This window comes from Pseudoclavibacter sp. AY1F1, assembly GCF_002931075.1.
Classification (GTDB): Bacteria; Actinomycetota; Actinomycetes; order Actinomycetales; family Microbacteriaceae; genus Pseudoclavibacter.
The window spans coordinates 1-111748 of record NZ_PSTQ01000010.1; the positions used below are offsets into that span (position 1 = coordinate 1).

At 67.8% G+C, this 111748-nt stretch carries 108 protein-coding genes and 1 pseudogene (1 of these 109 cut by a window edge); 59 read left to right on the plus strand and 50 right to left on the minus strand.

The genetic code is table 11. The annotated features are described in order from the left end of the window. Positions 1 to 314 precede the first annotated feature (314 nt). Complete coding sequence (locus C5B85_RS13965; RefSeq protein ID WP_104286632.1) at positions 315 to 1091, minus strand: TMEM175 family protein; 777 nt, start codon at positions 1089 to 1091, stop codon at positions 315 to 317. Between the two features lie 53 nt (positions 1092 to 1144). Further along, positions 1145 to 1723, minus strand: a complete 579-nt coding sequence (locus C5B85_RS13970) for a sugar O-acetyltransferase (protein ID WP_104286633.1) — start codon at positions 1721 to 1723, stop codon at positions 1145 to 1147. A gap of 141 nt (positions 1724 to 1864) precedes the next feature. Here C5B85_RS13970 and C5B85_RS13975 point away from each other — a divergent pair, with 141 nt between their 5' ends. Continuing rightward, entirely contained in the window at positions 1865 to 2815 is a 951-nt protein-coding gene (locus tag C5B85_RS13975) for a site-specific DNA-methyltransferase (RefSeq protein WP_104286753.1), read from the plus strand. A gap of 116 nt (positions 2816 to 2931) precedes the next feature. Here C5B85_RS13975 and C5B85_RS19590 read toward each other — a convergent pair whose 3' ends face one another. The 6 genes and pseudogenes from C5B85_RS19590 to C5B85_RS14010 all read right to left on the minus strand — a co-directional run. Continuing rightward, on the minus strand, positions 2932 to 3720 hold the full coding sequence (locus tag C5B85_RS19590) for a DUF805 domain-containing protein (RefSeq protein ID WP_104286634.1): 789 nt from the start codon (positions 3718 to 3720) through the stop codon (positions 2932 to 2934). 39 nt (positions 3721 to 3759) lie between these two features. Beyond that, the gene (locus C5B85_RS13985; RefSeq protein ID WP_104286635.1) at positions 3760 to 4941 is read right to left on the minus strand and encodes a cysteine desulfurase family protein; all 1182 of its coding nucleotides are present in this window, start codon (positions 4939 to 4941) and stop codon (positions 3760 to 3762) included. 1 nt (position 4942) lies between these two features. After that, positions 4943 to 5872 (minus strand): carboxylating nicotinate-nucleotide diphosphorylase, encoded by a 930-nt coding sequence (nadC, locus tag C5B85_RS13990; RefSeq protein WP_104286636.1) that lies wholly within the window; start codon positions 5870 to 5872, stop codon positions 4943 to 4945. After that, positions 5872 to 7812 carry an L-aspartate oxidase gene (locus C5B85_RS14000; RefSeq protein WP_146077968.1) on the minus strand — a complete coding sequence of 647 codons (1941 nt, stop codon included), beginning with the start codon at positions 7810 to 7812 and terminating at the stop codon, positions 5872 to 5874. Before C5B85_RS14000 ends, nadC begins: the two co-directional genes overlap by 1 nt. A 1-nt stretch (position 7813) precedes the next feature. Beyond that, complete coding sequence (gene nadA / locus C5B85_RS14005; RefSeq protein WP_104286637.1) at positions 7814 to 9112, minus strand: quinolinate synthase NadA; 1299 nt, start codon at positions 9110 to 9112, stop codon at positions 7814 to 7816. Positions 9113 to 9119: 7 nt separating this feature from the next. Continuing rightward, a pseudogene (locus C5B85_RS14010) lies at positions 9120 to 9785 on the minus strand (NUDIX domain-containing protein); the annotation flags it as partial. 75 nt (positions 9786 to 9860) lie between these two features. Between C5B85_RS14010 and C5B85_RS14015 the strand changes: the two are divergent. Then, complete coding sequence (locus C5B85_RS14015) at positions 9861 to 10508, plus strand: TrmH family RNA methyltransferase (protein WP_104286638.1); 648 nt, start codon at positions 9861 to 9863, stop codon at positions 10506 to 10508. Here the strand turns inward: C5B85_RS14015 and C5B85_RS14020 are convergent. Then, positions 10449 to 11126, minus strand: a complete 678-nt coding sequence (locus C5B85_RS14020) for a TetR family transcriptional regulator (protein ID WP_104286639.1) — start codon at positions 11124 to 11126, stop codon at positions 10449 to 10451. The genes C5B85_RS14015 and C5B85_RS14020 overlap by 60 nt on opposite strands. 98 nt (positions 11127 to 11224) lie before the next feature. Between C5B85_RS14020 and C5B85_RS14025 the strand changes: the two genes are divergently transcribed. Continuing rightward, on the plus strand, positions 11225 to 11902 hold the full coding sequence (locus tag C5B85_RS14025) for a biotin transporter BioY (protein WP_104286640.1): 678 nt from the start codon (positions 11225 to 11227) through the stop codon (positions 11900 to 11902). A gap of 230 nt (positions 11903 to 12132) precedes the next feature. Here C5B85_RS14025 and C5B85_RS14030 read toward each other — a convergent pair whose 3' ends face one another. Next, entirely contained in the window at positions 12133 to 12783 is a 651-nt protein-coding gene (locus C5B85_RS14030; RefSeq protein ID WP_104286641.1) for a TetR/AcrR family transcriptional regulator, read from the minus strand. A 22-nt stretch (positions 12784 to 12805) separates the two neighbouring features. On the opposite strand from C5B85_RS14030, the gene C5B85_RS14035 reads away from it, so the two are divergent. The 7 genes from C5B85_RS14035 to C5B85_RS14065 all read left to right on the plus strand — a co-directional run bounded on the left by C5B85_RS14035 (position 12806) and on the right by C5B85_RS14065 (position 22337). Next, entirely contained in the window at positions 12806 to 13999 is a 1194-nt protein-coding gene (locus tag C5B85_RS14035) for an MFS transporter (protein ID WP_104286642.1), read from the plus strand. 218 nt (positions 14000 to 14217) lie between these two features. Next, entirely contained in the window at positions 14218 to 14307 is a 90-nt protein-coding gene (locus tag C5B85_RS14040; RefSeq protein ID WP_104286643.1) for a potassium-transporting ATPase subunit F, read from the plus strand. A gap of 35 nt (positions 14308 to 14342) precedes the next feature. Then, positions 14343 to 16025 carry a potassium-transporting ATPase subunit KdpA gene (kdpA, locus tag C5B85_RS14045; protein WP_104286755.1) on the plus strand — a complete coding sequence of 561 codons (1683 nt, stop codon included), beginning with the start codon at positions 14343 to 14345 and terminating at the stop codon, positions 16023 to 16025. 62 nt (positions 16026 to 16087) lie between these two features. Next, positions 16088 to 18241 (plus strand): potassium-transporting ATPase subunit KdpB, encoded by a 2154-nt coding sequence (gene kdpB / locus C5B85_RS14050; protein ID WP_258070822.1) that lies wholly within the window; start codon positions 16088 to 16090, stop codon positions 18239 to 18241. A gap of 74 nt (positions 18242 to 18315) precedes the next feature. Beyond that, complete coding sequence (kdpC, locus tag C5B85_RS14055) at positions 18316 to 19071, plus strand: potassium-transporting ATPase subunit KdpC (protein ID WP_104286645.1); 756 nt, start codon at positions 18316 to 18318, stop codon at positions 19069 to 19071. 3 nt (positions 19072 to 19074) lie between these two features. Then, positions 19075 to 21633 carry an ATP-binding protein gene (locus tag C5B85_RS14060; protein WP_104286646.1) on the plus strand — a complete coding sequence of 853 codons (2559 nt, stop codon included), beginning with the start codon at positions 19075 to 19077 and terminating at the stop codon, positions 21631 to 21633. Next, positions 21630 to 22337: a response regulator gene (locus tag C5B85_RS14065; protein ID WP_104286647.1), complete on the plus strand. Its 708-nt coding sequence runs from the start codon at positions 21630 to 21632 to the stop codon at positions 22335 to 22337. Before C5B85_RS14060 ends, C5B85_RS14065 begins: the two co-directional genes overlap by 4 nt. A gap of 55 nt (positions 22338 to 22392) precedes the next feature. Here C5B85_RS14065 and C5B85_RS14070 read toward each other — a convergent pair whose 3' ends face one another. Further along, entirely contained in the window at positions 22393 to 22728 is a 336-nt protein-coding gene (locus C5B85_RS14070; protein WP_104286648.1) for a hypothetical protein, read from the minus strand. A gap of 100 nt (positions 22729 to 22828) precedes the next feature. Between C5B85_RS14070 and C5B85_RS14075 the strand changes: the two genes are divergently transcribed. Further along, positions 22829 to 23026, plus strand: coding sequence for a hypothetical protein (locus C5B85_RS14075; RefSeq protein WP_104286649.1), 198 nt, complete (start codon positions 22829 to 22831; stop codon positions 23024 to 23026). Between the two features lie 235 nt (positions 23027 to 23261). Here C5B85_RS14075 and C5B85_RS19245 read toward each other — a convergent pair whose 3' ends face one another. The 3 genes from C5B85_RS19245 to C5B85_RS19250 all read right to left on the minus strand — a co-directional run bounded on the left by C5B85_RS19245 (position 23262) and on the right by C5B85_RS19250 (position 25310). Next, positions 23262 to 23408: a hypothetical protein gene (locus tag C5B85_RS19245; protein WP_181064446.1), complete on the minus strand. Its 147-nt coding sequence runs from the start codon at positions 23406 to 23408 to the stop codon at positions 23262 to 23264. Positions 23409 to 23707: 299 nt separating this feature from the next. Beyond that, a complete protein-coding gene (locus C5B85_RS14080) occupies positions 23708 to 24073 on the minus strand; it encodes a GntR family transcriptional regulator (RefSeq protein ID WP_104286650.1) in 366 nt (121 codons plus the stop codon). Continuing rightward, positions 24066 to 25310, minus strand: coding sequence for a hypothetical protein (locus C5B85_RS19250; protein ID WP_181064447.1), 1245 nt, complete (start codon positions 25308 to 25310; stop codon positions 24066 to 24068). The genes C5B85_RS14080 and C5B85_RS19250 overlap by 8 nt, the downstream gene beginning before the upstream one ends. 119 nt (positions 25311 to 25429) lie before the next feature. On the opposite strand from C5B85_RS19250, the gene C5B85_RS14090 reads away from it, so the two are divergent. Further along, a complete protein-coding gene (locus C5B85_RS14090) occupies positions 25430 to 25897 on the plus strand; it encodes a GNAT family N-acetyltransferase (protein WP_219819416.1) in 468 nt (155 codons plus the stop codon). On the opposite strand, the gene C5B85_RS14095 is transcribed toward C5B85_RS14090, so the two are convergent. Continuing rightward, entirely contained in the window at positions 25880 to 26494 is a 615-nt protein-coding gene (locus C5B85_RS14095; protein WP_104286651.1) for a LysE/ArgO family amino acid transporter, read from the minus strand. The genes C5B85_RS14090 and C5B85_RS14095 overlap by 18 nt on opposite strands. 70 nt (positions 26495 to 26564) lie before the next feature. Here C5B85_RS14095 and C5B85_RS19595 point away from each other — a divergent pair, with 70 nt between their 5' ends. After that, positions 26565 to 27722 carry an ArgP/LysG family DNA-binding transcriptional regulator gene (locus C5B85_RS19595; protein WP_181064448.1) on the plus strand — a complete coding sequence of 386 codons (1158 nt, stop codon included), beginning with the start codon at positions 26565 to 26567 and terminating at the stop codon, positions 27720 to 27722. Between the two features lie 133 nt (positions 27723 to 27855). Here the strand turns inward: C5B85_RS19595 and C5B85_RS14105 are convergent, their stop codons facing one another. Together C5B85_RS14105 and C5B85_RS19260 are read right to left on the minus strand one after the other, a co-directional pair. Continuing rightward, on the minus strand, positions 27856 to 28353 hold the full coding sequence (locus C5B85_RS14105; RefSeq protein WP_104286652.1) for an SRPBCC family protein: 498 nt from the start codon (positions 28351 to 28353) through the stop codon (positions 27856 to 27858). Between the two features lie 237 nt (positions 28354 to 28590). Beyond that, a complete protein-coding gene (locus C5B85_RS19260) occupies positions 28591 to 29340 on the minus strand; it encodes a hypothetical protein (RefSeq protein WP_181064449.1) in 750 nt (249 codons plus the stop codon). Positions 29341 to 29529: 189 nt separating this feature from the next. Here C5B85_RS19260 and C5B85_RS14115 point away from each other — a divergent pair, with 189 nt between their 5' ends. Then, positions 29530 to 29811: a hypothetical protein gene (locus C5B85_RS14115; protein ID WP_104286653.1), complete on the plus strand. Its 282-nt coding sequence runs from the start codon at positions 29530 to 29532 to the stop codon at positions 29809 to 29811. Positions 29812 to 30153: 342 nt separating this feature from the next. Here C5B85_RS14115 and C5B85_RS14125 read toward each other — a convergent pair whose 3' ends face one another. The 4 genes from C5B85_RS14125 to C5B85_RS14145 form a co-directional block, all read right to left on the minus strand. After that, entirely contained in the window at positions 30154 to 30483 is a 330-nt protein-coding gene (locus C5B85_RS14125; protein ID WP_104286655.1) for a DHCW motif cupin fold protein, read from the minus strand. A 9-nt stretch (positions 30484 to 30492) separates the two neighbouring features. Beyond that, on the minus strand, positions 30493 to 31509 hold the full coding sequence (locus tag C5B85_RS14130) for an LLM class flavin-dependent oxidoreductase (RefSeq protein ID WP_104286757.1): 1017 nt from the start codon (positions 31507 to 31509) through the stop codon (positions 30493 to 30495). 307 nt (positions 31510 to 31816) lie between these two features. Next, a complete protein-coding gene (locus C5B85_RS14140; RefSeq protein WP_104286656.1) occupies positions 31817 to 32581 on the minus strand; it encodes an SRPBCC domain-containing protein in 765 nt (254 codons plus the stop codon). A gap of 241 nt (positions 32582 to 32822) precedes the next feature. Continuing rightward, complete coding sequence (locus C5B85_RS14145) at positions 32823 to 34382, minus strand: HNH endonuclease signature motif containing protein (RefSeq protein ID WP_104286657.1); 1560 nt, start codon at positions 34380 to 34382, stop codon at positions 32823 to 32825. A 285-nt stretch (positions 34383 to 34667) separates the two neighbouring features. Here C5B85_RS14145 and C5B85_RS14150 point away from each other — a divergent pair, with 285 nt between their 5' ends. Then, on the plus strand, positions 34668 to 36362 hold the full coding sequence (locus C5B85_RS14150) for a bifunctional 3'-5' exonuclease/DNA polymerase (RefSeq protein WP_104286658.1): 1695 nt from the start codon (positions 34668 to 34670) through the stop codon (positions 36360 to 36362). A gap of 207 nt (positions 36363 to 36569) precedes the next feature. On the opposite strand, the gene C5B85_RS14155 is transcribed toward C5B85_RS14150, so the two are convergent. Beyond that, a complete protein-coding gene (locus tag C5B85_RS14155) occupies positions 36570 to 37730 on the minus strand; it encodes an AAA family ATPase (RefSeq protein ID WP_104286758.1) in 1161 nt (386 codons plus the stop codon). A gap of 103 nt (positions 37731 to 37833) precedes the next feature. After that, positions 37834 to 39204 carry an NAD-dependent succinate-semialdehyde dehydrogenase gene (locus C5B85_RS14160; RefSeq protein WP_181064450.1) on the minus strand — a complete coding sequence of 457 codons (1371 nt, stop codon included), beginning with the start codon at positions 39202 to 39204 and terminating at the stop codon, positions 37834 to 37836. Positions 39205 to 39389: 185 nt separating this feature from the next. Between C5B85_RS14160 and C5B85_RS14165 the strand changes: the two genes are divergently transcribed. The 10 genes from C5B85_RS14165 to C5B85_RS14210 all read left to right on the plus strand — a co-directional run bounded on the left by C5B85_RS14165 (position 39390) and on the right by C5B85_RS14210 (position 48985). Then, positions 39390 to 41024 carry an ATP-binding protein gene (locus tag C5B85_RS14165; RefSeq protein WP_104286660.1) on the plus strand — a complete coding sequence of 545 codons (1635 nt, stop codon included), beginning with the start codon at positions 39390 to 39392 and terminating at the stop codon, positions 41022 to 41024. Between the two features lie 603 nt (positions 41025 to 41627). Beyond that, entirely contained in the window at positions 41628 to 42230 is a 603-nt protein-coding gene (locus tag C5B85_RS14170) for a MarR family winged helix-turn-helix transcriptional regulator (RefSeq protein ID WP_104286661.1), read from the plus strand. An 83-nt stretch (positions 42231 to 42313) separates the two neighbouring features. Continuing rightward, entirely contained in the window at positions 42314 to 42499 is a 186-nt protein-coding gene (locus C5B85_RS14175; RefSeq protein WP_104286662.1) for a hypothetical protein, read from the plus strand. Between the two features lie 186 nt (positions 42500 to 42685). Continuing rightward, on the plus strand, positions 42686 to 43129 hold the full coding sequence (locus C5B85_RS14180; RefSeq protein WP_104286759.1) for a PaaI family thioesterase: 444 nt from the start codon (positions 42686 to 42688) through the stop codon (positions 43127 to 43129). A 79-nt stretch (positions 43130 to 43208) separates the two neighbouring features. After that, entirely contained in the window at positions 43209 to 43646 is a 438-nt protein-coding gene (locus C5B85_RS14185) for a DUF3151 domain-containing protein (RefSeq protein ID WP_104286663.1), read from the plus strand. A 147-nt stretch (positions 43647 to 43793) separates the two neighbouring features. Then, on the plus strand, positions 43794 to 45080 hold the full coding sequence (locus tag C5B85_RS14190) for an adenylosuccinate synthase (RefSeq protein ID WP_104286664.1): 1287 nt from the start codon (positions 43794 to 43796) through the stop codon (positions 45078 to 45080). 204 nt (positions 45081 to 45284) lie between these two features. Next, positions 45285 to 46037, plus strand: coding sequence for an alpha/beta fold hydrolase (locus C5B85_RS14195; RefSeq protein ID WP_104286665.1), 753 nt, complete (start codon positions 45285 to 45287; stop codon positions 46035 to 46037). Between the two features lie 133 nt (positions 46038 to 46170). Next, positions 46171 to 46590, plus strand: coding sequence for a DoxX family protein (locus tag C5B85_RS14200; RefSeq protein WP_258070814.1), 420 nt, complete (start codon positions 46171 to 46173; stop codon positions 46588 to 46590). A 179-nt stretch (positions 46591 to 46769) separates the two neighbouring features. Next, positions 46770 to 48386 (plus strand): CYTH and CHAD domain-containing protein, encoded by a 1617-nt coding sequence (locus tag C5B85_RS14205; RefSeq protein ID WP_104286666.1) that lies wholly within the window; start codon positions 46770 to 46772, stop codon positions 48384 to 48386. Then, positions 48386 to 48985: a pyridoxamine 5'-phosphate oxidase family protein gene (locus C5B85_RS14210; protein ID WP_104286667.1), complete on the plus strand. Its 600-nt coding sequence runs from the start codon at positions 48386 to 48388 to the stop codon at positions 48983 to 48985. The genes C5B85_RS14205 and C5B85_RS14210 overlap by 1 nt, the downstream gene beginning before the upstream one ends. Before the next feature lie 146 nt (positions 48986 to 49131). Here C5B85_RS14210 and C5B85_RS14215 read toward each other — a convergent pair whose 3' ends face one another. Beyond that, on the minus strand, positions 49132 to 50319 hold the full coding sequence (locus C5B85_RS14215) for an ROK family transcriptional regulator (RefSeq protein WP_104286668.1): 1188 nt from the start codon (positions 50317 to 50319) through the stop codon (positions 49132 to 49134). Between the two features lie 168 nt (positions 50320 to 50487). On the opposite strand from C5B85_RS14215, the gene C5B85_RS14220 reads away from it, so the two are divergent. The 5 genes from C5B85_RS14220 to C5B85_RS14240 all read left to right on the plus strand — a co-directional run bounded on the left by C5B85_RS14220 (position 50488) and on the right by C5B85_RS14240 (position 56614). After that, positions 50488 to 52017 carry a sugar ABC transporter ATP-binding protein gene (locus C5B85_RS14220; RefSeq protein ID WP_104286669.1) on the plus strand — a complete coding sequence of 510 codons (1530 nt, stop codon included), beginning with the start codon at positions 50488 to 50490 and terminating at the stop codon, positions 52015 to 52017. Beyond that, a complete protein-coding gene (locus C5B85_RS14225) occupies positions 52014 to 53090 on the plus strand; it encodes an ABC transporter permease (protein WP_104286670.1) in 1077 nt (358 codons plus the stop codon). The genes C5B85_RS14220 and C5B85_RS14225 overlap by 4 nt, the downstream gene beginning before the upstream one ends. A 116-nt stretch (positions 53091 to 53206) precedes the next feature. Beyond that, complete coding sequence (locus C5B85_RS14230; RefSeq protein ID WP_104286671.1) at positions 53207 to 54280, plus strand: substrate-binding domain-containing protein; 1074 nt, start codon at positions 53207 to 53209, stop codon at positions 54278 to 54280. A gap of 87 nt (positions 54281 to 54367) precedes the next feature. Beyond that, entirely contained in the window at positions 54368 to 55600 is a 1233-nt protein-coding gene (locus C5B85_RS14235) for a Gfo/Idh/MocA family protein (RefSeq protein ID WP_104286672.1), read from the plus strand. A gap of 3 nt (positions 55601 to 55603) precedes the next feature. Next, the gene (locus C5B85_RS14240; protein WP_104286673.1) at positions 55604 to 56614 is read left to right on the plus strand and encodes a sugar phosphate isomerase/epimerase; all 1011 of its coding nucleotides are present in this window, start codon (positions 55604 to 55606) and stop codon (positions 56612 to 56614) included. A gap of 36 nt (positions 56615 to 56650) precedes the next feature. Here C5B85_RS14240 and C5B85_RS14245 read toward each other — a convergent pair whose 3' ends face one another. Continuing rightward, positions 56651 to 57130, minus strand: coding sequence for an Lrp/AsnC family transcriptional regulator (locus C5B85_RS14245; protein WP_104286674.1), 480 nt, complete (start codon positions 57128 to 57130; stop codon positions 56651 to 56653). Between the two features lie 90 nt (positions 57131 to 57220). Here C5B85_RS14245 and C5B85_RS14250 point away from each other — a divergent pair, with 90 nt between their 5' ends. The 4 genes from C5B85_RS14250 (at position 57221) to deoC (ending at position 60308) form a co-directional block, all read left to right on the plus strand. Beyond that, positions 57221 to 57838, plus strand: a complete 618-nt coding sequence (locus C5B85_RS14250; RefSeq protein WP_104286675.1) for a YitT family protein — start codon at positions 57221 to 57223, stop codon at positions 57836 to 57838. Positions 57839 to 58488: 650 nt separating this feature from the next. Continuing rightward, entirely contained in the window at positions 58489 to 59124 is a 636-nt protein-coding gene (locus C5B85_RS14255) for a GNAT family N-acetyltransferase (protein ID WP_104286676.1), read from the plus strand. Positions 59125 to 59181: 57 nt separating this feature from the next. Then, positions 59182 to 59607 (plus strand): organic hydroperoxide resistance protein, encoded by a 426-nt coding sequence (locus C5B85_RS14260; protein WP_104286677.1) that lies wholly within the window; start codon positions 59182 to 59184, stop codon positions 59605 to 59607. Further along, the gene (gene deoC, locus C5B85_RS14265; protein WP_104286678.1) at positions 59607 to 60308 is read left to right on the plus strand and encodes a deoxyribose-phosphate aldolase; all 702 of its coding nucleotides are present in this window, start codon (positions 59607 to 59609) and stop codon (positions 60306 to 60308) included. Before C5B85_RS14260 ends, deoC begins: the two co-directional genes overlap by 1 nt. A gap of 103 nt (positions 60309 to 60411) precedes the next feature. Here the strand turns inward: deoC and C5B85_RS14270 are convergent, their stop codons facing one another. The 5 genes from C5B85_RS14270 to C5B85_RS14290 all read right to left on the minus strand — a co-directional run bounded on the left by C5B85_RS14270 (position 60412) and on the right by C5B85_RS14290 (position 64317). Beyond that, the gene (locus C5B85_RS14270) at positions 60412 to 60789 is read right to left on the minus strand and encodes a hypothetical protein (RefSeq protein ID WP_104286679.1); all 378 of its coding nucleotides are present in this window, start codon (positions 60787 to 60789) and stop codon (positions 60412 to 60414) included. 166 nt (positions 60790 to 60955) lie between these two features. Then, positions 60956 to 61357: a hypothetical protein gene (locus C5B85_RS14275; protein ID WP_146077969.1), complete on the minus strand. Its 402-nt coding sequence runs from the start codon at positions 61355 to 61357 to the stop codon at positions 60956 to 60958. 37 nt (positions 61358 to 61394) lie between these two features. Next, positions 61395 to 62447, minus strand: coding sequence for a DUF2599 domain-containing protein (locus C5B85_RS14280; protein ID WP_104286681.1), 1053 nt, complete (start codon positions 62445 to 62447; stop codon positions 61395 to 61397). Positions 62448 to 62599: 152 nt separating this feature from the next. After that, positions 62600 to 63259 (minus strand): GntR family transcriptional regulator, encoded by a 660-nt coding sequence (locus C5B85_RS14285; protein ID WP_104286682.1) that lies wholly within the window; start codon positions 63257 to 63259, stop codon positions 62600 to 62602. Next, positions 63256 to 64317, minus strand: coding sequence for a cation diffusion facilitator family transporter (locus C5B85_RS14290; RefSeq protein ID WP_104286683.1), 1062 nt, complete (start codon positions 64315 to 64317; stop codon positions 63256 to 63258). Before C5B85_RS14290 ends, C5B85_RS14285 begins: the two co-directional genes overlap by 4 nt. 87 nt (positions 64318 to 64404) lie before the next feature. Between C5B85_RS14290 and C5B85_RS14295 the strand changes: the two genes are divergently transcribed. Next, positions 64405 to 64740 (plus strand): chorismate mutase, encoded by a 336-nt coding sequence (locus tag C5B85_RS14295; RefSeq protein WP_104286684.1) that lies wholly within the window; start codon positions 64405 to 64407, stop codon positions 64738 to 64740. Between the two features lie 63 nt (positions 64741 to 64803). On the opposite strand, the gene C5B85_RS14300 is transcribed toward C5B85_RS14295, so the two are convergent. Then, a complete protein-coding gene (locus C5B85_RS14300; RefSeq protein WP_104286685.1) occupies positions 64804 to 66009 on the minus strand; it encodes a MalY/PatB family protein in 1206 nt (401 codons plus the stop codon). A 99-nt stretch (positions 66010 to 66108) separates the two neighbouring features. On the opposite strand from C5B85_RS14300, the gene C5B85_RS14305 reads away from it, so the two are divergent. Further along, positions 66109 to 67410 (plus strand): O-acetylhomoserine aminocarboxypropyltransferase/cysteine synthase family protein, encoded by a 1302-nt coding sequence (locus C5B85_RS14305; RefSeq protein WP_258070815.1) that lies wholly within the window; start codon positions 66109 to 66111, stop codon positions 67408 to 67410. 71 nt (positions 67411 to 67481) lie between these two features. On the opposite strand, the gene C5B85_RS14310 is transcribed toward C5B85_RS14305, so the two are convergent. Both C5B85_RS14310 and C5B85_RS14315 read right to left on the minus strand, forming a co-directional pair. After that, complete coding sequence (locus C5B85_RS14310; protein WP_146077970.1) at positions 67482 to 67952, minus strand: hypothetical protein; 471 nt, start codon at positions 67950 to 67952, stop codon at positions 67482 to 67484. A gap of 57 nt (positions 67953 to 68009) precedes the next feature. Next, the gene (locus tag C5B85_RS14315) at positions 68010 to 68543 is read right to left on the minus strand and encodes a CGNR zinc finger domain-containing protein (protein WP_104286687.1); all 534 of its coding nucleotides are present in this window, start codon (positions 68541 to 68543) and stop codon (positions 68010 to 68012) included. A gap of 26 nt (positions 68544 to 68569) precedes the next feature. Between C5B85_RS14315 and C5B85_RS14320 the strand changes: the two genes are divergently transcribed. Both C5B85_RS14320 and C5B85_RS14325 read left to right on the plus strand, forming a co-directional pair. Next, complete coding sequence (locus tag C5B85_RS14320; protein WP_104286688.1) at positions 68570 to 68845, plus strand: hypothetical protein; 276 nt, start codon at positions 68570 to 68572, stop codon at positions 68843 to 68845. 129 nt (positions 68846 to 68974) lie between these two features. Further along, entirely contained in the window at positions 68975 to 69424 is a 450-nt protein-coding gene (locus C5B85_RS14325) for a hypothetical protein (RefSeq protein ID WP_104286689.1), read from the plus strand. Between the two features lie 273 nt (positions 69425 to 69697). Here C5B85_RS14325 and C5B85_RS14330 read toward each other — a convergent pair whose 3' ends face one another. From C5B85_RS14330 to C5B85_RS14340, 3 genes are read right to left on the minus strand one after another with little or no spacing between them, the layout of a single operon-like run. Beyond that, entirely contained in the window at positions 69698 to 70162 is a 465-nt protein-coding gene (locus tag C5B85_RS14330; RefSeq protein ID WP_104286690.1) for a DIP1984 family protein, read from the minus strand. A 12-nt stretch (positions 70163 to 70174) separates the two neighbouring features. Beyond that, positions 70175 to 71074 (minus strand): hypothetical protein, encoded by a 900-nt coding sequence (locus C5B85_RS14335; RefSeq protein WP_104286691.1) that lies wholly within the window; start codon positions 71072 to 71074, stop codon positions 70175 to 70177. A 55-nt stretch (positions 71075 to 71129) separates the two neighbouring features. Then, positions 71130 to 71723: a hypothetical protein gene (locus C5B85_RS14340; protein ID WP_104286692.1), complete on the minus strand. Its 594-nt coding sequence runs from the start codon at positions 71721 to 71723 to the stop codon at positions 71130 to 71132. Between the two features lie 55 nt (positions 71724 to 71778). Between C5B85_RS14340 and C5B85_RS14345 the strand changes: the two genes are divergently transcribed. The 3 genes from C5B85_RS14345 (at position 71779) to C5B85_RS14355 (ending at position 75724) form a co-directional block, all read left to right on the plus strand. Then, the gene (locus C5B85_RS14345) at positions 71779 to 72852 is read left to right on the plus strand and encodes an aminotransferase class V-fold PLP-dependent enzyme (RefSeq protein WP_104286693.1); all 1074 of its coding nucleotides are present in this window, start codon (positions 71779 to 71781) and stop codon (positions 72850 to 72852) included. Between the two features lie 32 nt (positions 72853 to 72884). Further along, positions 72885 to 74582 carry a threonine/serine exporter ThrE family protein gene (locus C5B85_RS14350; protein WP_104286694.1) on the plus strand — a complete coding sequence of 566 codons (1698 nt, stop codon included), beginning with the start codon at positions 72885 to 72887 and terminating at the stop codon, positions 74580 to 74582. A 101-nt stretch (positions 74583 to 74683) separates the two neighbouring features. Then, positions 74684 to 75724: an NAD(P)-dependent alcohol dehydrogenase gene (locus C5B85_RS14355; RefSeq protein ID WP_104286695.1), complete on the plus strand. Its 1041-nt coding sequence runs from the start codon at positions 74684 to 74686 to the stop codon at positions 75722 to 75724. A gap of 189 nt (positions 75725 to 75913) precedes the next feature. Here C5B85_RS14355 and C5B85_RS14360 read toward each other — a convergent pair whose 3' ends face one another. Further along, positions 75914 to 77095, minus strand: a complete 1182-nt coding sequence (locus C5B85_RS14360; RefSeq protein WP_104286696.1) for a Gfo/Idh/MocA family protein — start codon at positions 77093 to 77095, stop codon at positions 75914 to 75916. Between the two features lie 158 nt (positions 77096 to 77253). Here C5B85_RS14360 and C5B85_RS14365 point away from each other — a divergent pair, with 158 nt between their 5' ends. Beyond that, a complete protein-coding gene (locus C5B85_RS14365; RefSeq protein WP_104286697.1) occupies positions 77254 to 79842 on the plus strand; it encodes an excinuclease ABC subunit UvrA in 2589 nt (862 codons plus the stop codon). A gap of 79 nt (positions 79843 to 79921) precedes the next feature. Here the strand turns inward: C5B85_RS14365 and C5B85_RS14370 are convergent, their stop codons facing one another. After that, positions 79922 to 80122, minus strand: a complete 201-nt coding sequence (locus C5B85_RS14370; protein WP_104286698.1) for a twin-arginine translocase TatA/TatE family subunit — start codon at positions 80120 to 80122, stop codon at positions 79922 to 79924. Between the two features lie 75 nt (positions 80123 to 80197). Further along, on the minus strand, positions 80198 to 81199 hold the full coding sequence (locus C5B85_RS14375) for an intradiol ring-cleavage dioxygenase (RefSeq protein ID WP_104286699.1): 1002 nt from the start codon (positions 81197 to 81199) through the stop codon (positions 80198 to 80200). A 170-nt stretch (positions 81200 to 81369) separates the two neighbouring features. On the opposite strand from C5B85_RS14375, the gene C5B85_RS14380 reads away from it, so the two are divergent. From C5B85_RS14380 to C5B85_RS14390, 3 genes are read left to right on the plus strand one after another with little or no spacing between them, the layout of a single operon-like run. Next, entirely contained in the window at positions 81370 to 82989 is a 1620-nt protein-coding gene (locus C5B85_RS14380) for a phenylacetate--CoA ligase family protein (RefSeq protein ID WP_219819417.1), read from the plus strand. Positions 82990 to 82992: 3 nt separating this feature from the next. Continuing rightward, positions 82993 to 85053, plus strand: a complete 2061-nt coding sequence (locus C5B85_RS14385; RefSeq protein WP_104286700.1) for a hypothetical protein — start codon at positions 82993 to 82995, stop codon at positions 85051 to 85053. Next, positions 85050 to 86297 carry a hypothetical protein gene (locus tag C5B85_RS14390; RefSeq protein WP_104286701.1) on the plus strand — a complete coding sequence of 416 codons (1248 nt, stop codon included), beginning with the start codon at positions 85050 to 85052 and terminating at the stop codon, positions 86295 to 86297. The genes C5B85_RS14385 and C5B85_RS14390 overlap by 4 nt, the downstream gene beginning before the upstream one ends. A 32-nt stretch (positions 86298 to 86329) precedes the next feature. Here C5B85_RS14390 and C5B85_RS14395 read toward each other — a convergent pair whose 3' ends face one another. Further along, the gene (locus C5B85_RS14395) at positions 86330 to 87259 is read right to left on the minus strand and encodes an alpha/beta hydrolase (protein ID WP_104286702.1); all 930 of its coding nucleotides are present in this window, start codon (positions 87257 to 87259) and stop codon (positions 86330 to 86332) included. A gap of 37 nt (positions 87260 to 87296) precedes the next feature. Between C5B85_RS14395 and C5B85_RS14400 the strand changes: the two genes are divergently transcribed. The 4 genes from C5B85_RS14400 to C5B85_RS14415 all read left to right on the plus strand — a co-directional run bounded on the left by C5B85_RS14400 (position 87297) and on the right by C5B85_RS14415 (position 91259). Next, the gene (locus C5B85_RS14400; RefSeq protein WP_104286703.1) at positions 87297 to 87956 is read left to right on the plus strand and encodes a hypothetical protein; all 660 of its coding nucleotides are present in this window, start codon (positions 87297 to 87299) and stop codon (positions 87954 to 87956) included. A gap of 273 nt (positions 87957 to 88229) precedes the next feature. Beyond that, complete coding sequence (locus tag C5B85_RS14405; protein WP_181064451.1) at positions 88230 to 89279, plus strand: aromatic acid exporter family protein; 1050 nt, start codon at positions 88230 to 88232, stop codon at positions 89277 to 89279. Between the two features lie 461 nt (positions 89280 to 89740). Further along, entirely contained in the window at positions 89741 to 90802 is a 1062-nt protein-coding gene (locus C5B85_RS14410) for a zinc-binding dehydrogenase (protein ID WP_181064452.1), read from the plus strand. Between the two features lie 46 nt (positions 90803 to 90848). After that, the gene (locus tag C5B85_RS14415) at positions 90849 to 91259 is read left to right on the plus strand and encodes a cupin domain-containing protein (protein ID WP_104286704.1); all 411 of its coding nucleotides are present in this window, start codon (positions 90849 to 90851) and stop codon (positions 91257 to 91259) included. A 355-nt stretch (positions 91260 to 91614) separates the two neighbouring features. On the opposite strand, the gene C5B85_RS14420 is transcribed toward C5B85_RS14415, so the two are convergent. Beyond that, on the minus strand, positions 91615 to 92499 hold the full coding sequence (locus C5B85_RS14420) for a helix-turn-helix transcriptional regulator (RefSeq protein ID WP_104286705.1): 885 nt from the start codon (positions 92497 to 92499) through the stop codon (positions 91615 to 91617). A 350-nt stretch (positions 92500 to 92849) separates the two neighbouring features. Then, on the minus strand, positions 92850 to 93734 hold the full coding sequence (locus tag C5B85_RS14425; protein WP_104286706.1) for an aldo/keto reductase: 885 nt from the start codon (positions 93732 to 93734) through the stop codon (positions 92850 to 92852). Positions 93735 to 94009: 275 nt separating this feature from the next. Here C5B85_RS14425 and C5B85_RS14430 point away from each other — a divergent pair, with 275 nt between their 5' ends. The 6 genes from C5B85_RS14430 to C5B85_RS14455 all read left to right on the plus strand — a co-directional run bounded on the left by C5B85_RS14430 (position 94010) and on the right by C5B85_RS14455 (position 99122). Continuing rightward, a complete protein-coding gene (locus tag C5B85_RS14430; protein ID WP_104286707.1) occupies positions 94010 to 94612 on the plus strand; it encodes a PTS glucitol/sorbitol transporter subunit IIC in 603 nt (200 codons plus the stop codon). Further along, a complete protein-coding gene (locus C5B85_RS14435) occupies positions 94609 to 95688 on the plus strand; it encodes a PTS glucitol/sorbitol transporter subunit IIB (RefSeq protein ID WP_104286708.1) in 1080 nt (359 codons plus the stop codon). Before C5B85_RS14430 ends, C5B85_RS14435 begins: the two co-directional genes overlap by 4 nt. A 74-nt stretch (positions 95689 to 95762) precedes the next feature. Beyond that, complete coding sequence (locus tag C5B85_RS14440) at positions 95763 to 96137, plus strand: PTS glucitol/sorbitol transporter subunit IIA (protein ID WP_104286709.1); 375 nt, start codon at positions 95763 to 95765, stop codon at positions 96135 to 96137. Positions 96138 to 96140: 3 nt separating this feature from the next. Then, positions 96141 to 96626, plus strand: a complete 486-nt coding sequence (locus C5B85_RS14445; protein ID WP_104286710.1) for a transcriptional regulator GutM — start codon at positions 96141 to 96143, stop codon at positions 96624 to 96626. 30 nt (positions 96627 to 96656) lie between these two features. Continuing rightward, positions 96657 to 97958: an NAD(P)H-dependent oxidoreductase gene (locus C5B85_RS14450; RefSeq protein WP_104286711.1), complete on the plus strand. Its 1302-nt coding sequence runs from the start codon at positions 96657 to 96659 to the stop codon at positions 97956 to 97958. A 210-nt stretch (positions 97959 to 98168) separates the two neighbouring features. After that, positions 98169 to 99122, plus strand: a complete 954-nt coding sequence (locus C5B85_RS14455; protein ID WP_104286712.1) for a sugar-binding transcriptional regulator — start codon at positions 98169 to 98171, stop codon at positions 99120 to 99122. A gap of 295 nt (positions 99123 to 99417) precedes the next feature. On the opposite strand, the gene C5B85_RS14460 is transcribed toward C5B85_RS14455, so the two are convergent. The 3 genes from C5B85_RS14460 to C5B85_RS14470 all read right to left on the minus strand — a co-directional run bounded on the left by C5B85_RS14460 (position 99418) and on the right by C5B85_RS14470 (position 101644). After that, on the minus strand, positions 99418 to 99948 hold the full coding sequence (locus tag C5B85_RS14460) for a YjbQ family protein (protein WP_104286713.1): 531 nt from the start codon (positions 99946 to 99948) through the stop codon (positions 99418 to 99420). A 92-nt stretch (positions 99949 to 100040) separates the two neighbouring features. After that, positions 100041 to 100889 carry a class II fructose-bisphosphate aldolase gene (locus C5B85_RS14465; RefSeq protein WP_104286714.1) on the minus strand — a complete coding sequence of 283 codons (849 nt, stop codon included), beginning with the start codon at positions 100887 to 100889 and terminating at the stop codon, positions 100041 to 100043. Positions 100890 to 100927: 38 nt separating this feature from the next. After that, a complete protein-coding gene (locus C5B85_RS14470; protein ID WP_104286715.1) occupies positions 100928 to 101644 on the minus strand; it encodes a triose-phosphate isomerase in 717 nt (238 codons plus the stop codon). Positions 101645 to 101842: 198 nt separating this feature from the next. On the opposite strand from C5B85_RS14470, the gene C5B85_RS14475 reads away from it, so the two are divergent. From C5B85_RS14475 to C5B85_RS14485, 3 genes are all read left to right on the plus strand, one after another. Beyond that, the gene (locus tag C5B85_RS14475) at positions 101843 to 102619 is read left to right on the plus strand and encodes a 1-acyl-sn-glycerol-3-phosphate acyltransferase (protein WP_104286716.1); all 777 of its coding nucleotides are present in this window, start codon (positions 101843 to 101845) and stop codon (positions 102617 to 102619) included. A 190-nt stretch (positions 102620 to 102809) separates the two neighbouring features. Further along, positions 102810 to 103646 (plus strand): MerR family transcriptional regulator, encoded by an 837-nt coding sequence (locus C5B85_RS14480; RefSeq protein WP_104286717.1) that lies wholly within the window; start codon positions 102810 to 102812, stop codon positions 103644 to 103646. Positions 103647 to 103760: 114 nt separating this feature from the next. Further along, positions 103761 to 104114, plus strand: coding sequence for a VOC family protein (locus C5B85_RS14485; RefSeq protein ID WP_104286718.1), 354 nt, complete (start codon positions 103761 to 103763; stop codon positions 104112 to 104114). A gap of 88 nt (positions 104115 to 104202) precedes the next feature. Here C5B85_RS14485 and C5B85_RS14490 read toward each other — a convergent pair whose 3' ends face one another. From C5B85_RS14490 to C5B85_RS14510, 5 genes are all read right to left on the minus strand, one after another. Further along, entirely contained in the window at positions 104203 to 104370 is a 168-nt protein-coding gene (locus C5B85_RS14490) for a methionine/alanine import family NSS transporter small subunit (RefSeq protein ID WP_104286719.1), read from the minus strand. Beyond that, entirely contained in the window at positions 104367 to 105932 is a 1566-nt protein-coding gene (locus C5B85_RS14495) for a sodium-dependent transporter (protein WP_104286720.1), read from the minus strand. The genes C5B85_RS14490 and C5B85_RS14495 overlap by 4 nt, the downstream gene beginning before the upstream one ends. A gap of 153 nt (positions 105933 to 106085) precedes the next feature. After that, the gene (gene zapE / locus C5B85_RS14500) at positions 106086 to 107354 is read right to left on the minus strand and encodes a cell division protein ZapE (RefSeq protein ID WP_104286721.1); all 1269 of its coding nucleotides are present in this window, start codon (positions 107352 to 107354) and stop codon (positions 106086 to 106088) included. A 24-nt stretch (positions 107355 to 107378) separates the two neighbouring features. Further along, positions 107379 to 109748 carry a phosphoribosylformylglycinamidine synthase subunit PurL gene (gene purL / locus C5B85_RS14505; protein ID WP_104286722.1) on the minus strand — a complete coding sequence of 790 codons (2370 nt, stop codon included), beginning with the start codon at positions 109746 to 109748 and terminating at the stop codon, positions 107379 to 107381. A gap of 247 nt (positions 109749 to 109995) precedes the next feature. Further along, positions 109996 to 110799, minus strand: coding sequence for a DeoR/GlpR family DNA-binding transcription regulator (locus C5B85_RS14510; protein ID WP_258070816.1), 804 nt, complete (start codon positions 110797 to 110799; stop codon positions 109996 to 109998). 71 nt (positions 110800 to 110870) lie between these two features. On the opposite strand from C5B85_RS14510, the gene galT reads away from it, so the two are divergent. Continuing rightward, positions 110871 to 111748, plus strand: the 5' portion of a protein-coding gene (gene galT, locus C5B85_RS14515; RefSeq protein WP_258070817.1) for a galactose-1-phosphate uridylyltransferase. The gene runs 253 nt beyond the window's last position; 878 of the gene's 1131 nt are visible here — the first part of the coding sequence; the start codon lies at positions 110871 to 110873; its stop codon lies beyond the right edge, outside the window.

The following is a 111748-nucleotide window of genomic DNA, read 5'->3' on the forward strand; positions in this document are numbered from 1 at the left end:
CCCCCGGCCCCGGCCCTAGCCCGAGTGCCAGCCCCGGCCCCGGTGAGAAGAGTGAGTCAGAAACACATTCCTGTCGAAAGCAGCGTGCTTCCGGCTGACTCTTGCTGAGCGTTGGATGCGTTTGATGCGTTTGAGGCGTTTGAGGCGTTGGATGCGTTGCAGGCGTTGCAGGAGTTGCAGGCGTTGGATGCGGGGGATGTGCGTTGGATGCGGTAGCTGCGCCGCGCGGGCGCGCGCATGGCGTGGGCCTGCCGCTGAACGTGCAGATGAATGCGCGAGATGCATGTTCGCGCGAGTTGGAACATGCACCTGGCTCATTCTTGCACTGGGGATGCGGCGTCGGGGAATGCGGCGTCGGGGGACGCAGAGTTGGGGGATGCAGAGTTGGGGGATGCGGCGTCGGGGGACGCAGAGTTGGGGGACGCAGAGTTGAGGGACGGAGCTTCGGGGGTAGGGCTTTCAGGATCGCGCGCGGCCATCCGCTTCTGGATGGTCGACGAGACGGGGCCGGTCAGGAGCAACAGCAGCCAGGTGTAGCGGGCCGGATCGGGGCCGAAGGCGAAGGCGACTGGGATCGACAGGGCGAAAACGGCAGGAACCACGAACGTGAACGCCGAGCGCCGGCGTGCGGCGGCCGAGTTCTCGGTCAGCCCGCGGCGCACGGCGACAACCCAGATCATGTGCTGCGCGAGGGACGCGCAGATGATCGTCACCGCGTAGAGCACGACGGGCAACGGCTGGGTGTCGAGCGTCGACTCGCTCATGGCCGCGGTCGAGAACGGCAGCACGACGATGAAGAACATCGCGATGATATTGACGTTCAGCAGGGCCCCGTCGAGGGCCGACACCTGGCCCATGAGCCGGTGGTTGATCTTCCAGAAGTTCGCGATCACGAAGAAGCTGATCGTGAACGCGAGCAGCTGGCCGAGCACGCCCGAGCGGGCGAGCGCATCCCAGCTCGCCCAATGGTCGGCCGTCGGCGGCTCGATTCCGACGATCAGAATCGTGATGGCGACCGCGTAGATCGCGTCGAAGAACGTCAGCCCGCGATCGAACTCGGTGGTGCCGCGTGCGTAGATGCGTGAAGCCATGTGGGGATGCTCCGTGCTGTGCGAGGCTCTGTGAGGGCTGCGGGATTCGACTGCTAGACGAGGGCGCGGATGACCTTCGCCGGGTTGCCGACCGCGACGACGTTCGGCGGGAGGTCCTTCGTGACGACGGCACCGGCGCCGACGACCGTGTTCGCCCCGATCGTGACGCCGGGGCAGACGATGACGCCCCCGCCGAGCCACACGTTGTCGCCCAGCGTGATCGGCTTCCCCGCCTCGTAGCCAGCGCGTCGCGGCTCGGGGTCGAGCGGATGCGTCGGCGTCAGCAGCTGCACGTTCGGTCCGATCTGGCAGTGCGCCCCGATCGTGATGGGCGTGACGTCGAGGGCGACGAGGCCCACGTTCACGAACGTGCCATCGCCGATCGTGATGTTCGAGCCGTAATCGACGTAGAGGGGCGCCTTCACGGCGACGTTCGAGCCGAGGCCGCCGACGAGTTCGGCGAGGATCCCGGATGCGCGCTCCCCGTCGACCGGGTACGTCGCGTTGTACTCCGCCTGCAGCCGCGTCGCTCGCTCCGCGCCCGCCGAAAGCTCGGGGTCGTCCGCGTGGTACAGGTCGCCCGCGAGCATCCGCTGCTTCATCGTGCGGCCGTCGTCGAAGTTCACCGTCATGCGAAAACACTAGCGTGCGCGCTTCGGCCGATGAGGGGAGGGTTTTCTCCAGGGCCCGCAGCGCGTTAATGTCGACACGTGACCTCCCTGTGGAACGCCGCCGGCCCCGACCTCGTGGTGCACGGCGAGAACCTCGACGCCATGCGCCGCCTCCCCGACGGCGCCTTCCAGGTCATCTACCTCGACCCGCCGTTCAACACCGGCAAGCAACAGAGGCGGCAGTCGGTGAAGGTGAAGCGGCAGTCGCCAGTAGAGGAATCCGTCGAGGCCGCCGAACTGGGCGAGGCGCTCGCCCACGACGAGGCCCCAGCAGGCCTCAGAGACCCGGATGCGCCAGCATCCACCCCGCTGACGCGCACCGGATTCCAGGGCCTCAGCTACGAGCACACCCTCGGCGAGCTGTCGGCGTTCAACGACGAGTTCGCCGACTACTGGGGGTTCCTTGAGCCGCGACTCGTGGAGGCGTGGCGCCTCCTCGACCAGACCGGCACCCTCTACCTGCACCTCGACTACCGGGAGTCGCACTACGCGAAGGTTGTGCTCGACGCCCTCGTCGGGCGCGACAAGTTCCTCAACGAGATCATCTGGGCGTACGACTACGGCGCGCGCACCTCGAAGCGGTGGCCGGCGAAGCACGACACGATCCTCGTCTACGTGAAAGACCCGAAGCGATACCACTTCGACGCCGCCGAGGTCGACCGGGAGCCGTACATGGCGCCGGGCCTCGTCACCGAGGAGAAGCGCGAGCGTGGGAAGCTGCCGACCGACGTGTGGTGGCACACGATCGTGTCCCCGACCGGCAAGGAGCGCACCGGCTACGCGACGCAGAAACCGGCCGGGCTCCTGCGGCGCATGATCCGCGCCTCGAGCCGCGAGGGCGACTGGGTGGCCGACTTCTTCGGCGGCTCCGGGACGACTGCGGCCGTCGCTCGCGAGACGGGGCGCCGGTTCGTCACCGTCGACGCGTCAGTGGATGCGCTCCGCACCATGAGGAAGCGCCTCGGCCCGGAGGGCGTCGAGTACCGGAAGCTCACGAAGGACGGCACCCGCCTGCTGTCCGCGGCACCGAAACGGGCCAGGCTGAGTCGCTGAGTCGCTGAGTCGCTGAGTCGCTGAGCAGTGAGTCAGTGGGTCAGTGCGTTGCTGAGTCGCTGTGACGCCTGGCCCGTGACCAGTGGCCTGGTGAGAGTTCTGAGCTAGCTGTACAGCTAGCGGGGCTGTCCGTAGTTCGTCGACGAAGGGGCGTCGCCCTCATCGGGAGCGGAGTACGGGTCCGACTGTGCCGACGGGTCCGACTGGTCCGACTGTGCCTGCTGTGCAGGGGCTGAGGGCTGCACCGAGTACTGGTTTGGTGCGCTGTACTGGCTCGGAGCCTGGTACTGCCCAGGAGCCTGGTACTGGCCCGGAGCCTGTGGCTGCGCGGGAGTCTGGAGGGGAGCGGCGCTGGGCTGCTGGCCGTAGGGCTGGACTGGCTGCTGCTGCTGGACTGGCGGCTGCTGCCCGTAGCCCGGCTGCCCGTAGCTCTGCTGGCCGTACGGCTGCGCTGGCGCGACGTACTGTCCGGTCCCGTCGAAGCGAGCCCCCTGCTGCACGGACGGAAGGCATGCGAACACGATGAGGGTGATCGGTCCGAGGAACGGGAAGAGCCCGATGAACGCGAAGAAGCCGGAGAAATTCGCGTCGTGGAGGCGGCGCACCGTGAGCGAGATCGACGGCAGGAGCAGCGCGAGATTGACGAGGAGGCTGAGGAGCCCGAACAGAACGCCGCCGATCGCGAGGCCCCTGCTGTTGGAGGCGTCGAAGCCCAGCGAGATCACGTTGAAGAGGATCGTGACTCCTGCGAGGGCAAGCGCGACCCACCAGTATTCGCTGCGGCTCGCCCGCCCGCGGTAGATGAACGCCTTCTTCACGAAGCGCGTGATCGCCTCGGGGAAAGATGCCCCGTAGTACGGCTGATCGAGTGCTGGCTGGCTAGCTGGAAGCTGTCCGTAGCTCATGTGTTCCTCTGTGCTCGTTCGAACGGTGCAACGCCAAACCTATTGCAGAGCAGGCGGGCGCGTGAGGGACGAGACCTTCGAGACGACGTCCGCGAGCGCCTCAGCGACCCCTTCGAGTTCTGCCGAAGTGGTGGATGCTCCCCACGTGAACCGCAGCGCAGTGCGCGCGTCGTCCTCGGCGATACCGAGCGAGAGGAGCACGTGGGACGGCTCGTCGTGCCCCGCCGCGCAGGCTGCCCCGGCAGATGCGAGCACCCCGCGCTGCTCGAGCTCGAGGAGCACCGTCTCGCCGTTCACCCCTGGCAGGACAAACGAGGCATGCCGGGGGAGGCGTGCGGATGCGTGTCCCGTGAGCCGGGCATCCGGGATGCGGGCGAGCACGTCACCGATGAAGGTGTCGCGGGCGCTCCCAGGCAGGAGCGGTTGCTCTCGGGAAGGTCTCTCTTGCTCCTCGAACCGTTCCGCTTCCGCGAGCCGCAGCGCCACCGCGAACGCCACCGCGAAGGCGACGTTCTCCGTGCCGGATCTGCGCCCCCGCTCCTGCCCGCCGCCGTGAAGAAGCGGCTCGAGCGGGAGTCGCGCACGCACCGCGAGCACCCCGACTCCCTTCGGGGCGCCGAGCTTGTGGCCCGACAGGCTGAGCGCATCCACGCCCGTCGTCGCCATCGACACGTCGAGCGAGCCGGCCGCCTGGATCGCGTCAGCGTGGAACGGCACCCCGCGGGCGTGGGCGACGGATGCAAGCGCCGCGACGTCCTGCACCGTACCGACCTCGTTGTTCGCCGTCGCGAGCGAGACGAGCGTCGTGTCGTCGCGGAGGGCGGCGGCGAGCGCCTCCCCGGTGACCCGGCCACTCGCATCCACCTCGACGAACGTCACCTCGAAGCCATGGAACCGCGCCAGGTAGTCGACGGAGGCGAGCAGCGACTCGTGCTCGATGCGGCTCGTCACGAGGTGCCGCCCGCGCGGGTCGCCGAGGGCGAGGCCCTTGATCGCGAGGTTGTTCGCCTCGGTGCCCCCCGACGTGAAGACCACCTCGGTGGCCCGGCAACCGAGCGCCGCAGCAACCCCCTTGCGCGCGTCCGCGAGGGCGGCCGCCGCTTCCTCGCCGAGGCCGTGCGTGCTCGACGGATTGCCGAAGGACGCGGTCAGGAACGGCCAGGCCGCGGCGAGTGCCGCCTCCCTGACTGGGGAGGTTGCGGCGTTATCGAGGTGGAGCATGTCAGGCGCCGGTCCCCGCCGCCGCCGCCACCGCCGCCGCCTCGGATGGGGCGGGCTCGAGGGCAGGCTCGAGGCCGGTCTCGAGGGCCATGTCGAGCCCGAGGTCGATGGCGCTTGCGCTGTGCGTGAGGGCGCCCACCGAGATGACGTCGACGCCCGTCTCGGCGATCGCCGCCACCGTGTCGAGATTCACCCCTCCGCTTGCTTCCGCCGTCGCACGACCTGCGATGAGTCCCACACCCGCTCGCAGCTCGGCGATCGAGAAGTTGTCGAGCATGATCGTGTCGACGCCCGCCGCGAGCACCGGGGCGACCTGGTCCAGCCGGTCGACCTCAACCTCGAAGTGCGTCGTGTGGCCCAGCTTCGCGCGGGCGGCGAGGATCGCCTCCGTGAGGTGCAGGCCAGACTGCTGCACCAGCACCGCCAGGTGGTTGTCCTTCGCCATGACGGCATCGGAGAGGGAGAAGCGGTGGTTGCGGCCACCGCCGCTCGCCACGGCGTGCCGTTCGAACGCGCGAAGTCCCGGCGTCGTCTTGCGGGTGTCGGTGACGCGGGCTGACGTGTGCGCAACCGCGTCGACGTACCTCCTCGTGAGGGTCGCGATGCCGCTCATCCGCTGCGCGAAGTTCAGGGCGACACGCTCCGCAGTGAGGACTGACCTCGCCGGCCCCGTCACTGTGGCGAGCGTCTGGCCAGGGCCGAACGCGTCGCCGTCGGCCGCGTGCAGCTCGACGCGCATGCGCGCATCGGTCAGCCGGAACGCGGCCGCGAACACGTCGATGCCGGAGAGCACGCCGGGCTCGCGTGCCACGAGGGTGGCGCTTGCGGTCGCGTCGCCTGGGATGAGCGTCTCGACCGTGACGTCACCCCAGGGGGCGTCCTCGAGCAGGGCGGCGCTCACGGCCGTCGTGATGTGGGCGGAGGTCAGCATCAGTGAGCCATGGCTTTCTGTGGGAGGGGGCGTCGAAGCGAGGACGGGGCTGCGGAAGGGGAGTGAGGCTCTCGGGCGACGGGCTGGGACCCGGGAACCGCTGGGTGGTCTGTCCGGTAATGTGCGCCTGCCGACTCGGCTCTGGCCAGGGCGGCAGCGACGGTGAGCTGGGCGAGCAGCAGCAGGTTCGCGTCCTCGCGTTCGGCGAGCACCGCGTGCGTCTTGGGGCTCCTTTGGGCGCCTGCCCACGCGTTGAGCGTTCGACTGGCCTCTTCGAGGGCGGGACGGCTGCGGTGCAGCCCAGCATTTCTCCACATGAGAGCCTGCAAAGCCCCTCGGGAGAAGGGAAACGCCGCGTCGTGCGACGTTGCCTGTCCAACTTCAGTGCAATTTTGGCGAGAAAACGGCTGAACCGCCTCCGTGGGCGCAAATTTGCACTGAAGTTGGTCAGCGAACGGGGAGCGTTCGTGGCCGGCGTCTGCGTCTGCGCTGCCGTCTGCGTCGTAGTCTGCGTCGGCGTCGTAGCCGGAGTCTGCGTCTGCGTCGGCGCTGTGGTCGGCGCTGCCGTCTGCGCTGCGTCGGGCGGCGTGCGTCTGCTCGAGCAGGGCCTCCGCGACTCGCCGCCCGAACACGGCGCCCTCGAGGAGCGAGTTCGACGCGAGCCGGTTCGCGCCGTGCACGCCGGTGCGCGCCGTCTCCCCGGCCGCGTACAGGCCGGGGATACTCGTGCGTCCGCTCAGGTCAGTGACGACGCCGCCCATCAGGTAGTGGGCTGCTGGCGTGACGGGCACCGTCTCGCGCGACCAGTCGAGCCCGCTCGCGTCGATGCGAGCCGTGATGCTCGGGAAGCGACGCTCCAGGAACTCCCGGCCCAGGTGCCTCGCGTCGAGCAGCACGGGGCGTCCGTCCTGTTTCGCCATCTCGTCGGCGATGCCGCGCGCCACGACGTCACGGGGGGCGAGCTCGGCGTCGGGATGCACGCCGACGAGGAACCGCTCGCCGGCGTCGTTCAGGAGCACGGCGCCCTCGCCGCGCACGGCCTCCGAGATGAGGGCGCCGCCGGACCCGGCGAGCACGGTCGGGTGGAACTGCACGAACTCCAGGTCGGCAATCTTCGCCCCGGCCCGCACGGCGGCAGCGATGCCGTCGCCCGTCGCGACGTCGGGGTTGCTTGTGTGCGCGAACAGCTGCCCGGCACCGCCCGTCGCGAGCACAACCGCGTCCGCGTCGAACAGGTGCGGGGCAGCGACGTTCGCGCCGTCTGAGGTCTGCAGCCACGCGCCGACCACCCGGAGCGCTGCGACCTCGGGGTTCTGCGTCCGCGCTGGCTCCTGGGCGAGATCGACGAGGAAAGTGTGCTCGAGCAGGCGGAGCTCGCCGCGGCCTGCCGCCGCTCGGACTGCCTCGCTCAGCGCCCGCTGGATCTCTCGCCCGGTGCCATCGCCAAACGCGTGCAGGATCCGCGGATGCGCGTGCGCGGCCTCAAGACCCCGCGCGAGCTGCCCACTCGACGCAACATCGAAGCGCGTGCCGAGGTCGATCAGGTCGCGGATGCGTGCATCCGCCGACCCGCACAGCACCATGATCGCGCGCCGGTCACCGAGCCCCGCACCGGCGGTGAGGGTATCGCGCACGTGCGACGCGACCGTGTCACCAGCAGTGTCATCAGCAGTGTCACTGGCACTGGCACCAGCACCAGCATCAGCAGGGTCACCAGCATCAGCATCAGCATCAGCATCAGCACCAGCGGCCAGTACGGCCGCGATGCCGCCTTGCGCGTGGGCGGTGGCCGTGTCGTCGAGCGTCGACTTGGTGGCGACGGTCACGTCGTGTCCGTCGGCTGCGGCGGCGAGCGCCGCGGTCAGTCCCGCGATCCCGCTGCCGACGATGAGCACACGCAGGCGCCCACCTTCGTGGGGCACGGCAGACTTCTCTGGCATCTCAGGAGGCCATCGTGGTGTCTGGCCTTGCCGCGAGCATCCGCTCGACGGCGACCCTCGCGGGCTCTGCGACGTGGGCTGGCACGCTGATCTGGTTGCGCACCTCGCCGGCCACGAGCCCCTCGAGCACCCAGGCGATGTAGCTGGGGTGGATGCGGTACATCGTCGAGCAGGGGCATACGACGGGGTCGAGGCAGAAGATCGTGTGCTGCGGGTACTCGGCCGCGAGCCGCTGCACGAGGTTGATCTCGGTGCCGATCGCGAAGACCGACCCGGCCGGGGCCGCCGCGATGGCCTTCGTGATGTAGTCGGTGGAACCGTACTCGTCGGCCGCGTCGACGATCGCCATGGGGCATTCGGGGTGCACGATGACGCGCACCTCCGGGTAGTCGGCGCGCGCCTTCTCGATCTGCGCGACCGTGAAGCGCTTGTGGACGGAGCAGAAGCCGTTCCAGAGGATCACCTTGGCGGCGTCGAGCGACTCGGGGGTCTGGCCGCCGAGGGGGCGGCGTGAGTTCCAGAGGGGCATCTGCTCGGTCGGCACGCCCATGGCCTTCGCCGTGTTGCGGCCGAGGTGCTGGTCGGGGAAGAACAGCACCCGCTGCCCGCGCTCGAACGCCCACTTCAGCACCGTCTCCGCGTTGGAGGACGTGCAGACGATGCCCCCGTTGCGCCCGCAGAACGCCTTCAGGTCGGCGGATGAGTTCATGTAGGTGACGGGGATGACGGGCACGCGGCCGTCGGCGTCCGGCTCCGTGCCGTAGAGCGCGGTGAGCTGCTCCCAGCATTCTTCGACAGAGTCGCTGTCGGCCATGTCCGCCATGGAGCATCCGGCGGCGAGGTTCGGGAGGATCACAACTTGCTCCGGCGCGGACACGATATCGGCTGTCTCTGCCATGAAGTGCACACCGCAGAACACGATGGCCTCGGCCTCAGGCTTCGCTTTCGCGGCGTTCGCGAGCTGGAAGGAGTCGCCGATGAAGTCGGCGTACTGCACGACCTCGTCGCGCTGGTAGAAGTGGCCGAGGGTCACGACCCGGTCGCCGAGCGTCGCCTTGGCGGCGAGGATGCGCGCGTGGATCTCCTCGTCACTCGCCGTCCGGTACTCCTCCGGCAGGAGCGCCTGCCGGGGTGCCGCCGGAGGGAGCTGGTCGGCCATTGACGCCCCAGGACCGTAGGACGGCGCTTGCAGGTCGAACACCCACGGGGATTTCACGAGCTCCGGTGAGCAGCTCTCGCCGGCCTGCTTCCCGGTCTGGATGCGCGTGATCGTCGTGTGGACTGAGGCTGTTGTTGTCATGGTTCGGGTCTTTCTGGGGGAGGTACCTGTAGAGCTTCGGGGGTCGATGCCTGGTGCCGGCGAGGGTTTCGCCGGTCTCGGTGAGGGACTTCGAGGCGAGCATGTCGCGGCGGAAGTTGGCGGGGTCGATCGGGCGGTCGAGCACTGCCTCGTAGACCTCCCGCAGCTGCGCGAGCGTGAAGGACTCGCCGAGGAAGCTGTGCGCGATCGAGCTGTACTCGACCTTGTTGCGGAGGCGCCAGAGGGCGTAGTCGATGATGCGGCGGTGGTCGAACGCGAGGGGCGGGAGGTTGTCGACGGGGTGCCAGCGCACGTTGTCTCCGAGGCGCGCTGAGCTCGCCTCCTCGTTGCCGACGAGCGCCCAGTAGACGACGGATACGACGCGCGGGTCGTCTCCGAAGACGCGGTCTGCGTCGCCGAAGGCGTAGAGCTGCTCGAGGTACTTGGGTGCGAGCCGCATCGTCTCGGAGAGGGTGCGTGAGGCGGCGGCGCCGAGGTCCTCGTCGCCGAGCGGTCCGCCTGGCAGCGCGAGGAGGTCGATGAACGGCTGCCGCTGTCGGCGGACGAGTGGGACCCAGATCGTGGGCGCCGGGGCGCGGTGCGATGAGGGAGGTGGTGGGCGCAGCGCGAAGATCACCGTGGAGACGGCGAGGGTCACGTTGGTGGCTGGCATCCGCTGCTCCTCCTCTTACTTATGGTCAAATCGACTCTAAGTGCAGTGTACGCCACACCCGCCTAGGCTGTGGCGGTGAGTGATCAGCAGCAGTTCGGCAGCGAAGACGACGCCCCGCACGGAGTCGGGCCCTGGCCCGGTGGCCGCGAGGAGTGGCCGGAGGGTCCTTGGTTCGACGCCGAACTGCTCGAGCACGGTGATCGGCGCAACGTCATCGACCGCTATCGGTACTGGTCGATGAGCGCGATCGTCGCCGATCTCGACACGAAGCGCCACGCATTCCACGTCGCCATCGAGAACTGGCAGCACGACATGAACATCGGGTCGATCGTGCGGAGCGCAAACGCGTTCGCCGCCGACACGGTGCACATCGTGGGCAAGCGCCGCTGGAACAAGCGTGGCGCCATGGTCACCGACCGCTACCAGCACGTCGTGCACCACGAGACGGTTGCAGCGTTCATCGAGTGGGCGAGGGGCGAGGAGATGCCCGTCCTCGCCATCGACAACGTGCCTGGATGCGTGCCGATCGAGACCTACGAGCTCCCGGAGCGGTGCGTGCTGCTGTTCGGGCAGGAAGGGCCCGGGGTTTCGGAGGAAGCGATCGAGGTCTCGGATGCGGTGCTGGAGATCTCGCAGTTCGGCTCGACCCGCTCGATCAACGCGTCAGCGGCGGCCGCCGTCGCGATGCACACCTGGGTGCTCCAACACGTCGACTTCGCCTAGGGCTGCCGCTCCGGCGAGGATGAGGTCGAGCCCGGCGGTGAAGCGCTCGGTGGGGTCCTGCAGGCTATGTGGGCTGACGCTCCGCGGTCGAAGCGCGCCGACTGCTGCAGCGTGGGCTTGCTGTTGCTCGTGGAAGGCCTGCCCGATCGTGTAGTGGACGATCGCCTCAGCACACGTCCGACTCAGCGCTGTGCCCAGGCCGAAGTCGCTGTGGGCGGCACCGGAGATGATCGTTGCGAGGTCGATGGTGAGAAGGTCGAGGGCGAAGGAGCTCGAGACGAGTTCTGCGCCGTCCCGGCGTGAGAGCAGCGCCCCGCGCAGTTCAAGAGCGAGGGTGCGGGTCTGTTGCGCGCCCGGTTGTGGCCCGTGGTCTGGGAGGAGCCAGGTCTCAGTGCTGAGCGGCTGAAGGATGCGATCGCTCACGGCAGCGAGCAGCGCCTGCTTGTTCGAGAAATGCCAGTAGAGGGCGCTCGGCTGCACCTCGAGATAGTCGCTGATGCGTCGCATGGAGAGGCTTGGGAGGCCGTGCTCGTCGAGAACTTCGAGCGCGGTCGTCACGATCTCGCTGCGGCTGAGCTTGTCGAGGCTTGAGCCTTCGGCTGGACCACGGGGTGTCATGACGCTAATCTACTGAACACTGTTCACTGAACACTGTTCACTGAACACTGTTCATTGAGCACCATTCAGGAGTTTTCGGAGAAAGGTCGTCACCCCCCATGAGCACCGAATCGATCGGCGCCTCCGGGCGTCCCGCCAGCGGCCCGGCGCCGCATGTCCTCGCCGACCTCGTTGCTGGAGCTAAGTCCACAGTTGGGTCTGCATCCGGGTCTGCATCCGGGTCTACATCCGGGTCTACATCCGGGGTCGCGTCCGGTGCTGCCCTTCGCAACGTCGCGCTCGTGCTCGGCGGCACCCTCTTCCTCATCGCGGCGGGCTTCATCGTCATCCCACTGCCGTTCACGCCCGTGCCCGTCTCGCTTGCGACCTTCGCCGTGCTGCTGACGGGTGCGTCCCTTGGGCCCGTCCGCGCGGCGGCGAGCGCCGGCTTGTACCTCGCGCTCGGTGCTCTTGGAGCGCCGATCTTCGCCGACGGTGCATCCGGCGTTCTCTTCCCGTCGTTCGGCTACATCGTCGGTTACGTGCTCGCCGCGGTCGCTGTCGGGGCGCTCGCCCGGCGCCGGGCCGACCGTCACGTCGTTTCCACGGTCGGCGCTTCCGTGCTGGGCACGCTGCTTGTCTACGCGGCCGGCGTGCCGTGGCTCGCGCTCTCGCTCGGCGTCGACCTCGGCACCGCGCTTGCGCTCGGGGTCGTGCCGTTCCTCATCGGCGATGCCATCAAGATCGCGGCCGTGAGTGCCCTGCTGCCATCCGCGTGGAAGCTGATCAAGCGATAACCGCTGCTGCCCCGGTATGGCACAAGAAACTCGCAAGAAACTCGCGGCGCGACCCCGATCCCCCGATCTGGTCGCGCCGCGAGTTGCATGCACAGCGTCGAGGCCCTGTGGGGCCGAGCGTGCGTGCAGCCACTTGGCGTGAGTGACGTTAGTCGCCGGCGCTTGTGAGTCGGCCGAGATGCGCCAGAACGTGACCAACTCTGTCGAGAAGTCACATATTTCCGCGGTTGTCAGCCGTCGACTTCGTCGGCTTCCGTGTATGCGGTGTGCTCGTGGATGAGAGTTGCCGCGATGCGCCGTGCCGAGGCCGTCGTGTGTGCCGCATCGCGCAGTCGCATCGCGAGGTCGCCGGAAACGATGAGGAGCAACTGGTCGGCGAGCTCGCGGTCGCGGGATGCTGCCCCCGGGGTGTCGTCCACGTTCGCCTCCGTGCCGATTCCCGTTCCACGGCCCGCTGCGGTGTTGGCGATGGCGGCTGTGAGGCGCTCCCGCAAGGCTGCCGTGTCGGCGTCAACAGCCGCGCGCACTTCGGCCGGCGCATGCGGATACTCGGCGGCTGAGCCGAGGAACGCGCACCACTGGGCGCGCACCGGGTGCTCGCGGAATGCGTCGAGGGCGTCGAAGATGGCGAGAATGCGACCCTCCCTCGTGGTCGCGCGGCTGACTGCCGTATCCCAGGTGTTGAGCCACTCCGTCTGCCGACGGTCGAGGGTGGCCGCGAGCAGCGCTTCCTTGCTCGCGTAGCCGCGGTACATCGTCGCCGCCGAGACGCCCGCGCGTTCGATGACGGCGTCGACCGGGGTTGCGTGGATGCCTTGGGTGAAGAAGAGCTCCTCGGCGGCGTCGAGGAGCTTCGTCGCGCTCGTGGTGCGAATGCTCATACAGACACCTTAGGCTTCAAATATGAAACGTACGTTTTCGTTTGAGCTTGATGGGCGGTCGAAGCAGCGTCTCCTCGCGGCAGGTGGGGTTGGGTTCGTGGCCGCCTGCTACGGGTTGGTTCGCCTCGCGTACGGGCTCTATCTGCCGGATGTCGAAACCGAACTCGGTCTTGATGCCTCGCTCGCTGGGGCGGTCTCCGGCGGGGCGTCGGCCATGTACTGCGTGGCCGCGGTCGTCGGCTTCTTCCTGGCGGCTCGCGCCCCGCGCCTGCTGGTCGTGGCCGCAGCGGCAACGGCCGCCGGTGGCGCCACGGGCATGGCGCTCTCGTCGCAGGTCGAGGCCTTCGCGGTCTTCGCTGTCGTGGGATCCGCCGGGGCCGGCCTCGCATCGCCCTCGCTTGTCGAGCTCCTGCGCCGAGCTGTGGGCGGCAACCGTGGGCAGCGTTTTCAGGTGATGGTCAACGCTGGAACGGGGCCCGGCCTGGTGTTGGCCGGCGCGCTGGCGCTGGTGCTGCTCCCCAACTGGCGCCTGGCTTGGGCCGCGGCGGCACTCGTCACAGTGCTCTCCGCGATCGCGGTGCTGCTGTCGACGGCACGTGCCAGACCCAGGATGCGCAGCACCCCGTCGACCGTTCTGGTCCCGCCGCGCTCCTGGTTCGCCAGACATGCGCGTGCGGTCTGCGCCGCGCTCCTCCTCGGGGCCGCTTCGGCGGCCGTGTGGACCTTCGGGCGCACCGTGCTTGTCGAAGCGGGCGCATCCGCCACGTTTTCTGCCCTCGCCTGGATGTGCCTCGGGGTCGGCGGGGCGCTGGTGCTCCCGCTCTCGGCGGCACTCGGTCGCCTCGGACACACGCGGGCGTGGGGGCTCACCTCGCTTGTCGTCGCAGCCTCGACACTGCTCATCGGACTCGTCCCCGGTGTGCAGGTGCTTGCTCTCGTCGCGTGTGTTGCCTTCGGCTGGGGGTACACCGCGGCCACGGGCGCTCTCATCACGTGGACGGCGGACATCGACGACGGGCGCGCCTCCGCCGGAACCGCGCTGCTCTTCGTCGTCCTGGTCCTGGGGCAGGGCCTCGGGGCGGCGCTCGCCGGGTGGGCACTCGGCGTTGCGAGCCCGGCGCTCGTGTTCACGATCGCGGCTGCATTCTCGGTTGCTGCCGCCGCCCCGGCACGATCGTCTTCGACGCCCTCAGCGAGCCGCGTGCGAGTTCCGTAAGGAACGGCATCCCACCCGTATGGATTCCGTGAGGAGAGCCCTCACGGCGACGAGAGGGGAGTTGTATCAGGCACTGCGCCTGAATGGCGCGCAGCCCAGCCACCCCCGCTGGGCTGCCGACCTCCGAACGGAGCTCCAGTGCTTGACGTCGTCTTCGTCGCGGGCGTGATCGCCCTCTTCGCCGCCATCGGCCTCCTCGGCAAGGCGGTGGAGAAGCTGTGATCGTGTTCGAGTTCATCGCCTTCTGCCTCGGCCTTGCCGCCATCGCCTACCTCGTGGTCGCCCTCGTAAAACCGGACCGCTTCTGATGGGCCGATCGCTGCTGATGGGCCCAGAACTTCTGATGGACGCACCCGTCGTGCTCCAGGCGACCCTCTCGTTCCTCACGGTCGCGTTGATCCTCGCCGCCCTCCACCGCCCGCTCGGCGACTACCTCGCCTGGGTGTACTCATCCGCGAAGGACTGGAAGATCGAGCGGGCCGCCTACCGGCTCATCGGCGTCGACCCCGCGTCGCCGCAGACCTGGCAGGCGTACCTGCGCGGCGTGCTCGTCTTCTCCGCCGTCGGCGTGCTGCTCGTCTACCTGCTGCAGCGCACCCAGCAGTGGCTGCCCTACTCGCTTGGGCTGCCGGCTCCCTCGGAGCATCTCTCGTTCAACACGGCCGCCTCGTTCGTCGCGAACACGAACTGGCAGTCGTACTCGCCGGAGGTCACCCTCGGCTACGCCGTCCAGCTCTCGGCGCTCACCGTGCAGAACTTCGTCTCCGCCGCCGTCGGCCTGGCCGTCGCGATCGCGCTCGTGCGGGGCCTCGCCGCCCGACGCTCCGGCACGCTCGGCAACTTCTGGGTCGACCTCCTCCGGGGAACCCTGCGCGTGCTCCTCCCAATCTCCACCGTGGCAGCCCTCGCGCTCCTCGCGGGCGGCGTCATCCAGAACTTCAACGGCTTCACCGATGTTGCGACGCTCACGGGGGCGACGCAGTCGATCCCCGGCGGGCCGGTGGCCTCTCAGGAGGCGATCAAGCTCGTCGGCACCAACGGCGGCGGCTTCTTCAACGTGAACTCGGCGCATCCCTTCGAGAACCCGAACGCGGTGACCAACCTGCTGCAGGTTGTCCTCATGCTCGCCATCCCGTTCTCCCTGCCGCGCACCTTCGGCCGCATGGTCGGCGACGTCCGCCAGGGTTACGCGGTGCTCGCCGTGATGGCGACGCTCTTCACGGTGTCGTTCGCGATCCTCACCGCCGTCGAGTCGGCCGGGATGGGGTCGGCGCCGGATGCGGCGGGCGGCGCCCTCGAAGGCAAAGAGCAGCGATTCGGCATCGTCGGCTCGACCCTCTTCGCCACGACCAGCACCGGCACGTCGACGGGGGCCGTCAACTCCATGCACGACTCCTACACGGCGCTCGGCGGGCTCATGCCGATGCTCAACATGATGCTCGGTGAGATCGCACCAGGCGGGGTCGGCTCCGGGCTCTACGCGATGCTTGTCCTCGCGATCATCGCCGTGTTCATCGCGGGACTCCTCATCGGGCGCACCCCCGAATACCTGGGCAAGAAGATCGGGCCACGCGAGATCAAGCTCGCGAGCCTCTACATACTCGTCACCCCGGCGCTGGTTCTCACGGGGGTCGCGCTCAGCTTCGCGATCCCCGGTATCCGCGACGACCTCGTTGCGACCTCCATCTGGAATCCGGGCGTCCACGGACTCTCCGAGGTGCTCTACGCCTTCACCTCGGCCGCCAACAACAACGGCTCGGCGTTCGCAGGCCTCACCGCGAACACGCCGTGGCTCAACACGGTGCTCGGCGTTGTCATGCTGCTCGGCCGGTTTGTCCCCATCGTGTTCGTCCTGGCTCTCGCAGGCTCGCTCGCGGCCCAGGACAAGGTGCCGGCGACGGTCGGCACGCTCCCCACCTACCGCCCGCAGTTCGTCGGTCTCCTCACGGGCGTCAGTGTGCTCATCACAGCGCTCACCTACTTCCCGGTGCTCGCACTGGGGCCCCTCGCAGAAGGACTCTCCTGACCATGCAGCGCACAACCCTGAAGCGCACAACCCTGCAGCGCACGACCCTGAAGCCCGCAACCATGCAGCGCACGACCCTGCAGCCTGCCTCTTTCGTCGCTGCCCTGCCCGGCGCGTTCCGCAAGCTCGACCCGCGTCAGCAGTGGCGCAACCCGGTCATGTTCATCGTCTGGGTGGGGGCTGCCTTCACGACGGCGCTCGCCGTGGCCGAGCCGTTCCTGGGCGGGCCCGCCGACTCTGGAGGACTCTCGCAATCAGGCGCTGTGGCGATCCCGGCCTCCTTCACGTGGGGCATCGCCGTCTGGCTGTGGCTCACGGTGCTCTTCGCTAACCTCGCGGAGTCGGTGGCTGAAGGCCGTGGCAAGGCGCAGGCGGAGACGCTCCGCCAGACCCGCACGAGCACCGTCGCCCACCGCGTCGACGCGTACAACTCTGCGGCTGACGCCGGGGCCAGCTCCGCAGTCACGGCCGACGTCTCCTCCGCAGACCTCACCCTCGGCGACGTCGTCGTGGTCTCGGCGGGGGAGCTCGTCCCTGGTGACGGTGACATCGTGTGGGGCATCGCCTCGGTCGACGAGTCGGCCATCACGGGCGAGTCGGCCCCAGTCATCCGCGAGTCCGGCGGGGACCGCAGCGCGGTCACGGGCGGCACCCGGGTGCTGTCCGACCGGATCGTCGTGCGCATCACCTCGAAGCCAGGCGAGACGTTCGTGGACCGGATGATCGCCCTCGTCGAGGGGGCATCCAGGCAGAAGACGCCCAACGAGATCGCGCTCTCCATCCTGCTCGCGTCGCTCTCCATCGTGTTCGTCGTGGTCGCGCTGACCCTCAACCCGATCGCCTCGTACGCGGCGAAGCCGGTGAGCATCACGGTGCTCATCGCCCTGCTGGTGTGCCTCATCCCGACGACGATCGGTGCGCTGCTCTCGGCGATCGGCATCGCCGGCATGGACAGACTCGTGCAGCGCAATGTGCTCGCGATGTCGGGCCGCGCCGTCGAGGCGGCCGGCGACGTGACGACGCTGCTGCTCGACAAGACCGGCACCATCACGTACGGCAACCGCCGGGCATCCGAGTTCGTGCGGATGACCGGTGTGCGAGACCAGGAACTGGTTCGGGCCGCGGCTCTCTCGTCGCTTGCCGACCCGACCCCGGAGGGCGTCTCGATCGTCGAACTCGCCAGCCGTGAGGGCGTCGATGTCGGTGCGCCGGCGGGCTCGGCGGGCGGCGATGCCCCTGGTGCGATCATCCCGTTCACGGCGCAGACGCGCATGTCCGGGCTCGACCGGCCGGATGGCTCGCGCATCCGCAAAGGTGCCGGGTCCTCAGTGACGGCCTGGCTGGCCGCCGAGGGCGCGCCCGTGGAGGCGTCCCAGATCGAGGAGCTCGAGGACGCGACGCGACGCATCTCGCAGAGCGGCGGCACCCCGCTGGTCGTCGCGGTGATGGATGCCCCCGCCGAGGGGACGGTATCCGGCCGTGTCCTCGGGGTCGTGCACCTCAAGGACGTCGTGAAGGAAGGGCTCAGAGAGCGCTTCGCGGAGCTGCGGTCCATGGGTATCCGCACGGTCATGGTGACGGGCGACAACCCGCTCACGGCGGCCGCGATCGCGAAGGAGGCCGGGGTCGACGACTTCCTGGCCGAGGCGACGCCAGAGCAGAAGCTGGCCTACATCCGCCGCGAGCAGGAGGGCGGCAACCTCGTCGCGATGACGGGCGACGGCACCAACGACGCCCCCGCGCTTGCGCAGGCTGACGTCGGCGTGGCCATGAACACGGGCACGTCGGCGGCGAAGGAGGCGGGCAACATGGTCGACCTCGACTCCGACCCGACGAAGCTCATCGACGTGGTGCGCATCGGCAAGCAGCTCCTCATCACGCGGGGCGCGCTCACGACGTTCTCCATCTCGAACGACATCGCGAAGTACTTCGCGATCATCCCGGCCATGTTCATGGGCGTGTTCCCCGGCCTCGGCGTGCTCAACATCATGGGGCTCCACTCGCCGGCCTCGGCCGTGCTGTCGGCGATCATCTTCAACGCGGTTGTCATCGTGCTGCTTGTGCCGCTCGCCCTGCGGGGCGTGAAGTACCGACCATCGAACGCTTCGAGCACCCTCGGCCGCAACCTCCTCGTGTACGGGGTCGGCGGCATCATCGCGCCCTTCATCGGGATCTGGCTGATCGACCTCGTCGTGCGACTCATCCCGGGCTTCTGAGCTCACCCTTCCAGCGATTCTCAACCGGTTCCTCTGCAACCGGCTCCCCAAAGACCGACCTGACAGGACTCCCCATGAACTCCTCAACCCGCGCCACGGCGCGCACCACCTGGGTCGCCGTGCGGGCGATGCTCCTCTTCACGGCCGTGCTCGGCGTCGGCTACACGCTTGTCATCACCGGGCTCGGGCAGCTCGCGTTCGGGGCGCAGGCCAACGGCTCTCAGCTGCGCGGCCCCGGCGGGGATGCGGGTGCGCGCAGCGAGGTCGTCGGCTCGAGTCTCATCGGGCAGTCGTTCCTCGACGCAGACGGCAGGCCCCTCCCCGAGTTCTTCCAGTCGCGACCGTCTGCGGCTGGCGACGGATACGACTCTGGCGCCTCCTCCGGCTCGAACCTCGGGCCGGAGAACGCCGACCTCATCGCGGCCATCATCGAGCGGCGCGCCCAGGTCGCCGAGTTCAACGGGGTCACACCCGAGGAGGTGCCGGTCGATGCGGTGACGGCCTCGGCATCCGGACTCGACCCGCACATCAGCCCCGACTACGCAGCACTGCAGGTCGAGCGCGTCGCGGCGGCGCGCGAGCTCGACCCCGCCGAGGTCCGTACTCTGGTCGCAGCGCACACGACCGGCCCCCTCCTCGGGTTCCTCGGGGGAGCCACCGTCAACGTGCTCGAGCTCAACCAAGCGCTTGACGCGCTCGGGGCCTCGAACCCGACAGGCACGACGGGCGAGACAGGCACGACGGGCACGACGGGCGAGACGAGCACGACAGGCGCGACAGGCGCGACGACCACGACAGGCACGACGAGCACGACAAGCAAGGAGAGCTGAGCGATGGCGAAGCGGGGACGGCTGCGGGTGCTGCTCGGCGCCGCCCCCGGCGTCGGGAAGACGTTCGCGATGCTCCACGAGGGCAGGCGGATGCGCGACGCGGGCCAGGACGTCGTCGTCGCGGTTGTCGAGACCCACGGCCGGGCAGCGACGGCGGGCGCGGCGGAGGGGCTCGAAGTCCTGGGGCGTGCCCCGTTCATCCACCGCGGCGTGACGCTCCTGGAACTGGACGTCGACGCCGTGCTCCAGCGCCGCCCGGAGGTTGCGCTTGTCGATGAGCTCGCCCACACCAACGCCCCCGGCTCCCGGAATGCGAAGCGGTGGGAGGATGTCGAGGAGGTCCTCGCTGCCGGCATCGACGTTCTCTCGACGGTGAACATCCAGCACATCGAGTCGCTCAATGACGTGGTGGAGCAGATCACGGGAGCGCCACAGCGCGAGACCATCCCGGATGACGTGCTGCGCCGAGCAGACCAGGTTGAGGTTGTCGACCTGTCGCCGCAGGCGCTGCGCGACCGGCTCGCTGGCGGGCTCGTGTATCCGGCCGAGCGCGTCGACGCGGCGCTCTCCAACTACTTCCGCCTCGGCAACCTCACGGCGTTGCGCGAGCTCGCGCTGCTGTGGCTCGCGGACGAGGTCGATCAGTCGCTGAAGCGCTACCGAGACGAACACGGCATCAACTCCACGTGGGAGGCGCGCGAACGGGTTGTCGTGACGCTCACCGGCGGGGTGGAGGGCGAGACTCTGCTTCGCCGGGGGGCGCGCATCGCGGCCAGGTCGGGGAGCGGCGAGCTGCTCGCCCTGCACGTCACGAGCCAGGACGGGCTGCGCGCGGGAGACCCTGCGCACCTCGCGGGGCAGCGTGCGTTGGTGGAGCAGCTCGGTGGCAGCTACCACCAGGTCGTCGGCGAGGACATCCCCTCCGCCCTCATCGACTTCGCGAGGTCCGTCAACGCCACACAGCTGGTCATCGGGGTGAGCCGCCGGAGCAGGCTCTCGGCACTGCTCACCGGCCCGAGCGTCGGAAGCACCGTCACCCGCGAGGCCGGCAGCATCGACGTGCACATCGTGAACCACGCGAGTGCTGGCGGAGGCCTCAGGCTGCCGCAGCTCGGCGGGGCGCTCACGATGCGTCGCCGGATCGCCGGGTTCGTGCTTGCGCTCGTCGCGGGGCCGCTGCTCACCTGGGCGCTCGCGTCGCTTGGCAGCGTCGATTCCTTCACGACGCACGCGCTCAGCTACCAACTCCTTGTTGTCGCGGTCGCCCTCGTCGGCGGCCTCTGGCCCGCGCTCTTCGCGGCCGTGCTTTCTGGTGTGACGCTCGATTTCTTCTTCGTCGCCCCCTTCGGCACGGTCCTCATCACGGAGCCGAGCCACCTGCTCGCGATCGTGCTCTACGTCGTCATCGCGGCGCTTGTCAGCCTCGTCGTCGACCGCGCGGCCCGCAAAACACGCGAGGCGCGGCGGGCGGCCGCCGAGTCGCAGCTCCTGCAGACCGTGGCCGGCAGCGTGCTCCGCGGGCAGAACGCAATGCAGGCGCTCGTCGAGCGCACTCGTGAGGCGTTCGGGCTCGCCGGGGTGCGGCTCGTGGATGCGCGGGGTGCGGATGCGCCGCGCGAAGCTGAGCCTCGTGTGCTCGCCAGCTGCGGGGAGCCCGTGCGCGGCAACCGGCACGTCTCCGTGCCAGTGATCGGGGACGCGACGACCGGCACAGCCGTGGTGCTCGAGCTGCACGGGCGTGAGCTCGACGCGTCGGAGCGACGCCTCCTCACTGTCATCGTGGCGCAACTGGGTGCGGCCCTCGAGCACAGCGACCTGCGGGACGCGGCAGACGAAGTCGCGCCTCTCGCCGCCTCCGACAAGGTCCGCCGCGCGCTCCTCTCTGCGCTCAGCCACGACCTGCGACGTCCCCTCGCAGCGGCGACGGCCGCGGTCAGCGGGCTTCGCGCGGCGGGCGATGAGCTCGGCGCGGAGGACCGCGAGGAGCTCCTGGAGGCGGCCGACGAGAGCCTCGCCACCCTCGCCTCCCTGGTCACCGACCTGCTCGACGTGAGCCGCCTCCAATCCGGGGCGCTCGCGGTCTCGATCATTGCAACGGATCCCGCCGACGTGATCGTGCCCGCCCTCGACGAGCTCCACCTCGGCCCCGGCGCCGTGGAGCTCGCGCTCGACCAGAGCGACGCATCCGTCGCCGCAGACCCAGCCCTGCTGCAGCGGGTGCTCGTGAATCTGCTCGCCAACGCGGTGCGCCACTCGCCGGCAGACAGGCGGGTGCGCCTCGCGACGAGCGAGTTCGGCGGAAAGATGCAGATCAGAGTCATCGACCACGGGCCAGGTATCCCGGCCGAGCGCCGCGAAGACGTGTTCGTGCCATTCCAACGCCTCGGCGACACCGACAACACGACGGGCCTCGGGCTGGGCCTCGCGATCTCGAAGGGGTTCGTCGAGGGGATGCACGGCACACTGGTGCCCGAAGACACCCCGGGCGGTGGGCTCACGATGGTCGTGACGCTTCCGGTCGCCGGTGACGTGGCTGAAGGAACCAGGGGAGACCGCGCGTGAAGATACTGATCGCCGACGACGACCCGCAGCTGCTGCGAGCGCTACGCATCACCCTCACCGCTAAGGGGTATCAGGTGCTGGTCGCCCGCAACGGCGCGGAAGCCATTTCGGTGGCCATCGACAGCCACCCCGAACTGTACCTCCTCGACCTCGGCATGCCGGAGCTTGACGGGCTCGAAGTCATCCAGGCGATCCGCGGCTGGTCGGAGGCGCCTATCCTCGTCGTCTCCGGGCGCAGCGGGGCCGGAGACAAGGTTGACGCGCTCGACGCGGGAGCCGACGACTACGTCACGAAGCCGTTCTCCGTCGACGAGCTGCTCGCGCGCATCCGGGCACTGTCTCGTCGCGTTCCGCAGGGCGACGCCGAACCCGTAGTGGTGTTCGGCGACGTGTCCGTCGACCTGGCGGCTAAGAGCGTCGTGCGCAGCGTCGACGGCGAGGCCGCGCACGTGCGGCTCACGCCGACAGAGTGGCAGGTGCTCGAACTGCTCATCCGCAACGCAGGGCGGCTCGTGACCAGGCAGATGCTGCTCACCAGCATCTGGGGTTCCGAGCACGTCAACGACACCGGCTACCTCAGGCTGTACCTGTCCCAGCTGCGCAAGAAGCTCGAGCCCGTGCCGTCGTCGCCGCGGCACCTACTGACCGAAGCCGGCATGGGGTACCGGCTGATGCTCGAGCCACAGCATCCCCCGCAGGCGTGACGCGCAGGCGTGACGCGCAGGCGTGACGCGCAGGCGTGACGCTCAGGCGTGACGCTCAGTTGTCGGTGGGAGCCGCCCTGCTCGCTTCTTCAGCGCTCGGGAAGTTGATTTCGCTGGAATCCACGTCGATGTCCCCGACATCATCGGGTCCGCCCGTGCCAGGGCGTACGTTCACCTGACCCGTGTCGATGTCGCGGTCGACCTGGCCGTCGACCTCATCCACCCGCTCGGTGCTCGTCTCCTGCTTCTTCTGCGTCTCGGTCTCGCTGCCTGGGGAGTAGCTGGTGTCCTTCTCGAGCTGCTCGCCGTGCGAGAGACCGTCTTCTTGCGAGAGACCGTCTTCTTGCGAGGGGTTGTGGTCGTGGTCGTGGTCATGTGTCTGGGAGGTCATCAAGCGAGCCTGGGGTCTCGTCCTGGGAGCCTGCGGGGCTCGGGGTGCACGGACCCCGTGAGTCTGGCGTCCTCAGAAGCTCAGGCTAGGGTCGGGCCGCATGAGACGCTCCCTCGCCTGGTTCCTCGGATTCTTCGCCGTTGTCGTCGTCTCGGGCGCGGCTCTGATCCTCCTGCTACCGCCCGCGATCGACCCGGCCTCGACCATCGCCGCGTGGGTTCCAACCGCGCTTGGGGCGCTCTTCGCGGCGAGCGCCTTCGTCGCTTGGAAGGTTCGACCTGATTGGCAGCAGGACTGAGACTGGCCCGCTTCGCTTGATTAGGTTCAGGGAGGTAGGGAGACAGGCAGGCAGGCGGGTGCAGGTGCAGGTGCAGGCGGGTGCAGATGTAGGTTCAGGCAGGCAGGCAGGCAGGCGGGTGCAGGCAGGGAGGCAGGTGCGGGCGCCGTGGTCACTGCCTTGCGCTGCTGACGACGGAAGCCGGGGCTGATGGCCCCGGCTTCCGGTTGGTCGAGAGTCGTGGACTCGTGACGGGTCAGTCTTCCTCCGGCTCGAACGTCGAAGCATCCGGGTCGTAGCCGACCGCCACGCCGTCGTCGGAGTTGGGGATCGTGCCGTCCTCGCCGAGACCGTTGGGCTTCTCGTCGCCATCGCTGTCGTGGGAGATCTTCTGGTCGCTCATCGTGGGCCTTCCGGTCGGGGGTCTTCCTTGACTGGGGCGACGATAGCGCGCGCCGCTTGGGAGTTCGCGGGGGCTTCCCTCGAAACCGCCAGTCGACTAGGGATGAGGTGGACTGGGGATGAGGTGGACTGGGATGAGGTGGGCTAAGGGTGAGGTCGATTGGCGTCTGGGGTCGACTACGGGTCCGGGGTCTGCTCGGGTCTGGGTTCGACTACGGGTCTGGGGTCTGCTCGGGTCTGGGTTCGACTACGGGTCTGAGCTCGATTACGGGTCTGGGGTCTGCTCGGGTCTGGGGTCGACTACGGGTCTGGGGTCTGCTCGGGGATGCGGTGCTCGGCGTCCCAGATTGCCCGCAGGGCGTTCATCACTTCCGCCCGCGAGGTGCCCAGCTCCTTTGCCTCCTCGACGGCAGCCCGGAGCTTCGCGAGGACGGAGCCGGGCAGAGCGGACGGCTGGTCGGCCACCCGGGTGCCCGCGGCTCCCCGCGTGACGATCGTGCCCTCGGCCTCGAGCATCCGGTACGCCCTGGCCGCCGTGCCGAGAGCCACGCCGAAGTCCCGGGCCGTCTGACGCACGGTTGGGAGACGGTCGCCCGCGCCGATCAGCCCCGAGAGGATGAGTCCACGGAAATGCGCGGCCACCTGATCTGACGTGCCCTCACTCATTGCCGTGCCCGCCCGACCCGCCGTACCCGCCGACCCGATCTGCCCGACCCGCGCTATCCGTCCGACCTGCGCGATCTGTCCGATCCGCCTGACCCGCGCGATCCGTCCGATCCGTCCGATTCGTCCGATCCGTCCGATCCGCCCGATCTGCCCGACCTGTCCGATCTGCCCGATCCGTTCGACCCGCGCTATCCGCGCTATCCGCGCTATCCGTCCGATTCGTCGGATTCGTCCGATCTGCCTGATCTGCCCGACCCGCGCTATCTGTCCGATCTGTCGGATTCGTCCGATCCGCTCGACTCGCTCGACCCGTCCGGTGTGTGAGGCCGACGAGCAGGAGCAGCGCCATGCCGAGGCCGCGAGTGATGCGCCCACCCCACGTGAGGACCGTCTCGAGTGTGGCCAAGCTGGTGCCCCAGGTGTAGCCCGGGGCGCTCAGCTGCGCTCCGGCGGCCCCGCCGATGCGGAGCAGGCACAAACCGAGCACGTAGACCAGCACGCCGATGGAGAACCAGAGGATGCGGGTGGCGATGGCCCGGCGGCTCGCTGTCTCCCATTCCACGCTCTGCGGCTCGAGGAAGGCGCGGGCAGCGTTGGCCTGAAGCGTGAAGGCGGTGACCCCCACGAGGGCAGTCGCCGCAATCGCGGCGGGAACCCCGTAGGCCCAGCCGTAGAAGCGGCCCGAGGCACCCCAGAAGTCGCCTCCCGACTCGATGACGAACAGGGTGTGGCGGCCGTCGTCGTCCGGGCTCGAGACGGAGCCCGCAAAGATCGTCACGAGGATGAACGCTGCGAAGACGAGAGCGAGCGTCGCGACCCCTCGACCCGATGCGTACGTGCGCCAGCCCCGCGGCCCGGCGGGCGGCACGGGGCTGCGTGGGGTGCGCCGGGCGACGATGAGGGCGAAGGCAACGACGGCGAGCGCGACAGAGCCGAACAGGAGCTCCCTCGAGAAGTCGTGCCAGCGGAACGCGAACGGGTCAGAGCCGAGCGTGAGCCAGCTCGGCAGCATCCCCTCGACGAACGGCGCAAGCGTGATGAGCACGGCCAGGAAGGCTGCGACGCTGAGGCCCAGGCTGACCAGAGAGTCCGGGCGGGCGCGCCGCAGGTTCCGCGAGGAGTCTGGGACTGTGACTCGGGAGCGCACCCACGGGGTGAAGACGAGGCCAAGCGAGAGCAGGGCTGCGGGCACGAACGTGACCAGGTCGGTCATCAAGATGAAGAACAGTGGACTCACGGGTGCCCCCTTGCGTTGCTGCTTGCCTCTTGTGTTTTCGAAAGGGTACAAGATCTTGTTTCAAGCGCAAGATACAAGTGGGCGGTGCGATGCGCGTTCCAGCGCCCTAGCATGGGGTCGTGATCTCGATTCGGCCAGCAGTGACGGCGGACTTCCCGGCACTGCACGCTCTCTGGCGCCGCTCAGTCGAAGCGACGCACGCATTCCTCTCACGCTCACAACTCGACGCGATCGCGGTGGATGTGCGGGGGTACCTGCCCCGCCTGTCCGATCTGCGCGTCGCCGCGCAGGGTGACGAGGTCGCAGGATTCATTGCCGTCGAGGGTGACACCATCGAGGCGCTCTTCGTCGACGCGAAGGCTCAGGGGTGCGGGGTCGGGAGCGCGTTGCTGAGGTCGGTCCTCGCGGGGCGGACAACGCTGCGGGTCGATGTCAACGAGCAGAACCCTTCAGGGCGCGCCTTCTACGCGAGTCGAGGGTTCATCGAAGTCGGTCGTTCCGAGCTGGATGGGGAGGGGAGGCCGTTCCCGCTCCTGCACCTCCAGCTCACCGTCGAGACGTCAGAGGCGTCAGAGACCGAGCAGTAGCGAGGCGGCGATGCCCGCCATGACAACCGCGATGATCGCGTCGAGAACACGCCACGCGGCAGGCTTCGCGAAGACCGGCTGAAGAAGGCGTGCGCCGTAGCCGAGGGCCGCGAACCAGGCGATGCTCGCGGCCGCCGCGCCCGCGCCGAAGAGCCAACGTGCCTCGCCGTGCGTGTTGGCGACAGAACCGAGGAGCACAACCGTGTCCAGGTAGACGTGCGGGTTGAGCCAGGTGAGGGCGAGGCACGTGAGCACGGTCGGGAGCAGGGTGGGCGAGGTCTGCGCGTCGGCCGCATCCATTGCCTTCGGCCTGATCGCGCGGCGGGCGGCGAGCACGGCGTAGACCAGCAGGAAAGCGGCGCCCGCGATCCGCACAACGGTCGTCAGCCAGGGCAGGGCCGTGAAGACGATGCCGGCGCCGCCGATGCCCAGCAGGATGAGGAACGCGTCGGAGAGGGCACACACGGCGACGACCGCGAGCACGTGCTTGCGCAGGAGACCTTGGCGCAGCACAAACGCGTTCTGCGCGCCGATCGCGACGATGAGCGAGAGGCCGAAGCCGAACCCGGCGAGGGGTGTGAGGAGATCCAAGGTCATGTCGCGACGATATTGTGGGCACGGGCGTTGGCACCAGCTCATGTTCCTTGTGAATCATTAGTATTTCTTCATGTCTGGATCCGTGTCGCAGCCCTTCGACCCTCAACGCCTCGCCGCCCTCCGGGCTGCCGTCGAGACGGGGACGTTCGAGGCCGCCGCCCGTGAGCTGCGGGTCACGCCTTCGGCCATCAGTCAGCGCATCAAGTCGCTCGAGAGCCAGACGGGTCGCGTGCTGCTGCAGCGCAGCAAGCCGGTCGAGCCGACCGAATCCGGCGAGGTGCTGCTCCGGCTCGCGCGGCAGCTAGATGCGCTCGGCCGGGAAGCATCGAGTGTCCTCGGGCGGGTCGGCGGGGCATCCGGTGCCGGTGTGGGCGAGGGGGACGAGGAGCCGGTGCTGGAGCGGCTTCCGATCGCGGTCAACGCCGACTCGCTCGCGACCTGGCTGCTGCCCGCGCTCGCACCCCTAGCCGGGGAGATCGCCTTCGACCTGCACAGGGCCGACGAGACCCAGACCACTGAGCTGCTGCGGCGGGGCAGCGTGACGGCCGCCATCACGGCAGACCCCGTGCCGGTGCAGGGCTGCAGCTCGGTGCTGCTCGGGGCGATGCGGTACGTGCCCGTGGCGTCGCCCGAGTTCGCGGATCGCTGGTTCGGTGATGGGGACGCGGACGGTGGCGGTGGCGGTGGCGGTGACGGTGGCGGTGACGGTGACGGTGACGGTGACGGTGACGGTGATTGTGGCGGTGGCGGTGGCGGTGATGGTGATGGACGTGTTCGTCGTCGTGGCGGTGCTGGGGGTGGCGGTGGCGGTGCTGCTGGCGGTGCCGGTGATGGCGTCGGTGTCGGTGTCGGTGCCGGCGCCGGCGCCGGCGCCGGTGCAGGGTCGCTTGCTGCCTCGCTCGGTCGCGCCCCGGTTGTCTTGTTCGATCGCGCCGACACGCTCCAGGATCGCTACCTGCGCGGCCTCGGCGTCGACGCGGCGAGCCCGCCCTGCCACTACGTGCCCTCGTCTACCGACTTCGTCCGAGCCATCCGCCTCGGGTTCGGGTGGGGACTTGTGCCTGAACTGCAGTTGGGTGACGACGCCGCGCTGATTCCGATTGACCCCGGGGCGTCGATCGATGTGCCCCTGTTCTGGCAGCAGTGGCAGCTGCACACTGACGCGCTTGCCCGGTCGGCCGCGGCCGTCTCGGCGGCGGCCCGTGCGTCACTGAGATCTGGGGGCTGAGATCCGAACACTGAGATCTGCTCGCTGAGATCTGCCCGCTCAGGGCTGAGGTGAGATGGCTGGTTGAGGGTTGAGGGTTGAGGGTTGAGGGTTAAGAGTTGAGGGCAGACGGCACAGGGCTGAGGGCTGACCGTTACCGGGGCTCAGCCACCGCGGCGAGCACAACGGGGTCTTCGCATGCGCGAGCGAAGCTTCGGATGCGTCGATCGATGTCGCGCTGCAGCAGGTACCCGCCGATTCGCTCGGCGAGGGGAGCGAGCCATCTGGGCTTGCACGCGAAGTTGTACCGCCAGACGGCAAGAGTCGCGGGCTGGCCAGGGCCCTCGTCGTCCGGTGCGGGACTGAATCGCCAACCCCCGCCGAGCCGCTCGAAGAACCAGGAGCCTTTCGTCATCTTCATCCCCACGTTCGACGGCGGGTTGTAGGAGACGTATTCGCTGATCATGCGGAAGCCGAGGCGCTGCACAGTGAAGGTGCGCACGCCCTTCGCCGGCAGCGTGGCCCCGTCGAGGAAGTGCTGGCGGCGGATGAACGGGTCCCACCGCATCCGCACCTCGCCTGTGGTCTGGGATACGGCGAACGCGACCGCTGGGGTCACGGGGACAACGCAACGGGACTCGACGACGGGCATGCCCAATGGTCACACGCGCTGGTCGGACGATTGCCCGCGCGGACCCGAGACACCCTGGACGTCGGGGGCGACCTGGCGCCGCCGACGTCATCGTCGGCGACGGCTGGGACTTCTCCTGGCTCGCGGGGCGGGCCATCAAAGAACGACCGAGCTGGGGCTGCTCGCGCCTGCTGGGTGAGCGGATGCTGCGTGCGAGCGCATCGCTCGATATTCAGACCGGCGGAGGCGAGGTCCTCACTATGTCACCCGTGATGCCGCCGCTAGCCGTGCCGATGGAGTCGTTCCCGCTGAACCTTGCGAAGTCGACCAGGCTCCTGCATCCACTGGTGGTGGTAGCGGTGGTAGCGGGGATAGTGGTGGTGGTGGGTGGTCCTCGCCGTGGTCGTCGTCGCCGATGCGCCGCGATTGTCGTTCGCGAACGAAGCCTTTGACGTCGTGACGAGTCGGCACCATGCCACGAACCGGTGGGCGGAGGCCGTCCGCTCGCTGCGGGGCAGTGGTCGCGCCGAGCCGCGCGACCACTGCCCCGCCGAGCCGCGCGACCACTGCCCCGCCGAGGCCGTCCGCTTGCTGCGGCCAGGCGGCACGTACTATGTCCAGCACGTCGGGCCTACCGATGCGGTCGAGCTCATCGAGCTCATCGAGTTCTTCCTGGCCCCAGCCAGCGGCGCAGCTCGGGCGACGGGCCGCGCCGAGGTGGACGCTGCCAGAGCCGTCGGCCTCGAGATCGTCGGCCTCGAGTTTGTCGGCCTCGAGATCGTCGGCCTCCGCGAGGAGCGGCCTCGCATTGCGATCCACGATCTCGACGCCGTCGTCTCTTCGCTGCGGCAAGTGATCTGGTGGGTGGCCGGCTTCACTCTCGAGGCGCACCGGGCCGCCTGCGTGGCCGCCACGACCTCGTCCAGAGCCGGGGCCGTTCGTCGCCCATTCGTCGCGCCACCTCGTCGAGGCGCGGCTGCCCGCCTGAGTGCTTCGTGGCTTCCTCACCGGAGATGCCTTCCTCGCCAGAGATGCCTTCCTCACCAGAGATGCCTTCCTCGCCAGAGCTGCGCTCCTCACCAGAGGTGTGGAGGATCGCGTGATTGCCTGGGAGTAGTGACCTCCGCAGAAGAGCGGTGCGAATAGCGCTGCGAACACCTCTGCCATCGAATTTGCGATTGAACGGCGGGACCCACCATGGAAGACAACCAGCACAGTGACGAGCGCCTGGGAGACTCATTCGCAGGCGACCCCGTTGGGGACCCAGCTGATCTCGTCGCCCGCGAGGAGAAGTCCGGTGCTGAGCCGCCAGCCGAGAAGGGTGACCTCCTCGGGGCGGTCGGGAAGCTTGCAAACGTGTTTGCGTTCGGCAAGGTCTCTGACGCGTCGGCGGCCGCGGCAACCGGCGACGGAACCCGCGCGAACGACCCAGACGATGATCTGACCTGGGGCACCGGCGGGGCCCGACGCGCACGGTAGCGGTAGCGGTGGCGGTGGCGGTGGCGGTGGCCGTGCCCGTAGCCTTAGTTTTCGTCTGCGTCTGCGTCTGCGTCTGCGTCTGCGTCTTCGCCTGCGCGGGCCCCGGGGTTGGGCGAAGGCCAGCGGTCAGGGCGTGGTTAGCTCGTGTCTGCCAATGTCCCGGCTACCCCGCTCGACCTGATCGCGCGATCTGCTGCGTTGGAGGACTCGCCGAATCCTCCGCCTAGGGCTTCGTTCTCCGTCCTGCATGTCAGAGCCCTGCAAGTCAAAACCCTGCATGTCAGAACCCTGCATCTCACAGACGGGGCGGTGCTCGCTGCGCCGATTCATGTCGGACCGTCTCTAGTCGACGACGAACAGCCTTGCGCCGGTGCTGGTGCTCGACCGGTGAGCTTCCATATCGGTGCCGACTTGGTAGCTTTGGCCGGCCTGGAGGGTGACGAGGCGCCCGTCATCGAGCTCCGTGTCGAGGCTGCCTTCGAGAACGAAAAGCACGTGGCCTCGTGAGCACCAGTGGTCGGCCAGGTAGCCGGGCGAATAGTCCACCAGGCGGATGCGCGTCTCGCCGATCTGCTGTGTACGCCAGATCGCCTCGCCAGTGGCTCCCGTGTGCACGGTCGGTGTTTGCGAGGCCCAGTCGGTGGTGGTGAATGCGTGACCCGGGAGATTCATGGCTGGGAGCTACATCGCCGCCGGAGTGACATCGGCTTCCGCGCCTCGCATCGCGTCTGCGGTGATCTCGAGGGAGCGGATACGGTCGGCGCTCTGGAGGGCTCCGTGTCCGATGATGAGCTCGTCTGCTCCGGTCGCCTCGGCGAACTCGGTGAGGTAGTCGCGCACCTCGGGGCCTGTGCCGACGGCCGTGTAGCGCATCATGTTCGCGATCTGCTGCCCCTGTGGGCTCGCGATGATCTGGTCCATCTGCTCGTCGGTGAAGTCGGAGTTCGGGCCGCGGAGGAGGATGCTGCGGAGTCGCGAACGGCGTGAGCGAGCGAACTGCTCCTGCGCATCCGCCGCGTCGGGGGCCGCGACGACGTTCACGCCGACGATGAGGTGCGGCGCGGCCAACTGCTCTGATGGCTGGAACTGCTCGCGGTACAGGGCGATGGCCTGGAACAGCTGGTCCGGCGCGAAGTGGGACGCGAAGGCGTACGGGAGGCCGAGCTGCGCGGCGAGCTGCGCACCGAAAAGGCTCGAGCCAAGGATGTAGAGGGGCACGTTGGTGCCGCCGCCGGGCACGGCCTGCACGCCCGGGATGGTCGACTCGCCGCGGAGGAAAGCCTGCAACTCGAGAACGTCCTGCGGGAACTCGTTTGCGGAAGCGGGTGAGCGTCGCAGCGCGCGGAACGTCGCCTGGTCGCTACCGGGGGCGCGGCCGAGGCCGAGGTCGATGCGGTCGGGGTAGAGAGTCGCGAGGGTGCCGAACTGCTCGGCGATGACCAACGGGGAGTGGTTCGGGAGCATGATGCCGCCGGCACCGAGGCGGATCGTCGAGGTCTGCGACGCGATGTGCCCGATGAGCACGCTCGTCGCACTCGAAGCGATCGTGGGCATGTTGTGGTGCTCGGCGTACCAGACGCGTCGGTACCCGGACCGTTCGGCTGCCTGGGCGAGCTCGACGCTCGCCTGGAAGCTCTCCCTCACGGTCTGGCCGGGGGCGATGGGGGCGAGGTCAAGGATGGAGAGAGGAACAGTCACCTTGAATGCAACCGACGGCACGCTTCTCCTGTTCCCGGCGGTTCGTGTCGCGTGTCGCGTTGCGTTGCGCTGTTGCCGTGCCGACCGTGCCGGCTGTGCCGACTGTGCCGACTGTGCCGACCGTGCCGACCGTGCCGACCGTGCCGACCGTGCCGGCTGTGCTGTGCCGTGCCGTGCCGGCTGTGCTGTGTCGTGCCGGCTTTGCCGGGCCGGGCCGGGCTGTGCCGGGCTGTGCCGTGTCGCGCCGGGCTGTGCCGCTGTGCGGGTGCGGCTGGCCCGGGGCTGCCCCTTGGTCCCGTGCGCCTGCCTACTCGTCGCCGAGGTAGAAGGATGCGGTGCGGGCGGCGGAGTCGTGTGCGTCGTCGGGGTCGGCTCCGGCGCTGAGGTGGGCGAGGCACCAGCGTTCGGCCGCCGACTCGATGAACTGGTTGCCTTCCTCGGAGTCGTTGAAGGCGGACATGATGGCGTGCACATCCCTGACTCCTTCAGTGCGTGCTGGAGTGCCTGCTTGAGTGCCTTCTTCACTGCCTACTTGAGCTTCACTGCCTACTTGAGCTTCACTGCCCACTTGAGTGCCGTTGTGGGTGGCGCCGTGGGCCGCTCCGTCGGCGAGCGCGAGGGCCAGCGCGAGGAAGGCGCCGTCCCAGCCGATGCCGGTTGCGGCTGGGCCGTACTGAGCCCAGTGCTCGTTGTCCGGGACGGTGTGGTGCAACGTGAGGTGGGTGCCACCCGTTGCGATGTGCTCGAGTCTCAGGCTGACGCGGCTGACATCGCCCTCGTACTCCCAAGTCACCCGGAGCTCTGAGCTCGGCTCGCAGTGCTCGATCGTGCCGGATGTTCCGCTGGCCGTCAGCCTGTACCTCCCGCCTTGTGCGAGCTCGCCTTCGAGGGGCTCAAACCAGCGCGCGAGGCCTGTGGGTGTTGCGCAGGCCGCCCATACGGATTCGGGGGTGTTCGTGAAGGTGCGATCGAGCGTCACGACGTAGCTTGTTCCGTCCCGCGCGACGCTGCGCGTGACGTTCTCGAGGCTCTCGGTTGACGCTCCGGTGGGGGATACCGGTTTCGTTTTCATTTCGACAGGTTGCCTGCAGTTGTTGTGGAATCCCACAGACCCGGGGAATTGGCGTGACCTCCCATCCGGGCGCAACGGCGCGAGTGTAGCGGGGTTGCCCGTGTCTGGAAGGACTGCGTGTGTCTGTGTGTGTCCGGAAGGACTGTGTGTCCGGAGGGACTGTGTATCCGGAAGGACTGCGTGTCCGGAGGGACTGTGTGCGTCGAGAACAACTGCGTGTGTCGAAGAGGACCGTGCGTGTCTAGAACGGTGGCCGAGGTCGATCCGTGAGCGGATCCGGAGGTCCGTCCGGAGGCGCGTCCCCAAGCGCCGGCCCTGACCTCGCAGCGGTCACCGAGTCCCTGAAGGCGAGTTCGTCGCTTGGTGTGAAGATCACGCCGTAGGGTTCGGGTCGGTCGATGTAGACCTTCCCGCTCGGAGTGGTCCATTCGAGGATCCCGCCGCCTAACTGTCTGACTTGCCAGGCGGTGTGGTGTTTCACGATGTGGTGCGCGAGGCAGAAGTCGCTGAGGTTCCAGACGGCGGTCTTGCCCCCGTACTGGTGATCGATGGTGTGATCGAGTTCGCATCTCGCGGCGGGTTGTCGGCAGCCGATGAAGCGGCAGTGCACGTCGCGGGCTTGGAGGAACTCGCGCATCGCGGCGGTGGGCGTGTACGAGTCGACGGCCTGCACGGCGCCCGTGACCGGGTGGGTGAGGACGCGGAGGAAGGCTGGCGCGGTGGCGGCGAGGCGTTTCGCTTCTTCGAGCGGCATGGGCGACATGCCATCCAGCAGCGCCGGAGCAAAGCCCCGGCCGCCTGGGCCGCCGGAGTTGAGGCCGCGGCTGCCGGGGCCGCGGCTGTTCGGGCCGGCGAGCATGCTCGTGGCGGGGATGCTGATGTGCGCGGTGGCTTGGATGCCTCGGGCGGCGGTGGCCGAGGGGTTCATGGGGTCGCTGGTGAGGAGCGTGTCCGCGATGACGTCCGACATGACCTGGTCAAGGGTGCGCTCGTCGGGCGCATGGTCCGCGCTGTCTTCCCCGCCCGCCGCGTTGATGCTCGTGTCCGCTGCAGCGTTCGCGCCGTCCGCTGGCTCTTCGATCGTGGCGTCTGGCTTGGGGCGGGCCTTGATGATCGCTTTGCCCTGCTTCCGCGCCCGGTCCAGGACAGCGTTCGCGACAAACGAGCTCATCAGCACACGCAGCACGCTCATGCCGTCGCCGAGGTCCTCGACGCTCGCGCGGCGGCGTTTCTTCGCCCGCTCGTAACGCTGATCGATGGACTCCCCGGTGAGCTCCTCCGCGACCCGCTCAGCCGCCTTCTGGAGAGCCTTGGGCGGCAACGGTTCCTGCCGCACCCGCTCGAGCATGACCTGCAGGAACTCGGCCCGACGCAGCGCCTGCTCCGCGGGATCCTCATGGTTCACCTTCAACCCGACGCTCGCGAGCGTGCTCGCCTGCGCAGGCGTTGCCAGGTTCTCCTCGAGCGCGAGCGTGAGCGCCGGGAACTCCCGCAACGTCACCGCCGCCGACGCCCGGTGCCCCTGCGCGGTCCCAGCGGCGAGCCTCACCAGCAGCCCTACCTCGTTCGCGATCGAGCGCACGTGCATCGCCGACTCCGCGCACCCCTCAGCACGATCAAGGGCGTGCCCGAACTCGTACGCGGCCGCGTGCGCCCGCAACTGCAACGCGGTACCCGCCGCGAGCATCGCCGCGGCAGCCTCCTCCAACGCCAGGATCTCCGACCGCCGCGCCGCGACCGACACCGGATCCGAAGGGTCAAACCCAGGGTCCGGAACGTCATCATCGCGGTGCTGTTGCATGCCCCAAACACTACGCACCACCACCGACATTTCAGTGGGTCGTGGATAACTTTTTCACCGACGAAGCACTTTTCACAGGCCCATTCGCCAGTTATCCCCAGACGTAGTCGTAACCTTATTCCACGATTTTCGTTGCTGTGTTCGAATCTTGTCTAATCGCTTGTGTGAACTCGTGATAACTACAAAGTTGCAGTGTTCTCTGCGCCGCACTCAACTCGGACTCCGCTTTCGCAACGGTCTGCCCTTGAGGCCGATCTTGTCCGTGGTCTGCCTCACAATGAACGAATGCACATCCTGGTCACGTCGCTCGAGCGCGGCTTCGCGCTCGAAGATCGACGCGACGCCGTACCCGCCGCCCACTCCGCTCACTCCAGCTCCACTTCTGGTAGTTCGACTTCCTCCGCCACCGCTGACTCGAACCCGGGAGTGCGGATCGTCCCCGACGCGATCGGGCTCGCGCAGCTGGTGTCCGAGCGGGAGCGGTCTGCCACGCCGGGCGACCCGATCCGGTGGGTGTGGAACAGCCAGGACATCGTGCCTCGTCTTCTCGCTCACGGGGTGCGCGTGGGGCGCTGCCACGACCTTCGGCTCACCGGCCGCATCCTCATCACCGCCGGTTACCTCGATGCCCGCTTCGATGTCGCGGACGCTCGGGGAGGGGCACACCCCGGAGAGGGCCTCTTCGATCTCGACGCCGAGAATCCGGGCACGGTCGCGGCGACGCGGGAGCTCTTCGAGGCGCAACTCGCTGCGATCGAGGCCGCCGATCAAGGGGGAACCAGGAAAGGCGCCCTGGCTTTTCTCGTGGGTGCTGAGAGCGCGGGAACGCTCGTCGCGGCCGAGTTGCGTGCGTCGGGTATGCCTTTCAGTGTCGAACGGCACGAGCGTGTTCTGGTGGACGTGCTCGGGTCGAGGCGTGCTGGCGGACGGCCCGCGAAGCTCGAGGCCGCTGCCTCATCCGTTCGGGCTGCGCTCGGCGAGCAGACGCTGAACGTCGACTCCCCGAAGGACCTGCTGGCCGCCCTTCGTCGGGCGGGACTCGACGTTGCGAGCACCAGCAAATGGGAACTCTGGGGCAAGGAACACCCCGTCGTCGAGGCGCTGCTGCACTACAAGCGTCTACATCGCCTCTTCACGGCGAACGGATGGACGTGGCGAGACGAGTGGATTCACGGCGGGCGCTTCCGGCCCGACTACGTTCCAGGCGGGGTCGTGACCGGGCGTTGGGCGACGAGCGGAGGCGGGGCGATGCAGCTCCCGAAGGAGATCCGCAGCGCCGTCGTTGCTGACCCCGGCTGGAAGCTCATCGTCGCCGACGCGGCCCAGCTCGAGCCTCGCATCCTCGCCGCGATGTCGGGCGACGAGGCAATGGCCAGAGCCGGTGCGCAGCGCGACATGTACACCGCTTTCGTGGACCGCGGCGTCGTGCCGGATCGCGACAGTGCGAAGGTGGCGATGCTCGGTGCCATGTACGGCGCGACAACCGGCCAGAGCGCCGTCCTGCTACCTGGCCTCGAACGGGTCTACCCGCGTGCCATGGGGCTCGTAGCGTCTGCAGCACGATCCGGAGAACGCGGCCAACAGGTGCACACCTGGCTTGGACGCACCTCGCCGTGGCCGCCCGCGGAGTTCTCGCCGCGCGACTTCGGCCGCTTCACGCGCAACTTCATCGTGCAGGGCACCGCCGCCGAATGGGCGCTCACCTGGATGGCGGGCATCAGGCAGCGCCTCGCCAAGCTCGGCGTGGTGACAGGGGGAGCGACTGGGGCGGTTGTGGATGCTCCACTCGAGCAGACCGCCCACCTCGCCTACTTCCTGCACGACGAAGTTGTGGTGCATGCGCCCGCTGAGGTCGCCGAGCGCGCGGCGGTGGAGGTCGTGGCGGCCGCCGCCGAAGCCGGGCGGCTCCTCTTCTCGGGCAGCCAAGTCACCTTCCCCGTGGTTGCGCACGTCGTCGACAGTTACGGCGACGCCAAGTAGGGGCATGGACGCCGACTGAACTCTGGGAAAAGATGCCCACAAATAGGGATAGTCGTGATCGAAGTCTGCTGGTGTGCTTGGACTATCGCAGCCCGGGGTGTTGCGACTGTGTGCGCGACTGGGGAGTTCGCCGCACGGGGAGCGCGGATGCTCATGGGAACGGGCATCCGCGTTTCCGACTCCTCTGCATCGACCCCGCCAGTGCTGTCAGCGTTTCGGCCACACCCACTGCGGGCCCTCGAACTGCAACTGGCCGCGAATGCTCGTGGAGCCCGATTCTTTCTCGAGCTCGATGACGTTCGCGTCGTCGCGCAGTCCGTCGACCAGGGGCTGCGAGTGTGTGACCACGATGACCTGCGTGTGCTCGGATGCGCGCCTGATCAGGCCCGCGAGTGTCGGAAGCAGGCTGGGGTGCAGACTCGCCTCCGGCTCGTTCAGGACCAGCAGTTCCGGCATTCGGGGAGACAGGAGTGCGGTGGCGAGCAGGATCATCCGGAGCGTGCCATCGGATAGCTCCCGGGCATCGAGCGGCCTCGCGAGGCCGGGCTGCGACATGACGAGCCTCGCCATGCCCGACTCCTCTTCTTCGATACCGACGCTCGAGCCCGGGAATGCGGCGTCGATGGCAGCGTGGAACGCCCTCGCGTTACCGACCCGCTGCACCGTCGCAAGGGCCGCGGGGAGGCGCGAGCCGTCATTCGGTAGCACTGGGGTGAAGGTCGCAGGGCTCGGCAGCCTCGCCGGTGCCGCCGCGTCGGTGCGGAGGTAATCGAGGAAGCGCCAGCCCCGTGCCGACTCTCGGAGCGCGTAGAGCTCCGGGGTAGTCGAAGGGTCTGCGAGCGTCGCGAGCATCGACTCTGCCTCCCGCACACTCCACTCGGCGTGCACAAGCTTGAAGTTGGCGTCACGCACCTTGACCAGATTTCCTCGACGCTCGACGAGGGTTGTCGAGGGCCGCAGCAGCTCGCTGGACCAGACGAGCTCGCTTTTCACGACCGGGTCGAACGGGAAGTCGGAGATGACGGGGATTCCGAGATCGATCGCGAAGTTCTGCAGTGGCCGCGGATGCTTCATCGGCGGCATGCCGAGATCAGTGGCGTACGAGGCCGTCGAGGTGCGGAGTCCGAGCTTGAGGGTGACGGGCGTGCCACGAGACCGTTCGCCCGCGTGCAGAGCTGCGCGCAGGCCGCCCTCCATCGCGAGCGACGACAGGGCACCTTCGCGGATGATGTCGTGCAGCAGGCGCAGGGCCCGGTACAGATTCGACTTTCCGCTGCCGTTCGCACCAGTGACGACGTTGAGGCGTTCGAGTCCCACGGTGACGCTCTTGATGGACCGGTAGTTCTCGATGGCGAGGAGTTCAAGCATGCCCACACGCTAGGAGGTGCCACCGACAAATGGCTTGCGAGCGCGCAAAAGCCCCTCAGGCGGGAGATGAACTCCGACCTGAGGGGCTCTCGGCCTGTCTGGACTACTTGACCTGGCGGATGAGCTTCTTGTTGACGAACTCCTCGATGCCGAGCGAGCCGAGCTCGCGGCCGAAGCCCGAGCGCTTCACTCCGCCGAACGGAAGTTCCGGGCTGTCGAGGCCGACGCCGTTGATGTAGACCATGCCTGCCTCGATGGCGTCGGCGACGCGCTGCGCCTGCTCCTGGTCAGTCGTGAAGAGGTACGAGCCGAGGCCGAACGGGGTCGCGTTGGCGAGCTCGACGGCCTCCTCTTCGCTGCTGACCTTGTAGAGCGCGGCGACCGGGCCGAAGAACTCCTCGGTGTACGCGTCGTTGTCAGGCGTGACTCCGGCGAGCACCGTCGACTGGAAGAAGTTGCCGTCGTGACCGCCACCCGCGAGGAGCTGCGCGCCCTGCGCGACCGCGCGCTCGACCTGCTCGGCGAGGTTCTTCGTCGCCGGTGCAGAAGAGAGCGGCCCGAGCTCGGCGTCATCCTTGGTCGGGTCGACGGGGGCAACCGCAGCCATTGCAGCGGTGAACTTCTCGGCGAACTCCTCGTAGAGCGAGTCGATGACGATCATGCGCTTCGCGCCGTTGCAGGCCTGCCCGGAGTTGTCGAGACGGGCTGCGACGGCGGCCTCGACGGCCTCGTCGACGCTGTCGGTGCTGAGCAGGATGAACGGGTCTGACCCACCGAGCTCAAGCACTACCTTCTTGAGGTTGCGTCCCGCGATCTCGGCGACGGCCGCACCGGCGCGCTCGGAACCGGTCAGCGAGACGCCGTGGATGCGGTCGTCGGCGATGATGTCGGCGATCTGCTCGTTGGTGGCGAAGATGTTGACGTACGCGCCCTGCGGGAAGCCCGCATCCGCGAAGATCTGCTCAAGCGCCGTCGCCGACTCGGGGCACTGCCCGGCGTGCTTCAGCAGGATCGGGTTGCCGAGTACGAGGTTGGGGCCTGCGAAGCGGGCGACCTGATAGTAGGGGAAGTTCCACGGCATGATGCCGAGGAGGGGTCCAATCGCCGATCGCCGGATGAGGGCGGTCCCTTCACCGCCGAGCAGCTCGATTGGTGCGTCCTTCAGGAAGTTCTCCGCGTTGTCGGCGTAGTACTGCAGGATGTCGGCGCTGAAGTCGACCTCGCCATACGACTGCTCCATGGGCTTGCCCATCTCGCGGGTGATGATCTCGGCGAGCTCCTCGCGGCGCTCGCGGTGCAGTTCGGCGGCGCGGCTCATGAGGGCGGCGCGCTCGGCGACGGTGCTGGGCTTCGACCAGGTGCGGTACGCGTTGTCGAGGCTCTGCAGCGCAGTCTCGATGCCGTCTTCGGTGACGAGCGGGAATTCCTCTCCCTGATCGCCGGTCGCTGGGTTCACAACTACGTAGGTGCTCAAACTCACTCCAGACATTGGATGCGTGCGCGCAGCATCGCGCGATTGGGTGAAGCCTAGGAGATGTGGCCTAGGAAACCCAGGGTTCAGGCCGAATTAACTGAATATCGTTTATTTACCAGGTGCCTCTCCGGTGATGCGGCCCTAGGCTCTCGAGCGGCGGGATGCGCCCGCAGGTAGGGGATGGCATGAGCGAGCAGCCACACGACGATGTCCAGTTCTTCCGCGCGTTCAAGCGGTTCCTTGAACGCGTCAACGAGACGCCGGCCGAGGTCCAGGTTGTGCGCACGCCCTTCGGCGGCGAGCTGAGCGAGTTCCTCGGTGCCGACGCCGAGGCGCTCCCGGTTGTCGTCGAGGAGTTCGCGAGCTACCGGATCGTCGACGCCGACATTGCGCTCGAGGAGATCGCCGGCCGCGACGAGGCGAGGCTCGTCGGTGTCGCCGGCGGCTCCGCCCACGCGCACGCGGGTCTCGCGGAGCTCATTTCGAGCCCGCACATGCCGTTCAGGTCGGGCCCCGCCGAGTTCGCCGAGAAGGCGACGGGGCCCAGGTCAACACGACAGGTCGTGAGTTTCGGCGCACGCCTCTTCACCTACCGTGGCGCGCGAGTTGTGGTCATGCAGCGTGCATCCCGACCCGACATGGGGCGACCACAGGGGCAGCTCGAGGTGCTCACCGCCGCGGAGCCCTCGCTCGTCTCCGACCTCCTCGGCGAGGTGCGCGCCCTCATGGTCGAGCGCAGCGTGCTGCGCGGCAAGGTGCTCGCATTCGAGAACAGCGACTACCGGATGGACGCTGGCGCGTCGTTCCTGGAGCGACCGGACGTCGCCGAGGGTGACGTCATCCTGCCGCACGGCGTCCTCGAATCGGTGGTCGCGCACGTCATCGAGATCGGGCGGCAACGCGAGATCCTGCTTGCCGCCGGCCAGCACCTGAAGCGGGGCGTGCTGCTCTACGGGCCGCCAGGGACCGGGAAGACGCTCACCGTCAGGCATCTCCTGAGCCGGACGGAGGGGGTGACGGCCGTGCTGCTGACCGGGTCGAGCATCCAGCACATCAGCGTGGCCGCCGAACTGGCCCGCACACTGCAGCCGTCGATCGTCGTACTCGAGGACATTGACCTCGTCGCCATGGAACGCCACGCGTCGCCGCAGCCGCTGCTCTTCGAGGTCCTCGACGCGCTTGATGGCCTCGACGGCGATGCCGACGTCGCCTTCATCATGACCACGAACCGCGTCCAGGTGCTCGAGCGCGCCCTCGTCTCCAGGCCTGGTCGCGTCGACCTGGCCGTGGAGATCGCGCTGCCAGGCGGGCCGGAGCGCTTGCGCCTCCTCGAGAAGTACGCCGCAGGGTTGACGTTCAGCGAGGAAGCGCTTTTGGAGGCGTCTGGTCGCGCCGAGCAGACCACGGGTTCGTTCGCGAAGGAACTTGTCCGCCGCGCGGTGCTCGCCGCTGCGAGGGCAGGCGTCGAACCGGACGACAGCATTCTGCTGCACGAGCTCGACGAACTGATGTCGGCGCAGTCCGCGCTCACTCGGCGGCTGCTCGGCGACGGCACGGAACCGGACGGCGACGAGCTGGGCGGAGGTGGGATGGAAATCATCTCCACGGCGGAGGGCGACCGCACCGGCGCCGTCACCTACATCCCGCTGGGTGCCCAGGCCGACACCGGCTGGACCGCAGACGTACCCGATTCGGGTGCGGTCTACCCGCCTGGGGTGCCGGGCTTTGAGCCCAACACCGCGAGCAGTGCAGCGGTCAGCTCGGATCAGGCGGAGCAGTCGCGCGAGACGGGCGAGAACCGCAAGACGGGCGAGAACTGAGTATGCGTGCTGGAAGGGCGTGCCTGGTTTCCAGCATTGGAGCGGCCGCGTTGCTCACGACAAGCGGATGCTCGATCCTCATCCCGCAATACGGGCTCACGATCAGACAGGCGGTGGTTGACGCGGAGTACACGGGCCAGACTTCGCCAGCAACCCCGTTGAGATCACTGAGCCGGCCTGCGGTAACGAGATCGACTGCGTTGAGGCGTGGTCGACTGACCAGGCTGATTACTACCGTTTCGCGACCCGTGACAAGGCAACCGACTTCGCAGAGGGCCTTGGTGACGGTGCGCAATCGCATTTCATCGTCATGGACTTCGGTGGCAAGACCGGCGTCGACCGCCAGGAGCAGGAAGCGGCGTCCTGTTGGCTTCGAGGGGGTGCACTTCGACCATGAAGGGCCATGCATCGACTGAGTCAGCCGCTCCACCTTGTTCTCGATGCGGGCATCCGCGGAGTTTCCCCGGGCGTCACGAGCGGAAATGTCGACGAAAAGCTGGCACGTGCTCGCCGATCTGTGTTTTGTGCCCGCTTCCGCAACCGTTTTTGCTAGTTTGTTGAACTAGTTTCCCTGGCGTCCAGCGCGCCAGTACGAGGAGGACCATGGCGCAGAAGCCAGCCGAGCGCTCGTCCGGGTACTGGTACCCCACGGGTGGTGAGCACGCGACCTCAGTCGACGTGCTCAACCTGCTTCGCGAGTACCGCGAGGCGGAGGCGAAGATGCGCGCCAGAACGCGGTCATCCATGCGCATGAACGAGAACGACCTTCTTGCGCTCCGCTTCCTGCTCCAGCAGCAGAGGCACGGCAAGATCGTCGTGCAGAAAGACCTGGGGGAGCGCCTCAACATCTCTTCCGCGTCGGTAACGGGCCTGGTGGATCGCCTCGTGAAGAGCGGTCACGTCGAGCGCCGACCGCACCCGACCGACCGTCGGGCCTCGATCATCGCGCCGACAGGGGAATCCGACAGGGAAGTACGCGAGACGCTCGGCGTCATGCACCAGCGGATGATCGCCGTCGTGGACTCACTGAGCGTCGCGGAGCTCGACGGCGTCGCCAAGTTCCTGTCCGGAATGGTCGGCTCCGTCGAGGCGCCGCCTTCCGCTGGCGCAGAGGAAGCTGCCGACTCGGGAGCCGGTGACTCAGCAGGTGACTCAGCAGGTGGGAGCGTCGACGAGGCGCCAGTCATGGTTGTCCACCGCTCCTAAGCGGCGCACCACAGGCACATACTCGCTGCAGTGGAGCGAGTCAACCCCCACCTCCGAGACATTTAGTTAGATAAGCTACATACATGCTCGGACATCGACGAAGGCTCAACCGCACTGCAGTAGCCGACGCTCGACGACGCGCAGAGGATCGCTACTGGGACGTCTACCAGCGCACCGTCATGCCGGGCGAGCTCCTCGCGCTCTGCTTCGTCGGGGCCACGATCTCGATCGGTATCGCGGTCTCGTTCTTCGCCTTCATGCCCTGGTAAAGGCAGGATGCCCTGGTAGGCGCAGCATGCCCTGGTACGCGCAGGACTGGTAGCCGCGCCCCAGTCGCGCTGGGCACCTCGCCCCCGCGACTTGGATGGTCGCCACAACGCGCTCGAACCGCCGGTCGATCGGTGCCAGGCTCGGGGTGAGCATCCACCCCGGATGCCGTGGCGCAGGGGAGCGACATGACCGACCCGACATCGATGACCGGACTCGAGCAGCTGCAGGCTCACCTCGCGAGCGGGGCGGAGATCGCGCCAATCGCTCAGCACTTCGGTATGTCCGTCGTGAGCTTCGCCGAGGGTGAGGTCGTCTTCGAGGGTGTGCCTGACCGGACGCACTACAACCCGATCGGGACCGTGCACGGTGGGTTCGCTGCCACTCTCCTCGACTCAGCGTGCGGCACAGCCGTCCACACCACGCTCCGCCCGGGTCAGGCCTACACGTCTCTCGAGATCAAAGTCAGCTTCCTGCGGCCGATGACGGCCGAGACCGGGCCCGTGCGAGTTCGTGGACGGGTCGTGAAATCGGGGTCGCGGGCAGCGTTCGTCGAGGCGGAGCTGCGCGACTCGAACGAGGTGCTGCTCGCCACGGCGACAAGCACCTGCGCCATCTTCCCCAGTCGCTGACCTCGGATGGGCCGGCCGCTTTCCACAGCTTTGCAACTGGCCGCGCCTCCGAAACAACCACAGGATAGAATCGGGTCCCGTGACCGGAACGAATCTCCTCGGTATCCCCGAGACGCGCCTCGCTGCTGAGCCAGAGGTCGTCGACGACCTCTCGAACCTGCCTCACGACCAGGCCGCGCTCGCGGCCATCGTCGAGAAGCACCCCGCGTCTTCGCTGGCCTGGGCTGCCCTCGCAGATGCGGCACACGCCGAGGGCAACACGATCGGGTCGTACGCCTACGCGCGAGTCGGCTACCACCGCGGGCTCGATGCGCTCCGCAAGGCGGGCTGGCGTGGGCAGGGCCCCGTGCCGTGGTCGCACGAGCCGAACAGGGGAGTGCTGCGCGCGTTCTACGCGTTGCGGCGAAGCGCGGCCGAAATCGGGGAGGCAGGTGAGCCAGAGCGGCTCGCCGACCTGCTGCACGACGCCGACCCGCAGGCGATCGTCGAGATCGACCGGACGTACGCTGCCGACTGAGCGGGCATCCGCTCGGACGCACCGAGTCACACCACAGGACAAGCAGGGAAGGGGCGGGGCCGCGGAATCGGCCAGCCCGACCGCGCGGCTCACGCCACGCACACGACAGGCGCGAGCTGCGCCGATCCGACAGAGAACAGGGGCAACATGCCAGGCGTAGCGATTATCGGCGGCCAGTGGGGCGACGAGGGCAAGGGCAAGGCGACCGACCTCCTCGGTGACCGCATCGACTACGTCGTGAAGTTCAACGGCGGCAACAATGCGGGGCACACGGTTGTCATCGGCGACGAGAAGTACGCGCTGCACCTGCTGCCCTCAGGCATCCTCACGCCGGGCGTGACTCCGGTCATCGGCAACGGCGTCGTCATCGACCTCGACGTGCTGTTCCACGAGATCGACCACCTCGAGGCGCGAGGCGTCGACACCTCGAAGCTGCGCGTCTCCGCGAACGCCCACCTCATCACCGGGTATCACACGACCCTCGACAAGGTGACAGAGCGCTTCCTCGGGAAGCGCCAGATCGGCACGACGGGCCGCGGAATCGGCCCGGCCTACGCCGACAAGATCAACCGCATCGGCATCCGCGTGCAGGACCTCTTCGACGAGAACATCCTGCGCCAGAAGGTCGAAGCCGCGCTCTTCGGCAAGAACCACCTCCTCGTGAAGGTCTACAACCGCCGCGCCATCACCGTCAACGAGATCGTGGACGCGCTCCTCGTCCACGCGGAGCGCCTCCGTCCCATGGTCGGCGACACATCGCTCGAGCTCTACGACGCCCTCAACGCGGGCCGAAACGTCGTCTTCGAGGGCGGCCAGGCCACGATGCTCGACGTCGACCACGGCACCTACCCCTACGTGACGTCGTCCTCGTCGACCGCGGGAGGCGCATCCACGGGTGCCGGCGTCGGACCGACCCAGATCAACCGCATCATCGGCATCGTCAAGGCGTACATCACGCGCGTCGGAGCCGGCCCCTTCCCGACCGAGCTGTTCGACGAGTGGGGCGAGCTGCTCCGCACGCGCGGCGGCGAGTTCGGCACCACCACGGGGCGCCCGCGCCGCACAGGCTGGTACGACGTGCCCGTCGCGCGCTACACGGCCCGCATCAACGGCGTCACCGACTTCGTCATGACGAAGCTCGACGTGCTCAGCGGCATCGAGAGCATCCCCGTCTGCGTCGCGTACGACGTCGAGGGTGTGCGCTTCGACGAGATGCCCGTCTCGCAGTCGGACATCCACCACGCGAAGCCCATCTACGAGTACTTCGACGGCTGGGCGGAAGACCTCTCCGGCTGCCGCACCTTCGAGGAGCTGCCCGAGAACGCGCAGCTCTACGTGAAGGCGCTCGAGCGTCTCTCCGGTGCCCGCATCTCCGCGATTGGCGTCGGCCCGAAGCGCGATGAGATCATCCAGATCCACGACCTCATCGACTGACAGTCCAACTGAACGAAGTCGTTCGAGGAAGGCCCGGACGGATCCCCACCTTGTGGGACCGTCCGGGCCCTCCGTCTCTGATCCTGCCCATCGCGAGTCGCAGCGTTGCGAGCGTGCGCGGCAGGGCTCCCGCGGCCTGAGACAATCGAGGACGTGAATAGCGCTCCCTCAGCCCTGACCGTCTTGCCTGACCCCCAATTCGTGATGGTCGGCGACGGCCACCGCATCGCCACCTACACCTGGGGTGACGTTGATGCGCCCACCGTCATCGTCGTGCACGGCTTCGCGTCGAGCACGAAGGACAACTGGGTAGCCACCGGCTGGGTGCGGGACCTGCTGCGCGCCGGCTACCGTGTGCTCGGCCTCGACCAGCGCGGACACGGGCAGAGCGACAAGCCGCACGAGGGGCGCGACTACGACATCCGGACGCTCGCGTCCGACGTCGAGGCGGTCCTCGACGCCTACCTCGTCGACACGGCCCTGTACGTGGGCTACTCGCTCGGCGCACGCGTCGGGTGGGAAGTCGCCCAGGACTTCGCGGACCGCATCCCACGGGTTGTGCTTGGCGGTGTGCCTGACGGGGTGCCGCTCGGGCGTCTCGACATCGGGCAGGTACGCAAGCTCATCGACGACGGCACGCCCGTGCGGGACCCAGTCACGCAGAACTACCTCGCGCTCACCGAGCGCGTCGGCGGCAACGACCTGCGGGCGCTCCTCGCGATCGCCGAGGGGATGCGAGCATCCGGGAAGGCGGACCCCGACCTCGGTCGCGTCCCCCAGCAACCGGTGCTCTTCGCGACCGGCTCGCTCGACGGCATCATCGAGGGATCGAGGGCCCTCTCGGCGGCGACGCCGCAGGCTCGTTTCTTCGAGATCCCTGATCGCCACCACTTCAACGCGCCGGGCTCGCGCGACTTCCGCGCTGCTGCCCTCGCCTTCCTCGCCGAAGAAGCCTGACCGCGCGGGGTCAAGGTCGAGTGTGGCAATGTCTCGCTGCTCCGCCGCGTCGGTCCAGCGTCAGACACTTCTTAGCTGACGCAGACCCGGGGTGCCTGGGTCTGTCCTCGGACTCGGGCGGCAGGATGCCTGCATGTCGAAGGCACTGAAGCGTCGCGCTCGCTCGCATGACGGAACCATTCCGTGGATCGTCGTCCTCCCGTTCGCGGTTTCCGGGGTGATCCACCTCGTGAAGCCGGCTGTGTTCGAGCCGATCATCCCGAAGCCGCTGCGGAACCGCGGCCGCGAGCTGGTCGTCGCGTCGGGTCTTGCCGAGTTGGTCTGCGCTGCTGGACTCTTGCGCCCATCCACACGGCCCGCTGCGGGTTTGATGAGCGCGGCCGTGCTGCTCGCGGTGTGGCCTGCTAACGCACAGATGAGCGTCGACCTCGGCAGGCGGGCGCTCAGGAAGCGCACTGCGCGGTCGATGGTCGCGTTTGTCGTTTCGGTCGCCCGCCTGCCACTGCAGATCCCGCTCGTCAAGGCCGCGCTGCGCGCGTCGACCCACTCCTGACGGTGGTGCCAGCCGTTGCCCGCGAATTTCGGTGACAACCTGCCGTTTTCGACTGGGAGACGTCACATGAGCTCGAGTTGTCACCGATGTTTCCTGTTCCGCCGGGAGACTCCGCCGTGCACCCAGCTGTGCTGCGGCAAGCTCCGTTCGACACCAGGTGTGCGCGCTAGCCTTCCCTGATGAACTTCGAAGGGCAAAGCGGGCAGCGCCAGCAGCACCGGCAGGGCGGGCAGGACGGATCAGGCGAGCAGGCACGCACGCCGACGCAACAGCGGGAGGTCGAGCGCAAGTACGACATCCCCGAAGGGGCGGGCGAGCCGGACCTGTCGAAGCTCGGCGGTGGCCTGAGCGCTGGCGAGCCCAGCACGGAGAAGCTGGTCGCCGAGTACGTCGACAGTCCCGACCTGGTCATTCTCGGCGCGCGGTGTGTGCTGCGTCGACGGACGGGCGGCGACGACGAGGGGTGGCACCTGAAGCGTCCACGCAGCGGGGACGAGCGCATCGAGTTGCACGCTCCGGTAGGTTCCCCTCGCCGCGTGCCGCCCGAGCTGCGGGCCGAGTTCGCAGAGATCCTGGGCGATCGCCCCGTGCTTCCGCTTGTCGAACTGACGACGATGCGCACGACAACCCAGGTGCGCGGTGAAGTGAGCGCGGCCGACGCCGACGAGGCAGCAGAGCCCCAGCTCGTGGCGCTCATCTGCGAGGACGCCGTGCACGCGAAGGTGGTGCGCCTCGGTCACCAGCGAGAGCTGCAGTGGCGCGAATACGAGGTCGAGCTTGTGGGCGATGCCCCGCCTCGTGTCTTCGACGAGATCGAGTCGGTCCTCTTCGCAGCCGGGCTGACAGCCTCCGCGCATAAGTCCAAGATGGTGCGGTCGCTTGACGGGGTCGAGGCGACTCAGCCTGCAACCGCGCGCGGGCCGGTTGGTGACGCCGTCGTGGCGGCGCTCGCACAGCGCTTCGGCGAGTTCCAGGCCAGCGAGGCCCACGCTCGCACGGACGAGCCGGATGCGGTGCACCAGACGCGGGTCGCCGTCCGTCGCCTGCGCAGTGTCCTCACGGTGTACGCGGACGTGTTCACGAAGGGGGCGACGGACGAGCTGCGGGACGAGCTCCGTTGGGTCGGTCGAGTCCTCGGTGAGCCGCGCGACGCGGAGGTCCTCACGGAGCTGCTCGCGGCAGAGTTCGAGGCGCTCGCCGCCGATGAGACGCAGCTCAGGGTCCCTGAGGTGCAGGAGCTTGTCCTGGGATGGCTGGGGGAGCGTCACGACGCCGCGTTCTCGGAGTTCTTAGCGGCCGTGGACAGTGCCCGCTGGGATGCCCTGCACGTCAAGATCGTCGACTTCCTCGCCGATCCGCCTTTTGCGTCGCACGCCGAGCTTCGCGCCGCGGGCGCCATGCGCCGAGCTGCTCGGGACGCGATGAGCCGCGTGGCTGCCCTCACCGACCGGGCGCGGAAGAAGCCGCAGAAGTCAGACCGCTGGCATGACGTTCGGAAGGCGGCGAAGTCGGTGCGGTACGCGTTCGAGGTGCTCGAGGGGCTGCCCGACCTCAAGGCAGGCGGGGAACGGAAGGCATGGAAGCGGGTCGCCAAGGCCTTCGGTTCCGTCCAGGACGGCGCGCTGCTCGACGACGAGCTGGCGGGTCTCATCGCTCGGGTCCAGACCGAAGCGAGCGACGGGGTCGAGCGGCCTGGGGAGACCGTGGAAGTGCTCGAGAGCGTACGTCAGCGCATCCGCGATCGTCACGACGCCGAGCTCGTGCGTGCGCGTGACCTCCTCGACGACCTCGTCTGATGGCGAACGACGACGGCATTGCCAGCGCATCGCCCATCTGGGATGCGTTGGATGCGGCGACTCGAACCCGCACCGCGTTCACGCTCGGGTACCTCGGCACGGCTGACGTCGACGGTCAGCCGCATGTGCGCGCCGTCATCGTGCGCGCGGTCGACGCCGAGACAGGCACGGTCTTCTTCTCGACCCATTCGCTCTCGGCGAAGATCGGGCAGCTTGAGCGGAACCCGCTTGTGGCCGTCACATTCTACGACGCCGAAGCGGACGTGCAGCTGCGCCTCGAGGGGCGGGCTGAGGTCGTCACGGACGAGAGCACCCGTCGCGCCACCTGGGCGTCGTTCGGAGCGGGCACGCGGCAGCTGTTCGCTTCGCCGCTTCGGCCGGGGAGCCCGCTGCCTCGAGCGGATGCGCGGGCCGACGGCGGCTCGAGCGCCAACGCGAGCGGTGACGCGAGGGACGATGCGGCGGGCTACGCGCGCTTCGCCTGGGTCGCCGTGCACGTGAACGACATCGACGCGATCGACCTGTCAGCCGATGAGCACCTGCGCTGCCGCTTCACGAGAGTCGACGGCGGCTGGGACACGACGCGCATCGTCCCCTAGCCGCCCGCCCGGAACTGCTCACCCCGACCTGTTCACCCCGACCTGTTCACCTCGAACTGCTCATCCGGACCTGCTCATCCGGACCTGCTCATCCGGACCTGCTCACCGTGGCTTCTTAGCTGGAGTCGCTCGCTTCGCCGAAGCTCTCAGGCGAGGGCCGCGTCGATCGCGTCGGCCGACAGCACGTGGTCGACGGCGAGGGCGCTCGCTCCGAGGATGGCGGCTTCGCCCCGCGCTCGGGATGCGACGACTCTGAGGTGCTGCGTCGCGAGGGGCAGCGAGCGCGAGTAGACGACCTCGCGGATGCCCGCCATGAGCTGCTCGCCGGCTTCGGCGATGCTTCCGCCGATGACGATCATCGAGGGGTTCAGCATGCTGACACAGGCGGCGAGCACGGTGCCGACGTCGCGCCCGGCCTGACGGAGGGAGCGGGCTGCGTTGAGGTCGCCCGAGCGGACTAGCGCGACGATTTGCGCGCTGCCCGTAACCTCGATGCCCTCCTCGCGGAGCCTGCGGGCGATCGCGTCGCTGCCCGCGACGGCCTCGAGGCAGCCGAGGTTGCCGCAGCGGCAGGGGATTTCGTCAGCTCCAGGCACGGCGATGTGGCCGATGTCGCCCGCCGCGCCCCTCGCCCCGCGGCGCAGGGAGCCGTCGGCGATGATGCCTGAGCCGATGCCCGTCGCGACCTTCACGAAGAGCAGGTCTGAGACGTCCGGCCATTCGCTGCGGTGCTCGCCGAGGGCCATGATGTTGACGTCGTTGTCGACGAGAACGGGCGCGTCGAAGTGAGCGCCGAGCCTGCCGGCGACATCGGCGTCGTCCCAGCCGGGCATGATGGGCGGGTTGATGGGGCGGCCCGAGCTGAACTCGACTGGGCCAGGCAGGCCGACGCCGACGCTCACGAGCTCTCGGCGCCCGCGGCCGGAGCCGGCCAGCATCTCGTCGCCCTTCTCGCATACCCAGGCGAGGACCTTGTCGGGCCCGAGGTCGATGGGGAGCTTGTCTTCGGAGTCGGCGATGATGTTCGACGCCAGGTCGGTGAGGGCCATGCGGGCGTGGGTGGCGCCGAGGTCGACGGCGAGCACGACCCGGCTCTCGGGGGAGAAGGCGAACACGGCGGGTGGCCGGCCGCCGGTCGAGTGCGCCTCCCCGACGGTGACGATGAGGCCGGCCGTCATGAGCAGGTCGATGCGAGTCGCCACCGTCGAGCGGGCCTGGCCGGTGACGGATGCGAGTTCGGCGCGAGTGCGCGGGGCTCCGTCTCGGAGCATCTGGAAGAGCTCCCCTGGTCCTGGTTGGCGCGATACCGGCTTCGGCAGCTGCTCGATGACCATGGGCGTCTTCTTTCTGGGCTCAACGGTGGGCGGTGGGGGCTCCGCCACGCTACCGCGCTGCTCGTCAACGTTGACTGCAACGCTTCTGTGTGGCGGCACATCTCAATTGTGCAACAGACATGAGACTTTTGCTTGACCGTCGACAGAAGTGCGGGTAGCTTTCGACACATGGTCAACGAAGACCCCACATTGGGTCCATCCCCGCTCCTGCAGATGCGCGGCATCGTCAAGCAGTTCCCTGGTGCACGGGCTCTCGACGGCGTCGACCTCGACGTCCTCCCCGGCGAGGTGCACTGCCTGCTGGGCCAGAACGGCGCAGGTAAATCGACGCTCATCAAAGTCCTCGCCGGCGCACACCAGCCAACCGAGGGGCAGCTGCTTTTGGACGGCGAGCCCATCACCATCCCGAACCCCGTTGCAGCCCTCGGCCTCGGCATCGCGACCATGTACCAGGAGCTTGACGTCGTCGACGGCCTGACGGTCGCGGAGAACGTCTACCTCGGGCACGAGCTCGACACGGCAGGTGTTTCGCGCCGCGCCGAGGCCAAGCAGCGCACGAAGGAGATCCTCGCGCGGCTCGGTCACTCCGAGATCTCGCCGACGACCGAGGTCGGCGAACTGTCGGCGGCCGGCAAGCAGATCGTCTCCATGGCGCGGGCGCTGTCGCACGACGCCCGCATCATCGTCATGGACGAGCCCTCCGCGGTGCTCGACTCCGAAGAAGTCGCGAACCTCTTCCGTGTGGTGGAGGAGCTCACGAAGGCGGGCGTCGCGATCATCTACATCTCTCACCGTCTGGAAGAGATCCGCACGATCGGCGACCGCATCACGGTGCTGAAGGACGGCCGCACGGTCGCCCAGAACCTGCCTGTCAGCGAGACGCCGACCTCCGAGCTCATCACCCTCATGACGGGCCGAAAGGTCGAGTACCTGTTCCCCGAGTCGCCTGAGCTGCCAGCGGATGCACCCGTGCTGCTCGACGTGCAGGACCTGACCCTCGCGGATACCTTCTCGGACGTCTCGTTCACGGTCTCAGCCGGTGAGATCGTCGGGTTCGCCGGGCTCGTCGGGGCTGGCCGCAGCGAGATCATCGAAACCATCTACGGCGCGCGCAAGGCCACGGGCGGCACGGTCACGGTCGAGGGCAAGACGCTCAAGCGCGGCTCTGTCACCGCCGCGGTCAATGCGGGCATCGGCCTGGCACCCGAAGAACGCAAGAGCCAGGGGCTCCTCCTCGACGAGCCCGTGTACCGCAACATCACACTTTCGACGTTCCAGCGCTTCGCTTCCTTCTCGTGGCTGAAGGAGGGCGACGAGCGCCGCGCCGCCAAAGAGCAGGCCGAGTACCTCGACCTGCGGCCGGCCGGCGTCGAGCGCGACATCCGCACCCTCTCGGGCGGGAACCAGCAGAAGGCGATGCTGGCCCGTTGGCTGGTGCACGGCTGCCGCGTGTTGCTGCTCGACGAGCCGACGCGAGGCGTCGACGTGGGAGCGAGGGCCGAGATCTACGCCCTTATCCGCAAGCTGGCAGACGAAGGGGCGGCGGTCGTCGTCGTCTCGAGCGAGATCCCGGAGGTCCTCGGCCTCGCCGACCGGGTGCTGGTCGTCTCGGAAGGACGAGTTGTCCACCAGGGCCCCGCATCCGCTCTCGATGAGCACGCCGTACTCGACATGGTTATGGAAAGCAGCGCAGCATGAGCACTCAGACTCCCCAGTCCTCATCCCCGTACGACGACGGCGTCATCGCCCCGGCAGCCGACGAGAGCTCGCGGGTCGAGCACGAGGTGGCCAGCGACAACGCGAAGCGTGGCGGCTTCTTCCGCGGCAGCTCGGCACGCAACTTCGGCCTCATCCTCGCGCTGGTCGTGCTGTGCATCGCCGGCACCGTCTCTGCGGGAGAGCGCTTCGCGAGCGTCGACAACCTCATGGTCGTGCTGAGCCAGGCCTCCATCATCGGCGTCCTCTCCATCGGCATGACGTTTGTCATCACGGCTGGCGGCATCGACCTGTCGGTCGGCTCCGTGCTCGGGCTCGCCTCCGTGTGGGCGACGACGCTGTCCACTCAGGCCTACGCCGAGGCTTGGGGCTGGTGGGTCATCGTGCTCACCTCGCTCCTCGTAGGCCTCGGCGCCGGAGTCGTGAACGGCGTGCTCATCGCCTACGGCAAGGTGGTCGCGTTCATCGCGACGCTCGCCATGATGGTTGCCGCCCGAGGCTTCGCTGAGCTCATCGCCGGCCGCCGCACACAGATCGTCAACGTCGACTCGTTCCTCGAGACGTTCCGTGGCGACCTGCTTGGTATCCCCGTCATCGTCTGGATCTTCGTGCTCGTCGCCGTTGGCGGCTGGTTCCTTCTGAACCGCACGACCTTCGGCCGCCGCACGGTGGCGGTGGGCGGCAACCCCGAAGCTGCGCGCCTCGCCGGCATCAAGGTGAAGCGCCACACGATGTACCTCTACGCGCTTGTCGGGCTGACGGCCGGTATCGCATCCGTCATGATGCTCGCCCGCACGACGGCAGGGTCGTCCACCAACGGCATGCTCTACGAGCTGGATGCGATCGCGGCGGTTGTCGTCGGTGGCACCCTGCTCGTGGGTGGCCGGGGCACGATCGTCGGCACCGTCCTCGGTGTGCTCATCTTCGCGACGCTCACGAACATCTTCATCCAGGCGAACCTCGACAGCTCCGTCCAGGCCATCGCGAAGGGCGCGATCATCGTGGTCGCGGTGCTCCTCCAGCAGCGCTTCTCGTCGCGAGCGAAGACGTCCTAGCCGGGGGCTCCGGCCCTCGCCCCGAACTGCACGCCCATCCCTCACCAGACTCACCAGACTCACCGAACCTCACCAGACCCAATCCCATCACCAGGGCAGCATCAAAGGAGATCCCCATGTCCACGAGTTCCTTCAGGAAGACAGCTTCCCGGAAGCGCCGGATCCTCGCAGCGGGAGCAACGGCAGCCTCGGCGCTGTTGCTGCTTACCGGCTGCCTCTCGAACACTCCGCCGGCGGCGGAGGGTGAAGCGCCAGCTGGCGGCAACGCGACCGCGTCCGACAATGACGCGGCCGGCGAGCCGCTGGTCATCGGCTTCTCTGCCCCCGCCGCCGACCACGGCTGGATGGGTGCCATCACCTCGGCAGCTGAGGCTGAGGCGGCGAAGTACGAGGACGTCGAGCTGCGAGTCGCGGAGGGCACCAACGACGTGAACCTCCAGATCAGCCAGATCGAGGGTTTCATCAACGACGGTGTCGACGCCATCGTGCTGCTGCCCTTCGACGGGGCTGCGCTCACCGAGGTCGCGACGAAGGCGATGGAGGCCGGCATTCCGGTCATCAACGTCGACCGTGAGTTCACGAGCCCCTTCGCGGCCCGCACCACGGTGCTCGGCGACAACTACGGCATGGGGGTGAGCGCCGGCACCTACATGTGCGAGGAGCTCGCCGACACGCCAGACGCTGTCGTCGCGGAGATCGCCGGCATCGACTCCCTGCCGCTGACGCAGGAGCGCAGCCAGGGCTTCGCGGATGCACTCGAGGACTGCGGTCTGAAGGTCTCGAACCGCGTCGCAGCTGACTTCACCGTGCAGGGCGGCGAGCAGGCGGCCACCAACCTCCTTCAGGCGGCGCCGAAGATCGACGCACTCTGGAACCACGACGACGACCAGGGTGTTGGTGTTCTCTCGGCCATCGAGAACGCGAACCGCGACGAGTTCTTCCTTGTCGGCGGAGCTGGCTCGGCGAACGTGATGCGAGAGATCCAGGAAGGCGACAGCGTCGTCCAGGCGACCGTCATCTACCCGTCGACCCAGGCTGCTGACGGCATCAAGCTGGCCCGTCTCATCGCCCACGACCGTTCGCTCGGAGACCTCTCGTCGCACAGCGTGCCGCGTCTTGTGCAGCTGTACGCGCCCGTCGTGACGAGCGAGAACGTCGACGAGTACATCGACACGGCGTTCGAGTCGTAGCCAGTCGCCCACACTGCCCACGCGGGGTGGAGCTCTCCTCCTCTCTGACTCCGCCCCGCGTTGGCCTCCTGAACGGAAGAGTGAACAATGAGTCAAGACGCACAGCCGGAGCTGGGTATCGGCATGGTCGGCTACGCCTTCATGGGTGCCGCGCACTCGCAGGCGTGGCGGAACGCGCCGAGGTTCTTCGACCTGCCGCTTGCGCCTCGCATGCAAGTCGTCGCGGGCCGCAGTGCCGAGAGGGCTGCCCAGGCGGCCCACAAGCTCGGCTGGGCGTCGAGCACCACTGATTGGCGTGAGCTGCTGACTCGCGACGACGTGCAGCTCATCGATATCTGCTCACCCGGCGACACGCACGCGGAGATCGCGATCGCAGCCCTCGAGGCGGGGAAGCACGTGCTGTGCGAGAAGCCGCTCGCCAATACGGTTGAGGAGGCCGAGCGGATGAACGCGGCGGCGATCGCGGCCGAGGTGCGTGGCGTGCGTGCCATGGTCGGGTTCACCTACCGCCGAGTACCCGCCATTCGCCTCGCCCAGCAGCTCGTCGCGGACGGGCGTATCGGCGACATCCGCCAGGTTCGCGCCCAGTACCTGCAGGACTGGCTCGCCGACGAGAACGCGCCGCTGTCGTGGCGCCTCGACAAGGAAAAGGCAGGTTCCGGGGCGCTCGGTGACATCGGCGCGCACATCGTTGACCTCACTCACTTCATCACTGGACAGCAGCTCAGTGGAGTCTCCGGGCTCGTGGAGACGTTCGTGAAGGAGCGGCCGATCGCCGACGACTTCGCGGGGCTTTCCGGCACCGGTGGCAGCGAGCGCGGACCGGTCACGGTCGACGACGCTGCCGTCTTTTTCGGCCGCCTGCAGGGCGGGGCCATCGCCGTGTTCGAGGCGACGCGCTTCGCGTATGGGCGAAAGAACGCGATCCGCCTGGAGATCAACGGCACGAAGGGCTCGCTCGCCTTCGACTTCGAGGACATGAACGTGCTCGAGTACTTCGACGCGACCGGCGACCAGGCGACCGCCGGCTACACGCGCATCCTTGTCACGGAACCAGACCATCACCCCTTCATCAAAGCCTGGTGGCCTGCTGGCCACGGCCTCGGCTACGAGCACGCTTTCACGCACCAGGCGGTCGAGCTGGTCGAGGACATCGCGGCCCACCGAGCACCGGCGCCCTCCTTCGCGGACGGCCTCGCCGTCCAACGTGTGCTTGCCGCCGTCGAGGAGAGCTCGGCCAACGGCAGCTCGTGGGTCGCGATCCCCGTGCCGGCCGCCGCCGCCCCAGCTTCAGCCGAACCAGAACTCCAGAGGAGCTAACGCATGTCTCGTCCTGTCACGTTGTTTACCGGTCAGTGGGCCGATCTGCCGTTCGAGGAGGTTGCGCGGCTGGCGGGGGAGTGGGGGTACGACGGTCTGGAGGTCGCCTGCTGGGGTGACCATTTGGATCCGTGGCGGTGGGATGACGCCGAGTACGTGGCCTCGAAGCTGGAGGTCCTCGAGCGCAACGGGTTGAAGGTGTGGACGATCTCGAACCACCTCAAGGGGCAGGTCGTGTGCGACGACCCGATCGATCAGCGGCACCGCGACATCGTCTCCGACCGGGTCTGGGGCGACGGCGAGCCCGAGGGCGTGCGGCAGCGGGCCGCGGAAGAGCTGAAGAACACGGCCCGGTTGGCGGCGGCGCTCGGCGTGAAGACCGTCACGGGCTTCACGGGCTCCTCGATTTGGAAGTACGTGGCGATGTTCCCTCCCGCCACCGAGGCGATGGTGGATGCCGGCTACCAGGACTTCGCGGACCGGTGGAACCCGATCCTGGACGTGTTCGAGGAGGTCGGGGTCAGGTTCGCGCACGAGGTGCATCCGTCGGAGATCGCGTACGACTACTGGACCACGAAGCGCGCGTTGGAGGCGATCGGGCATCGGGAGTCGTTTGGGTTGAACTGGGATCCGTCGCACATGGTGTGGCAGGACATCGACCCGGTGGGGTTCTTGTGGGACTTCCAGGACCGCATCTATCACGTGCACTGCAAGGACACGAAGAAGCGCCTCAGCAATGGCCGCAATGGGCGGTTGTCGTCGCATCTGCCGTGGGCTGACCCGCGGCGGGGGTGGGACTTCATCTCGACCGGGCACGGGGACGTGCCGTGGGAGGACTGCTTCCGCATGCTGAACGCGATCGGCTACGAGGGTCCGTTGTCGGTGGAGTGGGAAGACGCGGGCATGGACCGCCTCGTCGGCGCTCCGGAAGCGCTCGGTTTCGTGCGCAAGCTCTCCACGTACCGCCCGTCGGAGGCAGCGTTCGACTCGGCGTTCTCGACCAAGCAGGACTAGCGCACGAAGCAGGACTAGCGATCAGAGCCTGGCTCGTCAGCCTTCGGCGATGGCGTCGAGGATACGGGTGAGTCGATACGGCACAACCTCGGAAAGCGAGACTGTTGTGCTGGTCCGGGTGACGCCGGGGAGATCAAGCATCGCCCGCGTCACCCGGTGCAGGTCGCTGGTGTCCTTCGCGACGACGCGCACAAGCAGGTCAGCGTCACCGGTCGTGGAGTGCACCTCGACGACTTGAGCCAGCTCCGCGAGCCTCGCGTAGGCCTCATCCGCGGCGTTCTGGCTCAGCGAGAGGGCAACAAAGGCAGTCAACGGGAAGCCGAGGGCGGCGGCGTCGAGCCGCCTGCTCTCTGGGGCGAGCATCCCCTCGCGCTCGAGCCTCATGAGCCGAGCGTGCACGGTGTTGCGCGCCACCCCGAGTTCGCGAGAAAGCGCCAAGACGGATGCTCCCGAGTGCCGGTCGAGCGCGCGGATGATGCGCGCATCCAAAGCGTCGAAGCCACTCTGCTTGGGCATTTGTGCTCCTCCTGCGTGGGTTTGTGTGCAGTTTGCTCACGCACTGCACCTCGTCTTGCGCAGAATACCCGCGACGACGAAGCTCTGCGCATGCCTGAACTTGTCGAGCCCCCACGGCACCGCGTCATCGATGACATCGCGGGCCTCGCCGTCGGCGCCCTCGTCATCTCCTTCGGGCTGTTCCTGCTCAAAGCCGGCGGACTCGTCACAGGGGGAACCGCTGGGCTTTCGCTTCTGCTCGGTTATGTGCTGCCCATGCCGTTCGGCGTCATCTTCGTCGTCGTGAACCTTCCGTTCTTCGCCCTCGCCGCGAGAGGAAAGGGGTGGCCGTTTGTCGGGAGGAGCCTCGCCTCGATCGGCCTCGTGTCACTCCTGACATCCCTGCACGCCTCCGCCATCGGGGTCGGACATCTCGAGCTCCATCCCGTGTACGCAGTGCTGCTAGGCAATGTGCTCTGCGGGGTCGGGCTGCTGATCCTCTTCCGCCACAACTCGAGTCTCGGCGGGTTCACCGTGGTTGCGCTCGTGGTTCAGGAGCGATTCGGGATCAGGGCGGGTTGGGTGCTCCTCGCCCTGGACCTACTCGTCGTGCTCGCATCGCTGAACGTTATCGCCCCGCTGTCGGTGCTCATCTCGGCGGTGGGAGCCGGCGTCATGAGCCTCATCATCATGCTCAACCATCGCCCGGGAAGGTATCGCGCGATGTGAAAGGGCGGCCAACCCGATGGGTTCGCCGCCCTTGAACTTTCACGATGTGGACTCGCATGCGCGCGGGCGTCTCGTGAAAGTAGTGATGGGCACCAACCTCCCCCGAAGTTGGTGCCCATCGTCCCCTGCCGCGGTCGCCTTGGCGAGTAGTGCAGTTGGGCGTCGTCCCCCGATGACGCCCGCCCCGGTGTCGATTGGGGCCTGCAGTTCCTCAAACCGGGCGTTACGCGCCGGCGCGGGGAGTATTTGGTTGCTCTCTGTTCCGTTGTGGATCTCAGGCCGAAGCTCAAGATCTGGGGGATGTGGGGCGTTACCTCCGAAAGTAGCTTCACTTGCGTGGGGCCGTCCGGATGGAGCTTGTATCGCTCTCACGAGAAGGAAACTAACACGAGAAGTCGGCGCGCTTGCACTCCTGAGGGGTCCGGATAGGCGCATTTAGTCCATGGGTATCGTCCGCGTGCCGTCTGGTTGGTCGGGTACATAGAATCCGCTTCTGACCAGGGGAGTTCTGACCTAGACGAATGGACCGATCCATGCATGCTCTCACGAGAATGCCGTTTCCGCGCTTCCGTTGGCGATTCTGGATCATGGTGTGTGATATGCCACTCGCGGGGGCTTCCTGTGACGAACGGATCGTGTTACATGAAGACATGAACCTTGATCCGGAGAAGTCACTCAACGGGCTGCACGTCACCCTCGAGCCAGCCAGCCCTGAGGGCTGGGCGGAGCTCGGTGACGCGCTGTGCGTTCCGGAGGTGTTCGCTTCGGGGTGGGGTGGCGGCCCCTCTGGTATCCCGGACCGTGCCGACTGGGACGGCTGGGTCTCGAACTACACGCCAGGGCCACAAGCCGGATGCACCTACATCGTTCGCGTTGCGGGCGGCCCTCAGCATGGCCGAGCCGTCGGCACCACCTCGATCGGACGCGTCGACCTCGCAACTGAGTCCGCCGAGATCGGCTGGACGGCCTACGTGCCAGCAGTCTGGGGCAGCATCGTGAACCCTGCGACGAAACTGGTGCTGCTCGACCACCTCTTCGCGGTGGGCTTCGGGCGGGTCGCGTTCAGCGCGGACAATCTCAATGAGCGATCTCAGGCTGCCATCGCCAAGCTCGGAGCTACCCGTGAGGGGGTGCTGCGACGGCACCGTCCTCGCGCTGATGGCACCTGGCGCGACACCGTTCGCTTCTCCATCATCGAGTCGGAGTGGCCGACCATACGGCGGGGTCTGCTCGCGCGGGTGGAGCGCGGCGCAGGGCTGCTCCCGGGCGGTGATTTCTCGGACTGACGCGAGCGACGCGCGCCGACTGAGCGTGTCTTTCGGGAGACGTGGTTCCATGGAGCTATGACGACTCCTGTGTACACCGCAATTGCCCATGCTTCCGGTGGTGGCCGTGACGGCCACGTGCGTTCGGAAGACGACCGCATCGACCTCGACACGCGTCCCCCCAAGGAAATGGGTGGCAGTGGCGAGGGAACCAACCCTGAGCAGCTGTTCGCGGCTGGCTACTCGGCCTGCTTCCTCGGCGCGTTCCACGCGGCGGGCAAGCAGCTCGGCAAGGACACGAAGGACGCGGCCGTCTCCACCTCAGTGGGGATCGGCAAACGCGAGCCCACCGGTTTCGAGCTCTCCGTTGTGCACGACGTGTACGCGCCGAACCTCTCCGCGGACGAGACTGCTGAGGTCGCCCGCGTCGCGCACGAAGACATCTGCCCTTACTCGCACGCGACCCGCGGCAACGTCGACGTGCAGATCAACGTCGTCAGCTGATGACTGAGCTGAACGAACAGGCTGGTCAGCACCACGAGGATGAGCAGATCACGAGGGCAGAACTTGCTGCCATCGTCGACCACACGCTGCTGAAGACCGACGCGACGCCCGACCAGGTCTCCGCCCTCCTCGAGGAGGCGAAAGCCCTCACAGCGTTCTCGATCTGCGTTTCCCCCAACATGTTGCCCGTGCAGGGCGAGGCGGGTGGGGTGAAGATCGCGACGGTCATCGGGTTCCCGTCCGGGAAGCACCACTCGGCGATCAAGGCGGCAGAGGCTGCGAGGGCTGTCGCCGATGGCGCCGATGAGCTCGACATGGTCATCGACATCGGCATGCTGAAGGCTGGCCGTGCCGATCTCGTGCAGGCAGATGTTGCAGCAGTTCGGGTGGCGGCGCCGCACACCCTGCTCAAGGTCATCATCGAATCGGCCGCGCTCACCGACGACGAGATCGTCGCGGCTTGCGAGGCCTCTGAGGCTGCCGGGGCCGACTATGTGAAGACGTCGACCGGGTTCTCGGCGGCTGGGGGAGCATCCACCCATGCCGTGGCGCTCATGCGCGCGACGGTCGGCGAGCGGCTCGGCGTCAAGGCGTCTGGCGGCATCCGCTCGACGGCGGATGCGCTTGCCATGGTTGAGGCTGGGGCGTCGCGTCTCGGCCTCTCCGGCACCGCGGCCGTGCTCGACGGACTGTCTTCCTAAGTTCGGGCAGACAACGAGAGATGCGCGTCACCCGCAAGGGTGACGCGCGTCTCTGTGTGGCGACTGTCCTGGGTCCAGGCAGGATCTTCCGCGCGGCAGGCACCTATTCGGAGTTCCCAGAGTTCCGGAGCATGTACTCGATGTACTCCTTGTCTTCTGCAGGAATATCCTGCTTCCAGCGAATGATGAAGATATCGCGAATCTGAACATCACTCTCCAAGCGGGTTGCGTCCGCGTCCTCTTTCGAAGAGAACTTGAAGACATCTGCCTGGTCTGAGCTGAGCGCCTCTACACACGCGTTTTCGCCCTGGCAGGCCTGGGCTGTCGCATCCTCCTGTGACGTCAGGATCGTTGGGGCCTCTGTGTCCCATACACCCGCGAGAGTCACATCATCTCGGAGGTAGTCACAGCCCGCCAAGAGAGTCGAGAGCACAGCAGCCAACACCGCAAATGAGATTGCCTTCGATTTCTTGCGTTCCATGAAACGGTTCCTCTGATCGAGTTACGAGTTAAGAGTCACGAGTAACTCGGGGTGAGGGCCTCCGCCGGTATTGCACGTGCACGCGGAACGCACGCACCCTGTTGGATGGCGTGCGTTCCGGAGACAGGCTAGTGCCTCTGTGCCGAAGAACGCGGTGGGTTCGAGGCTATGGACGAGCTGTACCGAGATCACTCCCGAGAGGATTCGGCGTGCCCAGTGCGTCCGGGATCTCTTTTCCGGACTGGAGAGCGTTCTCGAGGACGAAGGTCACAAATTCCTTGTCTTCGACGGGCACGCCTTCCGACCACCGCATGAGGAAGATCCCTCGGACGAGTTCGTCGTTCGGCTGCTTCGCCGCGGCGGCGGCGTCTTCAGACGGGAACTTCAGGAAAAGCCCCTGGTCGGCTTGCAGCGCTTCCACGCAGTCGAACATCGCGCCGCAGACGGTCCCTGTGACATCTTTTTGGTTCGTCAACTCTTCCGCGGCTTCCGTGTCCCACACGAACCTGAGTTCGACGTCGTGTGCGGTAAGGCAGCTTGTCATCAACGCGGCGGTTGCGACGAGCACGACGGCGAGGCCCCAGCGCTTCATGGCTTCGCCTGTCTCACTTGTCGCCATTGGGTTTCGACCAGTTGCACCCGTGGCGGAACACCTCGTGCCAGTTCTCCTTGGCAAGCGCTGGGCGGTATGGCTCCAGGTCCCAAGTCGGGTTCGTCAGCACATCGACACCGTACATGGCGTGGCAGTAGTACTGCTGCCGAGTGGAATGATTGATGTTGTAACGCGCGGGAGACTTGTTCGCGAACTCGTTCCATCCGTCGGCCATGATGATCGACAAGCCAATGTTGGGGCTGTGTGGAGTGTTGACCGCCCCGAGGCGAATGGCGCGGTTCCAGCCGGACGGCTTCATGACGTGCACGCCGTTGATCCATCTGACGTAGTCGAACAGGTTGGTGCCCCAGAACGGGTCGGCGACGATCGGGTACTGGAAGTCACCTGCCGTATGCTCCACGACTTGGACTACCTGTGTTCCGGTCACTTCGTAGTGGGTGGGAACTTCCACGCCGTTCGCGTCCTTGGCCCAGGCCGGTGCGACCCCGCCGAGCAGGGTACCGTCAGCGGCGCGAAGGAAGAGAGCCCCATCATCGGACTCTTGAATGTGGGAAAGCCCGGCCGCTTCGAATTCGTACGGGATCTCCTGGGTCGTTGTCCCTTCGGCGATCGTGGAGACCACCTGTACCGAGCCGTCTTCCTTGACCACTGCAGTTGAACTGATGCCGCTCGTGTGGTCCACGAAGAGCGTTCCGTCGTTCGTGATCTCGGCCGGCGCCTCCGCACCTGTTGCCTGCACAAGCGACATCGTGACGGCCGTGCCATCGGCCGGGTCTACCTCGATGGAACTCGAGCTGGACTCCAGAGCGACCGTCGTCGGTTCCGTCTGATCGCCCGGGTCGATTGTCGCAGTCGCGTCGGTGCCACTGACGACGATGTCCTCGTGGAGGTTGTCGAAGACCTCTGGTGTGACCTCTTCGATGGCTTCTTGCGACTCCGATTCGCTCGGTGTCTCCCCCGCCTCATCGGCATGCGCCGGCACGGCGCTCATGATGGTGATGCCCATGAGTGCCGCCAGTGTGGCGGCCGCAGCTTTCCGTTTCATATTCCCCCCTGGGATGATTCAAAGACGCTACTTATAAGTAGCGTCTTTGACCTTACAGGGGTCGAGTCAGGATTGGTCCGGTCCATGCATATGCAAGTGAAGACCGCTCGTCACACGGGATCTGGTGCACCGCAGTGTCCAGCGCGCGTGCCTCAGGCTCGAGTGAGGTGACGGTGCACTGTCGCGTGGATGCCCTCGATGTCGCCCTGCTCGGTGAGCCGCACGAGGGCTTCGTGGTGCGAACTGAAGTCGCTGAGGGGTGCATGCGCACCCACGGCGTGGGACGAGCAGATGAGGGACTCGGTGGCGATCGTCGCGTAGGCCCGCGTGAGCCGCGAATTGCCTGCGCTCGCCACGAAGCGAGTGTGGAACTCGTGGTCGAGGCGCAGCGCTCGAGCTTCGCTGCCCGCCGCGATGGCAGCGTCGAGCTCGCTGACGACCGAGGAGAGTGCAGATGCGATGGCGGCCCGCTCCGCGGCGGGCCTGGCCGCGATGACGGCGGCGGCAGCGCATTCGAGCACTTCGCGGGCCGCGAAGATCTCCGCGACGTCCTCGTCGGTGAGCTCGCGAACGAACACCCCGCGATTGCGTCTGCTCTCGAGCAGCCCCTCTTGGATGAGCCTCTGCAGGGCTTCCCGCACAGGGCCGCGGGAGACCTGGAAGTCGCCGGCGATGCGCGCCTCGTTCAGCTGCGAGCCCGGCGCGAAGGTCCCATCCACGACGCGTTCGCGCAGGTGCTCGGCGATGATCGCCGACGTCGACTGGCTCTGGATCCCGGGCAGCGCCGTCGTGCTCTGGTGGGATGCGCTCATGAGTGCAGCTGGCCGGAGTGGGCTTCGTGGCCGACATGCGCGGCAGGTTCAACCTGGAACGTGCTGTGGCTCGTCTCGAAGTGCTCTTTGAGGCACGCATCGAGTTCGCACAGCACGGCGTCGAGGCCCCGCTCGTCGAGCGCTTCAGGGGCGACGACGACGTGGGCGGAGAACATGGGAACTCCCGAGGTGATGGTCCACGCGTGCACGTCGTGCACATCCACGACCCCCGGCACCGACCGGAGGTGCTCCCGGGTGGCGTCGAGGTCGACGTTCTTCGGGGTTGCCTCCATGAGCACATCCACGACCTCGCGGAGAAGGCTTACGGCTCTCGGCAAGATGAGGACCGCGATGAGGATCGATGCGATCTGGTCGGCGACCATCCACCCGGTCACCCATATGACGATGGCGGCGATGATGACGGCGACAGATCCGAGCAGGTCGCCAAGCACCTCGAGGTACGCGCCGCGGACGTTGAGGCTCTCCTTCTGCCCCGAGCGGAGCACTAGGAGGGAGACCAGATTCGCGACGGCGCCGATGACGGCGGCGAGGAGCATGATGCCCGATTCGATCTCGACTTCCTGCCCGAAGCGGCGAATTGCCTCGATGAAGATCGTGACCGCGATGACGCCGAGGATGAGGCCGTTGATGAGCGCCGCGAGCACCTCGGCGCGCTGGAAGCCGAAGGTGCGTCTGGAGGATGCGGGCAGCGTCGCGACGTAGCTGGCGAGGAGTGCGACGGTGACCCCGGCGGCATCGGTCAGCATGTGGCCGGCATCGGCGAGCAGGGAGAGCGAGTTCGAGGCGATCGCGCCGACGACCTGCACCAGGAACACGCTGGCCGTGATCGCGAGCACGATGATGAGCTTCTTGCGGTGCTTGCCCGTCGCCGTGGCGTGGTCGCCCAGGCCGTGGCTGTGGCCGTGCCCGTCAGAGTCGGTCGATGTGCGTTCGACGCAGGGGTGTTCAGGGCTGAACGACTCGCCACCCTCGTGGTCGTGCTCTGACGAGTGGCCGCTGGTGGGCTCGGCGTCGTCTGGCTTGTGGGGAATCGGCATGACCTCAGGGTAGCCCGACCGTAGATTGTTGACAATCTGCAGTTTGGTGACTTTTCGAGCCGCCTCGACCCCCGCTAGGCTCCTCCCATGCCTTCATCGCCCGACGCCCCCGCCCAAGCAGAACACGAGGCTGACGACGCGGCGCTGCGTCGACTCACCTCGATCCGCGGCAGCATCGACAACATCGACGCAGCCCTCGTGCACATGCTCGCAGAGCGGTTCAAGTTCACGACCCTCGTGGGTGAGCTGAAGGCCGAGTATGGTCTGCCGCCCGCGGACCCGGACCGGGAGCGCCGCCAGATCCTCCGCCTGCGTCAGCTCGCGGAGGAGGCGCACCTCGACCCTGAGTTCGCCGAGACGTTCATCAATTTCATCATCGCCGAGGTGATCCGCCACCACGAGCGCATCGCCGAGCAGGTCTAGCTCGCCAGCCCAGCCCAGCCCGGCCCGGTCCAGCCCGGACCCAGTGCATCCTGGCCCGGCTCGTCAGCGCCGCGCGAGTGCATCCGCCATGCGCTGGATGATCTCCTCGAGTATCGGCTTGGGTGTTGCGAAGACGATACGCACGTACTGCTCGAAGCCCGCGCCGCAGGACGCGCCGGCGGTCAGGGTGACGCCCGCGTTGTCGAGGAAGAACTTTGCGGGAGGGCCTTCGATGCCGAGCTCTGACACGTCGAGCCAGGCCACGTAGGTTGATTCCGGCACGATCGCGCGAACTCCGGGCAGGTGATCGGCGACAAGCGAGAAGAGGAGGTCGCGGTTCGCGACGAGCGCCCTGTTGACTTCATCGAGCCAGTCATCGCTGTCGCGGTACGCGGCCTCTGCAGCGAATGCGCCGAGGATCGAGGATCCCCAGACGACGCCGAACCCGAACGTGCGGTAGTGCTCGAGGTCGTCGTCGTTCGTGAAGATGAGCTGCGCTGACTTGAGGCCGGCGACGTTCCAGGCTTTTGACGCTGCCGTCGAGGTCACGGAGTGGCGCGCTGCCTCCTCGGAGATCGAGGCGTAGGGGATGTGCGGCGGCCCGTCGAGAGTGAGCGGCGCCCAGATCTCGTCGGCGAACACGCGGCCGCCGCCGCGTTCGACGATGTCGGCGAGGCGGAGCAGCTCCTCACGCGTGTAGATGGCACCCGTCGGGTTGTGCGGGTTGACGAGGACGACGTTGGCGGGGCCGTTCGCGAAGGCCCGCTCGATGCCGTCGAAGTCGAGCGTCCACCGGTCGTTCTCGATGACGCCTGGCACCTCAATCGTCTCGCGTCCTTGCAGCGCTTCGGTGACGAGGAACGGCATGTAGGCGGGCGTCGGCACGATGATGGGGGAGCCGGGCGCGGTGAAGTGCCGCACGAACACGTCGAAGGCGCCCATGACGTCGGCGACGTGGTGAATGCGCTCCGGGGCCACGGCCCACTCGTAGCGTCGCTCGAAGAAGGCGGATGCGGCGGCCGTGGTCCGTGCCCAGGTGGGCGGGGCGAGGTAGCCGAGTTCGTCCTTTGTGACGGCGCTCACGATCGCGTCCCGCACGTTGGAGGCCGTGCCGAAGTCCATCTCCGCAACCCACGCGCCGATGGTGCCCTCGTTGAGGCTCCACTTTCGGCTGTCAGGGCGGTCAAGTTCCGCGCGGCTGATTGCATCGAAGCGCGTGGTGGTCGCCACCTTGCTTGACGGTGGTGTCTTGCTTGTCGGCGTGGGCATGGGGGAAGCGTAGCCATGTGAACGTTCAAGGCCCCCCGCGTATTTCCAAAGGTTTCGCCGCGGCTCCACAAGCTGACGCGAGTTCCGTACGTTGACCCTGTGGCCATTGAAGAACGAAATGAACAGACCTTTGCGACCAGGCAGATCCACGCCGGCGCGGTCGTCGACAGCGACGTCGGCGCGCGCGTGACGCCGATCTACCAGAGCGCTGGGTACGTCTTCCCGTCGTACGACGAGGCAGAGGCCAGGTTCTCGGGCGAGAGCGTCGGGCGCGCCTACTCTCGGGGCGACAACCCGACGAACGTCGTGGCAGGGAAGCGCATCGCGAACCTCGAGGGTGGGCGCAACGGTCTTGTCGTGTCGAGCGGGCAGGCGGCCATCGCCATGACGCTCTTCTCGTTGGCCGCCTCCGGTGATCACATCCTCTCGACGGCCAGCCTCTACGGTGGCACGCGTCAGCTCTTCGACGGCAGCCTCACACGGCAGGGCCTGAACTTCGAATTCCTTGGCGCAGATGCGACCGAAGAGGAGTGGCTGTCACGCGTTCGGCCAGAGACCCGTGCCGTGTACACGGAGTCGGTGCCGAACCCGAAGAACGACGTCGTCGATCTCGAGCTCCTTGGGCGCGTGGCGGCGAAGGCAGGCGTGCCGCTCATCGTCGACAACACGGTTGCGACCCCCTACTTGTGTCGTCCCATCGAATGGGGCGCCGACATCGTCATCCACTCGACCTCGAAGTGGCTTTCTGGTCATGGCTCGGTCATCGGCGGCGTCATCATCGACGCCGGCAAGTTCGACTGGGCGGCCAACTCTGCGCGCTTCCCGCACTTCACGAAGGGCTCATTCGAGGGGGCGCCGTCGTTCATCGAACGCTACGGCGCGGACACGTTCATGAGCTACGTGAAGTCGGTGACCGTGCTCGACTACGGCCCCACGGTGCCGCCGACGAGCACGTTTCTGCTGCTGCACGGCATCGAGACGCTGTCGCTGCGCATGGAGCGCCACGTCGAGAACGCGCAGCGCGTCGCGGAGTGGCTCGAGTCTCGGCCCGAGGTTGCTTCCGTCGACTATTCGGGTCTCCCGTCGAACGACTACTACGAGCTCGCACAGAAGTACCTGCCGAACGGGGCCGGTTCGGTCGTCTCGTTCGACCTGCCCGGTGGGCCGGATGCGGCGCGCAAGTTCGTGGAGGCCCTCGAGCTGGTCAGCCATATGACGCACATCGGAGACGTGCGCACGCTGGCGCTGCACATGCAGTCGACGATCTTCAAGCGCTCCTCGCAGGAGCAGCGCGACGAGGCCGGCGTGACGCCAGGGCTCATCCGCCTGTCGATCGGTATTGAGGGGATCGACGACATCCTCGCCGACCTCGAACGCGGACTCGAGGCGACCAAAGCGTAGGTCGGCGCCCGCAGCGCCCCTTACGCACCAGGGGCGCATGCTAGCCCGGAGGTGTTCCTCTTCCGGCTCCGTTAGGCGGTCACGGTCACGATCGCGCTGGAGGGGCCGCCGCAGACGTCAGCGTCGTCTCGCTTCCAGTCTGGAGATACGACCGTGTCCGTGACTGTGCCCCCGGCGCTATCCAGGGTTCTCACGGTGAGCTCCTCGGGGTGGTACATGTCGATCCGGAAGGTCCAGCTTCCCGCCGTCGGGTTGCTCGCGATGAGATCGCCGGGGACGAGGATCTCTTCGTTGAGCGGCTCGGATAGGGTCGAAAGGCACGTGCGTTCCGGGCAGAGCTGGACCTCGGCAACCTCGCTGGTGTCGCCCTCGAATTGCACCTCAAGGTTGTCGAACCACCCGACTGCGGGGCAGGCCGTGGTGATCGGGGCACTGCAAGCGCCGAGTGTGAGTGCTGTCGTGAGGGCGACCAGGGTCGCGGCTGCGCTGCGGGTCGCGCGGTTCTCGGGACCGGACTGCGAGTGTGTGTCACTGTGAGCCATGCGCTGCATCGTAGTCTCCTCCACTTCGTGCAACGTTTCGAGGTCTGAACGCGCTCATCACGCACCCCGCGCGCGATGCCGGCGAACTGCGGCCCGGTTCGCGCAGCGCACGGAGCAGTAGCGCTGCCGGCCATTCCGGGTGACGTCGACGACGACGTTCCGGCAGTCGTCGCCGGCGTCGAGTCCCGCCGCGCACCGGCTCAGTCGGTGCATGCCGCGGGTGGTGAGGTGGAGGGCGGTGCCGACGGTGATGACGGCGAGCAGGATCTCTGGCAGTGACATCTCCCAGCCTCGGTAGTGGAGGTGCCACCCCTCGTTGTCGTGGTTTGTGAGGCGCGGGTATGCGGTCGCCGAGGCCATGAGCGTGTTCAGTACTTCGGCGCGCTCTTCGTCGGTGGGGGCATCCACAACCCTGAGCCACTGGTCGATCACCGATCGGGTTCGCGGGTGGTCCTCGGCCTCCGGTGGGAAGGGCATCGTCATGCCGTGCTCGCGAGTTCTGGCAAGCAGTGCCGGGCGGTCCACTGGCCAGTCGTTGGCGAGGGATGCTGCCAGTACAACCGCGTATTCGCCGTAAGGGTTGAGATGCATAAGGCTATTACACCAGGCTCGGAGGCATGACGAAACTCACCCCCACAGACGACTTCGCAACCCGCCCGATCGAGCTGCCCCGCATCAGTGGCCTCAAGGCCGAAGGGCTCGCTTCGCCATCATTGACCTGTGTCGAGCACGGATGGGCAACCGCATCCCGCCACTCGACGTCTCTCGGCATCGTGATCTACAGCACGTGTGGCACGTGTGGCGCGTACCGAGCCGAGATCCTCGCGTCGGATGGCCTCTTCCCGCAGCCCATCTCCGACGCGATCGTGGCCCCGAATATGCGCGGCCTGTGATGTGAGGGGCCGGACGCATGGGCTCCGGTTTCCCGCGTACATCTCTCGGATGACGAAGTTCACCACTTCGGATGACGTGATCGGCCCGGTCCAACGCGTACTGTCGAGCCTGTGCATTCCCGTCGAGTCGTGACCTTCGTTGCCCTCAGCGTGCTCGCCGCTACCTCGCTGTCTGCGTGCGCGCCGCCCGACCCCGTGCGCCTCGTCGATCACCTCGCCGTCAACGAGCTGTCCGCGACGCTTAACATCGACGAGCTGCTGCCCGATGATGCGTCCGCGTTTGTGCTCGGCTGTCCGTACAGCGACGTGGATGCGCTCGCGACGAACACGGGCATCGAACGAGACCGGTTCCGCATCGGCGACCGCCACCTGCCCGGACTCAACACGGATGGACCCATCGCCCTGCTGCCGATCGTCGACGGCAAGGTGCGCCCGGGCGTGGAGTACGACACGCAGTACGTGTCGATGTGCGGGACGCACAATACCCCGGTCATCGACCGCGGCTCGATCGTCACGTTCGCCCAGGACGGCTACGGGTGGTGGTTCGCCGTGTCGGTGCAACCGAGCGAACAGGTGTAGCGCGTTCGATCCCACGCGAGACGCGGTGAGGTCCCCGATCCCGCCCTCGGCGTCCGGCCAGCACGTGGTGATGAGGTGTCCTGCGTGCGCGGTTCCCGGTGAGGGGTGCTGGGCTGAGGTGTGACGGCCGAAGCCGTGACGCTGCCCACCGCGTCGACAGGTGGACTGGGAAACCGCCAGCCCTCGGTGTGTGCTCGCGCCGTGCGCCTACCGACTCACCGCGATGATGTGCTCGCTGCTCGCTGCTCGCTGCTCTCTGCTCTGGGGCCAGGCTTACGCCTCCAGGAGCTCGACCTCCCAGTTCGTCCGCTGGATGATGACGTCGAGTTCGCGCAGCGCCTGCGCAACACCGTCCGCCTTGGCCCGCACGTCGCGCACGGGCAGTGCTGACATCTGCCGCAGCTCGCTGCGCATCTGGCGCTGCCCCCACGACCCGGCCGCCGCATCCGCTGCCCGAACCAGGATGCTGTGCTGGCTTCGCAGCGTTTCGCGCGCCGCGAGGAGGGCGGTGATCGTGCGTCCGTCCTCGGTGGGAGAAGTCGCGTTGGTGATATTGATCGACGTGACGAGGCGCTCGAGCTGCAAAAGGCGCGTCGCGCACTCGTCGAGGAGCTCGCCCGCGTCTTCCGTGGGCTGCTCACCCTCCTGATAGGAGGCGTTCGCGACGATGCGAGCCTGTAGCGACTCGACGCGCTTCTGCAGGTCAGCGCGCTCCAAGAGCGCTTCGGCGAGTTTCATGCGTCCACGATCTCACGTCGTGGTGGCCTCGATATAGACAGGGCCGAGGCTCGAGAGCTCATGAGTGATCGAAACGGAGACCGACCCGGCGACTCCGGCTGGCACCTCGATCACGTCCGCACGATCGATCGGCTCGAAGCCGCAACCCCCACCCTCACCGCCCTCTGCGAGGTACCGGTAGTTGATCGAAATCTCGGATGCACTCAACGTGATGAGCTCACTCGGTGCGTGGCTGCAGGGTTCGGCACCGTCCTGACGGATGACGGTGAATGTACCGTCGTCGTTCGAGACGAGCACAGGGCGGCGCTGTGTAATGTCCGTGCCGAGAATGAGAGCAGACTGCTCCGCCGTCGCGACAGGCGCCACTGCGCCGTCGAGCACGGTGATTGCTGGCGCGACCGCCTCCGTCGTCGCCCCTGCAGGGAGCTCGATCGTCGGGTCATCGGTCTGCACGTACTCGCTGGTCATGCGAACCTCGACGCCCAACGGGTCGATCCCGGGCGGGACCTGGAACTCGTCGACTCGTGTCGTCCCGGTCAGCGTGCAGGCCAGCTCGGGATCGCCGAGGTAGGCGTACGTGATGAGGATTGTCTCGGGGTCGAGCACCATCAGCCGAGACGGGGCTTCGCTGCAAGAATCTTCCCCGTTGTCGTTCCGAACGACTCGGAACGTCTTCCCATCCTCGCTCAGCACGGCGGCTTCGGAGCGGGGGTTGTCCTCCTGCCAGAGCAGCTGGTCCTCCTCACGCGTCGCCGACCGCGCGACCGCGGGCTCGAACTCCTCGACGTAGACACCGGCGTCAGCCGCGGGAGTCTCCGCTGGGTTCCCGACGTGCGGGTCCGCGGGTGCGCATCCCGCGAGCGTCGCGGCGAGGGGCATCTTCGATCGGCGCAGCGCTGTCGTCTCGGTCACCCTCGAAGGCTACCGATTGGGTCGGTCCCGCGGAAGGCTCCGTGAGTCGGGCTCGTCAGTGCGCCGTGAGGAGCGCCGCTGAGATCTCGTCACCGACGAGCTCGACCGTTATGGGGCGCCCTGTCGCCTCTTTGGGCAGGTCGAAGTCGTCGACTACCAGAACGCCCAACGCTGCGCATAACTCACCAGTCGGCTCCTTGCCCTCATAGGTGATGCGTATCCCTGCGTCGCCGAGGGCTTCCAGGCGTGTTGCTCTGGTCGAGCAGGGGCCGCCTCCGGCGTCCAAGCGGACGACTTGGACCGACTCTTCGTTTTCGTCGAGGAAGGCAGCGTTGAGCAGGGGAATGTTGAGGTCTGGCCACCTCTCGGAGTCTGCGAAGTGGGCCGTCGTTGCGGCATCCGCCTCGTCTTCGGTGGTGCTGCGCGACTCGACCGGCTCAAGCTCGTAGCTTGCGGTGACGACCAGCCCATCGAGGGGCGTTGGCTGCGCAAGCTCGGCCGGTCCGTCCGGCGAGCACCCCGTCAGCATGGCGATGACAGCGGCAAGAGCGCCAGCGGAGGCGGCCAGGTTCCGACGGTTCCGGCGGCGGTGGTGCGCGTGCTGCATGGGTTCAACGTAGCCGAGGCCGGTCGAGCTGGCCAGACTCACGTTCCTCTGCCCGACACCCTGGGCGCGCCCCGAGCTCGGTGGCTAGCCTGGCCTCATGTCCTGGATCCACGCAGCCGCCTTCTCGGCGGAGCCCCTCTACCTGAACACCGCTTCGATGGGCTTGCCGCCTCGGCCGACAACGGATGCGCTGACGCACGAGATCGCGGGGTGGAGCGCGGGGCGTCGGCAGGCGAACGACTACGACGGCACCGTGCGCCGGTCGCGCGAGCTGTACGCGGAGCTTGTGCACGTGCCGGCATCGTGGGTCGCGATCGGCAATCAGGTCTCGCCGCTCGTCGGGCTGATCGCCGCATCCGTGCCCGACGGCGCCGAGGTGCTGTTCGCCGAGAACGACTTCACGAGCGTCAGCTTCCCGTTCGCGGCGCACGCAGACCGGGGGCTGCGCCTGCGCGAGGTGCCCCTGCATCGCATCGCCGATGAGATCGGCCCAGGCACGGCCTGGGTGGTGGTGTCGGCAGTGCAATCCAGCAACGGGGCCGTCGCCGACCTCGACGCCATCGAGGCTGCGGCGAAGGAGCACGGCGCGCGCACCCTCATCGACCTGACGCAGTCCGCAGGGTGGAACGACATCGACGCGAGTCGGTTCGACGCGACCGTGTGCGCCGCCTACAAATGGCTGCTCTGCCCGCGGGGGACCGCGTTCCTGACGCTGCACCCTGAACTGCACGAGAGCATCCGCCCGCTTGCAGCGAACTGGTACGCCGGCGAGGATCCGTGGACAAGCATCTACGGGCTGCCGCTCAGGCTTGCAGCGGATGCGCGCCGCTTCGACGTCTCGCCGGCCTGGCACGCATGGGTCGGCACAGAGGCTTCGCTCGAGTTCCTGCTCGGTATCGGCCCCCCCGCGCTGGAGGCGCACGCGCTCGAGGTGAGCGCCGCATTCGCGGCCGCCGCCGGGCTCCCGGATGCGCGCTCCGCGATCCTCGCCCTCGCCCCCGTCGAGGGCGCAGCTCTGGAGATCCAGGACACGCTCGCGAGGCTCGACGTGATGGCCGCGAACCGCGCCGGTAACTTGCGGCTCTCCTTCCACGCGCACAACACCGCCGAGGAGGTCGAGCCGCTCGGCGAGGCCCTGCGAGGCCTCATGCACATCGTCTCGGGACGCTGACGCGGACCCTTCCGCGGAATTAGACTCCGGCCGTGCGCGGTAAGAACTTCTTCGACAACCTGGCCAGGAAGGTCGGCGGGAAAGCCCCGTCGACGACCGTGGGGCGCCGCGCGCAACGTGCCCTCATGGCCGAGCGGAGCATCCGCGAAGTGCTCGAACTGGCCGTGCGGCTCGGCGAGACGATGCTTGCCCTCGGCGCATCCGCGACCGACGTCACCGACGCGATCCGCCGCACCACGAAGGCTTTCGGCGTCGACTGCCAGATCGACCTCACGTTCACGTCGATCCTCGTCGTGCACGACGGCGCCAACGACGGTGCGGGCATCAGTCTGCTGCGCGTCGTCAACAGCAGGCTCCCCGACTACGACCGCCTCACCCGCGTCATGGAGCTGTCGCGCGAGATCGCCGCCGACCCCAACGACATCGATGTCGTCGAGACGATCGACGACCCGGCCAAGCTCGAGGCGGCGCTCGAGCAGCTCGAGTCGTTCCACCAGCGCCTCGACGAGATCCTCGTCGCCCCGCAGCGCTTCCGCCGCTCGATGGTCACCCTCTGGCTCGCGCTCATGGCGGGCGGCGTCGGCTTCCTGCTCGGCGGCGGCCCGCTCGTCTGCCTCCTCTCGGCGGCGACAACGGTTGTCGTCGACCTCGTCCTCCAAGCCCTCGGCCGCTGGGGCCTGCCAGCCTTCTTCCTCCAGATCGCCGGCGCCGCGATCGCCACGGGAGTCGCCGTCGGGCTCCTCGCGGCGCGTCCGGTCCTGCCGGGCGAATTCGCTGCCCTCCCGCCCGCGCTTGTCGTCGCATCCGGACTGGTTGTGCTGCTTGCCGGGATGTCCTTCGTTGGTGCGGCCGACGACGCGATCAACGGCTTCCCGATCACCGCCATGGGCAGACTCCTCGAGGTGGTTCTGCTCACGCTCGGCCTCATCGTGGGCATCGCGATCGTGCTCGACGTGGCCCGCGGGCTCGGCATCGACCTGCGCCTCGTGGAGCGATCCGTGCAGCCGTGGCCGTCGGCCGTGCAGGTCTTCGGCGCCGCCATCGCAGCGGGCGCGTGGGCGCTCGCCTCCTACGCGACGATGCGCACTGCATTCGTCGTGATGATCTTCGGCGGCATCGCCTACCTCGTCTACGACGTGCTGGTCACCGCCGGGACCGAGCCGCTCGTCGCGACCGCCGTGCCCGCCCTCATCGTCGGCCTGCTCGCCGAATCCCTCTCACGAAGGCTGCACATCCCCGCCACCATCACCGCGGTCTGCGGCACCGTGCCGCTCCTGCCGGGCCTCGCCATCTATCAGGGGATGCTCGACATCACCTCGAGCGAGTCCTCCGACGACGGGGTCCTGCGGCTTGTGCAGGCCGGTTCGATCGGCATCGGAATCGCAGGCGGCGTCACCCTCGGCCGGTTCCTCGCCCGCCAGTTCAGGCGCCGTCGTCGCCGTCGCAACGCGACGCCCGAGGCCATGGTCATGTCGAAGCGCCAGTTCCGCGGCACCGCGACCGCCGGTCCGGAGACGCGCGCGCTGTTTGTCATCCCAGACGAGGTCGCGGTTGGCCTCGAGACGGGGATGCTCCGAATCGTCTCAGTGGATGAGGTCGTGGACACTGCGGGCGGTGCGAGCGGCGCGGGCGATTCGGGCGGCTCGGGCGGCTCGGGCGATAAGCCGGCGGCGCCCGCGCATCCCAATGTCGCCCTCAGGCGCGGCGACCTGAACGACCGCGGAGAGTGAATGTCGGAGGGGAGGCATAGAGTCTCCTCGGTCCCGCCTCGCTCCGAGAACCCGGAGCGCGTGCGAGCAGTGACCTCCACGAACATCCCGAAGGAGCATGAATGACGACCGCAAAGGCGTACGCCGCCCCCTCAGCCACCGAGCCGCTCGAGCCCACCACCATCGAGCGCCGCGCCGTCGGCCCCAACGACGTGCTCATCGACATCGCATACTCGGGCATCTGCCACTCCGACATTCACACGGTGCGCGGCGAGTGGGGGCGGGTCCCGTATCCGCTCGCTCCCGGACACGAGATCGTCGGAACCGTCGCCGAGGTCGGCGGCGACGTCACGAAGCACAAGGTCGGCGACCGCGTCGGTGTCGGCTGCATGGTCAACTCGTGCCGCGAGTGCGACAACTGCAAGGCAGGCTCCGAGCAGTACTGCACCAACGGCAACGTCATGACGTACGGCGGCAAAGACCGAGACGGCAGCATCACGCAGGGCGGCTACGCGACGAACGTCGTCGTCGACGCCGACTTCGTACTCAGCGTGCCCGAGAGCATTCCATACGAGAAGGCGGCTCCGCTGCTCTGCGCGGGCGTCACGACCTACTCGCCGCTCGCCCATTGGAATGCGGGCCCTGGCAAGAAGGTCGCCGTCGTCGGCATGGGCGGCCTCGGCCATATGGCCGTGAAGATCGCTGTCGCCATGGGCGCTGAGGTCACCGTGCTGTCGCAAACCCTCAGCAAGCAGGAAGACGGCCTGCGCTTCGGCGCGAAGCACTACTACGCGACAAGCGACAAGGCCACCTTCACCGAGCTGCGGAACACGTTTGACCTCATCATCAACACGGTCAGCGCGAACCTCGAGATCGACCAGTATCTGAACCTGCTGACGCTCGACGGCACCATGGTCTACGTCGGAGCACCCGCCGAGCCCATCCCCGTGCGCGCGTTCACGCTGTTCAACAACCGTCGCTCCTTCGCCGGGTCGACGATCGGCAGCATCAGCGAGACGCAGGAGATGCTCGACTTCTGCGCCGAGCACGGCATCGCGCCCGAGGTAGAGCTCATCGACGCCGCCCAGATCAACGACGCCTACGAGCGTGTCCTCAAGTCGGACGTGCGCTACCGCTTCGTGATCGACGCCGCGACGTTCTAGCGCGAGAGACAGCCCTCCGCGAGAGGCCCGGCTCGGCAGGGCCGGCTCGCTGAATCACGGTTTCGGGATGGGTTGCGCGCACGCAGATGGGTGCAACCCATCCCGAAGCGTGGAACCCATCCCGAAACCTGACGCAGAGCGGGGCCGCGCGCCCTGGAGCCGTGCGGCGAGCGGACGTGCGCGCCGCCGCTATGCGCGGGCGGGGACGTCGTGCCAGCGGCCGTCCTCGATGGATGCCTCTGCGGCCTCGACGATCTGCGCGGCGACGAGCCCGTCGGCAACCGACGGCGCGACCTGCTTGCCGGTGACGACGCTTTCCAGGAAGCGGGCTGCCTCGATGGTCTTGAGGTCGTCGAAGCCCATGCCGGTTCCGCCGCCCGGCTGGAAGCGGTGGAACTCACCGTGACCTGGGGACATGTAGACGGTCGTGTAGCCGTAGGGGTTCGACGAGTCGAGGCAGACCTCGAGTTCGTTGAGCCGCTGGAAGTCCCACCGCAGCGAGCCGTTTGTGCCGTACACCTCGAGGGCGTACTCGGCGCGGGGGCCGCGCATGATGCGGCTGGAGTCCATGATACCGATTGCACCGTTGTCGAAGCGCATGAGGAGCGCCGCGTAGTCCTCGTTCTCGACGGCCTTCAGCTCGCCGGTTCCAGGTTTGGATCGATCGACGATGCCGGTGCCGGGCGCGGGGCGCTCCGTGATGAATGTCTCCGCCGTTGCCGAGACGCTGCCGATGCGGCCCACGACGTGCTGAGCGAGGTCCAGGCCATGCGAGAGCAGGTCGCCGAGGACGCCAGAGCCGGCGCGCTCACGCTCGAAACGCCACGTGAGCGGGGCGAGGGCGTCGGAGGAGTAGTCGGCGAGGAGCGCGCCGCGCACGTTTGTGACCCGGCCGATCGCGCCTTCTTCGATGAGCTGCTTCATGTGGGCAATCGCCGGTGCATTGCGGTAGTTGAACCCGACGGCCGTGACGATGCCGGCTGCATCCACTGCGGATGCGATGCGTCGCGAGTCGGACGCGTACCGGCCCATGGGCTTCTCGATCCAGAACGGCTTGCCGGCCTCGGCCGCCGCGATTGCCATCTCCGCGTGCAGGAAGTTGGGCGAGCAGATCGAAACGACGTCGACCTCGGGGTCGGCGAGCACCTCGTGGTAGTCGGCGACGGTGCGCTCGAAGCCGAGGCGCTCTTCGGCCTGCGCGCGTGCCTCTGGCACCGGGTCTGCGGCGACCACGAGCCGCGTCTTGATGCCGAGCTCGGGGAAATGGTCGGGCACGGCGCGATAGGCGCGCGAGTGGAGGCGGCCCATCCAGCCGACGCTGATGAGGCCAACTCCGATGGTGCGGGGGCTGCTGGCGGTCTGGTCTGTCATGGGAACTCCTTTGTCCAGGTTGGAGCTGTCATATGTTCGGACAACGAGACATTTCTACTCGGTTTTGGGGCGTCGTAGCTTTGCGTAACCTTGCGTTACCTGAAGGCCCTGCCCACGACGCCCAGGCTGGGGCGGCGCGCAAGCGGCATGCTGAGTTGATGCAATCTGCCGAGGAACGAACGCCATTCGGAGCCCCAGACCGAGTCCTCGTGCGGGGCGCGCGCGAGCATAACCTCCGCGATGTGGACGTGGATATCCCGCGCAACGCGCTGGTCGCGTTCACCGGCGTGTCCGGCTCCGGCAAGAGCTCCCTGGCCTTCGGGACGCTGTACGCGGAGGCGCAGCGCCGCTATTTCGAGTCTGTCGCGCCGTACGCGCGTCGCCTCATGAACCAGGTCTCCCCGCCCGACGTGGATGCGGTGGAGGGCATGCCGCCTGCGGTGGCGCTCCCGCAGCAGCGTGGCGGCGGGAGCGCTCGCTCGACGGTCGGGAGCACCTCCACAATCGCGAACGTCGTGCGGATGCTCTTCTCGAGGGTCGGCGAGTATCCCGCGGGTGCGCCGATGCTGCTTGCCGAGGACTTCTCGGCGAACACCGTGCAGGGTGCGTGCCCGAACTGCCACGGGCTCGGCCGCGTCTACGAAGTGCCGGAGAAGCTCATGATCCCGGATGCTTCACTGAGCATCCGCGACGGGGCGATCGCCGCCTGGCCCACGGCTTGGCACGGCAAGCAGCTGCGCGACAGCCTCGTCTCGCTCGGCTACGACATCGATATCCCGTGGCGGGAGGTTCCTGCTGAGCAGAGGTCCTGGCTGCTGTCCACATCCGAGAAGCCTCAGGTGCCCGTCTTCACGGGCCTGCCGCCAGCCGAGGTGCGAGCAGCGGTGGCAGCGGGCGACGAGCCGTCGTATATGAGCACGTTCGTCGGGGTGAAGCGCTACGTGCTCGACACGTTCGCGAACTCGAAGAGCGAGCGGATGCGCGAGAAGGCGGCTGCCTTCATGGAGAGCATCCAGTGCCCCGCATGTCGTGGCACGAGGCTGAAGCCGGATGCGCTCGCCGTGACGTTCGAGGGGCGGGACATCACGGAGGTCGCCGCGATGCCGCTTCGCGAGTTGGCCGCGCTCATGAGGGGCGTGCTCGAACCTGACTGGGGTCCGGCCGGCGATCGGCGGCAGACGGCGGCGCTCGCGCCCGAGCAGGTCCACGCCGCCCGCCGCTTGGCCGGCGAGTTGTGCGCCAGGCTTGCGCCTCTCTCTGATCTCGGGCTCGGCTACCTCTCGCTCGACCGGCAGACGGGCTCGCTTTCCGGTGGTGAGCTGCAGCGGCTGCGGCTCGCGAATCAGCTGCTCGCTGGTCTCTTCGGCGTCGTGTTTGTGCTTGACGAGCCCTCGGCGGGCCTGCATCCCGCGGACACGGAGGCGCTGCTCGGCATCCTGCGTGGCCTGCGCGATCGGGGAAACACTGTCTTCTACGTCGAGCACTCGCTCGACGTCATCCGCGAGGCCGACTGGATCGTCGACATCGGCCCGGGGGCCGGTGCTTCTGGCGGCAGTATCGTCTACTCGGGCGAGCTCAGCGGCCTCAAGAACGCCGAGGAGTCTGTGACGCGCCGCTACCTGTTCGACGGCGCCGACTCTCCGAAGCCGAGGTTCCGGGAGCCACGGCCCCGGAACCAGCACGTCACCCTCGAAGGTGTCGTGCGCAACAACATCCGCGGCCTCTCGGTGGAGTTCCCGCTCGGCTGCCTGACCGCGGTCACGGGGGTCTCCGGCTCCGGGAAGACGACGCTTGTCAACCAGGCGCTGCCGGACCTGCTTCGCGCGAGCCTTGCGAGCGAGGTCGGCGAGGTCTCGGCGGCCAGTGAGCCGGAGCGGGCTGACCCGATGCTCGCCGTCGATGCAGCGGCGACACAGGGTCGGGCCAGGGGGCCGGCGGAACGCCTCAAGCGGATCGTGCAGGTCAGCCAGGCTCCCATCGGCCGCACCTCGCGCTCGAACGTCGCGACGTACACGGGACTGTTCGACCGCATCCGCTCGCTGTTCGCGGCGACGGATGAGGCGAGGCGGCGACGATACAGCGCCAGCCGCTTCTCGTTCAACCTGCCAAGCGGTCGATGCCCGACCTGCAAGGGCGAGGGCACCATGGAAGTCGAGCTGCTCTTCCTGCCCACAGTGCAGGCGCCCTGCTCGACGTGCGGCGGTAAGCGCTACAACGCGGAGACTCTCGAGGTCGAGTTCGAGGGGTCCTCGATCGCCGACGTGCTCGACCTGAGCGTCACCGAAGCGCGGCAGAAGTTCGCGGGTCACTCCGAAGTTCTCCAGCATCTGGATGCGCTCGCGGACGTGGGCCTCGGCTACGTCTCGCTCGGCCAGCCCGCGCCTGAACTCTCCGGAGGGGAGGCGCAGCGGGTGAAGCTCGCGTCTGAGCTGCGGCGTGCGCAGCAGGGCGACACCCTTTACCTGCTCGACGAACCCACATCCGGCCTGCACCCCGCCGATTCCGACCGCCTGCTCGGGCACCTGCACGACCTCGTCGACCTCGGCAACACCGTCATCCTGGTCGAGCACGACACGCGCGTCGTCGCGGGGGCAGATTGGGTCGTGGACATGGGGCCGGGCGCTGGGGATGAGGGCGGAGCGATCGTCGCGCAGGGCACCCCGCAAGAGGTGGCCGCGGTCGAGGGCAGTGCGACATCCGCGTACCTGAAGGCCGCAGTGGAGCGGCTCGCGGCGACTGGGGTGTGACGGCGGCGGATGCGCGGGCGGATGTGCTGGCGACTGTGGGGGTCTTGGCCGACCGGGGCATCCTGTCGTCACGAGGGTCTCAGCCCCCGCGCGGGGTTGAACCCTCCGCACCGCCGGCGTCTGGCGTCAGCTCCGCCTCGAGGTCGCGCACCTCCGTTTTGAGGATGCGCATCGACTGCCCGACGCTCTTCGCGAGGGCCGGCAACTTCGAGGCGCCGAAGATGAGCACGATGATGGCGAGCACGGCGATGCCGTGCCAGCCGGTGAGGTTCGCGAGCATGATGGTCGCCTTTCGTCGTGTTGGTCTTCTGCGGTGGGGGCGTTTGAGAGTTCCGTCTGGCCGGATGCGCCGGGTTCAGTTGCCTGGGCCGCCTGGGCCGCCAGAACCGCCGGGGCCACCCGCGCCGCCGCCTGACGGCGCTGCCCCCGCGGTCGGTGTGGTCGTCGTATCGACTCGGACCGTGAGGGCGACGTTGTAGCCGCTTGTCGCGTCGCCCGTGACGGTCGCGAGCTGCAGGGCACCGCCGTCGTCGCCGAAGACGTTGTCGGAGTCGAGGCTGACCTGGGCCATGTTCGGGGCGGAGCCGTCGTAGCCGGACAGGGCGTAGACGGCGTTCGATGCGTACTCGGGCAGGGCGACCTGTGAGGTCGAGATGGCGTTCGTCGACTCGGTGATGTCGTCGATCGTGGGGTAGACCTCGAAGTGGATGTGCGGCCAGCGGCCCGTGTAGCAGGCGGGGAAAATCGAGGTGAAGGTCACGCTGCCCGAGCTGTCGGCGACCTGCACGCCCCGCAGGAAGGTCTCGTTCTCGATGCCCTCCGAGTACATGGAGTAGCCGCCCGTGGCGTCGCAGTGCCAGACGTAGACGGCGACGTTCGCGAACGGCCTGTCGCCGTTTGCCATGTCGAGGATGGTCAGTGTGAGCGTCATGGGCACGCCGACAGCGGCCGTGGTGCTGCCGATGCTTGTGCGGATGTCGCTGCGCACGACTCCGGACTGCTCAAGCACGTCCGCGCCGTTCGAGCCGTCGCCCGGATACGGGCCCGCGGTTTCGTCGGGGATCTCGTTCGCGGGCACGGTGCCCGCCGCTGCGCTCGCGGTCGGGCTGGCGGTCGCTGTGGCAGCTGCGGTGGCCGCCGCCGTGCTCGACGCCCCGGACCCAGCCGGGGTGCACGCTGCGAGCGCCACCGTTCCGACTCCGACCCCGAAAATGCTCAGCAGGCCGCGGCGGGACATGAGCGTGCCGAGGTCGAACGACACGCCCTGGTCGACGACCTCCTCGTCGGCACGGTCAAGAAGCCTGCCCTCGTAGGCGGGTCCGTCTGGGGTGAGGTCGGGCTCGGGGATCTTGATCATGGTGACTCTCCTGCTCTTCGTCGTGGAACGAGAGCCAGCATGAGTCGCCGGCCAGGCAGGGGACTATGGCGTTCCTATGCCAGGGCTATGGCTCGCATCCCAGGCTGAATGTCCGTGGCTCGTGCTTAGCTATGCGCACACTTCAGGGAAGACGTGAGCGGGGGAGCAACGTGACTCAGCAGATCGGTGTTCGGGAGTCGGGAGCGGGCAGCGAGGTTGCGCCCGGACCGGCCGGCCTGCGGCGTGCGTCCAAGCTGCGGCAGTCACTCCTGCGGCTCGGGTCGGGCGCGCTCACGAAGACCTACGACCTGTACCACCTACATCCGGCCGTCTGGCGCTGGACCGCACGCCACTACGTGCCCGCCATGGGCGACTTCGCGAAGTTCAACGCGTGGATGATCTGCCAGCGCGCCAACCTCGACGTGCCCGCCTACCAGCGGTGGTTGCACGAGAACGACTTCAGCTTCCGCTGGTGGCAGCTGTCGAGCTACCCGGAGACGAACAAGGACGACTACGTCAAGCGCTACACGGAAGACGAGCGCTGCTGGGGCGGCGAGATCGACACGGTCGGCACGGTCGTCGACGAATCGAGTGGGTCGAGCGGCTCGCCCTTCAACTGGATACGCGGCCGGCGCGAGCTCGCGACCATCCACAACAACGTGGCCGGGTACATCACGCTGCTCTTCGGCACGAAGAAGCTGTTCGGCATCAACGCCTTCTCGATGGGGGCGTGGGCCACTGGTACCAACACGGGGCACGCGCTCTCGAAGATCTCGATGGTCAAGAACACCGGCCCTGACATCGACAAGATCGTCGACACGATCCGCCACTTCGGGCCGAAATACCAGTACCTCGTCAGCGCGTACCCGCCCTTCCTGAAGCACCTGCGCGACCGGCTCGACGGCGAGGAATGGTTCGACTGGTCGAAGCATCGCCTCAACGGCTTCGTCGGGGGCGAGGCGATGACGGAGGGGCTGCGCGACTACCTTGAGGAGCGCTTCGGCCGCGTCTACTCGGGTTACGGGGCCTCCGACCTCACGATCGGGATGGCCGGCGAATCGGACGCGTGCGTGTGGCTGCGCCGAGCGATGTTCGCCGACGAGCGGCTGAGGCGGGCCCTCCTCGGCGGCGACGAGTCGCGCATCCCCATGGTCTTCCAGTACAACCCGCTCGAGACGTACCTCGAGACGAATCCGAACAACGAGCTCGTGGTGACGCTCAACTCCTCCGCAGTGCTCAGCCCGAAGCTGCGATACAACATCGGCGACGAGGCGAAGATCCTCTCGTTCCCCGAGGTGCGAGAGAAGATCGCCGAGCTCGACCCGGCTTTGTCTCGCGCATTCCACCGGGCATTCGCGGTGCAGCGGATGAAGCTGCCGTTCCTCCTGCTCTTCGGCCGGAAGGACTCGACCATCTCCTACATGGGCGCCAACCTCTACCCGATCGACATCGAGAACGGGCTCTACCGCGACAACCCGCATGCCGGAGACATCGAGTCCTTCAAGCTCGGCCTGCTTGAACTCGACGGGCACGAGCAGCGGCCCATCGTGCACCTCCAGCTGCGCGACGGGGTGGCGCTTTCGGATAAGGACGTCGCACAGTTGAGCGAGACGACCCGGCTCGGCATCGTCGAGCACCTCGCCTCCGTCTCGCGAGACTTCGCGCAATCCCTCGACGAGGACCCGTCGACGGGCGACCTCCGCATCGAGGTGCACCCGTTCGGCACGGGGCCGTTCCTGGGAGGCAACTCGAAGATCAAGAACGTCTACGTCGTCAAGAACGCCGAGTAGGCCATGTTCACCACCGACTTCTCGAAGGCGCCCATCCAGGGACAGGCGGAGGCGCTGGTCATCACTGAAGGCCGCAGCGCCAGCCGCGAGGGTGTGATCTGGCGTCAGCGCTTCACCGACCGCCGGGTCAGCGGTGAGCTGCTGCTCTTCGAGAGTGTCGAGCGAGCGCGTGAGGTCGCGGCCGGGCACGATGGGCGCACGAAGCTGCTGCTCGCCGAGACTCGCGGCTACTCCAACGGCATCTGGCGAGCCGATCCCGAACCACCACCCGGCGAGATGGCGCACAACCCGCACTTCGCCCCCGTCTCCAAAGAACGCGCCGAGGGGCGCACACCGCCGCTTGTCGCCGAGCCGACACGTAAGCCGAGGAAGCTGACAAGCCCGATCCCACCGCCGACGCACACGATCTTCGACACTGCATCGATGTTCGTCGGTGCAACCCGCTACACGACCCCGCTCGCCTGGGCAGTGACGGGCCGCATCTGGGGGCAGATGACCGGCAAGATGCGAAGGATGCCCGACTACTGCTGGCACGGCATCTACTGGGAGGCGCCGTGGACCCTCGGAACGCTCGCGAACTTCTCTACGCGTGACGCCCTCCTGCGCTTCGCCAGAATGCCCGAGCACACGCACCTCATGCAGTGGATCGTGAAGGACACCAGGAACGCCAACGCCGGGTTCATCCGCCTCTTCGCGAGCGAGGAGGAGCTGGCGAGTGTCGAAAGCAGCTCGGCGAACGGAGCGGATGGTCCTGGTCCTGGTGTTGTTCCTGGTGCTGTTCCTCGGACGGACGCGCAGAGTTCGGCCCTGGCTGAGTCTGCCCCGCTACCGAGATCCAACGCGACGTCCGGTCTCGCTGGGACGACGCCGAAGTCACGCGGGATCGAGGTGCGCCGCGTGCGCTCGGAGCTCGAATTCCTTGAGTTCGTCGAGCTACCGGGGCGCGTTTCCGATCCGAGCCGCGAGGTGCCCGTGCTCGAGTCGACGCTCCGGTCGTGGTGGAAGGGCCCGCGTTCTCCGCGAAGAGATTCTGCCGCGCACGAACCGGAGGTGGAGCTGCTGCTCGCCTACCGCGAGGGCACACCCCTCGCCCGAGCCGTAACGCACACAAGCGCCGCCCTCGACGCCAAGCTCGACTCGCGCCTGCAACTGTTCGGAGCCGTCACTGCGGCCGATGCGGATGCGCTCGGCGCGATCATCGGAGCCGTCGAAGCCCGAGCGGTGAAGGCAGGCCGGCAAGAGCTCCTGGGGCCCGTCACGCTCCTCCCGAACCAGGTCGGCGGTGTCATCACGAGCGGCTTCGGGGAGCGGGGCTTCGTAGAGGGGGCCTGGAACCCGGACTGGGTGCCAGCCGCCTACGAGGGGCTCGGCTTCACGACCTGGAACGAGTCGGCGACCTGGCTCGCTCGCCTTGAGCAGGGCCGCCTCGGGCAGATCGAGAGCGACGCCTTCACCGCGCCCACCGATGCGGAGCTCAAGGCCGCGGGCATCGTCATCGAGCACGCGTCGCGCCTGCGATTCCCACGCGAGGTCGCCCGCCAGCGCGAGCTTGTCAACGCTGCCTTCGCCAGGCTGCCCTACTACACACAGATCTCGCCAGCGCAGATGAGGGAGGCGACAAGCGGACTCATCGCGATCATTGACCCAAGCATCTGGGTCTTCGCGCTCGACGAGAAGACGCGCAAGCCGCTCGGCTTCCTCCTCTGCGTTCCCGACGTCACGCGCATCGTGCAGCGCTCCTCCGGCAGAATCGGGCTGAGGCAGCTGCTCGAGATCTGGCGCCAGCGCAAAGAACCGAGGGAAGCCGTGCTCACCATCCAGGGCACCATCCCCGAGGCGCGGGGCCGCGGCATCAGCACGCTCCTCGGTCGCACGGTCGGGGAGGCGCTCATCGAAGGCGGCTACACGGCGCTGCGCTCGACTTACATCGGCCGCGACAACCCAGCGTCGGCGCGGCAGCTCAGCCGCATGGGCGGCCAGGAACTGCACGAGACCGTCTTCTACCGCCGGGCTGTCGGGGCGGGTCCCGAGGGGAACGCGACACACGAGGGGGAGCAGCCATGACGGGCATCCACACGCTGAACCAGATCATCGCCGACGCCGCGTCCGCGCCGTCCGCGCACAACACGCAACCCTGGTCGCCGCGCATGATCGGCGACGGGGCCGCGGTCGAGCTGCGGGTCTCGCGCAAGCGGACGCTCCCCGCCTCCGACCCCACCGGACGCGACACCCTGCTCGGGTTGGGCGCCTGGCTCGAGGCGTTCAGCGTCAGCGCGGCCGCGCACGGGGTCGACTTCGAGGTTGAGGTCCTGCCCGCGCTCGCTGACCCGGAGGCCATCGTGCACGCGAGGAGCGACGAGCCCGTGCTCCGCATCGAGCTGCGCGAAGCCGGAGGCGGCCCAGGGGCCGATTCAGTCGACGGCGCCATGAACGTGCGCGCCAGTGTCGGCGCCGGTGTCAGCGCGACCGGCACCGGAACCCACTCGCAGGGCACGGCGGCGGATACGCCTGGCAGCGGGAGCGCCCCCGCCGGCGGCGCGGAACCTGTGCCCTCGGCCGGCCCGGATTCCGACCGACAGCTGCTGGCGTCGCGGAGGACGGTGCGCGGTGATCTCGCGCCAGCGAAGGGGCTTGTGATCGAGCTCGCGAACGCGCTGCCTGCCTGGCTGCGGCTCGTGCCCGTCGACGCGGACGACCTGCGGCACTTCTCCGCGCTCGGCACCGCCGACACTTTGCGCGAACCTGCCATCGCTCGCGAGCTTGCGCACTGGCTGCGTCTGCACCCCTCGCATCCGCGCTACGACGTCGACGGTCTCAACAACAAGGTGCTCGGGGTGCCCGCGTTGGTGTCCCGGCTTGCGTCGGCGTTCACACGGAAGCGGCGCCTGCGCGAGGCAGCGGTGCGCGTCGTGGCCCCAGTCGGAGAGCTGTGGCGGCGGGTGCTGCTCGAGGTGCCAGTCTCGGCGGCTGGCGAGGACGCCCCTGCCGCCGCGGCAGCGTTCGTCCTGGTCGCAGACACGAAGCTGCTCGACCTCGGATCTGGAGCCGATGCGACGCGGGTGCTCAACTCTCCGCTCGGACTCTCACCAGAACGGGTGCTCGAGGCCGGCCAGGCGCTCATGCGGCTGTGGCTGCTTGCGAGCGCGCGCGGGGCGGCGTTTTCGCCAGCCTCCGAGATCATCGACTCGTCGCTCGCGCAAGGCGAGCTGCGCTACAGGCTCGGACTCTCGCGCCGTGATGTGCCGCTGTTCATCACAAGGGTCGGTGTTCCGAAGGACCCGAACCCGCCACGCGCCCCGCGTCGGTGAACCGGCGGCCCTCGCCAGCGCGACAAGTCCGCTCAGCCCAGCTGCCGCATCCAGTCGCTGAGCAGGTCGATGCCGCGCACGAAGGCAGGGTCGCGCGGACGGTTCAGGAACGCATGCGAGCTGCCGGGGAGCACGCGGTACTCGGTGTCGACACCGGCGTCGTGGAGCTCGCGCGCGAAGAGCGAACCGGATGCGCGCATCGCGTCGCGGTCCGCATCCACGACCAGCGAGGGCGGGAACCCGCTCAGGTCGTGCCCGCCTGGGAACGCGTCCGGCCGCGACAAGACCTCCTCGCTGCCCGCGTAGTTGAGGTTCATCGCACCGATGAGCCATGGTGTGTGCACGTAGCGGCGGCCGCCGCGCAGGCGACTCAGCAGCTCGGGGGACCGCGCCGGCAGCCGCGCGTGGAACGTCCCGTAGGTCAGGAAGAGCCCGCGGATCGGGGAGGCTCCGGCACGCTCGAGCCGGTACGCCGCGCCCGCTGCGAGACACGCGCCCGCGCTGGCGCCGCCGAGCACCAGCCCCTCCGGTGACCGCGCGCTGACGGTCGCCACCACCGCGAGCACGTCGTCGAGCGACACCGGGTAGCGCACCTCGGGGTGGTCGTCACGGCGCGACTTGCACGTCCGGTGTCTGTCGTCCGCGGTGCCCCCGCCGCTCGCATCCGCCGCCTTGGACTTCGCGCGACCTCCGAGCGTCACGAGCCGGTAGTCGACGGTCGTCACCTCGAACCCGGCGCGGGCCAAAGCGAAAGCCACCTCGTGCGTCTCCGGCTGGGCGAGCCCGCCGGAGTAGAAGCCACCGCCGTGCAGCCAGATGAAGGGCAGAACGGGCGAGCGCAGGGCGCCGCGAGCAGGGGAGGCAGGGGAGTAGGTGCGCACCGGGACCGGCCCGTGGGGCCCGACGACGGCGGAATTCGTCGCCTCCACCCCGTGCGGTGCGGTCAGCGAGCGTCTCGGCATCAGCCCACCATACGGGCACACACTCTAGGCTCTTCCAATGCACGAGCTACGTCTCTCCCCGGAAACCCAGCGTCGCGCCATCGCTCTGAACATGCGGCAGTCCTGGATCAGCCTGGCCATGCTCGCGCCCATCCTCCTGGTGCTCGTCGTCATCTTCTCCCTCCAGGATTTCTGGCTCGGCTTCGGCTACGGGATGCTCGTTGTTCTGCTCATCGGCGGCTCCGTGCCGCTCTCGATCTGGCTCGCCCGCAAGTCCATGCGCGAGACTTACATCCGGTTCGGCGACGGCTGGATCGAGCACAGGTGGATGTTCCGCACGCGCCGGTTTTCCGCGGCCGAGGCGACCAGCGTCGTCACGGTCGACCAGATGACGCTCGGCGGCTTCATGGGTGCCCCCACGCACCACCTCATCGTCACGGGCGGCGACCGCAGGCTGCTGATCCTCGTCGGACAGATGTGGACCCAGCAGCAGCTCACCGCGGTCATGCAGGACCTCGCGAGCCGCGGCGTGCCGTGGATCTCCGTCCCCGAGCCGATCACCCCTCCGCAGCTGCGCGCCAGGGACCCGCGCCTCGTGCCCTGGTGGCAGGCGCATCCGGTGGCCTTCGCGCTCTTGATCGCGGGTGCGACGTTCGCCGTCGTCATCGTGCTGGCAATCGTCGTGGCCTTCGCGATCTTCACGGCAACGACGAGCTGACCGGGCCGGGCTGAGCTGAGCTGAGCTGCGCTGGCAGAGCAGAGCAGAGCCGAACCGAGCCGAGCCGAACCGAACCGAACCGAACCGAGCCGCGCCGAGCCGGGCCGGGCTGAGCTGAGCTGAGCTGCGCTGGCAGAGCAGAGCAGAGCAGAGCCGAGCCGAGCCGAGCCGAGCCGAGCCGAGCCGAGCCGAGCCGAGCCGAGTTGAGCCGGCGGACCGGGCCGCTGGGCGACGCCTGGGCGCGGGCCCCGCCCGGCGTCCTACGCTGAGCACGTGCGCTCCCTCACTCGTCTCACCGGCCTCGACCGGATACAGGCGAGCAAGCGCGTGCCCGCCCTGCAGGTCGCGAAGACCGCCATCGCTGCGGTCGGGGCGTGGCTGCTCGCCGGCTGGCTCATCCCCGGCCCGCTACCGGTGTTCGCTGCCGTGGCCGCCCTGCTCGTTGTGCAGCCGAGCGTCAACCAGTCGTTCGCGAAGGCCCTCGAGCGAAGCGCCGGAGTGGTCATCGGCGTGGCCGTCGCGAGCGCCATCTCGCTGGTGCTTGGGCCGCAGTCGTGGGTGATCCTCCTCGCCATCGTCGTCGCCATGATCGTCGCGTGGCTGCTGCGCATGACCTCCACGACCAGCAACCAGGTCGCGATCAGCGCCATGCTGGTCCTCGCGCTCGGCGCATCCACCCCCGAGTACGCGCTCGACCGCATCCTCGAAACCCTCATCGGCGCCGCGTTCGGGTTGCTCATCAACGCCGTGATCTTGCCGCCCGTGCTCGTCGGTCCGGCCCAGCGCGACACCGCGATGCTCGGCAACGAGATCGCCGCGTCGCTCGAGCGCCTCGCCGACGCCATCGAGCAGCCCCAGACGCCCGCGAGCCTCACCGAAATGCTCCTCAAGGCCCGCCTCCTGCGGCCCATGGCGGGTGCCGCCGAGAACTCCATCGCCGACGGACTCGAGTCGCTCGCCTTCAACCCGCGGAAGTCGAGGCACCACGAGGAGCTCGTCGAATGCCGCGAGCTGCTCGACCGCTTCCGCCCCATCGTCACGCAGCTCACCGGCATGACCCGCGCCGTCGCCGAACACTGGGAGCCGACGCTCGCCGACGAACCGCAGGCCATCGCCATCGCCGAGCAGCTGCGACGGGCCGCGCACGACACGCGCATCCTCATTCCGAGCGAGCCCGGGGAGCCGAAGGCGTTCATCCTGGAGCCGCCGGCGCTGACCGCCCCACTCGTCGTCTCCGCACCCAAGGGAGGCAGCTGGGTGCTCATCGGCTCGCTCATCGAAGACCTCCGCCGCATCCACGAAGGCCTCACCGCCGAGGCGTAGGGGTGGCGTGCAGGGGGCGTGGCGGGCAGGCCCCTGGCCTGTCCCGGCCTGTCCTGGCCTGGCCTGGCCTGTCCCGGCCCGCCGCGGCACCGCCCGCGGCCGCCTCGCCCGTCGACGTGACGCGCTGTCTGTCCAAGATCAGTGCAAAAACGGGCCCCGAGCCGCGATAAGGCGTCAGATGGCCCGATTCTGCACTGAAGTTGGTCACGCGCGACGCACTGCCACGAGTCCACGCCACGAGTCCACGCCACGAGTCCACGCCACGAGTCGGCGCTTCGAGTCCACGTCACAAGTCCGCGCTTCGTCCTGGCCCGCCTCAGGCAGGGCATGCCAGTACCTGGCACACCCGACCCTCCCGGGCGCAGGCTGGAAGCGATCCAATGGAGGAACGGCGACGGCCGGCGCTCTCGGAGTAGGGGCGCGTCCCGCTGCCGTTCCCGGAAGCGCAACGAGAGGCACCCATGAAGGCAACGTTCATGTACGCAGCAGGCGACGTCCGAGTCGAGACCGTCGCGGACCCGACCATCCAGCAGCCGACCGACGCGATCGTCCGCGTCACGCAGGCCTGCATCTGCGGCTCGGACCTGCATCCGTATCACTCGATGCAGGCCAGCGAGCAGGGCTCCCCGATGGGGCACGAGCTCATCGGCATCGTCGAGGAGATCGGTGCGGCCGTCACGACACTCAAAGTCGGCGACTTCGTCATCGCCCCCTTCGCGTTCCAGGACAACACGTGCGTGTTCTGCCGTGAGGGATTCCAGACCTCGTGCATCCACGGCGGCTTCTACGGCAGCCCGGAGGTCGGCGGTCTGCAGGCCGAGCTCGCGCGCATCCCGCAGGCCGACGGCAGCCTCGTTGTCGTACCCGGCGTCGACGCGGCCGCCCTTGGCCGTGGGGAGAGCGCTGAGCTCGCCGCGAGCTTGCTCACCCTCTCCGACGTGTACCTCACCGGCTACCACGCAGCCCACATGGGGCGCGTCGAGGCGGGCAAGACCGTCACCGTGATCGGCGACGGCGCCGTCGGACTCTCCGCCGTGCTCGCCGCCAAGCAGCTCGGCGCCGAGCGCATCATCCTCATGGGGCGGCACACCTCGCGCACCGACCTCGGCATCGAGTTCGGCGCGACCGACGTTGTCGCCGAGCGCGGCGACGACGGCATCGCGCAGGTCATGGACCTCACGAACGGCGAAGGCAGCCACGTCGTGCTCGAGGCCGTCGGCCACATGCCCGCCTACGAGCAGGCCTACGGCGTCGTCCGCCCCGGTGGCGTCATCTCGCGCGTCGGCGTGCCCCAGTACGAGGAAGCGCCCATCGGCTTCGGCTCGCTCTTCGGGAAGAACGTCACCCTCACCGGCGGCCCGGCCCCCGTGCGCGCGTACATGGAACCCGCAATCCAGCAGGTCCTGAACGGTGACATCAACCCGGGTCGCGTCTTCGACCGCACGATCGGCATCGACGAGGTGCCGGCCGGCTACGCAGCCATGGATGCACGCGAAGCGCTCAAGGTGCTCGTCCAGATGTAGTCGCCCCGCAGCCGTGCGCGCTACAACCCGAGAAAGGAACCTCCTCATGAGCACAGAACTCCAACCGAAGAGCCCGACCAACAAGGGGCCAGCCGAGTGGTTCACCGGCGACGTCTACTTCAACGCCTACTACGCGGGGACTGAGCCGTCGCGCACCCGCCTCAACCTGGTGCGCTTCACACCTGGAGCGCACACCGCCTGGCACCGCCACGCGGTCGGCCAGACGCTGCACGTCACCGAGGGGTACGGCTACGTGCAGTCGCGCGGCGAAGAGCTCCTCGAGTTGCGCCCGGGTGACACCGTCTACACGCCGGCCGGCGAGTGGCACTGGCACGGCGCATCCGCGGACAACTTCATGTGCCACCTCGCGCTGTGGGAGGGGCCCGGCGCTGACTCCGACGAGCCCGAGACTGTCTGGGGCGAGCTGCTGAAGCCGGAGGAGTATCCGCAGGGTTAGGTCGTGTCTGACACTGTCTTGCCTCCTCCGCTCGTCCTGATCGCGCGATCTGCTGCGTTGGAGAACTCGGGCAATGCTCCGCATTTGGCTTCGTTCTCCGCCTTGCATCTCGCACGACCAGACCGTGCTCGCTGCGGCGATCCACTGTCAGACACTCCCTAGTGGCGGGGTGAGTCAGCGGGGGTGGCCCGGGCGCAGGCCGCGCTTGCCTGCCGGCCCAGCCGCGGCCTCGTGGTCTCCGCACCGAACGAGTGAGCCAGACGCATCCAGAACCCGTGTGGGTGGATGCTTCTGGCTCACTCTTCGCGTTCGAGCGGGGACTGCTGGCAGCTGGCAGCTGCCAGCTGGCTCGCGCCTAGTGCTGTTGGAAGGCTGCCTGTGTCTGTGCCGGGAACTCCGTTGCCGCCCAGGACGCGAGCATCCGTAAAGCGTCAGCGCTCGGGCTGCCCTCCGCGGCCGTGTAAACGTTCATCGTCAGCCCGGGCTCGCTCGGCAGCGGCAGCGACTCGAAGTTCAGCTCGAGCAGGCCGACAACCGGGTGGTTCAGGCGCTTCACGCCGCTGCGATGGAACTTCACGTCTTTCGCCGCCCACATCTCGCGGAAGAGCTCGCTCTGCGTCGACAGCTCACCGATGAGCTGGTGCAGCTTTGGGTCGTGCGGGTTGCGGCCCGCCTCCATCCGCAACATGGATGCGGCGTCGGCGGCGATGCGGTCGAAATCCGGCCAGAAGTCGCGGGCGGCCGGGTTCAGGTAGATGTACCTCGTCGTGTTCACGGGGCGGCGCGGGTCGTCGAAGACGGGGGAGTAGAGCGCGCGACCCAGACGGTTGGCGGCGAGCACGTCGTGCCGGTCGTTGCGCACCCACGCGGGAGCCTCGGAGAACGCGTCGAGCATCTGGCGGACGGCGGGACGCAGCTCGCCGCCGCGCTGCTTCTTCGACGCGCGGCGCGACGGTGCGCTCGCTCTGGCGAGGTTGAAGAGGTGCTCGCGCTCGGCCTCGTCGAGCTGCAACGTCGAAGCGATCGCGTCGAGCACGCTCTCCGAGGCGCCGGACAGGTTGCCGCGCTCGAGCCGCACGTAGTAGTCGACGGAGACTCCCGCGAGCATCGCGACTTCCTCGCGCCGCAGCCCCGCGACGCGGCGATTCCCGCCGTACGCCGGCAGGCCAGCCTGCTCCGGGGTGATTTTCGCCCGGCGGGAGCTGAGGAACTCCTTCACCTGTTCGCGCACATCGTTCATGCGTCCAAGCTACGCCCGCAGAGCCGAGCGAGGGAGGCCCCGCGAGTACCTGCCCAGAACGCCGCGCCCTCCGCCCGGTGGTCTTTCGCAGCGCGGAGAACTTCGGTGACTCTTCGCGCGGAAGTGTGCGAATTCTCGCGCGAACCAGCCAATAGTCACCGAAATTTGCAGCGGGACGGTGGCACCGCGCGCTCAGTGGTGCGGGTCCGACCTGGGCCGCGGCTGGCGGGCTGTCCAACATCAGTGCAGAGTCCGGCCGAAACTCGCTGAAAGCGGCGGGAAGGGCCGATTCTGCACTGAAGTTGGACAAGAGCGGAGCTGCAGCTCGGCCTGAGCCGGCCCTGCGCGGATCAGGCCTCCGGGATGGGCATGCCGTACGCCTCAAGGGTCAGCGACTCGGGCTCGGGGCCGCGGCGCACTGCCTTGTCGAGCGCGTCGATCTGGGCAACCTCGTGAGCGGTGAGCTCGAAGTCGAAGATGTCGAAGTTCTCGGCGATGCGGTGCGGCTTGACTGACTTAGGGATCACCGAGCGGCCCTCCTGCACGTGCCAGCGCAGCATGACCTGGGCCGGGCTCTTGCCGTGCGCCTCGGCGATGGCGCCGATCGTCGCATCCTCAAGGGTGCTGCCGCCGTCGCCTTCGCGGTAGAAGGTGATGCCGCCGATGGGTGACCAGGCCTGGTCGAGGATGCCGTGGCGCGCATCCGCTGCCTGGAGTTCCTTCTGCTGGAAGTAGGGGTGCAGCTCGATCTGGTTCACGGCGGGCACGACGTCGGTCGCCTCCAGCAGGGAGGCGAGGTGGTCTGGCATGAAGTTACTCACGCCGATTGCCCGCACCTTGCCGTCGGCAAGGAGGCGTTCGAGGGCCCGGTAGGCGCCGATCGTTTTCTCCCAGGCGGTGGGGAGCGGCTGGTGGAGGATGAGGAGGTCGATCTGCTCGACGCCCAGCTTGGCGGCCGACTTCTCGAAGCCGTGGAGCGTTTCGTCGTAGCCGTAGTCGCTGATCCAGATCTTGGTCTCGATGAAGATCTCGTCGCGGGGGAGACCGGATGCGGCGATCGCCTGTCCGACTTCCCGCTCGTTCCCGTAGGCGGCGGCCGTGTCGATGTGCCGGTAGCCAACGCGCAGCGCCTCGGCGACTGCGGCTGCCGTCTCCTCCGGGGAGGACTGGAAGACGCCGAAGCCGATGGCGGGAAGTTCGACGCCGTTGCTCAGGGTCAGGTTCGTGGTGCTCATGGTGAAGACGCTACGTCGCGCGGCTGATCGGAGACAGGCCCTGTCAGGACCCGTCAGACGAATCGAAGCTGTTTCGGATGCCCGCAGATCGCCTCTTGCGCACGGGGGCGCTCGTGCCTACACTTTCGGCAGGTGCACAAACGATCAGATCTATTTGCAACTTCGTGCACACCCCGACAAAGGAGTCAGAACATGCGGTTTAAGTCGCCGCTCGCCGCCCCCGCGGCCAGCACCGTCGAGCAGAGCTCGACGACCACGTCGGGAGGGCAGCCGGCATGGAAGTAATCACCTGGATCGCCGAGAACTTCATCGGCCTCTTCAACGCCTCCGCCGAGAGCCTCATGGGTCTCATCACGGGCATCCTCCCTCTGCTCCTCGTGCTGCTCACGGCAATGTACGCCGTGACCACGTGGATCGGCGAGGAGCGCGTCACCCGCGCTGTCCGCTGGGCAGGCAAGTACGCGATCACGCGCTACACGGTGATGCCGATCATCGCCGTCATCATGCTGACGAACCCCATGGCGTACACGTTCGGTCGCTTCCTCCCCGAACGCTACAAGCCGGCCTTCTACGACTCTGCGGTGTCGTTCGTGCACCCGGTCACGGCCTTCCTCCCGCACGCCAACGCGGGTGAGCTGTTCGTCTGGACCGGCATCTCCGCTGGCGTCCTCGCCATCGCGCCCGACAAGTACGCGACGCTCGCCGCCCTCTATTTCATGGTCGGCATCGTCGTCATCTTCATCCGCGGCATCACCACGCAGTGGATCACGAAGGTCCTCATCAAGCGCGGCGGCCACGAGGCGACCTTCGCCCGTTTCGACGAGATGTATGCCGAGGGCCACCTCCAGGGCTCCAAGACCGAAGGTGGTGTCCTGTGAGCACAGACGCTGAGAACACGAACGCCAGCGCTGCCGAGAACTCCAGCGCAGGCACGGCCGACTACAAGGGCGTCAAAGTCAACCGCGGTCGCGGCGGCTGGGGCGACGGCCTGACCCTCGTCCCGAACGCCGAGAAGAACATCGTCCTCTCGGTGACCGGAGGCGGCATCCACCCCGTCGCACAGAAGATCGCGGAGCTCACGGGCGCCGAGGCAGTCGACGGCTTCAAGAACAACGTTCCGGACGCGAACGTGCTCTGCGCCGTCATCAACTGCGGCGGCACGGCGCGCATCGGCGTCTACCCGAAGAAGCGCATCCCGACTGTGGATGTGTACCCAGGTGAACCGGGCGGCCCGCTCGCCCAGTTCATCACGGAGGACATCTTCGTCTCCGACGTCGCGCCCCGCGACGTGGTTGCGCTCGACGCAGAGGCAACCGCAGCGGCTGGCGCACCCGCCGCGGCAGCTGCTCCGGCGCAGAGCCCGGAAGAGATCGCCGCGAAGGCCAAGGCGGATGCACGCGCCAGGGTCGCAGCACAGGGAAGCGGATTCACGGGCTTCGTCGTGAAGTTCGGCAACGCGATCGGCTACTTCATCAACACGCTGCTCTCCTCGGGCCGCCAGGCGATCAAGCTGACGCTCAACACGATCCTGCCGTTCATGGCGTATGTCTCGCTCCTCATCGGAGTCGTCACGTACACGGGCGCTTCGGACTTCATCGCCAACGCGGTGTCGCCGCTCGCGTCGAACCCGATTGGCCTGATCCTGCTCGGCGTCATCACGGGCCTCCCGTTCCTGTCGCCGATCCTCGGCCCAGGTGCCGCGATCGCCCAGGTCGTCGGTGTCTTGATGGGCACGCAGATCGCGGCCGGCGCGCTGCCGGTGCAGTACGCGCTGCCGACGCTCTTCGCGGTCAACGGCCAGGTCGGCTGTGACTTCATCCCCGTCGGTCTCTCCCTCGGTGAGGCTGAGCCGGAGACGGTTGCGGTCGGTGTCCCCGCAGTGCTCTTCTCCAGGCAGATCACGTCGCCCCTCGCGGTCGTGCTCGCCTACTTCGCCTCCTTCCTCCTCGTCTAGGTGGCGCCGGGCGGGCCGAGACCCGGCCCGCCCGCGCATCCACTGAACTCTTGAACCATGAAAGGGACCACAACGTGTCCACGACCATCTGGCAGTCAGAAATCGCCCGCATCGGACCCGACGCGAACGACATGTTCGAGGGCGGCGTTTACATCCTCTTCGGCGAACCCGTGCCGGACGCGCTCGCCGAGGTCAGCCTCGTGCACAAGGGCCACTCCGGTGAGTTCGTGCCGGTGCAGGCAGGGGACGAATTCGTGATCGGCGACGAGGCGGTCACCGTCACAGCGGTCGGTGACCTCGCCAACCCGAACCTGCAGGAGCTCGGACACGTCGTGCTCTACCTGAACGCGGAAGACACCGCGCTCCTTCCCGGCGCCATCCAGGCGACCGGATCCCTCTCCACCCCCACCGAGGGCGCATTCGTCAGCGTGCGCCGGAACGAGGTCTAGACCATGGACTGGAGATTCCCCGCCGTCCTGGTGCTCGCGCTTGTCCTGAGCATGTTCATGACGGTTGTGCAGATGCGCGCGTACATGCGACAGGTCAACGAGATCGCGAAGGCCAACGCGGGCAAGAACCTCAACCTGGTGAGCGGACGAGGCAAGGGCGCCTTCCGCGGCGCGATCGCCGTGCTGCTCGTCGACCCCACGACCCTCGAGGTCGTCGAGGCTCGAGCACTTGTCGGCTTCAGTGTCTTCGGCCGTCTGAAGCCGGCCCCCGACCTCGAAGGGCCGCTCAAGACGGTCTTCGACCGTGCGGCGGCCCGCCACAAGCACCTCGGAACCGCCGTGCGCCAGGCGATCAGCATGCTGCCCCACCAGGTGCGCGCACAGGTCACGCTGCCGCCCGCGAAGGGCAAGGCCAAGCGCGGTCAGCCGACCGCCATCAAGGGCGCGGCCCCGAAGCAATTCGCCGGCCTCTCCCGCGTCAGCAACTAGCCCCCACGAACCAAGCAAAAAGGAACGCACATGAACTACACGCAGCGCCTCATCCAGCGCGAAGCAGAGCTTGGCCGTCCCATCCGCGTCGGCGTCGTGGGTGCCGGTCAGATGGGCTCAGGCCTCATCGCCCAGATCGAACGCGCGAAGGGTATGGAAGTCGCCGTCGTCGCCGACATCGCCGTCGAGCGCGGCGTGGATGCGTACACTCGCGCCGGCCGCACCGACGTGCAGGTCGAGAACGACCTCGCCGTCGTCGCCGAGCACATCGAAGCCCGCCGCCCCGTTGTCATCAACGACGGACTCCTCATCCCGAAGCTCCCCGTCGACGTCGTCCTCGAGGTCTCCGGCGTCACTGAGATCGCCGCGCAGGTCGCCTACGCGTCGCTCCTCGGCAAGAAGGACGTGGCCCTCATGACCGTCGAGGCCGACGTGACCGTCGGGCTGTTCCTCGCGAGCATCGCCAACGCCGGCGAGCAGGTCTACACGATCTGCCGCGGTGACGAGCCCGTCGAAGCGCTCAAGCTCGTCGAGCACGCCACCGACCTCGGCCTCACCGTCGTCGCAGCAGGCAAGGGCAAGAACAACCCCAACCGCCCCACGGACGTGCCGGAAGACGTCATGGAAGAGGCGAAGGCGAAGAACATGAACCCGCGCATCCTGTGCGAGTTCACCGACGGCACCAAGACGCAGATCGAGATGGCGTCGCTGTCGAACGCCACGGGCTTCCCCGTCAACAAGCCGGGCATGCACGGCCCCGCCGCCGATATCGCGACCCTCGCGACGACGCTCATCCCCGTCGAGGACGGCGGCGTCCTCACCTCGACCCCGGCCGTCGAGTACACCGTCGAGGGCGACGTCGCGCCAGGTGTGTTCGTCGTCGTGAAGTCCGAAGACGACGTCGTCACGCACGAGCTCGACTACCTGAAGCTCGGCAAGGGCCCGTACTACGCGCTCTACCGCCCGTACCACCTCGCATCCGTCGAGGCGATCCTCTCGATCAGCGAGGCCGTGCTCGAACGCCGCGCCGACTTCCAGACCATCACGTGGCGCACCGAGGTCGCCTCGAAGGCGAAGTTCGACCTCACTGCCGGCACGAAGCTCGAGGGCATGGGCGGGCACCACGTGCACGGCTGGGCCGTCGACGCCGATGAGGCTCGCGCCAACAACTCCATCCCGATCGGCCTCATCTCTGGCGGCATCCTGAAGCGCGACATCAAGGCCGGCGAGATCGTCTCCTACGACGACGTCGAGCTCGACGAGACGCGCCCGCTCATCGCCATGCGTCGCCTGCAGGACTCGCTTGTGGCCGCCGGAGTCATCGGCGTCTAGGGAACCTCGGGCGGGACCTGAGGCCCTTGCGGCCTGCCGGGCGGCGGCCGCTCGGTAGGATCATGTGAACCGGACCGCCGGCGCCGCGCCTCGTGCGCGGCGCCGGAACGGCTCCCCAGCGGTGCGGATGCGCGGCTCGGGAGCCGCGGTCGTCCGGGCCCCGCGGGCACGCAACAGCCGCCGCCGCACCACGACGAAGGAGCAGACGGGATGCCAGCACCTCGCAACGCCGAGACGCTCGTCCGGGCGGCGCGCCTCTACTACCTCGACGGCCTCTCGCAGAGCGACGTCGCGAACGCCCTCGGCGTCTCACGGGCGAGCGTGTCGCGCATTCTCTCGGCCGCCCGCGACCAGGGGATCGTCGAGATCCGCATCCACGACCCGAACGTCGTCGGCCGTGTGGGCGAGCTCGAGCAGCAGATCGTGGATGCGTTCGGCGTCGGTTCGGCCGTTGTCGTTGCCGCCCTCCCCGGTCGGCATCCGCTCGACGTCGTGGCGGGTGCCGCCGCCGACTACTTCGCGGAGCAGGTGCCGTCGGTCGGTTCGGTCGGTCTCAGCTGGGGCAAGTCGATCGACGCGTTTGTCGAGCAGATCCACCTCGAGTCGACCGGCCGCGCGCTCACCCTGTGCCCATTGGTCGGGGGTATGCCGTTCGACTCGGGCCCCGCCGGGAACACCGCCCTCGAGCGGCTGTCGCAGAAGTCGGGAGCGAAGGCGTTCCGCTTCGAGTCGCCGGCCGTCGTCGAGTCGCCGCAGACCTGGGCCGCCCTCACCCGCGAGTCGTCGATCTCGTCGGCCATCAAACGCGCGACGGATGTGCAGCTCGCGTTTGTCGGCATCGGCTCGTACGGTCTCCACGCGTCGCGGCACATCGTCTCCGCCATGCGCCTCAGCGACGCCGAGCGCGCCGAGCTCGACGCGCAGGAACCGGTCGGCGACATCTGCGGCCGCTTCTTCGACGCGTCCGGTCGCGCGCTCGGCTCGCCCGTCTCGGAGCGCGTCATCGGCATTACGCTCGAGCAGCTCGCCGACATCCCCGAGGTCGTCGGCTTCGCTGCCGGCGCCGAGAAGGCGCCAGGCGTCGCAGGCTCACTGCGCACGGGAGCGCTCGACGGTGTCATCCTCGACGAGGACCTCGCCCGCGCGCTCGTGGAGCTCGTGTAGGCAGAGCCCTCATCTGGCGCCGAAGAGTCAGCCAGAAGCAGGCTCTCGGTTGCGGGGCGATGCTTCTCGCCCACACTTGTCGAAGTTCGGGTTGCTCGGGACGTGTTCGCATCCTGCCGACCGCATCCTCTCGCTCTGCGCATCCATCCGCCCGCTCGTGCCCGCATATCGCAGCCCGGACACACGAACGCCGCCGATCGACCGCGCCGCTGATGGGGGAATCAGGGCGTGATGGACCGGCGGCGTCGCGCGCCGACGGCGTTGGCGGCGTTCAGGAGCGAGGAAGCCGGGGGACCTACTCGCCCATGACGACGACCTGGCATTTGCGCGAGCGGGCGCGTGTGCGGTCGAAATCGACGAAGTAGATGTAGCCGGTCACGCCGACGCCCAGCTTGCCGTCGATGACGGCGAACACCTCGCTCGAGCCGAGGATCGTCGCCTTGATGTGGGCCTCCGCGTTGAGCAGCGCCGTCTTGTCGCCGCCGGGCAGGTACACCTCGGCGTCAGGCCACGACTCGACGTCCGCGTAGTGCTCGGGCCCCGGGTAGCGGTACTCGCCCTCCGGTGGCACGGCCGTCTGGTTCGGGGCGATGCGGTTCAGCACGTCGTCGAGGTCGGCCTGCAAAAACTCGGTGCCGTCCTCGAGACGGTCGTGCACGAACTCCTCGAAGAAGACAGCGCACGTCGTGTGGGGCGAGATGACGGTCACGGTGCCGGACGTGATGCCGCTCGCCGCGATCGCGTCCTTCACCTCGGCGGTGACGTCGATGTAGCTGGGCGTCCCGCCGTGCGACTGCAGCTGGAGGGTGGTCTGGGTGACGGTCATCGGGGTTCCTCTTCGAGTCGTGGATGCGCGTGCGTCGACGAACGCGCGGGTGTCAGTGGATGCGGTGGGTGAGTGGATGCCGCGACCGCGGCTCAGGCGCCCGGTCGCAGCGCCTGGATGAACTCGGCGACATCGCTCTCGACCTGCGCCGACACGGCCTTCGCGACCTTGGGGAACAGGATCGTGTTGGGCTGGTCTGCGGCCCGGAGTGCAGCATCCAGTGCCGCCTTCGCCGCGTACGTGTAGTAGTTGATTTTGCGGACGCCGCGCGTGATCGAGCTGTGGTACTCGTCGAGGCTGAGGCCGGAACCGCCGTGCATGACGATGGGCACACCAGTCGCGTCGCGCAGCTGCTCGATGAGCTCGTAGTTGAGCTTCGGCTCCTGGTGGTACATGCCATGCACGGTGCCGAACGACGCGGCGAGCGCGGTCACGCCCGTGCGCTCGACGAACTCCTTCGCCTGGGCCGGCTCGGTGTAGAGCGTCTCGTCGGCGACGCCCTGGCTGGGGTCACCGTTCTCGTTGCCAGTCATGACGCCGAGCTCTCCCTCGACGCCAACTCCACGCTCCTTCGCGAGCTTCACGACCTCGGTCGTGCGAGCGACGTTCTCCTCGTACGGCAGCGTCGACCCGTCGATCATGACTGAGTTGAAGCCGATGTCGAGGCCGCGGGCGATGTAGTCGATGTCCTCGCCGTGGTCGACGTGCAGCACAAACGGCGCCTCGCTGCGCGTCGCGAGGGCGAGCATCGCCGGCCCGATGTCGTCGATCGAGAGCGTGCTCTCGTGCACCTGCGCGTGCTGCAGGATGACGGGAACGCCGGCTTGCTCGGCGGCCGCGATCGTGCCGAGGAGCCCCTCGAAGTACGGGGTGTTGACTGCCGCGATGGCGATGTTGTGCTTCTGTGCGTAGCGGAGCGCTTCGTCGAGTCCGATGAGCATGCGTGGATCTTCTCTCTGGTGCCCTGGTGAGGAGCGGGTCAGTTGGTGGGGGAGGTGGACGCCTGCGCGTCGCGATGGTCGGCGAGCGCCTGGAACATCTCGGTGAGGATCTCGCGCCAGTCGGGGTGCTTGATGATGCCGCTTGTGCCGCCCGAGCAGTCGGCGCCCTGCTGCAGGACGCGCGTGATGTCCGCGCCGCGGCTCACGCCGGCAGCCTGCACGACGAGGATCGACGGGTCGACGTTCTTCACGATCTGGGTCGTGCGCTCGATGTAGTCGCCCGCATCCATCTGGCCCGTGCCGATGTTGGCGGTCGGCTCGCAGATCATGCCGGACGGGTCGAGGTCGGCGACGGCCCGGCACTGCAGGTCGGAGTCGGCGCAGACGATGGTTGCAAGACCGACCTCTTCGCAACGGCGCATCGCGCGGTCGAGGTCGGCCAAGGTGAGGGGGTGCTCAGCGTGGTTGAGCACGACGGCCTTGACGCCGGCCTCCGCGAGGCCTTCGGCGAGGATGTGCCCCATGCCGCGGCCCGGCACGATCGGGTCGACATGCTGGGCGGTGACGCAGAGGTTGGTCGTCTCGGCGACCACGGACCGCAGGTCGATGTGCTGCGCCGTGAAGACGACGTCGATGTCGAACTCTCCGGCGAGTTCGTCGGTGAGGTGGGCCAGCTTCATGAGTTCGCTGCCCGTCAGGTAGGCCTTCGGGTTGACGATGAGAAACGGGCTCCGTACAGGGATGGGGACAGCCATTGTCAGTTGCTCCTAGCGGATGTATGCACAAAGTTGCACTATAGATTGTACGAACGTGCAATGAGGTTAGTATCGCATCCACGGGCAGAAACTGGCAAGGCTTCGGACGCTGGAGCCCCACGGACAACGCCGCCCGTACCGATTTCGTCCCAGGCACCGCGAATAAGCTGGCACCTCACACTTGGACCAGGGAGCCACATGACTCGCGAACCCGTCTACTCATTTGCGATCGGGGTCGGGCGCACGGTGTTCGCCGCCCTCCGCGTTCGCCAGACGGTCCGCGGCGCGCACCACATCCCCGACACCGGCGGTGCCGTCATAGCGATGACCCACTTCGGGTACCTCGAGTTCGCGCTCGTCGAATGCGCGACCTGGATGCACAACCGTCGGCGCATCCGCTTCATGGCAAAGCAGAGTGTCTTCGACAAGCCCGTCGTCGGCCGCCTCATGCGCAGCATGCGACACATCCCCGTCAACATGAAGGCCGGCGCCGACGCGTTCGCAGCGGCCGCGACCGCGTTGCGTGACGGCGAGCTCATCGGAGTGTTCCCTGAGGCGGGCGTCAGCGCATCGTTCACGATCCGCGACTTCAAGACCGGGGCGGTGCGCCTCGCCGCCCAGGCCGAGGTGCCCATCATCCCCGTCGCCGTGTGGGGCGGGCACCGGCTGCTCACCAAGAATCGCAAGATCAGCATGAAGGAGCGCCTCGGTGTTCCCGTGCACTTCTCGTTCGGTGCGCCCATCCACGTCACTGCCGGTGAAGACCCGGCCGTCGCCACGGCGAAGCTCAAGACGACAATGGAGGCGCTGCTCGGCGAACTGCAGTCCAGCTACCCCGAAGACGGCACCGGCAAGTGGTGGCAGCCGCGCGTCCTCGGCGGCACCGCCCCCACGCCCGAGGAAGCCGCGGCCGCCGACGCCGCGCGCGACCGCCGGCGCGAAGCGGCCCGGGCCGCGCAGGCCGCCCGGAAGTAAGACGCGTGTAGGCGTTGGGACGCTTCGGCGGTCGCGGTGGTGGGGCGGTGCGGGGCGGTTACCCGCGATCCGTGTCCAACATGAGTGCAGAATCGGCGCTTCCGGCGCCAAAACCGGGCTGAGGGCCAGAAATCGCACCGATGTTGGACAGAGATCGGCGGCAGACGGAACCCGGTGCCACACTTGGCGCATGAACCGTGAGCTTCCCGGAACCCTGATGAGCATCGGCGAGTTCTCGCGCTACTCGGGGCTGAGCGTGCGCATGCTGCGGCACTACGCGGATCGAGGAGTGCTGGCACCGGCCGAGGTCGACGAGTTCAGCGGATACCGACGCTACGCACCCGCGCAACTGCAGGACGCTGGGCGGGTGCGGATGCTCCGCGACGCGGGCTGCGGCATCCCGGCGATCGCTGAACTCCTGCCGCTCTTCGACTCGCCTGACGTGCTGCGGGTTCGCCTGCAGTCGCACCTCGACGAGCTGAAGGCAGAGGCACGACGGGTGGCCGAGCAGCAGGTGCTCGCGGTGAACCTGCTTGGCGAGCTCGAGGCGCGAACACGACGGCTCGATGTCGTTGAGCGCACGTTCCCCGCGCTGCGCGTGCTCTACCTGCGGCGCACCGTCGCCGACTACCCGTCCGAGGGGCCGCTCTGGGTCAACTTCCGCGGGCCGGTCGCCGAGCTCACCTCGCGAGACCCGGCGGTCTTCGGCGACGTCGGCGGTGCCACCTACTTCGACGACGAGTATCGCGATTCCGACGTGGAGATGGCGATCTGGCGCGAGTACCGCGGTGCATCTGTGCCCGACGGATACGAGGTCGTCCAGCTGCCTGAGCAGCGCGTCGCCACCGTCACGCACCGCGGCGGCTTCGAGACGATCAACGAAGCGACTGCCACCGCGGGGGCCTGGGTCGCCGATCAGCACCGCACGAGAGTCGGGCCGATCTTCAACGTCTACGTGCACGGCCCCGGCCGCGACCCGAACCCCGACAACTGGGTCACCGAGGTGAACGTGCCGATCGCGGCCTGAGATCGGCACTTGACTCTCACACTGTGTGAGACCTCACGATCGGATCACCGGCGCACGAGGCCGGCGCCGCAACGCAGGGGCGCTGCGGCGCATCTGAACGAGAGGACAACGACCATGTCGGACAACATGAACTACTTCGAGATCGGCACCACCAACCCTGAAGCTGCGAAGGCCTTCTACGGCGATACCTTCGGCTGGACGTTCGGCTCGCTCGAGCCCGGCGGCTACGGGATGGTCGACGGCGCGGGCAACGGCGGCGGGCTCTGGGACTCGAACACCGTCGGCGGTGGCAGCTGGGCGGTCTTCTACGTCGAGGTCGAGAACATCGAGGCGAAGCTCGAGCAGGCCGCCGCGAACGGTGCCGAGACCGTGATCCCGCTGGTCGACAACGGCACCATCAAGTTCGCGCACCTGCGCGACCCGCTTGGCAACCGATTCGGCGTCTGGCAGCGCAAATCGCAGGACTGAGCAGCGCGATCGCACAAGCGAGAACCCCGCCCGCGAACGAATCGCGGGCGGGGTTCGCCTCTGCTGAGAACGACCGAGGTCGGACGGATCAGGTGTCGTGGATGACCGGTGCCTGCTCGGCCCTGCCATCGTCGTAGCCGCCAGCCGGATAGTCGGCGCGTTCCGGGTGGCGACGGAGCGCGATGACGGATGCCGCGCATCCACCCCACACGATCCCGATCGCGACGATGAGCATCGTGATGGCTTCCGGGGTCATCGGACCGCCTCCTTCTCGTTCTTGCGCAGCTCAGCCGCTGATGGCCAGGCGGTGAAATTGTCGGGGCTCGTGCGCCAGCGGATGAGCGTCATGACGGCGCTCGCCACCAGCATGATGAGGACCGCGCCCCAGCCGAAGACACCGATGTACCAGAGGGGGTAGCCCTCGTAGCCGTCGACGATGAGGGACCTGATCTGCTCAATGAGCATGTAGGTGAGGACAACCGGCGCGAGGATTCCCGTGAGCACAAGCCACCACTTGCCGAGCTGGAACGTCGAAACCGAGTTGAGATGCAGGCGCATCTCCTCGCCACGGCGAGCAACCCAGATGACGCCGATGCACGTCGCGACGGCGGACGCGATGATGCCGATGTTGTTGGTCCACATGTCGACAGTGTCGAGGGCGATGAGCCCAGTCGTGGTCGAGAACACCAGGATCGAGATGACGGCGCTGACGCTGCCCAGGATGATCGCGGCCTTGCGTGGAGTCCAGCCGAACTTGTCCTGGAACGCCGACGACACGACTTGAAGGATCGACAGCAGGGATGTGAACCCCGCCATCACGAGCGAGCCGAAGAACAGCGCCCCGAAGATCTGCCCACCGGGCATCTCCGAGATGATCGCCGGGAACGTCACGAACGACAGGATCGGGCCGGTCAGCCCCTCGAGCTCGCTCACTGCGACGTTCTGCTGGTGCGCCATGAAGCCGAGCGTCGCGAAGACTCCGATACCGGCGAGGATCTCGAACGACGAGTTGGAGAAGGCGACAACAAGACCGGGCGAGGTCATGTTCGATCGTCGGTTCCGGTACGAGGAGTAGGTGACCATGATGCCGTAGGCGATGGATAGCGAGAAGAAGATCTGGCTGTACGCCGCGATCCAGACGCTCGGGTCGCCCAGCGCGACCCAGTCAGGTGTGAAGAGCGCGTTGAGGCCGTCGGCGGCGCCCTCCAGGAAGAGTGCCCGGACCACGAGGATGAGGAACGACACGAGCAGCAGCGGCAGGAAGATGAAGTTCGTGCGCTCCACACCCTTCGCGATGCCCGCAGCCAACACGAAGATCGTGATGGCCCACACGGCAACGAGCGGGATGAGGACCGAAGGCACAAACTGCATGGAGATGCCAGGGTCGGAGACCTGCAGGAAGTCACTGATGAAGAATGCTGCCGGGTCGTCACCCCAGCCGAGGTTGAACGACAGCACGAAGAAGCTCAGCGCCCACGCGATGATCGCCGTGTAGTACAGGCCGATCACGAAGCAGATGAACACCTGGAACCAGCCGAGGCTCTCCATCCACTTCGCGACGCGACGGAAGGCGGTCGGTGCGGCCCCGCGCATCCGGTGCCCGATCGCGTAGTCGAGGAAGAGGATCGGAATGCCCGCCGTGATGAGCGCGACAAGGTATGGGATGAGGAACGCGCCCCCGCCGTTCTCATACGCGACGCCAGGGAAGCGCCAGATGTTTCCGAGGCCGACGGCGGAGCCGATGGCCGCGAGGATGAACCCGGTCTGGCCGGTCCATTGCTCGCGAGGCTTGACCTCGGTTGTTGTGGATGTCGTCATTGAGAATCCCCCAAGAGCGTCGTGAGCGGGTGCGCCTGCGACGACAAGCGCTCTGCTTGCTCGACGAGCCTAGTGAACTCGACAGCCACTTCGCATGCTCAGGACTGAATCGTGATTCGCGTGCGCCGCGCGACCCTTCCCGAATCTCGGTCGTCAGTGCTGCAGGAGGTGCAGGCGGCTGACCATGCGGAACGCGTCGGCACGGCCGGCGGCTGCGCCCACGAACTCGTCGAACGATGCGTCGGCGTGGAAGTGCGCCTCGATGTCGTAGTCGACGAGCACGTCGACGGCGTTGGCGAAACGCTGCTGCGGGTCACGGCCGACGGATGCGAGCAGCGGCACTTCCAGCACGTGCCACGTGTCGAAGTCGCGCGCCCACTGCAGGTACTCGAGCGACGACGTCTTCACGATGAACAGCTCCGCGAACGTTGCCCACAACTCGCGGCCGCGCACGGCGGTCACCTCGAAGGTGCGGCCGCCGAGCTCGAGCGTCGTCGACTCAGCTGGTGACGGGCAGTTGTCAGCGAACGCGAGGTCCGACTCGGCAGCGGAATCTCCGTCTGCGTGGCCAGCGGCGGCGGATGCGGCGCTCGGTACGTGAATCCAGGACCCGGTCGCAAATCCGCGACGCTCGACAGCGTCAACGCGCGAACGGCGGTAGTCGACCTCGCCGGGCAGCTCGACGACGTCGAGCTCACGCTCGATGAGCTCGATGCCGGGCTCGAAGATGTGGTGGTAGACGGGGCTCGGGAGGAGGCCGTGCGGCGGGTAGTTCGAGGTCGCGACGACCGTGATGCCGTGCTCGAGCGCGAACCGCAGCAGGCCGGTGAGCAGCGTCGCGTGGCCGGGGTCGTGCACATGGAACTCGTCGAACAGCAGCAGGCGAGCGTCGCCGATGAGCTCCCGTACTGCATTCTCGAACACGGTGTCAGAGCCGCGGTTCGCGAAGATACGGGAGTGCAGCTCGTTGAAGAACGAGTGGAAGTGGACGCGCAGTTTCCGCTCGATCGGGACCGCGTCGTAGAACGCATCCAGTAGCCACGACTTGCCGCGGCCCGCCGGACCCCACAGATAGAGGCCTCGCGGGGTCGCCGACCCGGCAGTGGATGCGTCGGCATCTTCTGCCTCGACGGCACCGAGCTGCGTTGATTCCGAAACGCCGGAAATGTCGCCCGCATCCGGGCTCAGAGCCCGGCGCTCACCAGAGACCGCCTCGTGCCCGACGATGTGCGCGCCGAGGGCTGCGAGACGCAGGGCGACCATCCGCTGACCGTCGTCGAGGGCGAAGCCGGCGGACGCGGCTGACGAGACGATGCTCGCGAAGACCTCGGCCGCAGCCTCGCTCGCACCCGCGCCAACAGTTTCGGGATGGGTTCCTCGCTTCGGGATGGGTTGCAACCCATCCCGAAGCGAGGAACCCATCCCAAGACTCAAGAGCGGCGATCCTTAGGAGATCGCGGTTGAGATCGCAGCCGAGGTGGCCGCCGAGATCGGTGCCGAGTTCGGTCCGACGACGTCGCCGAAGCGCTTCGGCAGGGTCGCGCCGCGCGCCTCCGAGAGCTCGGCGAGCGTGAACTCGAAGAGGCCCTGGACTTCGAGCTTCGCGTCGGCACCCGTGCCGTCGCTCACGCCGACGCGCGTGACGGGGAAGTCGCGCGCTTCGCACATGGCCTGGAAGCGCACGTCATCGTCGTGGGGAACGGAGACGAGGATGCGCCCGGCCGACTCGCTGAAGAGCGCGGTAGCCGCATCCACCCCCTCCTTCTGCATGAGACCGTCGAGCACGATGCGCGCGCCGACGCCGAAGCGGGTCGAAGACTCGACGATCGCCGCCGCGAGGCCACCCTCGGAGAGGTCGTGCGCCGAGGTGAGGAGGCCCTGCTGGCCGGCGCCGATGACGAGGTCGGCTAGCGCCTTCTCGCGCTCGAGGTTGACCTGCGGCGGCAGACCGCCGAGGTGCCCGTGGACCACGTCGGCCCAGATGGAACCGGAGAGCTCTTCGAGGGTCGTGCCGAGGAGGTAGAGGTTGTCGCCCTCCTCCTGCCAGCCGGACGGGACGCGGCGGGCCACGTCGTCGATGAGGCCGAGCACCGCGACGACGGGCGTCGGGTGGATGGGCACGTCGCCGGTCTGGTTGTAGAACGACACATTGCCGCCCGTGACGGGAATGCCGAGCTCGAGGCAGGCGTCGGCGAGGCCCTCGACGGCCTGCGCGAACTGCCACATGACCTCGGGGTTCTCGGGGCTGCCGAAGTTGAGGCAGTCGGAGACGGCGGCCGGGCGTGCGCCGGTGGCTGCGACGTTGCGGTACGCCTCGGCGAGGGCGAGCTTCGCACCCGCGGACGGGTCGAGCTGCGCGTAGCGGCCGTTGGCATCGAGGCTGATGGCAAAGCCGAGCCCGGACTCCTCATCGATGCGCACCATGCCGGCGTCTTCCGGCGTGCCGAAGGCGGTGTTGCCGAGCACGTAGCGGTCGTACTGCTGCGTGATCCACTCGGGGTTGGCGAGGTTCGCCGACGAGATGAGGGCGAGCACCTGCTCGCGGAGCTCTTCGCCCGACTGGGGGCGGGGGAGCGCGGATGCGGAGTCGGCTTGGAGTGCGTCGATCCACGTCGGGTAGGCGACTGGGCGGTCGTAGACGGGGCCGTCGATCGCGACGGTGCGCGGGTCGACGTTCACGATCTCGACACCGCGCCAGTTGATGACGAGGCGGCCCGTGTCGGTGACCTCGCCGAGCACGCTCGTCTCGACGTCCCACTTGTCGACGATCGCCATGAACGCGTCGAGCTTGTCGGGAGCGACGACCGCCATCATGCGCTCCTGGCTCTCCGACATGAGGATCTCCTCAGCCGTCAGGTTCGGGTCGCGCAGCAGCACCTTGTCGAGCTCGATGTACATGCCGCCGTCGCCGGCAGCTGCGAGCTCGCTCGTCGCGCAGGAGATTCCGGCGGCGCCCAGGTCCTGGATGCCCTCGACGACCTTCTCGCGGAACAGCTCGAGGCAGCACTCGATGAGCACCTTCTCGGCGAACGGGTCGCCGACCTGGACTGCTGGACGCTTCGTGGGGCCCTTCTCGTCGAACGAGTCCGAGGCGAGGATGGAGGCGCCGCCGATGCCGTCGCCACCCGTGTGGGCGCCGAAGAGCACCACCTTGTTGCCGGCGCCGCGCGCGTTCGCGAGGTGCAGGTCCTCGTGGCGGAGCACGCCGACCGCGAGGGCGTTGACGAGCGGGTTCGCCTGGTAGACGCTGTCAAACCAGGTTTCGCCGCCGATGTTCGGCAGGCCGAGGCAGTTGCCGTAGAAGGAGATGCCGCTCGTGACGCCGTGCACGACCCGCGCGGTGTCGGCCTCGTCGATGGCGCCGAAGCGGAGCGCATCCATGACGGCAACCGGGCGGGCGCCCATCGAGATGATGTCGCGGACGATGCCGCCGACACCGGTCGCGGCGCCCTGGAACGGCTCGATGTAGGAGGGGTGGTTGTGCGACTCGACCTTGAAGGTCACAGCCCAGCCCTCGCCGGCGTCGATGACGCCCGCGTTCTCGCCCATGCCGACCATGAGGTTCTTCTTCATCTCGTCAGAGACCTTCTGGCCGAACTGGCGCAGGTAGTTCTTCGAGGACTTGTAGGAGCAGTGCTCCGACCACATGACCGAGTACATGGCCAGCTCGCCCGAGGTGGGGCGGCGGCCGAGGATCTCGCGGATCTTGTCGTACTCGTCAGGCTTCAGCCCGAGGGCGCCGTACGGCTGCTCCTTCTCGGGAGTCGCCTTCGCGTTGTCGACGGTGTCCGGGACGTGAATGGTCTGGCTGCTCACTGGCGAGGCTCCTTCTGGCGGCGCGATGCGGAGAAGTCGGGGCGTGTCCGCACCGGACGAGTCTACGGCGTTCGCGGGCGCCCGCGTCCGAGGAGGAGTCGCCTGACCGACTTCAGTGCGATTTCGGCCGTATCTGGCGTCTCGGCGTCAGATGCCGCAGATTTTGCACTGATGTTGGACACGCGCGGGGTAGCCGGCGCGCATCGAGCGCGGGGCAGCTGGCGCGGTCGAGCCCAGCGGGGTGCTTCTAGACCAGGCGCACGTCGCAGCCGGCCGCCCGAAGTGCCGCGACCTCAGCAGGGTCTGCCTCCGTTCCGGTGATGAGGCTCTCGAACTCGCTGAGCCCGCCGATGACGCCGACGTGGGCGCGGCCGAGCTTGCTGGCGTCGGCGACGACCACAGAGCGGTCGGCGGTGCCCAGCATGGCCCGCTTCAGCTCGGACTCCGGCAGGTTCACGTTCGTGACACCTGCGCCGACCTGCACACCGGTGCAGCCGATGATCGCGAGGTCGGTGTGGATGCGCTCGAGCATCGCGGACGCGTAGGGCGCGACAAGCGAGTGCTGGAGCGGGCGGAGGGTGCCTCCGGTCACGACGACGGTGAAGCGGGGAATGGCCGATTCGAGCGCGAGCGCGATCGAGAGTCCGTTGGTGATGATCACGACGTCATCGAGGTCGTCGCGAGCGAGCAGTGCTTCGGCGACTGCAGTCGTGGTCGTCCCGACGTCGAGGAGCACGCTCGAGCCGCTTGTCACGAGCGCGGCGGCGGCGATGCCGATGCGCCGCTTCTCGGCGGCGGCGCTCTGCTGTGCCGTCTCGAACGACGTCTCCAGGCCGACCGGCCCGTGCCCGTAGATCGCCCCGCCGTGGACTCGGCCGAGGATTCCCTCGCGCTCGAGCGCCGTGAGGTCTGACCGCACCGTGACCTCCGACACTCCGAGCTCGCGGCTCAAATCCGCGACCCTCGCGAAGCCGGTACGTTTGACGAGCTCGACCACGTCGGCTCTCCGTGCCTCTGCTGGGCGGTCTGGGGTCGAGTCGTTGTTCACCACAATGCACAGCTTACGCCTTCGCAAGAGAATCGAAGCTTGACTTTCGAAAACGAAAGTGGCGTAATCGGAGCGTGCAATCCCTCACGAACAACATCGTCAAGCGCGAGACGCTGCTCTCCGACGGCCGCGAGCTCATCTACTTCGACGACGCCGACACGACGCTCGACCCGGAGCGCGCCCTCGACAGTCGCATCCCCGCCGACAGGCCCCCCGTCGCCGAGATGCGTCAGGACCCGCTCACCGGTGAGTGGATCTCCATCGCGGCCGCCCGCCAGAACCGCGTCATGCTCCCGCCCAAACACCTCGACCCGCTGGCGCCCTCGAGCCCCGCGAACCTCACCGAGGTGCCGAGTAACTACGACGTCGCGGTCTTCGAGAACAAGTCGCCATCGTTCGGCCCGACGCTCGCCGACGCCGACTTCAACGCGGCTGCGCAGCTCGAGGAGCTTGCATCCGTTGGCCTCGGCCGTACGAAGCCGTCGATCGGCCGGTGCGAGGTCGTCTGCTTCAGCCCCGAATCCGAGGGGTCGTTCGCGTCGCTCTCGCTCTCGCGCGCCCGCACCGTCGTCGAGGCGTGGGCTGACCGCACGGCCGCGCTCTCGCAGCTGCCCGGCGTGCAGCAGGTGTTCCCCTTCGAGAACCGCGGCAAAGACATCGGCGTCACCCTGCACCACCCGCACGGTCAGATCTACTCGTACCCGTACATCACGCCCCGCACGGCAGCCCTCATCCGCTCGGTCGAGAAGTACGGGCCCACGTTGTTCCAGGACATCCTTGACTACGAGCAGGCCTCCGATCGCGTGCTGATCCGCGGCGAGCACGTCACGTTCTTCGTGCCGTTCGCCGCGAGGTGGCCGCTCGAGGTGCACATGCTGCCGCACCGTCACGTCGCAGACCTCGCCGAGACGACGCCGGAGGAGCGCGACGAGATCGCCCGCGAGTACCGCCG

What these genes read in the sequence shown, in the direction of transcription:
- C5B85_RS13965 (WP_104286632.1), bottom strand. Translation starts at nt 1,091, where the DNA reads ATGGCTTCACGCATCTACGCACGCGGCACCACCGAGTTCGATCGCGGG.
- C5B85_RS13970 (WP_104286633.1), bottom strand. Translation starts at nt 1,723, where the DNA reads ATGACGGTGAACTTCGACGACGGCCGCACGATGAAGCAGCGGATGCTC.
- C5B85_RS13975 (WP_104286753.1), top strand. Translation starts at nt 1,865, where the DNA reads ATGCGCCGCCTCCCCGACGGCGCCTTCCAGGTCATCTACCTCGACCCG.
- C5B85_RS19590 (WP_104286634.1), bottom strand. Translation starts at nt 3,720, where the DNA reads ATGAGCTACGGACAGCTTCCAGCTAGCCAGCCAGCACTCGATCAGCCG.
- C5B85_RS13985 (WP_104286635.1), bottom strand. Translation starts at nt 4,941, where the DNA reads ATGCTCCACCTCGATAACGCCGCAACCTCCCCAGTCAGGGAGGCGGCA.
- nadC (WP_104286636.1), bottom strand. Translation starts at nt 5,872, where the DNA reads ATGCTGACCTCCGCCCACATCACGACGGCCGTGAGCGCCGCCCTGCTC.
- C5B85_RS14000 (WP_146077968.1), bottom strand. Translation starts at nt 7,812, where the DNA reads ATGCCAGAGAAGTCTGCCGTGCCCCACGAAGGTGGGCGCCTGCGTGTG.
- nadA (WP_104286637.1), bottom strand. Translation starts at nt 9,112, where the DNA reads ATGACAACAACAGCCTCAGTCCACACGACGATCACGCGCATCCAGACC.
- C5B85_RS14020 (WP_104286639.1), bottom strand. Translation starts at nt 11,126, where the DNA reads ATGACACCCCGTGGTCCAGCCGAAGGCTCAAGCCTCGACAAGCTCAGC.
- C5B85_RS14025 (WP_104286640.1), top strand. Translation starts at nt 11,225, where the DNA reads ATGAGCACCGAATCGATCGGCGCCTCCGGGCGTCCCGCCAGCGGCCCG.
- C5B85_RS14030 (WP_104286641.1), bottom strand. Translation starts at nt 12,783, where the DNA reads ATGAGCATTCGCACCACGAGCGCGACGAAGCTCCTCGACGCCGCCGAG.
- C5B85_RS14035 (WP_104286642.1), top strand. Translation starts at nt 12,806, where the DNA reads ATGAAACGTACGTTTTCGTTTGAGCTTGATGGGCGGTCGAAGCAGCGT.
- kdpA (WP_104286755.1), top strand. Translation starts at nt 14,343, where the DNA reads ATGGACGCACCCGTCGTGCTCCAGGCGACCCTCTCGTTCCTCACGGTC.
- kdpB (WP_258070822.1), top strand. Translation starts at nt 16,088, where the DNA reads ATGCAGCGCACGACCCTGCAGCCTGCCTCTTTCGTCGCTGCCCTGCCC.
- kdpC (WP_104286645.1), top strand. Translation starts at nt 18,316, where the DNA reads ATGAACTCCTCAACCCGCGCCACGGCGCGCACCACCTGGGTCGCCGTG.
- C5B85_RS14060 (WP_104286646.1), top strand. Translation starts at nt 19,075, where the DNA reads ATGGCGAAGCGGGGACGGCTGCGGGTGCTGCTCGGCGCCGCCCCCGGC.
- C5B85_RS14070 (WP_104286648.1), bottom strand. Translation starts at nt 22,728, where the DNA reads ATGACCTCCCAGACACATGACCACGACCACGACCACAACCCCTCGCAA.
- C5B85_RS14075 (WP_104286649.1), top strand. Translation starts at nt 22,829, where the DNA reads ATGAGACGCTCCCTCGCCTGGTTCCTCGGATTCTTCGCCGTTGTCGTC.
- C5B85_RS19245 (WP_181064446.1), bottom strand. Translation starts at nt 23,408, where the DNA reads ATGAGCGACCAGAAGATCTCCCACGACAGCGATGGCGACGAGAAGCCC.
- C5B85_RS14080 (WP_104286650.1), bottom strand. Translation starts at nt 24,073, where the DNA reads ATGAGTGAGGGCACGTCAGATCAGGTGGCCGCGCATTTCCGTGGACTC.
- C5B85_RS14095 (WP_104286651.1), bottom strand. Translation starts at nt 26,494, where the DNA reads ATGACCTTGGATCTCCTCACACCCCTCGCCGGGTTCGGCTTCGGCCTC.
- C5B85_RS19595 (WP_181064448.1), top strand. Translation starts at nt 26,565, where the DNA reads ATGTCTGGATCCGTGTCGCAGCCCTTCGACCCTCAACGCCTCGCCGCC.
- C5B85_RS14105 (WP_104286652.1), bottom strand. Translation starts at nt 28,353, where the DNA reads ATGCCCGTCGTCGAGTCCCGTTGCGTTGTCCCCGTGACCCCAGCGGTC.
- C5B85_RS14115 (WP_104286653.1), top strand. Translation starts at nt 29,530, where the DNA reads ATGGAAGACAACCAGCACAGTGACGAGCGCCTGGGAGACTCATTCGCA.
- C5B85_RS14125 (WP_104286655.1), bottom strand. Translation starts at nt 30,483, where the DNA reads ATGAATCTCCCGGGTCACGCATTCACCACCACCGACTGGGCCTCGCAA.
- C5B85_RS14140 (WP_104286656.1), bottom strand. Translation starts at nt 32,581, where the DNA reads ATGAAAACGAAACCGGTATCCCCCACCGGAGCGTCAACCGAGAGCCTC.
- C5B85_RS14145 (WP_104286657.1), bottom strand. Translation starts at nt 34,382, where the DNA reads ATGCAACAGCACCGCGATGATGACGTTCCGGACCCTGGGTTTGACCCT.
- C5B85_RS14150 (WP_104286658.1), top strand. Translation starts at nt 34,668, where the DNA reads ATGCACATCCTGGTCACGTCGCTCGAGCGCGGCTTCGCGCTCGAAGAT.
- C5B85_RS14155 (WP_104286758.1), bottom strand. Translation starts at nt 37,730, where the DNA reads ATGCTTGAACTCCTCGCCATCGAGAACTACCGGTCCATCAAGAGCGTC.
- C5B85_RS14165 (WP_104286660.1), top strand. Translation starts at nt 39,390, where the DNA reads ATGAGCGAGCAGCCACACGACGATGTCCAGTTCTTCCGCGCGTTCAAG.
- C5B85_RS14170 (WP_104286661.1), top strand. Translation starts at nt 41,628, where the DNA reads ATGGCGCAGAAGCCAGCCGAGCGCTCGTCCGGGTACTGGTACCCCACG.
- C5B85_RS14175 (WP_104286662.1), top strand. Translation starts at nt 42,314, where the DNA reads ATGCTCGGACATCGACGAAGGCTCAACCGCACTGCAGTAGCCGACGCT.
- C5B85_RS14180 (WP_104286759.1), top strand. Translation starts at nt 42,686, where the DNA reads ATGACCGACCCGACATCGATGACCGGACTCGAGCAGCTGCAGGCTCAC.
- C5B85_RS14190 (WP_104286664.1), top strand. Translation starts at nt 43,794, where the DNA reads ATGCCAGGCGTAGCGATTATCGGCGGCCAGTGGGGCGACGAGGGCAAG.
- C5B85_RS14195 (WP_104286665.1), top strand. Translation starts at nt 45,285, where the DNA reads ATGGTCGGCGACGGCCACCGCATCGCCACCTACACCTGGGGTGACGTT.
- C5B85_RS14200 (WP_258070814.1), top strand. Translation starts at nt 46,171, where the DNA reads ATGTCGAAGGCACTGAAGCGTCGCGCTCGCTCGCATGACGGAACCATT.
- C5B85_RS14205 (WP_104286666.1), top strand. Translation starts at nt 46,770, where the DNA reads ATGAACTTCGAAGGGCAAAGCGGGCAGCGCCAGCAGCACCGGCAGGGC.
- C5B85_RS14210 (WP_104286667.1), top strand. Translation starts at nt 48,386, where the DNA reads ATGGCGAACGACGACGGCATTGCCAGCGCATCGCCCATCTGGGATGCG.
- C5B85_RS14215 (WP_104286668.1), bottom strand. Translation starts at nt 50,319, where the DNA reads ATGGTCATCGAGCAGCTGCCGAAGCCGGTATCGCGCCAACCAGGACCA.
- C5B85_RS14220 (WP_104286669.1), top strand. Translation starts at nt 50,488, where the DNA reads ATGGTCAACGAAGACCCCACATTGGGTCCATCCCCGCTCCTGCAGATG.
- C5B85_RS14225 (WP_104286670.1), top strand. Translation starts at nt 52,014, where the DNA reads ATGAGCACTCAGACTCCCCAGTCCTCATCCCCGTACGACGACGGCGTC.
- C5B85_RS14230 (WP_104286671.1), top strand. Translation starts at nt 53,207, where the DNA reads ATGTCCACGAGTTCCTTCAGGAAGACAGCTTCCCGGAAGCGCCGGATC.
- C5B85_RS14235 (WP_104286672.1), top strand. Translation starts at nt 54,368, where the DNA reads ATGAGTCAAGACGCACAGCCGGAGCTGGGTATCGGCATGGTCGGCTAC.
- C5B85_RS14240 (WP_104286673.1), top strand. Translation starts at nt 55,604, where the DNA reads ATGTCTCGTCCTGTCACGTTGTTTACCGGTCAGTGGGCCGATCTGCCG.
- C5B85_RS14245 (WP_104286674.1), bottom strand. Translation starts at nt 57,130, where the DNA reads ATGCCCAAGCAGAGTGGCTTCGACGCTTTGGATGCGCGCATCATCCGC.
- C5B85_RS14250 (WP_104286675.1), top strand. Translation starts at nt 57,221, where the DNA reads ATGCCTGAACTTGTCGAGCCCCCACGGCACCGCGTCATCGATGACATC.
- C5B85_RS14255 (WP_104286676.1), top strand. Translation starts at nt 58,489, where the DNA reads ATGAACCTTGATCCGGAGAAGTCACTCAACGGGCTGCACGTCACCCTC.
- C5B85_RS14260 (WP_104286677.1), top strand. Translation starts at nt 59,182, where the DNA reads ATGACGACTCCTGTGTACACCGCAATTGCCCATGCTTCCGGTGGTGGC.
- deoC (WP_104286678.1), top strand. Translation starts at nt 59,607, where the DNA reads ATGACTGAGCTGAACGAACAGGCTGGTCAGCACCACGAGGATGAGCAG.
- C5B85_RS14270 (WP_104286679.1), bottom strand. Translation starts at nt 60,789, where the DNA reads ATGGAACGCAAGAAATCGAAGGCAATCTCATTTGCGGTGTTGGCTGCT.
- C5B85_RS14280 (WP_104286681.1), bottom strand. Translation starts at nt 62,447, where the DNA reads ATGAAACGGAAAGCTGCGGCCGCCACACTGGCGGCACTCATGGGCATC.
- C5B85_RS14285 (WP_104286682.1), bottom strand. Translation starts at nt 63,259, where the DNA reads ATGAGCGCATCCCACCAGAGCACGACGGCGCTGCCCGGGATCCAGAGC.
- C5B85_RS14290 (WP_104286683.1), bottom strand. Translation starts at nt 64,317, where the DNA reads ATGCCGATTCCCCACAAGCCAGACGACGCCGAGCCCACCAGCGGCCAC.
- C5B85_RS14295 (WP_104286684.1), top strand. Translation starts at nt 64,405, where the DNA reads ATGCCTTCATCGCCCGACGCCCCCGCCCAAGCAGAACACGAGGCTGAC.
- C5B85_RS14300 (WP_104286685.1), bottom strand. Translation starts at nt 66,009, where the DNA reads ATGCCCACGCCGACAAGCAAGACACCACCGTCAAGCAAGGTGGCGACC.
- C5B85_RS14310 (WP_146077970.1), bottom strand. Translation starts at nt 67,952, where the DNA reads ATGGCTCACAGTGACACACACTCGCAGTCCGGTCCCGAGAACCGCGCG.
- C5B85_RS14315 (WP_104286687.1), bottom strand. Translation starts at nt 68,543, where the DNA reads ATGCATCTCAACCCTTACGGCGAATACGCGGTTGTACTGGCAGCATCC.
- C5B85_RS14320 (WP_104286688.1), top strand. Translation starts at nt 68,570, where the DNA reads ATGACGAAACTCACCCCCACAGACGACTTCGCAACCCGCCCGATCGAG.
- C5B85_RS14330 (WP_104286690.1), bottom strand. Translation starts at nt 70,162, where the DNA reads ATGAAACTCGCCGAAGCGCTCTTGGAGCGCGCTGACCTGCAGAAGCGC.
- C5B85_RS14345 (WP_104286693.1), top strand. Translation starts at nt 71,779, where the DNA reads ATGTCCTGGATCCACGCAGCCGCCTTCTCGGCGGAGCCCCTCTACCTG.
- C5B85_RS14355 (WP_104286695.1), top strand. Translation starts at nt 74,684, where the DNA reads ATGACGACCGCAAAGGCGTACGCCGCCCCCTCAGCCACCGAGCCGCTC.
- C5B85_RS14360 (WP_104286696.1), bottom strand. Translation starts at nt 77,095, where the DNA reads ATGACAGACCAGACCGCCAGCAGCCCCCGCACCATCGGAGTTGGCCTC.
- C5B85_RS14365 (WP_104286697.1), top strand. Translation starts at nt 77,254, where the DNA reads ATGCAATCTGCCGAGGAACGAACGCCATTCGGAGCCCCAGACCGAGTC.
- C5B85_RS14370 (WP_104286698.1), bottom strand. Translation starts at nt 80,122, where the DNA reads ATGCTCGCGAACCTCACCGGCTGGCACGGCATCGCCGTGCTCGCCATC.
- C5B85_RS14375 (WP_104286699.1), bottom strand. Translation starts at nt 81,199, where the DNA reads ATGATCAAGATCCCCGAGCCCGACCTCACCCCAGACGGACCCGCCTAC.
- C5B85_RS14385 (WP_104286700.1), top strand. Translation starts at nt 82,993, where the DNA reads ATGTTCACCACCGACTTCTCGAAGGCGCCCATCCAGGGACAGGCGGAG.
- C5B85_RS14390 (WP_104286701.1), top strand. Translation starts at nt 85,050, where the DNA reads ATGACGGGCATCCACACGCTGAACCAGATCATCGCCGACGCCGCGTCC.
- C5B85_RS14395 (WP_104286702.1), bottom strand. Translation starts at nt 87,259, where the DNA reads ATGCCGAGACGCTCGCTGACCGCACCGCACGGGGTGGAGGCGACGAAT.
- C5B85_RS14400 (WP_104286703.1), top strand. Translation starts at nt 87,297, where the DNA reads ATGCACGAGCTACGTCTCTCCCCGGAAACCCAGCGTCGCGCCATCGCT.
- C5B85_RS14410 (WP_181064452.1), top strand. Translation starts at nt 89,741, where the DNA reads ATGAAGGCAACGTTCATGTACGCAGCAGGCGACGTCCGAGTCGAGACC.
- C5B85_RS14415 (WP_104286704.1), top strand. Translation starts at nt 90,849, where the DNA reads ATGAGCACAGAACTCCAACCGAAGAGCCCGACCAACAAGGGGCCAGCC.
- C5B85_RS14420 (WP_104286705.1), bottom strand. Translation starts at nt 92,499, where the DNA reads ATGAACGATGTGCGCGAACAGGTGAAGGAGTTCCTCAGCTCCCGCCGG.
- C5B85_RS14425 (WP_104286706.1), bottom strand. Translation starts at nt 93,734, where the DNA reads ATGAGCACCACGAACCTGACCCTGAGCAACGGCGTCGAACTTCCCGCC.
- C5B85_RS14430 (WP_104286707.1), top strand. Translation starts at nt 94,010, where the DNA reads ATGGAAGTAATCACCTGGATCGCCGAGAACTTCATCGGCCTCTTCAAC.
- C5B85_RS14445 (WP_104286710.1), top strand. Translation starts at nt 96,141, where the DNA reads ATGGACTGGAGATTCCCCGCCGTCCTGGTGCTCGCGCTTGTCCTGAGC.
- C5B85_RS14450 (WP_104286711.1), top strand. Translation starts at nt 96,657, where the DNA reads ATGAACTACACGCAGCGCCTCATCCAGCGCGAAGCAGAGCTTGGCCGT.
- C5B85_RS14455 (WP_104286712.1), top strand. Translation starts at nt 98,169, where the DNA reads ATGCCAGCACCTCGCAACGCCGAGACGCTCGTCCGGGCGGCGCGCCTC.
- C5B85_RS14460 (WP_104286713.1), bottom strand. Translation starts at nt 99,948, where the DNA reads ATGACCGTCACCCAGACCACCCTCCAGCTGCAGTCGCACGGCGGGACG.
- C5B85_RS14465 (WP_104286714.1), bottom strand. Translation starts at nt 100,889, where the DNA reads ATGCTCATCGGACTCGACGAAGCGCTCCGCTACGCACAGAAGCACAAC.
- C5B85_RS14470 (WP_104286715.1), bottom strand. Translation starts at nt 101,644, where the DNA reads ATGGCTGTCCCCATCCCTGTACGGAGCCCGTTTCTCATCGTCAACCCG.
- C5B85_RS14475 (WP_104286716.1), top strand. Translation starts at nt 101,843, where the DNA reads ATGACTCGCGAACCCGTCTACTCATTTGCGATCGGGGTCGGGCGCACG.
- C5B85_RS14480 (WP_104286717.1), top strand. Translation starts at nt 102,810, where the DNA reads ATGAACCGTGAGCTTCCCGGAACCCTGATGAGCATCGGCGAGTTCTCG.
- C5B85_RS14485 (WP_104286718.1), top strand. Translation starts at nt 103,761, where the DNA reads ATGTCGGACAACATGAACTACTTCGAGATCGGCACCACCAACCCTGAA.
- C5B85_RS14490 (WP_104286719.1), bottom strand. Translation starts at nt 104,370, where the DNA reads ATGACCCCGGAAGCCATCACGATGCTCATCGTCGCGATCGGGATCGTG.
- C5B85_RS14495 (WP_104286720.1), bottom strand. Translation starts at nt 105,932, where the DNA reads ATGACGACATCCACAACAACCGAGGTCAAGCCTCGCGAGCAATGGACC.
- zapE (WP_104286721.1), bottom strand. Translation starts at nt 107,354, where the DNA reads ATGGGTTCCTCGCTTCGGGATGGGTTGCAACCCATCCCGAAGCGAGGA.